96 protein-coding genes and 4 pseudogenes (2 of these 100 only partly in view) are annotated in these 115343 nt (G+C 35.8%); 10 read left to right on the top strand and 90 right to left on the bottom strand.

All coding sequences use genetic code 11. The features are described 5' to 3' along the window. A protein-coding gene (locus EJN90_RS10090; RefSeq protein ID WP_126110876.1) for a LysM peptidoglycan-binding domain-containing protein crosses the window boundary here: on the top strand, nucleotides 1–271 show its end. The gene continues 446 nt to the left of window position 1, outside the view; only the last 271 of its 717 coding nucleotides appear in the window; its start codon lies beyond the left edge, outside the window; it ends in the stop codon at nucleotides 269–271. Nucleotides 272–496: 225 nt separating this feature from the next. Here the strand turns inward: EJN90_RS10090 and EJN90_RS10085 are convergent, their stop codons facing one another. The 4 genes from EJN90_RS10085 to EJN90_RS10070 all read right to left on the bottom strand — a co-directional run bounded on the left by EJN90_RS10085 (nucleotide 497) and on the right by EJN90_RS10070 (nucleotide 4673). Next, complete coding sequence (locus tag EJN90_RS10085; protein WP_126110874.1) at nucleotides 497–751, bottom strand: hypothetical protein; 255 nt, start codon at nucleotides 749–751, stop codon at nucleotides 497–499. Between the two features lie 64 nt (nucleotides 752–815). Then, a complete protein-coding gene (locus EJN90_RS10080) occupies nucleotides 816–1433 on the bottom strand; it encodes an RloB family protein (RefSeq protein ID WP_164544064.1) in 618 nt (205 codons plus the stop codon). Continuing rightward, nucleotides 1417–2640, bottom strand: a complete 1224-nt coding sequence (locus EJN90_RS10075) for an AAA family ATPase (RefSeq protein ID WP_164544063.1) — start codon at nucleotides 2638–2640, stop codon at nucleotides 1417–1419. The genes EJN90_RS10080 and EJN90_RS10075 overlap by 17 nt, the downstream gene beginning before the upstream one ends. A 233-nt stretch (nucleotides 2641–2873) precedes the next feature. Beyond that, nucleotides 2874–4673: a glycoside hydrolase family 13 protein gene (locus tag EJN90_RS10070; protein WP_126110869.1), complete on the bottom strand. Its 1800-nt coding sequence runs from the start codon at nucleotides 4671–4673 to the stop codon at nucleotides 2874–2876. 177 nt (nucleotides 4674–4850) lie between these two features. On the opposite strand from EJN90_RS10070, the gene EJN90_RS10065 reads away from it, so the two are divergent. Beyond that, nucleotides 4851–5711: a nuclease-related domain-containing protein gene (locus EJN90_RS10065; RefSeq protein WP_164544062.1), complete on the top strand. Its 861-nt coding sequence runs from the start codon at nucleotides 4851–4853 to the stop codon at nucleotides 5709–5711. A 39-nt stretch (nucleotides 5712–5750) separates the two neighbouring features. Here the strand turns inward: EJN90_RS10065 and EJN90_RS10060 are convergent, their stop codons facing one another. The 5 genes from EJN90_RS10060 to EJN90_RS10045 all read right to left on the bottom strand — a co-directional run bounded on the left by EJN90_RS10060 (nucleotide 5751) and on the right by EJN90_RS10045 (nucleotide 9979). Next, the gene (locus EJN90_RS10060; protein ID WP_126110865.1) at nucleotides 5751–6020 is read right to left on the bottom strand and encodes a hypothetical protein; all 270 of its coding nucleotides are present in this window, start codon (nucleotides 6018–6020) and stop codon (nucleotides 5751–5753) included. Between the two features lie 323 nt (nucleotides 6021–6343). Continuing rightward, on the bottom strand, nucleotides 6344–6481 hold the full coding sequence (locus tag EJN90_RS13905) for a hypothetical protein (protein WP_164544061.1): 138 nt from the start codon (nucleotides 6479–6481) through the stop codon (nucleotides 6344–6346). 283 nt (nucleotides 6482–6764) lie between these two features. Next, complete coding sequence (locus EJN90_RS10055; protein WP_126110863.1) at nucleotides 6765–7937, bottom strand: acyltransferase family protein; 1173 nt, start codon at nucleotides 7935–7937, stop codon at nucleotides 6765–6767. A gap of 120 nt (nucleotides 7938–8057) precedes the next feature. Continuing rightward, nucleotides 8058–9347: a PTS sugar transporter subunit IIC gene (locus EJN90_RS10050; protein ID WP_126110860.1), complete on the bottom strand. Its 1290-nt coding sequence runs from the start codon at nucleotides 9345–9347 to the stop codon at nucleotides 8058–8060. Between the two features lie 14 nt (nucleotides 9348–9361). Continuing rightward, a complete protein-coding gene (locus tag EJN90_RS10045; protein WP_126110858.1) occupies nucleotides 9362–9979 on the bottom strand; it encodes an AAA family ATPase in 618 nt (205 codons plus the stop codon). A gap of 41 nt (nucleotides 9980–10020) precedes the next feature. Between EJN90_RS10045 and EJN90_RS10040 the strand changes: the two genes are divergently transcribed. After that, entirely contained in the window at nucleotides 10021–10713 is a 693-nt protein-coding gene (locus tag EJN90_RS10040; protein WP_126110856.1) for a MurR/RpiR family transcriptional regulator, read from the top strand. 265 nt (nucleotides 10714–10978) lie between these two features. Here the strand turns inward: EJN90_RS10040 and EJN90_RS10035 are convergent, their stop codons facing one another. The 4 genes from EJN90_RS10035 to EJN90_RS13900 all read right to left on the bottom strand — a co-directional run bounded on the left by EJN90_RS10035 (nucleotide 10979) and on the right by EJN90_RS13900 (nucleotide 16626). Continuing rightward, entirely contained in the window at nucleotides 10979–11938 is a 960-nt protein-coding gene (locus EJN90_RS10035) for a glycosyltransferase family 2 protein (protein WP_227872499.1), read from the bottom strand. A 146-nt stretch (nucleotides 11939–12084) separates the two neighbouring features. Next, complete coding sequence (locus EJN90_RS10030) at nucleotides 12085–15024, bottom strand: Ig domain-containing protein (RefSeq protein WP_126110852.1); 2940 nt, start codon at nucleotides 15022–15024, stop codon at nucleotides 12085–12087. A gap of 310 nt (nucleotides 15025–15334) precedes the next feature. Next, a complete protein-coding gene (locus EJN90_RS10025) occupies nucleotides 15335–16402 on the bottom strand; it encodes a bifunctional glycosyltransferase family 2/GtrA family protein (protein WP_126110850.1) in 1068 nt (355 codons plus the stop codon). A 2-nt stretch (nucleotides 16403–16404) separates the two neighbouring features. After that, entirely contained in the window at nucleotides 16405–16626 is a 222-nt protein-coding gene (locus EJN90_RS13900; protein WP_164544060.1) for a hypothetical protein, read from the bottom strand. Between the two features lie 61 nt (nucleotides 16627–16687). Between EJN90_RS13900 and EJN90_RS10020 the strand changes: the two are divergent. Beyond that, nucleotides 16688–17861 (top strand): annotated as a pseudogene (locus EJN90_RS10020) (IS256 family transposase). Between the two features lie 865 nt (nucleotides 17862–18726). Here the strand turns inward: EJN90_RS10020 and EJN90_RS10015 are convergent. Beyond that, nucleotides 18727–20502 (bottom strand): LTA synthase family protein, encoded by a 1776-nt coding sequence (locus EJN90_RS10015; RefSeq protein ID WP_126110848.1) that lies wholly within the window; start codon nucleotides 20500–20502, stop codon nucleotides 18727–18729. A gap of 199 nt (nucleotides 20503–20701) precedes the next feature. Further along, nucleotides 20702–21658, bottom strand: a complete 957-nt coding sequence (locus tag EJN90_RS10010; RefSeq protein WP_227872623.1) for an IS3 family transposase — start codon at nucleotides 21656–21658, stop codon at nucleotides 20702–20704. A 22-nt stretch (nucleotides 21659–21680) separates the two neighbouring features. Here EJN90_RS10010 and istA (EJN90_RS10005) point away from each other — a divergent pair, with 22 nt between their 5' ends. Beyond that, the gene (istA, locus tag EJN90_RS10005) at nucleotides 21681–23084 is read left to right on the top strand and encodes an IS21 family transposase (RefSeq protein ID WP_227872498.1); all 1404 of its coding nucleotides are present in this window, start codon (nucleotides 21681–21683) and stop codon (nucleotides 23082–23084) included. Continuing rightward, nucleotides 23085–23813: an IS21-like element helper ATPase IstB gene (gene istB, locus EJN90_RS10000; protein WP_126110842.1), complete on the top strand. Its 729-nt coding sequence runs from the start codon at nucleotides 23085–23087 to the stop codon at nucleotides 23811–23813. On the opposite strand, the gene EJN90_RS09995 is transcribed toward istB (EJN90_RS10000), so the two are convergent. From EJN90_RS09995 to EJN90_RS09940, 12 genes are all read right to left on the bottom strand, one after another. Continuing rightward, nucleotides 23805–24377, bottom strand: a complete 573-nt coding sequence (locus tag EJN90_RS09995) for an HTH domain-containing protein (RefSeq protein ID WP_126110841.1) — start codon at nucleotides 24375–24377, stop codon at nucleotides 23805–23807. The two genes, istB (EJN90_RS10000) and EJN90_RS09995, sit on opposite strands and share 9 nt — an antisense overlap. A 195-nt stretch (nucleotides 24378–24572) precedes the next feature. Further along, nucleotides 24573–26462 (bottom strand): glucosaminidase domain-containing protein, encoded by a 1890-nt coding sequence (locus EJN90_RS09990; RefSeq protein WP_126110839.1) that lies wholly within the window; start codon nucleotides 26460–26462, stop codon nucleotides 24573–24575. Between the two features lie 138 nt (nucleotides 26463–26600). After that, nucleotides 26601–29351 carry an N-acetylmuramoyl-L-alanine amidase gene (locus tag EJN90_RS09985; RefSeq protein ID WP_126110837.1) on the bottom strand — a complete coding sequence of 917 codons (2751 nt, stop codon included), beginning with the start codon at nucleotides 29349–29351 and terminating at the stop codon, nucleotides 26601–26603. Between the two features lie 133 nt (nucleotides 29352–29484). Next, nucleotides 29485–30906 (bottom strand): lipopolysaccharide biosynthesis protein, encoded by a 1422-nt coding sequence (locus EJN90_RS09980; RefSeq protein WP_227872497.1) that lies wholly within the window; start codon nucleotides 30904–30906, stop codon nucleotides 29485–29487. 167 nt (nucleotides 30907–31073) lie between these two features. Beyond that, complete coding sequence (locus EJN90_RS09975) at nucleotides 31074–32285, bottom strand: IS256 family transposase (RefSeq protein ID WP_126110819.1); 1212 nt, start codon at nucleotides 32283–32285, stop codon at nucleotides 31074–31076. Between the two features lie 78 nt (nucleotides 32286–32363). After that, entirely contained in the window at nucleotides 32364–33116 is a 753-nt protein-coding gene (locus tag EJN90_RS09970; RefSeq protein ID WP_126110833.1) for a glycosyltransferase family 2 protein, read from the bottom strand. A gap of 14 nt (nucleotides 33117–33130) precedes the next feature. Further along, the gene (locus EJN90_RS09965; RefSeq protein WP_126110831.1) at nucleotides 33131–34192 is read right to left on the bottom strand and encodes a hypothetical protein; all 1062 of its coding nucleotides are present in this window, start codon (nucleotides 34190–34192) and stop codon (nucleotides 33131–33133) included. Beyond that, the gene (locus EJN90_RS09960; protein WP_126110829.1) at nucleotides 34185–35537 is read right to left on the bottom strand and encodes an O-antigen ligase family protein; all 1353 of its coding nucleotides are present in this window, start codon (nucleotides 35535–35537) and stop codon (nucleotides 34185–34187) included. Before EJN90_RS09960 ends, EJN90_RS09965 begins: the two co-directional genes overlap by 8 nt. 15 nt (nucleotides 35538–35552) lie before the next feature. Beyond that, entirely contained in the window at nucleotides 35553–36332 is a 780-nt protein-coding gene (locus EJN90_RS09955; protein WP_126110827.1) for a glycosyltransferase family A protein, read from the bottom strand. 12 nt (nucleotides 36333–36344) lie between these two features. Further along, nucleotides 36345–37466, bottom strand: coding sequence for a glycosyltransferase (locus tag EJN90_RS09950; RefSeq protein WP_164544058.1), 1122 nt, complete (start codon nucleotides 37464–37466; stop codon nucleotides 36345–36347). Nucleotides 37467–37479: 13 nt separating this feature from the next. Next, a complete protein-coding gene (locus EJN90_RS09945; RefSeq protein WP_126110823.1) occupies nucleotides 37480–38424 on the bottom strand; it encodes a glycosyltransferase in 945 nt (314 codons plus the stop codon). An 11-nt stretch (nucleotides 38425–38435) separates the two neighbouring features. After that, entirely contained in the window at nucleotides 38436–39437 is a 1002-nt protein-coding gene (locus EJN90_RS09940; protein ID WP_126110821.1) for a glycosyltransferase family 2 protein, read from the bottom strand. A 325-nt stretch (nucleotides 39438–39762) separates the two neighbouring features. Here EJN90_RS09940 and EJN90_RS09935 point away from each other — a divergent pair, with 325 nt between their 5' ends. Beyond that, on the top strand, nucleotides 39763–40974 hold the full coding sequence (locus EJN90_RS09935) for an IS256 family transposase (protein ID WP_126110819.1): 1212 nt from the start codon (nucleotides 39763–39765) through the stop codon (nucleotides 40972–40974). A gap of 140 nt (nucleotides 40975–41114) precedes the next feature. On the opposite strand, the gene EJN90_RS09930 is transcribed toward EJN90_RS09935, so the two are convergent. The 46 genes and pseudogenes from EJN90_RS09930 to EJN90_RS09700 all read right to left on the bottom strand — a co-directional run bounded on the left by EJN90_RS09930 (nucleotide 41115) and on the right by EJN90_RS09700 (nucleotide 93522). Then, entirely contained in the window at nucleotides 41115–42281 is a 1167-nt protein-coding gene (locus EJN90_RS09930) for a nucleotide sugar dehydrogenase (protein ID WP_126110817.1), read from the bottom strand. Between the two features lie 17 nt (nucleotides 42282–42298). After that, nucleotides 42299–43177 (bottom strand): UTP--glucose-1-phosphate uridylyltransferase GalU, encoded by an 879-nt coding sequence (gene galU / locus EJN90_RS09925; protein WP_126110815.1) that lies wholly within the window; start codon nucleotides 43175–43177, stop codon nucleotides 42299–42301. A gap of 115 nt (nucleotides 43178–43292) precedes the next feature. Beyond that, nucleotides 43293–44612 carry a nucleotide sugar dehydrogenase gene (locus EJN90_RS09920; protein ID WP_126110813.1) on the bottom strand — a complete coding sequence of 440 codons (1320 nt, stop codon included), beginning with the start codon at nucleotides 44610–44612 and terminating at the stop codon, nucleotides 43293–43295. Between the two features lie 211 nt (nucleotides 44613–44823). Continuing rightward, the gene (galE, locus tag EJN90_RS09915; RefSeq protein WP_126110811.1) at nucleotides 44824–45840 is read right to left on the bottom strand and encodes a UDP-glucose 4-epimerase GalE; all 1017 of its coding nucleotides are present in this window, start codon (nucleotides 45838–45840) and stop codon (nucleotides 44824–44826) included. Between the two features lie 24 nt (nucleotides 45841–45864). Next, the gene (locus tag EJN90_RS09910; protein WP_126110809.1) at nucleotides 45865–46827 is read right to left on the bottom strand and encodes an LCP family glycopolymer transferase; all 963 of its coding nucleotides are present in this window, start codon (nucleotides 46825–46827) and stop codon (nucleotides 45865–45867) included. 18 nt (nucleotides 46828–46845) lie between these two features. Next, nucleotides 46846–47862: an LCP family glycopolymer transferase gene (locus EJN90_RS09905; protein WP_164544057.1), complete on the bottom strand. Its 1017-nt coding sequence runs from the start codon at nucleotides 47860–47862 to the stop codon at nucleotides 46846–46848. 271 nt (nucleotides 47863–48133) lie between these two features. After that, nucleotides 48134–48976 carry a dTDP-4-dehydrorhamnose reductase gene (gene rfbD, locus EJN90_RS09900; RefSeq protein WP_126110805.1) on the bottom strand — a complete coding sequence of 281 codons (843 nt, stop codon included), beginning with the start codon at nucleotides 48974–48976 and terminating at the stop codon, nucleotides 48134–48136. 58 nt (nucleotides 48977–49034) lie between these two features. Continuing rightward, nucleotides 49035–50063, bottom strand: a complete 1029-nt coding sequence (gene rfbB / locus EJN90_RS09895; RefSeq protein WP_126110803.1) for a dTDP-glucose 4,6-dehydratase — start codon at nucleotides 50061–50063, stop codon at nucleotides 49035–49037. 19 nt (nucleotides 50064–50082) lie between these two features. Then, the gene (gene rfbC / locus EJN90_RS09890) at nucleotides 50083–50649 is read right to left on the bottom strand and encodes a dTDP-4-dehydrorhamnose 3,5-epimerase (RefSeq protein WP_126110801.1); all 567 of its coding nucleotides are present in this window, start codon (nucleotides 50647–50649) and stop codon (nucleotides 50083–50085) included. 11 nt (nucleotides 50650–50660) lie between these two features. After that, nucleotides 50661–51536 (bottom strand): glucose-1-phosphate thymidylyltransferase RfbA, encoded by an 876-nt coding sequence (rfbA, locus tag EJN90_RS09885; RefSeq protein ID WP_126110799.1) that lies wholly within the window; start codon nucleotides 51534–51536, stop codon nucleotides 50661–50663. Nucleotides 51537–51605: 69 nt separating this feature from the next. Continuing rightward, nucleotides 51606–52970, bottom strand: coding sequence for a sugar transferase (locus EJN90_RS09880; protein ID WP_227872622.1), 1365 nt, complete (start codon nucleotides 52968–52970; stop codon nucleotides 51606–51608). 488 nt (nucleotides 52971–53458) lie between these two features. Further along, nucleotides 53459–54610 carry a glycosyltransferase family 4 protein gene (locus tag EJN90_RS09875; RefSeq protein WP_126110795.1) on the bottom strand — a complete coding sequence of 384 codons (1152 nt, stop codon included), beginning with the start codon at nucleotides 54608–54610 and terminating at the stop codon, nucleotides 53459–53461. Between the two features lie 15 nt (nucleotides 54611–54625). Further along, a complete protein-coding gene (locus tag EJN90_RS09870) occupies nucleotides 54626–56011 on the bottom strand; it encodes an MATE family efflux transporter (protein ID WP_126112422.1) in 1386 nt (461 codons plus the stop codon). 226 nt (nucleotides 56012–56237) lie between these two features. Continuing rightward, entirely contained in the window at nucleotides 56238–57230 is a 993-nt protein-coding gene (locus EJN90_RS09865; RefSeq protein ID WP_126112421.1) for a Stealth CR1 domain-containing protein, read from the bottom strand. A 17-nt stretch (nucleotides 57231–57247) separates the two neighbouring features. After that, the gene (locus EJN90_RS09860; RefSeq protein ID WP_126110793.1) at nucleotides 57248–58429 is read right to left on the bottom strand and encodes a hypothetical protein; all 1182 of its coding nucleotides are present in this window, start codon (nucleotides 58427–58429) and stop codon (nucleotides 57248–57250) included. A gap of 41 nt (nucleotides 58430–58470) precedes the next feature. Next, nucleotides 58471–59388, bottom strand: a complete 918-nt coding sequence (locus EJN90_RS09855) for a glycosyltransferase family 2 protein (protein ID WP_126110791.1) — start codon at nucleotides 59386–59388, stop codon at nucleotides 58471–58473. A 36-nt stretch (nucleotides 59389–59424) separates the two neighbouring features. After that, complete coding sequence (gene cps2T, locus EJN90_RS09850; RefSeq protein WP_126110789.1) at nucleotides 59425–60579, bottom strand: beta 1-4 rhamnosyltransferase Cps2T; 1155 nt, start codon at nucleotides 60577–60579, stop codon at nucleotides 59425–59427. 433 nt (nucleotides 60580–61012) lie between these two features. After that, nucleotides 61013–61570, bottom strand: a complete 558-nt coding sequence (locus EJN90_RS09845; RefSeq protein ID WP_227872621.1) for an IS66 family transposase — start codon at nucleotides 61568–61570, stop codon at nucleotides 61013–61015. Between the two features lie 481 nt (nucleotides 61571–62051). Beyond that, on the bottom strand, nucleotides 62052–62789 hold the full coding sequence (locus tag EJN90_RS09835; protein ID WP_126110785.1) for a nucleotidyltransferase family protein: 738 nt from the start codon (nucleotides 62787–62789) through the stop codon (nucleotides 62052–62054). Further along, entirely contained in the window at nucleotides 62790–63986 is a 1197-nt protein-coding gene (locus EJN90_RS09830) for a GHMP family kinase ATP-binding protein (RefSeq protein ID WP_126110783.1), read from the bottom strand. A gap of 20 nt (nucleotides 63987–64006) precedes the next feature. After that, nucleotides 64007–65017, bottom strand: coding sequence for an SDR family NAD(P)-dependent oxidoreductase (locus tag EJN90_RS09825; RefSeq protein WP_322348859.1), 1011 nt, complete (start codon nucleotides 65015–65017; stop codon nucleotides 64007–64009). Between the two features lie 67 nt (nucleotides 65018–65084). After that, on the bottom strand, nucleotides 65085–66869 hold the full coding sequence (locus EJN90_RS09820; protein ID WP_126112418.1) for a polysaccharide biosynthesis protein: 1785 nt from the start codon (nucleotides 66867–66869) through the stop codon (nucleotides 65085–65087). A 56-nt stretch (nucleotides 66870–66925) separates the two neighbouring features. Next, entirely contained in the window at nucleotides 66926–67699 is a 774-nt protein-coding gene (locus EJN90_RS09815) for a tyrosine-protein phosphatase (protein ID WP_126110779.1), read from the bottom strand. A gap of 126 nt (nucleotides 67700–67825) precedes the next feature. Further along, nucleotides 67826–68536 (bottom strand): CpsD/CapB family tyrosine-protein kinase, encoded by a 711-nt coding sequence (locus EJN90_RS09810; protein WP_126110777.1) that lies wholly within the window; start codon nucleotides 68534–68536, stop codon nucleotides 67826–67828. Then, nucleotides 68536–69279 (bottom strand): YveK family protein, encoded by a 744-nt coding sequence (locus EJN90_RS09805; RefSeq protein ID WP_126110775.1) that lies wholly within the window; start codon nucleotides 69277–69279, stop codon nucleotides 68536–68538. Before EJN90_RS09805 ends, EJN90_RS09810 begins: the two co-directional genes overlap by 1 nt. Before the next feature lie 261 nt (nucleotides 69280–69540). Continuing rightward, nucleotides 69541–70959, bottom strand: a complete 1419-nt coding sequence (locus tag EJN90_RS09800) for a lipopolysaccharide biosynthesis protein (protein WP_126110773.1) — start codon at nucleotides 70957–70959, stop codon at nucleotides 69541–69543. A 133-nt stretch (nucleotides 70960–71092) separates the two neighbouring features. After that, nucleotides 71093–71881, bottom strand: a complete 789-nt coding sequence (locus tag EJN90_RS09795) for a glycosyltransferase (protein ID WP_126110771.1) — start codon at nucleotides 71879–71881, stop codon at nucleotides 71093–71095. A 51-nt stretch (nucleotides 71882–71932) separates the two neighbouring features. Further along, on the bottom strand, nucleotides 71933–73195 hold the full coding sequence (locus EJN90_RS09790) for an O-antigen ligase family protein (protein ID WP_126110769.1): 1263 nt from the start codon (nucleotides 73193–73195) through the stop codon (nucleotides 71933–71935). Nucleotides 73196–73511: 316 nt separating this feature from the next. Further along, entirely contained in the window at nucleotides 73512–74612 is a 1101-nt protein-coding gene (locus tag EJN90_RS09785; protein ID WP_126110767.1) for a glycosyltransferase family 4 protein, read from the bottom strand. A gap of 131 nt (nucleotides 74613–74743) precedes the next feature. Then, complete coding sequence (locus EJN90_RS09780; RefSeq protein WP_126110765.1) at nucleotides 74744–75703, bottom strand: ATP-grasp domain-containing protein; 960 nt, start codon at nucleotides 75701–75703, stop codon at nucleotides 74744–74746. A gap of 64 nt (nucleotides 75704–75767) precedes the next feature. Then, the gene (locus EJN90_RS09775) at nucleotides 75768–76232 is read right to left on the bottom strand and encodes a GNAT family N-acetyltransferase (protein ID WP_164544056.1); all 465 of its coding nucleotides are present in this window, start codon (nucleotides 76230–76232) and stop codon (nucleotides 75768–75770) included. Between the two features lie 19 nt (nucleotides 76233–76251). Then, a complete protein-coding gene (locus EJN90_RS09770) occupies nucleotides 76252–77211 on the bottom strand; it encodes a GNAT family N-acetyltransferase (protein WP_126110761.1) in 960 nt (319 codons plus the stop codon). 3 nt (nucleotides 77212–77214) lie between these two features. Next, nucleotides 77215–77871 (bottom strand): sugar transferase, encoded by a 657-nt coding sequence (locus EJN90_RS09765; RefSeq protein ID WP_227872496.1) that lies wholly within the window; start codon nucleotides 77869–77871, stop codon nucleotides 77215–77217. After that, nucleotides 77871–78989 (bottom strand): DegT/DnrJ/EryC1/StrS family aminotransferase, encoded by a 1119-nt coding sequence (locus EJN90_RS09760; RefSeq protein WP_126110759.1) that lies wholly within the window; start codon nucleotides 78987–78989, stop codon nucleotides 77871–77873. Before EJN90_RS09760 ends, EJN90_RS09765 begins: the two co-directional genes overlap by 1 nt. A gap of 604 nt (nucleotides 78990–79593) precedes the next feature. Beyond that, nucleotides 79594–79899 (bottom strand): hypothetical protein, encoded by a 306-nt coding sequence (locus EJN90_RS09755; protein ID WP_126110757.1) that lies wholly within the window; start codon nucleotides 79897–79899, stop codon nucleotides 79594–79596. Nucleotides 79900–80088: 189 nt separating this feature from the next. Next, nucleotides 80089–81213: an IS4 family transposase gene (locus EJN90_RS09750; RefSeq protein WP_126110755.1), complete on the bottom strand. Its 1125-nt coding sequence runs from the start codon at nucleotides 81211–81213 to the stop codon at nucleotides 80089–80091. 195 nt (nucleotides 81214–81408) lie between these two features. Beyond that, complete coding sequence (locus EJN90_RS14125) at nucleotides 81409–81534, bottom strand: hypothetical protein (protein WP_265415834.1); 126 nt, start codon at nucleotides 81532–81534, stop codon at nucleotides 81409–81411. 750 nt (nucleotides 81535–82284) lie between these two features. Further along, the gene (locus EJN90_RS09745) at nucleotides 82285–82632 is read right to left on the bottom strand and encodes a cupin domain-containing protein (RefSeq protein ID WP_126110753.1); all 348 of its coding nucleotides are present in this window, start codon (nucleotides 82630–82632) and stop codon (nucleotides 82285–82287) included. A gap of 13 nt (nucleotides 82633–82645) precedes the next feature. Then, complete coding sequence (locus EJN90_RS09740) at nucleotides 82646–83962, bottom strand: glycoside hydrolase family 38 C-terminal domain-containing protein (protein WP_126110751.1); 1317 nt, start codon at nucleotides 83960–83962, stop codon at nucleotides 82646–82648. 23 nt (nucleotides 83963–83985) lie between these two features. Beyond that, a pseudogene (locus tag EJN90_RS09735) lies at nucleotides 83986–84282 on the bottom strand (ATP-binding protein); the annotation flags it as partial. A 178-nt stretch (nucleotides 84283–84460) separates the two neighbouring features. Beyond that, nucleotides 84461–85801, bottom strand: a pseudogene (locus EJN90_RS14055) (ISLre2 family transposase). A 1759-nt stretch (nucleotides 85802–87560) separates the two neighbouring features. Beyond that, the gene (locus EJN90_RS09720) at nucleotides 87561–87851 is read right to left on the bottom strand and encodes a P-loop NTPase family protein (protein ID WP_126110745.1); all 291 of its coding nucleotides are present in this window, start codon (nucleotides 87849–87851) and stop codon (nucleotides 87561–87563) included. Nucleotides 87852–88178: 327 nt separating this feature from the next. Beyond that, nucleotides 88179–88648, bottom strand: a pseudogene (tnpA, locus tag EJN90_RS09715) (IS200/IS605 family transposase). A gap of 704 nt (nucleotides 88649–89352) precedes the next feature. Further along, nucleotides 89353–90747: a zinc ribbon domain-containing protein gene (locus EJN90_RS09710; protein ID WP_126110743.1), complete on the bottom strand. Its 1395-nt coding sequence runs from the start codon at nucleotides 90745–90747 to the stop codon at nucleotides 89353–89355. A gap of 24 nt (nucleotides 90748–90771) precedes the next feature. After that, entirely contained in the window at nucleotides 90772–91566 is a 795-nt protein-coding gene (locus EJN90_RS09705) for a zinc ribbon domain-containing protein (RefSeq protein WP_126110741.1), read from the bottom strand. Between the two features lie 30 nt (nucleotides 91567–91596). Then, on the bottom strand, nucleotides 91597–93522 hold the full coding sequence (locus tag EJN90_RS09700) for a zinc ribbon domain-containing protein (RefSeq protein WP_126110739.1): 1926 nt from the start codon (nucleotides 93520–93522) through the stop codon (nucleotides 91597–91599). Nucleotides 93523–93772: 250 nt separating this feature from the next. Between EJN90_RS09700 and EJN90_RS09695 the strand changes: the two genes are divergently transcribed. Then, a complete protein-coding gene (locus EJN90_RS09695; RefSeq protein WP_126110737.1) occupies nucleotides 93773–94951 on the top strand; it encodes a glycoside hydrolase family 3 protein in 1179 nt (392 codons plus the stop codon). A 460-nt stretch (nucleotides 94952–95411) separates the two neighbouring features. Here the strand turns inward: EJN90_RS09695 and EJN90_RS09690 are convergent, their stop codons facing one another. The 3 genes from EJN90_RS09690 to EJN90_RS09680 form a co-directional block, all read right to left on the bottom strand. Continuing rightward, nucleotides 95412–96581: an MFS transporter gene (locus EJN90_RS09690; RefSeq protein WP_126110735.1), complete on the bottom strand. Its 1170-nt coding sequence runs from the start codon at nucleotides 96579–96581 to the stop codon at nucleotides 95412–95414. A 3-nt stretch (nucleotides 96582–96584) separates the two neighbouring features. Further along, nucleotides 96585–98831, bottom strand: a complete 2247-nt coding sequence (locus tag EJN90_RS09685; RefSeq protein ID WP_126110733.1) for an alpha-galactosidase — start codon at nucleotides 98829–98831, stop codon at nucleotides 96585–96587. Nucleotides 98832–98980: 149 nt separating this feature from the next. Further along, complete coding sequence (locus EJN90_RS09680; protein WP_126110731.1) at nucleotides 98981–99847, bottom strand: AraC family transcriptional regulator; 867 nt, start codon at nucleotides 99845–99847, stop codon at nucleotides 98981–98983. Between the two features lie 265 nt (nucleotides 99848–100112). On the opposite strand from EJN90_RS09680, the gene EJN90_RS09675 reads away from it, so the two are divergent. Continuing rightward, nucleotides 100113–101147: a YdcF family protein gene (locus EJN90_RS09675; protein ID WP_126110729.1), complete on the top strand. Its 1035-nt coding sequence runs from the start codon at nucleotides 100113–100115 to the stop codon at nucleotides 101145–101147. Nucleotides 101148–102408: 1261 nt separating this feature from the next. Here EJN90_RS09675 and EJN90_RS09665 read toward each other — a convergent pair. The 13 genes from EJN90_RS09665 to EJN90_RS13895 form a co-directional block, all read right to left on the bottom strand. After that, nucleotides 102409–103068 carry an HAD family hydrolase gene (locus EJN90_RS09665; RefSeq protein WP_126110725.1) on the bottom strand — a complete coding sequence of 220 codons (660 nt, stop codon included), beginning with the start codon at nucleotides 103066–103068 and terminating at the stop codon, nucleotides 102409–102411. 81 nt (nucleotides 103069–103149) lie between these two features. Next, on the bottom strand, nucleotides 103150–104034 hold the full coding sequence (locus tag EJN90_RS09660; protein WP_126110723.1) for a DMT family transporter: 885 nt from the start codon (nucleotides 104032–104034) through the stop codon (nucleotides 103150–103152). 66 nt (nucleotides 104035–104100) lie between these two features. Beyond that, nucleotides 104101–105189, bottom strand: a complete 1089-nt coding sequence (locus EJN90_RS09655) for an SIS domain-containing protein (protein WP_126110721.1) — start codon at nucleotides 105187–105189, stop codon at nucleotides 104101–104103. A gap of 28 nt (nucleotides 105190–105217) precedes the next feature. Continuing rightward, nucleotides 105218–105868, bottom strand: coding sequence for a hypothetical protein (locus EJN90_RS09650; RefSeq protein WP_126110719.1), 651 nt, complete (start codon nucleotides 105866–105868; stop codon nucleotides 105218–105220). Then, a complete protein-coding gene (locus tag EJN90_RS09645) occupies nucleotides 105861–106583 on the bottom strand; it encodes an N-acetylmannosamine-6-phosphate 2-epimerase (RefSeq protein ID WP_126110717.1) in 723 nt (240 codons plus the stop codon). Before EJN90_RS09645 ends, EJN90_RS09650 begins: the two co-directional genes overlap by 8 nt. 22 nt (nucleotides 106584–106605) lie before the next feature. Continuing rightward, nucleotides 106606–107445, bottom strand: a complete 840-nt coding sequence (locus EJN90_RS09640) for a PTS system mannose/fructose/sorbose family transporter subunit IID (protein ID WP_126110715.1) — start codon at nucleotides 107443–107445, stop codon at nucleotides 106606–106608. Next, the gene (locus EJN90_RS09635) at nucleotides 107445–108182 is read right to left on the bottom strand and encodes a PTS mannose/fructose/sorbose/N-acetylgalactosamine transporter subunit IIC (RefSeq protein ID WP_126110713.1); all 738 of its coding nucleotides are present in this window, start codon (nucleotides 108180–108182) and stop codon (nucleotides 107445–107447) included. The genes EJN90_RS09640 and EJN90_RS09635 overlap by 1 nt, the downstream gene beginning before the upstream one ends. A gap of 20 nt (nucleotides 108183–108202) precedes the next feature. Beyond that, a complete protein-coding gene (locus EJN90_RS09630; RefSeq protein ID WP_126110711.1) occupies nucleotides 108203–108697 on the bottom strand; it encodes a PTS sugar transporter subunit IIB in 495 nt (164 codons plus the stop codon). After that, a complete protein-coding gene (locus tag EJN90_RS09625) occupies nucleotides 108690–109103 on the bottom strand; it encodes a PTS sugar transporter subunit IIA (protein WP_126110709.1) in 414 nt (137 codons plus the stop codon). The genes EJN90_RS09630 and EJN90_RS09625 overlap by 8 nt, the downstream gene beginning before the upstream one ends. Nucleotides 109104–109153: 50 nt before the next feature. Continuing rightward, nucleotides 109154–110155, bottom strand: a complete 1002-nt coding sequence (locus EJN90_RS09620) for an SIS domain-containing protein (protein ID WP_126110707.1) — start codon at nucleotides 110153–110155, stop codon at nucleotides 109154–109156. Nucleotides 110156–110444: 289 nt separating this feature from the next. After that, the gene (gene istB, locus EJN90_RS09615; protein ID WP_126110705.1) at nucleotides 110445–111200 is read right to left on the bottom strand and encodes an IS21-like element helper ATPase IstB; all 756 of its coding nucleotides are present in this window, start codon (nucleotides 111198–111200) and stop codon (nucleotides 110445–110447) included. Next, on the bottom strand, nucleotides 111200–112744 hold the full coding sequence (gene istA, locus EJN90_RS09610; protein ID WP_126110703.1) for an IS21 family transposase: 1545 nt from the start codon (nucleotides 112742–112744) through the stop codon (nucleotides 111200–111202). The genes istB (EJN90_RS09615) and istA (EJN90_RS09610) overlap by 1 nt, the downstream gene beginning before the upstream one ends. 115 nt (nucleotides 112745–112859) lie before the next feature. After that, nucleotides 112860–113003, bottom strand: coding sequence for a hypothetical protein (locus EJN90_RS13895; RefSeq protein ID WP_164544055.1), 144 nt, complete (start codon nucleotides 113001–113003; stop codon nucleotides 112860–112862). Nucleotides 113004–113648: 645 nt separating this feature from the next. Between EJN90_RS13895 and EJN90_RS09605 the strand changes: the two genes are divergently transcribed. Next, entirely contained in the window at nucleotides 113649–114362 is a 714-nt protein-coding gene (locus tag EJN90_RS09605; RefSeq protein WP_164544054.1) for a GntR family transcriptional regulator, read from the top strand. 385 nt (nucleotides 114363–114747) lie between these two features. On the opposite strand, the gene EJN90_RS09600 is transcribed toward EJN90_RS09605, so the two are convergent. Then, nucleotides 114748–115343: the 3' portion of a spr1629 family repressor/antitoxin gene (locus EJN90_RS09600; RefSeq protein WP_126110699.1), read on the bottom strand. The gene runs 571 nt beyond the window's last position; only the last 596 of its 1167 coding nucleotides appear in the window; the start codon falls outside the window, past its right edge — the gene reads right to left on this strand; its stop codon occupies nucleotides 114748–114750.

Here is a 115343-nt window from a genome sequence, read left to right as displayed (position 1 = left end):
TACCCACCTTGATCCAGATGGTTATTTGGCTACTTGGGGAATCAGTATGGCTCAATTCAAAAAAGACTTGGAAGCCCCTCTCACAAAGCTTCCAAATCCTATTGATAACCAGGGCTGCTTCCAACTCCATCTCGTTGTAAAAGGCGATACACTTTGGTCACTGGCCAAAAAACATGGTACGACAGTAGCCTCTTTAAAAAGTCTGAATGGCTTGAATTCAGACTTAATTATCATCGGACAGATATTGAAGATTAAAAGAATTAACGGATGAGTAGGAAAGACTGTGCTGAGACACAGTCTTTCTTTTTTAGTAGACTAGGGGATTATAAGTTCAGCCATCAATGTCTAGCTCCCAAGTCCTGACCTAATAAAAAAAAGATAAATTTGCCCCATTGCGCGCTTCGCTGCTCATTCAGGGTCAAATTTCCTATTTTTTCATAGGCCAAGGCGGACTTGTCCGCTTTTCTTATTTCTATTTTGGGACTTTTAATTTAAATCAATAAATACGCTTCTCATACGTCAACTCTAAAATATTCGAATCCAGAAAATCGCGAAACATATTTTGTTGTTCAACAACTGGTTTTTCTTTTACAGCATCAAAGAAGCGCAAACAAGCCATATAAAAATGAGTAGCTGTTTCTTCGTTTAGAAAGACATACTCTTCCGCCAAAGAGTAACCCATTAAAAAATGAATCACAACAGACTTCGTATCTTCTGTAAAATCCATTCCCAAAAAAGCATTTGTATACATATTTCATCCTCCCAAAAAATAATCCTCTTACATACAAGATACGCAAATGAAATGATTCCCGTTTTTAATCGCGTAAATGTTTATTTAACTCTTCTACGAGCTGAAAGACGGTCGTAGAGGGGTTATCCTTGGCCGGAGAATTTGAACGGCCTTCGTACAGTTTTTTCGCATTTTCAATCGCCATTGGCTGCCTTGTTAATAATTTTCCATACATATTTGGTGCATTCTTTTTGTAATACTTTTTCATTCTCTTAGAGAGCATCGCATTATAATCAAAACGGCTGACTGGTTTAGTGATCATTTCATAGTGCAATAAATACCAAAGCTCAAAAGCTTCGTTACTGTAGGCAACTCGGAATCCTTTATCAAAGTGTGCTTCGCAGAAAAAGACCGCATTATTAAAGCTCATATCTGAAAAGGAGTCCTTATCAAATACCAGCCATACCTCGTCAAATTCCTCTTCCCGTTCTGCCAGTATTTTTTCAGCATAATGAACAAGGGACAAGGTATTTCTCCCGGTTCCACGAATTTCGACACTGGCGGACAAGACTTCAAAACCACGGAAATAATTCGGCTCTGTTTTTGTCCCCTCGCAAACAATCAAGAATGTTTTTCCAGGCAGCCGCGTTCCTACCTCACGTTTGTATTCGCGTTTTTTTCTGCGTCTATTCTTCTTCGCCATTGTCCACCCACCAATCTGTCGGCGGTAAATACGGCACGGCGCCATACTTCCCATTCAAATAATTCCGGTAAAACTCAAAGCTATTTTTGCGCTCTTTTTTATCGAAGCGATATTCCACCAGCGAAATCAACTCGCTATTGCCGGCTTTTTTCTTTTCCACAAACCATACTTGGTCACGGCGGAACAACTCACTATCCAAGTTCGAAATGTCGTGAGTCGAAAATACCAACTGCGCTCCGAGTGGATTAAATTTACCGCGAAATAGTTCCAAAACAAATCGTGTCATCAACGTATGGAAACTCTGATCCATTTCATCAATCATCAATAAGCTTCCTTGTTCCAAAGCTTCAATAATTGGACCTGACAAAGCCAGCAACTTTACCGTTCCGGCTGACTCCACATCCTTGAAACGGAAACCTTCCCGATATGGTATGTTGCTTCCATCCAGCTGTTTCTTCATTTTAATGACAAAGAAATCATCACGCTTTTTACCGCTATTTTCGTCGATTGTTTCACGGACTTCAATATCATGAATCGATGGATCGGCCACTTGAATCAAGGTCAATAAGTTGTGTTTGTATTTTTTCAAATGTAACTTCGCAAGGGAAATGGAAAGATAGGGATTTTGCGAATTTGTAATGATTCGCATCTCGCTGAACCATTTGTACATATCTTTTAAGTAATGGGGCTGAATTTTGAAAAGTTCTGCCAAAATCAATCGGTCTTCCTGCACATCTGACGAAAGCTCCCATGTACCTTCTATACCGTCAATGGTGCGATGGAAACAAATTTCTTGCTCACTGATTTCATCGCCTTCTTTTTCCAAATACAAATACTCTTCGGTAATTTTTTGGTGGTTTACAAAAAAGCCATAGCGATACAGGTCTTCGTCGATTAAGAAACTAATTTCTAATAATGTATCTTCCTTCTCACTTCTTTCATCCAAGTGAAATGGCTGAATTTTGGCGAGCCATTGTTGCTCTTTTCCTTTTTCAACAAACAATCCTTCTTTCATTAAAGCCATTGCCCGTAACAAATTACTCTTTCCGCTGGCATTCGCGCCATAAATGGTACTTACTTTACACACCGGAAAAATTTCTGTATCCGATACTGTCTCAGGATGTTCCGGAATCATCGTCGCCACCAAGGAAAATGTCGCTTCATCACGAAAGGAATAAAAATTCTCCACTACCAACTCAACTAGCATACAAACACCGCCTCTCAGCGAAATTATAGCATATTTTCTAGCTGGACTGGACCAGAACAGCTGATGGCTCGGCGAAATTTGGAGAAATTGTATAATATAGATCATTTTTGCAAGCTCTATTATACAATCCAAAGAAAAAACTGAGCCGAAAAAATCAGCTCAGTCTAAGGGGTACGCAAAATAATTTTTTTCTGCCAAATTTATTCAAAAAAATCCTTTTGGCATGTTTTTACCTATTTTTGTCTTCTAGTATGGATGGTAAATCCATTTGGTGCAATCACTGATTTTCCTTCTGCTTCATTACTTAGATGATGCAGAACAACTTTTGTACTCTCGTCATGCGGAATTTCAAAGTCATCGTAACCTTGATTGAAATAGCCAATAATTTCATCGTCGCCTAGATCGCGTCTTACGCCGACAATTTTTTCTTCATCCAGAACCAGTTCCCAGCGCAGCATTCCATAAGACAATAACGGTTGGTACTCTTTACGCAATTGGATCAATTCTTTTGTAAACTCATACATCGAACGATCCTGTTTCTCCTCATCCCAAATCATACAGCGACGGCATTGCGGATCCGGTCCACCCATCATTCCCACTTCTGTTCCGTAATAAATACACGGTGAACCATGCATCAAGAACATAAAGGCAAGGGTTGATTTCACTAGATCAATATCCCCTTCCGCCATCGTCAAAACACGCGCCGTGTCATGGGAATCCAGCATATTAAACATGGTCTCATGAGTTTGTTTACGATATTGCGCTAATTGCTCATTCATAACGTTCGCCATTTTACGAGCCGGGATGCTCTTGCCAACAAAATAATCGATAATATTTCCGACAAGCGAATAATTCATTACACCGTGGAACTCGTCCCCTTCCAACCAAGCGCGTGAAGAAGTCCAAATTTCACCCAAAATATAAAAGTCTGATTTCAGGCTCAAACATGCTTCATTGAATTTACGCCAGAAAGTATGATCAACTTCATTGGCAACATCCAAACGCCAGCCATCAATATCAAACTCTTTAATCCAGTAAGTAGCAATGTTCAACAAATACTCTTGCACTTCCGGGTTATGCGTATTGATTTTCGGCATCATTGGTACGTAGGCATACGTTTCATAGGGTAAATTTTCCGCATGCTCCATATAATGCGGACCATGCGCCTGAATTTCCTCTGCACTCGGCACAGGGTATTCTTGGATATGAAACCATTCTTTAAAACGAGAATCTTCTTGATATTGAGCTACATCTCGCCATTGTGTAGATTCCGCTCCAATATGATTAAACACCGCATCCAGCATTACGCGCATTCCACGCTTATGGGCTTCTTCCACAAATTCACGGAACAAGGCTTTGTCACCGAAATGTGGATCAATTTCATAGTAGTCAGTTGTATCGTACTTGTGGTTCGACGGCGCCGTGAATATCGGCGTCAAATAAATTCCATTGATTCCCAAGTCTTCCAAATAATCCAATTTGTCCAGGATTCCTTGAATGTCCCCACCATAAAAGTCAACAGTCGATAATTCTGTCTTGCTGTCCCACTCCAATACACCTTCTGGATCATTATCCTCATCCCCATTATGGAAACGTTCCGGGAAAATCTGATACCAAATTGTTTTCTTTACCCAATCCGGCGCTTTAAAACGGTCTGTTTCATGAAAATACGGCAAACGGAAATACATCCCCGAATTCGTCAATTGTTCTTTCAAGTACGGAAATACTCCTCGGTCATTGTAGATAACGTCTGAACCATCCTTGCCGTAAACGTGGAAAGCATACGCCATCCGTTTTACCGGTTCGTCCGTATCAATCAACCAATAATCATGTAAGTCGGTTGATGATAATAGTTCCATTTCTTTTTCTTCTTGATACCAATCTCTCAAATGCAAATTAAAGGGGTCACCTTGAATAAAGCCGACTTTGGCTACGTCCCCTTTTTTCGTACGCAGTCGAATATGCACGTGCCCTGGTGCATAGATGTATGCATACTCACTCTCAGGGCGGTGGTAAAAAGCTGCAGTTTCCATTGATAAAATCCTCCTATCATTATATACACTTTCCTATTGTTTTATCTCGCTTTTTAATCTTAACAAATCATAAAATAAGCACAAGATGTTTGTTTGATGATAGCGGTAACAAAAGATTTTTTTAAAAAAAATGTCTTTTCTTTATTATACGTATCTATTTATCAAGGAGGCAAAAATATGCATTTAGAAAAGCCGGTGACAGTAAAAACCTATGAAGCGTTGCATAAAAGGATTTATTTTGACCAAAAGCAGAAGAAGATTTACTATGCCTTTCGGATGGGCTACGAAGGCGAATGGGAATTCGGCCAAATATTGGAGGAAAAAGATATCCCCCATGCGCTCGTCTATGATTCAGAACTAGAAAATGGTATTACCACCCAGCTTGATTTCGTTGTCATTACTTCCCATAGAATCTACTTGCTAGACATCAAGAATCACTCAGGAATTTATCACTACGAGAAAGGAGATTTTTTCAAAAATGGAGAAAAAAGTAATAATCCTCTGACTCAGCTTAATCGAGCCTACGATGTTCTAGACATCCTCTTGCGTCGCAAAAACATTAAACTGCCGATTGAGAAAAAGGTTATCTTCATCAACCCTACTTTCACGCTATATGGCAACGAGCCCGATTTCCCTATCATCCTCCGTTCTCAATTGGATGATTATCTAGCAAAAATCAAGTTGCAAGCTTCAGAAATCAATGATTATCACCATAAAATTGCTGCTTATATTGAATCTTGCAAGGTGAATCGTACCCATATCGATACAAAAATTTCATACACATATGAAAGCATGGCAAAGGGAATTTGGTGTGACAACTGCCACTCAGACAAGATGCAGGACCGTCATAAATATTTTAGTTGTATGAACTGTCAGCAGTTCGAATTGAAATCAGATATCGTTACAAAATCGGCCCGAGAATTCTATCTCTTGTTCCCAAATGAAAAATTAACCTCGTCAAAATTGAGAGACTGGTGCGGGAACCGGGTCAGTAGGAAATTAACAGGAAAAGTATTAACAAAAAATCAATGCAAATAGGAAAATGGGTAAGCTTCAGATGGGGTTTCCATTCGAAGCTTACTGTTTTAAAAAAAGTGTAACTTTCAATTGGGCTTGCGACTCCAAAGCTCCCGCTTTCACCAAATGTATAACCTTCAGCTCGATTTTTAGCCACCAAGTTCCCACTTCCACTAAATGCGTAACCTTCAGCTCGATTTTTAGCCACCAAGTTCCCACTTCCACTAAATGCGTAACCTTCAGCTCGATTTGTGACCGCCAAGCTCCCACTTCCACCAAATATGTAACCTTCAAATCAATTCGTGGCCACCAAGCTCCCACTTCCACCAAATGTGTAACCTTCAGCTCGATTTGTGACCGTCAAGCTCCCACTTTCGACCAAAGTGTTACCTTCAAATCAATTCGAGCCCGTCAAGCTCCCACTTCCACCAAATGTGTAACCTTCAAACCAATTCGTGGCCACCAAGTTCCCGTTTTCACCAAATATGTAACCTTCAAATCAATTCGTGGCCACCAAGCTCCCACTTTCGACCAAAGTGTAACCTTCAGCCGCTTATGGAGCCCACCAAGCTCCCGCTTCCACCAAATATGTAACCTTCAAATCAATTCGAGCCCGCCAAGCTCCCACTTCCACCAAATATGTTACCTTCAAATCAATTCGAGCCCACCAAGCTCCCACTTTCACCAAATGCGTAACCTTCAACTCGATTTGTGACCGTCAAGCTCCCACTTTCACCAAATGCGTAACCTTCAGCTCGATTTGTGACCGTCAAGCTCCCACTTTCGACCAAAGTGTAACCTTCAGCCGCTTATGGAGCCCCGAAGCTCCCACTTCCACCAAATATGTAACCTTCAAATCAATTCGAGCCCACCAAGCTCCCGCTTTCACCAAATATGTAACCTTCAAATCAATTCGTGGCCACCAAGTTCCCACTTCCACTAAATGCGTAACCTTCAGCTCGATTTGTGACCGTCAAGCTCCCACTTTCGACCAAAGTGTAACCTTCAGCCGCTTATGGAGCCCCGAAGTTCCCATTTCGGACAAAAAAGCCCTCAGATGAGGACTTTTTCTTCTTATTCGGTGGAGCCAACCCAGACTTTCGGCAAACTGAACCCTGCCAGTCTCTGTTCCACATGCTTATACCAGAACACTGCGAATCCCAGCGCAAATACCGGTGAAATGATCATTGCCCATTGTGGATCCATAACTTGTCCAAGCAGTGCTACAAACAAGACGATTGCTGTTGTATGCGTCAAATACAAGCTAAATGAAATTCCCCCTAAAAACAACAGCGGCTTTGATTTGAAGAACTTGCTCAACCATTCCGATTCCATCGCTACTAGCAATAACAGCACAATTCCAATTGCAGTAATCGGCATCGCTTCTCTTCGTCCGATTGTCACTCCAAATCCGGCCAGCACCCATTGATAGGGAATCAATATCGGTAGCAATAATCCCGAAATAATCCGGACCCATTTTCGTTTCGCAAAGAACTCCCTTAACTCTTCGATGTGTTTACACAATACCGCACCGATAAAAAAGAAGATAAAGTAATAGTTGGTGCGGTTCAAAGTATCTCCTACATATGCTAACACTTCATTGGAAGAACCAAGCATTTCCATCGTAATCGCATCCAGCGACCAATTCCCCAGAAGCACAATTGCGACAACTTGCTTGGTAGATGATTTCGCCAGCCATAATCCAATAAAAGGAATGAACAAAGCGATCCGCCACTCTTGTACGATACTCCAAAACGCACCGGCAGTAATATCCATGTTGTAATCAAATGCCAAAAGTTGAGCCAAAATATCCATCCCAGATGGAAACTCGCTCCATTTTACATTAAACGAACTACTTAATTGTATACCGTCTTTCAATCCCATAAATAATCCAATAAAAATGACCGTCACCGACAAAATCAACCAGTAAGGTAAAATTAAACGAGAAAAACGCTTCTTAATAAAATTTCCAAATTGTAATTCTCTACCTTCCAAATAAGGCTTTGCAATGACAAAACCACCAATGATATAAAATAAGATGACGGCTTCATTTCCTGCCCATAGCAGTTTTAAAGGTGTAACAGTAAAGGCCCGCCACCAACCATTTTCAAAAGACAAGGAATGGTTACTCGCATGACCTGTTTTTGTCATCACAATCAAATGAAAGACCATTACAATTACAGCAGCCATTCCTCTCATGCCGTCAAATACTTCAATCCGGCGACTTTTCTTCCTAGGTATCTGCATAAAAAACCAGCCTTTCGTTAACAATATACCTCATGTTAACGAGAAAGCTGGTTTGAAAGCAAATGAAAGCTATGTATGTTACTCAATTTCAACCTTGATGAAATAAATGTGAAACAATCTTTAGGCGTTGAGTCTGTTTTTCTCAAAAACTTTAAAGAACGGGTAGTAAATCACCATACTTACCACTACCAAAAATAGTGTGAATACAACGTTTCGCCAATCCATCGCTGATAAATAAGCTTGAGCAAAGAATGGTGTAAAGGAAGGATCAATAATGAAACCTAATCCAATCAATGAAAACTTTTGTGCAAAATAAGTTAATAGTAACGAAACAATCGGTGAGATCAAAAATGGTATCGCTAGTATTGGATTAAATACAATCGGTAAGCCGAAAATAATCGGCTCGTTAATCGAACAAATCCCAGGAACGATGGATAGCTTTCCTAATGTTCGATATTCAGGAACTTTACTTCTTATCATCAAAATGATTAATCCTAATGTCCCCCCTGCTCCACCTAAAACAGAAATACGGAACATCTGTAAATTCATCAGATGGGTCATTTGTTCACCATTTGCTAACTGTTCGGCATTTAAACCAGTTTGAGCCATTCCCAAAGTAAATACAATTGGAAAAATAATAGACGAGCCGTTAATACCAATCAACCAAAGAAGATTTCCAAAAGTAACAATCAGTAAAAAACCACCTAGACTACCAGCGATATTAGTTGCTGGCGTTAAAAATTGCATAACCACTTCGGGAAAGATCTTATCCGTAGAAGCAATAAAAATCAGATTAAGTCCATAGAAAATGATGATATTCGCTAACAATGGAAATAGTGTATTAATAAAAGTTGCGACCATCGGTGGAACACTTTCTGGAAGCTTCAATTTAATATTTTTAACTTCAAATAACCTACAAATTTCAACTACCAACAGGCCAATAATAATCGCTACAAATAATCCATTTGTACCCAAGTAGTTTAACTGAATACTTCCATCAACGACAGGAGTACAAACCATCAAATAAGTAACAGCTGCAACCATCCCATTCATGGAAGGATTAATACCATAATCTTCTGATAATGAATAGGCAATCCCAAAACAACTTACCAAACCGATGATTCCCATTGTTAAATCATAAGGGGCTGTCAATAATCCATAATTGTTAACGGCAAACTCTTTCCAGCCAGCTAAAAATCGCAGAAAGAAATTCGCTGTCTCTGGATTGAACTGATCCATATTAATGGGAGGATTTGCAAAGATTAAAAAGAACGAACCAATGACAATAAAAGGAAGGCCAAACATCATACCACTTGAAATTGCTTTTAAATGTCTTTGATTACCAATTTTTGATGCAATAGGACTTAAAAGATTATTTAATTTTTCAATTGAATTAGAAGGGTTCTCCATATTTTCGTCTCCTTTTATACCTGCCAAGAATTAAAGTCAAATGAATTTGGAACTTGATTATTTGGATCATATTTTTTCAGGATTTCTGCGTATTCTTCTTTATAAGTGTTTGTAACCTCTGCTTGAGGAATTACTTTACTGGCTTCGTGTAGAAAATGCTCAGAACCACGCCCCATTTGTTTTCCTCTTGTTGTATGTTTGTCCAATGCCACATCAATAATTTCTGGAACATATCCCATTGCGAAGTTTTTAATAACAATATTTTTTAGTAAATCGGAAGAACGGTCTTTCTCTGATTGACATAAATAGCGAATAGCATGAAAGAAAAACATTGCACGATCCGATTCGTTGTACTGAAATTCTCTTCTCATTTGATTCAGACTGTTAATCATGATGGCAGCTTGAGGATTTCCCATTCCAATATCTTCTACTGAAATAGCTAACAAACGACGCCATAATTTTTCTTCAAACTGTGGAGAGGTTATATACATTTCATAGGCGTATTCACAAGCTGCTTTCTCATTACCGCGGCGAATGGATTTTTGTAATCCAGAAATAACTTCATCACCAGCTAAGTTGTTTCTAGTCTTTGTTCTTGCCCATGGATCTTGAATAATTTCTTCTTTTGTCATGTTATAATACTCCTAACTAAAATTTATTAAGGATGATTTCATTGGATATCGAAAAATTAATTGATAAGTACCAGTTAAATAAGTCAGAATCCCAAGTCTTGCGCTTTATGGAAAAAAATAAACCGACCATTAAAAATATGGGTATTAGAGAAGTTGCAAAACACTGCTTCGTCTCTCCAGCCTCAATAATCAATATGGCAAAAAAGATTGGTTTTTCGGGCTATAGCGAGCTATTATATTCCTTTTTAAATACAGATACCTCAGAAAACGCGCCACATACTTTTACCGATGATGAAAAAAACAAATTTATTGAACTGTTTTTGCGATATCATGAAAAAAGAATCATGGTGTTAGGTTTTGGCTTTTCTCAAATAATAGCTAACTATTTTTCAGAATATTTAAATCTATATGGTTTCCGATCATCAGCACACAGTCACCTAGAACTAATAAGAAAAACAAACAAGGATGATATTCTCATCATACTTATTTCTAATTCTGGAAATACAGTTCGTCTGGCAGAATTGGCTTCCATGTCCGATGAACAAAATATTGAAACAATTGCTTTTGTCGGTGAACGAAATTCAAAAATTGGCTCACTAGCGACGCTGACAATCAGCACTGAAACACATTCTTCCCAATCTTTTAAAGAATTTTCACCCAACTTATTTTTTGGCACTGCATTGAACCAATTTGAGTTATTAATGAGTGAGGTTTTAAAACTGTTATACGCTTAACAGGAACAATCCAAATCATATCTCTCCTTAATGTTCATTATATATATTCGTTTGATATTTAAAAGAGCTTTACATTCATTTAAAAAATGTTCACTAAACTTCGAAAATGTTCAAAAATATTAAAAAACACGAACATTCCCAACCTAAAAGAGAAGAGGATTCCCCTCTTCTCTTTTCATCTTTCCTCAACAAACTTCTGAGATTCGTTTGTTTTGAAAACAGCCAAAAAAGCCCTCATCCGAGAGCTTCTAAGAATGTATAAAAATCAAGTATCAGATTTATTTTCTAAATCCTCATCTGTCTCCTTCAAAATATAAATCGGACGTTTTTTCGTTTCTAAAAATGTTTGGCCTAAATATTTTCCAACAATTCCTAAACACAGTAATTGCAAACCGCCCATCCCTAAAATCATTACCATCAGGGAGGTCCACCCGCTTGTTGTATTGCCGAAAATTAATGTCCGAATGGTAAAAAATAGCGCCAATAAAATGGCTACGATAAAAGCAATGAAACCGATAAAGGAGGCAATTGCTAACGGAACTTCACTAAAGGCAACAATACCGTCAAACGAATATTTCAACAAACCCCAAAACGACCAAGATGTCTTGCCTGCCGGACGCTCAACGTTACTGTACTCGATATATTTTGTATGGAACCCCACCCAAGTAAATATCCCTTTTGAAAAACGGTTGTATTCCGTCAATTCCAAAACGGCGTCTACCATTTGTCTTGTCATTAATCGATAATCTCTCGCTCCGTCAACAATATGATTATCTGAAATACCATTAATCACCTTGTAAAAACTTTTCGCAAAAAAGGAACGGATTTTAGGTTCTCCATTTCGATCAATTCGCTTGGCGCCTACACAATCATATTCTCCTGACTTTAACGTCCGATACATGGAAGGTAACAAGGCTGGCGGATCTTGCAAATCAACATCCATTACTGCCACAAAATCGCCTTTTGCATACTCAAGCCCAGCGTACATCGCTGCTTCTTTTCCAAAATTACGCGAAAATGATAAATACCGCACACGACCATCTTTTTCTGCTAATTTTCTCACTTCGCCTAATGTTTCATCAGACGATCCATCATTCACAAAAATCAGTTCGAAATCTACAATCTGAGTGCCTTCCATTATTTCAAGCATCTCCATGTAGAAAAGCGGCACCATTTCTTCTTCATTGAAGCAAGGGATGATGATTGATATAAGGTCTTTTTGCACACTACTCAGCTCCATTTACTCAATTCACTTAATAAATATTATCACATAAATGAAAGAACTTCGCTAACCCATTGTTATCATAAAAAATAAAAAACTATGCTAGTAAGATAAAGATACTAACATAGTTTTAAATTAAAATAATGAAATTATTTTTTTACAAAGGGTCTATCCGTACTTCCAGGTGCAGGCTTCCCTTTCAATACTAAACGAACTTGGATTCCTTCTAAACGTTTTGCATGACCTTCCGTTCCTGCTGGTTGCCCATTCTTCGTCCAATCCATCCAACCATAATCTTGTACATGAACCCGGTAATAAACATCGTAAAGTTGTGCCATCTCACCTGTAAGGTTGATTTGAATAGCTTCCATCCTCAAGCTTTTATCTTCCGTTCCGCTCAATTGTCCATTTTCTTTCCAATTCTGCCATCCTGCGTCTTGAATATGAGCTCGGTATTGGATTCCTCCTGAAAGTGCATCTGTCTGGATATTCAACTTGATTCCTTCCAGTCGCAACGCCTTCCCAGTTGTACCACTTAAAATACCGTTGAAAACAGGATTTTGCCATCCTGATTTTTGAACGTGAGCTGTATAAGAAACCCCAACATTATTCAAGACAAAGGGACGTTGGGTCTTATCAGGAACTTGATCATTTTTTTTCACGGCTATAACTTCGATTCCTTCCAGACGTAAAGCAAGCCCTTCTGACCCAGCCGATTCTCCATTTTTCGCCCAGTCCAGCCAGCCTAAGTTTTGAACATGAACTCGGTAATAAATGTCATAATGTTTAGCTATTTCTCCAGTCAGTTTGATTCGAATTGCTTCCATACGCTTCGATTCACCGTGGGTTCCACTCATCTCACCATCACTGACAGAATTTAACCAGCCATCGTTTTGTACATGCGCTTGATATTCCACTCCACCTTTATATGGCAAATCTTTCAATTGAATTTTGAGGGCTCCCAGATGTTTCGCCTGACCTGTTGTTCCGCTGAGTTGACCATTGGTGTGGTAGTTTTGCCAACCGTCTTTTTGAATATAGGTCGAATAATGGACACCAGGACCGACTTGCGTTTCTTTGTCCCAGAAAGCTACGTTTGTTTTTCCAGGTGCAGGTTTTCCTTTTTCAACCAAACGTACTTCGATAGCTTCTAAACGATATCCAAGTCCAGCAGTCCCAGCCGGATCTCCATTTTTCGCCCAATCCAACCAACCAAATTTTTGAGTATGAGCACGGTAGTAAATATCATAAGTAGCAGCCAATTCATCAGTCAGTTTGATTTCGATAGCTTCCAAACGCTTCGATTCGTCTTTCGTGCCACCGATTTGACCATTTTCAACCCAATCCATCCATCCGTTCTTTTCGACATGAGTACGATAATGAATCGTGCCGGCCAAATCTGAATCTGACAAATTGATTTTGATTGCTTCCAAACGTTTTGACTCGCCTTCCGTACCGCTCATTCCACCTTCAGCAACCGATTTTTGCCAGCCGCTTCCTTGAATGTAGGTAGAGTAACTGAGCACAGGACGCGTGATTTCACCTTTCTTATCCAGGACCTTGAACTGTCCTTTCGATAAATCAAAGGTATTTGTTCCAGTATGGAATTTGCTGTTATAGATGGTAGTAACATTTGCAGCTTTGTCTTTCGCCATAATCGAATCCAAGTTCCATTCTCCGATTGCCGTTTCTTTCGTGATGGCAAGAGCAGCTTCAAAGCGGCCTGTTTTTGCATTTTTCACCAAATTTAACAAATGTAAATTGCTGCTGCTCGGTACACGGTAAGCCAGAGTAGCTGTTTTGATGTCACTAAAGTCATTGATGTTCAAATCGATAATGAGTCTATCTCCCTCTACTACTTCTTTCGCCGATAGAGTGAGGGACTCCCAATCGATTTCTGGTCCTGTTGTATCCGGTTGGGTAACTTTAAATGCACCATTTGTTGGATCTGCGCTATTATCTAACTCGCTGGCATTATCTAATTCGTCTTTTGCTGAAATCTTCGTTAAGATCCATTCTCCAGCAGCAGTATCACCCGTCACTTCAAAAATCCCTTCAAAAAGAGCTGTTGTTTCATTAAAAGTGAACGGAATGACTTCTTCCTCTTTCGTAACCGGATTTAAATAATGGGCAATGACCTCTTTCACGCCACTCTCGTCTTGCACATCCAGACTGAAGCCAATAGTAGTTCCAGGAGTACCATCCGCAGTGGACAACTGAAGAGAACTTCCATTGATTACCGGACCAGTTGTGTCAGGCACAGGTTGCGTAATCGTAAACGCCCCGAAAGCTGGTTCTGTAGTATTTTCCCATTCGCTGGCATTGCCCAACGTGTCGGTCGCAGTGATCTTCGTCAATCGCCATTCTCCTGCGGCAGTATCGCTGGTAACGTCAAACGCTCCTTCAAAAAGAGTAGATGTTTCATTATAAGTAAAGGGAATCATTTCTTCCGCATTCGTAACGGGATTCAAATAATGGGCAATCACTTCCTGCACACCACTTTCATCGTGTGCGTTCAAGCTAAAGCCAATCGAGGTTCCGGGAGTTCCATCTGAAGGGGATAATTGAAGAGAATTGCCGTCAATCGTAGGTCCTGTTGTATCTGGTACAGTCTGTACGACGGTATAATTGGCAGCGGATAAATCAGTAGGATTGCCAAAAGTAGAATCTTTATAGTGGTAAGAAGCGGTGATAATCCCATTAGCATTGGTCGTATTTATTTCACGAACGACATATTCGCCTGGAAAGGTATTTTCGGTGATTTTGATCGTTGTTTCATGCTTGCCGGTATTTATATTTCTATTTAAGTAAAGAATTTTGAAAAACTGGGTTCCCGGATCCCAGTAAATGACCCGAACCAAACCCACATAAGCAGAATTTTCGATTTTTATACTTAATTTTAATTCATCGCCGGCTGTCGCAACTTTTTTAGATATCGACAAGCTGGATACATCAATAATCGGGGTCCGATCATCTTCTGTCACAACATTCTGTGTCGTTTCGATATTTTCAGCAGCAGTGACTACCGTGGGAGATATAGTAGAGAGCAAAAGTGTACTTGCAAAAAATACTCGCCAGATTTTCTTCATATTCTTTTCCTCCAATAAGTTGTGGTATGTGCGAAAAATGAGGTGATAGTAGGGGTTGAATGAAATGTTGGATGAGGTGATGAGTAGTTGTGGTTATGGGGACGGAGAGGGTTATTAACTGCAGAGACTGTTCTGGCCTCATTATACTCCTTAAAATAGCTTTCAACAATTGTCAGCTAGAAAAAAACAAATAAAAATTGAAGTCATCGGTTAAAGAAAATAAGGACGAATCAAAAACCAGTTTTAAAAAAAATGTAACGATTCATATAAAAAAGAACCCCCTCTTTAAAAGAGAAGCTCCTCATTCTGTTTATCTCTTCTTGAAAACATACATTTTCTGAATCCGATAGCTAAAAAGAAACAAGATTGAATCCACAATGATTTTTATGAAAGTTTCACTAAGTTGCAATATTTTAAACAATGTCATGACAAAGAACCAAGAAAGCAACATTTGTATGAGCACCAAGCTAAAGTATTTAACTATTAAGGCACTATCCCTACTGCTATTTTCGAACACAACATTCTTATTCATATAAAAATTAAAAGCAGACGAACCCACTCGTGATAATACAGTCGCGACAAGAATTCTTACCCCTGCTGCAAGATTTCCGAATAAAAGCACGAATATATGAAATAACAAAATATCAATTACAAATGAAGAAACAGAAGAAAACACATACTTCAAAAATGTTCCAAATAATTGTCCCATAATTTGAAGTGAATCTTTTATCGGATGAAAATGCGTTTCACTATTATCATCAAAGTATAATGTCTTGATACTTATTTCTTCAATCTCTATATTTTTATAAACAGCTTCAATTAAAACATTCATTTCATACTGGAATCTTTCTCCTTTTAAACCAATAAATGAGGATACGAATGATGTTGGTATTCCCCGTAAACCAGTTTGCGTATCTCTTATCTTTTTTCCGTATAACATCCAAAAAAGAAAAGTAGTTAATTTATTTCCTAAGCGACTTTTAAAAGGGATATCTTCTTCATTAAAATCTCTAGAACCAAAATATATTTTATTTGAATCCAGCAGCATTGCTTTATCTAATTGGACAACATCTCCAACAGTATGTTGCCCATCTGAGTCTACCGTTATGATTCCTGTGTATTCTCTGTAATCTGGCAAATTCAAGAAGTAATTAATACTATTTTTAAGAGCCCGGCCTTTACCTAAATTCACAGCATGTTTATATACAGTACATTCTTCCTTATCGTTAATCTGATTATAAATAGAATCGTACTTTGAATCACTTCCATCATTGATCACTAAAATATTTTTAAAGCCTGCTTGAATCAGCTCCTCCACATAGCTAATAAAACTAGGTTTAGGATTCAATGCGGGAATAACAATAAGTGTTTTTTTCATTTCTATTCTCCCGAATTCATGCGTATTATTTTACCTTGATTAGTTAAGTTGTTTTCATTTAAATACTCTAAATTTAATGGATCTTCTTTTAAAGTGATAAGAAGAAATTCATTTTTATTATTCATAATACTGTCTATGGTTTGAGAATCTATTACTTTTATATTTTTATTCCTTAATTCATATTTGATAAAGTCCATATAATTGTGTAAAAGATAAAAGGCCATGTAAACGCCCTTTTACGGTACAATGTTTTTAACCACAAAAACATACCCAGGAGGACTTTACATGACCCAAGTACATTTTACACTGAATAACGAAGAGATTCAAAGTATTATTGAACATTCGGTAAAAGATGATGTTTCTAAAAATATTTTAACCACCGTCTTCAACCGATTGATGGAAAATCAACGAACGGAATATATTCAAGCCGATGACTATGAACGTTCAGAAAGTCGTCAGAGTCAAAGAAACGGCTATTATGAGCGAGACTTTACGACTCGTGTGGGTACACTCGAATTAAAAGTTCCTAGAACACGTGATGGTGAATTTTCACCGACGGTGTTTGAGCGTTATCAGCGAAATGAAAAAGCACTACTCGCTTCCATGTTGGAGATGTATGTTTCAGGTGTTTCTACTCGTAAAGTCTCTAAAATCGTTGAAGAACTGTGCGGAAAATCTGTATCCAAATCTTTTGTTTCTAGTCTTACTGAACAGTTAGACCCAATGGTCAACGAATGGCAGAACCGTTCGCTTTCAGAGACAAACGATCCTTTCCTGATGACTGATGTTCTCTATATAAAGATTAGAGAAGATAATCGAGTGCTTTCTAAGAGCTGCCACATTGCGATTGGAATAACCAAAGATGGTGACCGTGAAATCATTGGCTTCATGATTCAAAATGAAGAAAGTGAGGACACATGGTCAAGCTTCTTTGAGTACTTAAAAGAACGAGGTTTACAAGGAACGGAGCTCATCATTTCTGATGCTCATAAAGGGTTAGTGTCCGCTATTCGAAAATCATTTACCAATGCAAGTTGGCAGAGATGTCAGGTTCATTTTCTAAGAAACATCTTCCGTTCTATCCCAAAAAAGAACTCAAAAGTGTTTAGAGAAGCGGTAAAAACAATCTTTAAGTTTACGGATATTGAACTCGCTCGGACAGCTAAGGATGCCTTAGTCGCCGAATATATTGACCAAGTTAAATATAGAAAAGCCTGTGAAACATTGGATAATGGCTTCGAAGATGCCTTTCAATACACGGTTATCGGGCATGGCCATAACCGCCTAAAAAGTACGAACCTTCTTGAAAGACTGAACCAGGAAGTACGCAGAAGAGAAAAGATTATTCGGATCTTTCCGAACCGCGCTTCAGCTAATCGATTAATTGGAGCCATTCGTTATGGACCTCCATAACGAATGGCTCAGTTCTACAAGAAGATACATTAAATTTGAACAGTAAGAAACAGTTGAAACATTGTATAGTATTTTACACAGGATTATGGACTTGACTGAAATAATAATACAAAAATCAAACTGACAACTATAAAAAAATAGATTTCCGTACTCTTTAAAATTTCGTAATTTTTATTTATTATAAATGTATGTATGACTTGATAGACTGAATAGAACAGAATGACTATCGATATTTCTTGCATAAGATTAACTAATCCAGCAATAAACATTGTCATTCCAATTCCCATCATTACCACAAATGGAATATAAGCTTTCTTTATAGTTGTTTTGTTTGATACTAATTGAAATAGTCCAAAAAACACTAATATTAATAAGCAAAATCTTATTAACAATAGAAACATTTTTTTGCCTCCGATTCTACTCTAATTATGTGCGTAATTAACTCCTGACTAAAAAGCTATCTAGCGATAGACAGTTTTTTAATCAGGAGCATATCTTCACTTTTCACTTTTCACTTTTCACTTTTCACTTTGAACAATTAATATAATTATAATCTTTTCCAAGTTTATAAGCTACATATTTTTCTACAAAAAAAGCGGCTCTTTATTTTTTAGTGTTGTTAGAATTGTATAAGCCCATGTTAAAATTTCTGACGGAATAGGGGTTGCTTGTAGCCATGCAGAGAATTCAATGCGAATTAGGGAGAGTCGCGCTTCAGCGCTTACGCTCCCTTTGAGGCTTGAAAGCCTGAATACCTTGGATTCAGGCGGTTCCAGGGCTTCTTACAAGCAAACCCGGCCATTCCAAAAGAAATTCCTTCCGAGGCACCAACACCAGAAATGATAGAGCTAAAAAAGCCTGCTTTGTCACTATTTGTTCGAGTGCGACAAAGCTAGACTTTTTAATCTCTTTTAGTAAAAACCTAGTTCTCTACTATAATTCTTGCCCGTTGTAATATCATATAAAATCATATCATACTCATTTAGCAATAACTGAGTGGAGGGCTTCAAATTTTCACGGTCATATTGAAGTTTCGTTTCTCTTTCTAAATAGATGCCTTTTTCAAAAGCGGGTAAAACCACTTCAAGTTTCTGTAAAAGAGCCACAAAAGGACTAACAGGTGCATTAGCTTGCTCCAAGACATGACCAATAAAAAACATAGGACTAATCGTTCCAATATCTCTTGTATCTTCTGAAAAGTTTGTATAGAACATTAAAGGTGTTTCATGCATAGTCACATGTCCATTCCGTTCAAAAAGTTCATTTCCATAAAAGGACGGTAAATGATCTCCCCAAAAAACAACGATTGTTTTCTCATCAAGTGTATCTATTTCTCTCAAAAATTGATCTAAGGCATAGTCACTATATTGAATCCCTTTGGCATAATGCGCAACTTCTAAGTTGTAAGGAGCGCCTTCAACCGTAAATTCTACCTCTTCGTATTTGTGTACAAAAGGTTTATGATTTTGCATCGTAACTAAATGAACAAAATCCTTCTCCCCGGACGAATTGATAACTTCAAGAACTTCTTTATAAGCAGCTTCATCTGATATAAATGTATTTTCGTCAATTCGATTTGTATACTTCATGTCATCTTGAAATAGATAATTATCAAAGCCTAATGATTGATAGTTCTCTAATCGTTTATACATAGTTGTATTATATGGATGAATGGCAGTAAGGTTAAGATTATTTTCTTTCATGGTATCTACAATTGTAGGTAAGTCTTTCATCTGCCCGCTTAGTTGAATGAACGGCGTCGTTATATTTGAAGATAAGGGTTCAAGTGAAATACCCGTCAACGCTTCAAATTCTATATTAGCAGTACCACCACCATATCCTTGTGAGAGTGCTTGTCCAGATACATTACTTTTAATCAACTCTCGGTATAAAGGCATCGGATCTTCAGAAATGCTCATGCCTTCAATTCTTAAAGGGTCTGAAAAAGTTTCATTCATGACAAATACAACATTGTAATCACTTAGTGAATCGGTTCGTGTACTGTTTATTGCATTTGCTTCATTGCTGTATTTTTCAAATAATTCTTGGATTTTTTCTTTACTGTATCCATCTGGACGGTTTACCGCAGGAGATTTTAAGTTGTACATCAAGCCGGAAACTACTCCATTTTGGCTATAATTTCTCTCTTGACTATAGGAAATCCATTCTACATGGTCGTTAAAGATTGCTTTTACTTTATTTCCTGGTTGATTAAATTGATAAATATAAAATAGTAATAAAGTTGTAACAGCAAAACTGACAATACGAGTTATTTTTAAATTCTTCGTTAAGTGAGGTTTCCTTCTTTTTTTGAAATATAAAACAAGACTTACTATCAAAGCAATAAATACAGCGACAACACTGATAACAATTCCAACATCTACCATCTCTAATAAAAAGGTAAAGTCCTTTAAGAAGTAAATGTCTGAAGGATACAGAGGTTCTCCTCTATAAAGTGATTTTTGTTGTGTACCGATTCCAATAATCGCAGTAAAAAATAATAGGACAACAGATGAAAATGCATTGGAAACAGTTAAAAAATAAAACCACATATATAAAATGAACATGATTATTGCTTGTAGGAGACTTAACTTTGTTTGATAGTCAAGAAATCCAACTGCTTTGTTAAAATCAAATTGAAAATGAAAAAATTGTAAAAAAAACACTGATACTAAAGAAACAGTCATACCACATAAAATAGTAAAAATAAGATTCTTAAAGAAATTCTTCTTGTTACTTTTAGCTTTCAATAGCTGATTCAAACCCTTTCTACTGCACGAGATTTACATTTATTTTACCGAAAATTTACGATTAGTCAATGAAGGTTAAAAAGAAACCCTCTCTATTTGAAATGGACCCTGTGTCAAGGACATTAAAAAAAAGACCTTATGCAACACCCGATAAAAATTGCTCCCTGTAATGAACAGGAGGCAATTTTTTTAGGTTCCATTGTCCCCGTTCATTATTATAGTAGTCTATGTAATCATCTACTATTGCTCGTAACTCTTCTAAATGGACACAACTTTTATACCCCATTTCATCTTTCAAATGACCAAAGAACGACTCTTGAGGAGCGTTGTCCCAACAATTACCTCTTCTAGACATGGACTGTCCTAAGTCATTATCCGCCAACTTCTTATGGAATTTAGGACTCGTATAGTGCACGCCCTGATCTGAATGGATAAAGGCATCCTTGTGTAACGTTGCGCCGTGGGCGCTCATTAATACATCAATGGTAGTTAATGAGATAGCTAGTTTTAGGTTATCAGATACATAGTGAGCGAGTATCTCTTTCGTCGTGCCGTCTTTAATGGTCGACAAATAACCCATAAACCCATTGGCTCCAGGTAAATAAGTGATATCAGTTAAGAGAACTTTATGAGCTATTCCTTGGACAAATTGACGCTCCAATTTATTCTCAACAGTGTGGTGTTCTTTGGTAGCTTTCGCCATTCTCTTATAGGGGTTCGCTTTACGAATGGGGCAGAAAATATGAAATTTCCTCATCAAGCGCTGGACCTTTTTACGATTGACTGTCATTCCTAGAATATTCTTGAAATACATGACAATACTACGAGAGCCTTTCTTGTAACCACGGTAGCTATAGGCGTTTTCAATTGGGACTCTCCAAGCCTGATCTTCCTCTTCTCGTACGTTTCTCTGGGCTGAACCCTTCAAATAATTGTAATAACCTGAGCGAGAAACCTCCAGCGTTTCACATGCTGTTTGTGGCAGAATAAAAGTACACAACTTTGCAGTGTAAAAGTGCAGAGTTGTGCAGTGTAAAAAATCATTGCCAGCCACCCGATAAACCTTTAATGTTTTAGTGTCGAAGCTAAACATGGAGGTTGAGAGGATGCTGACAATGACTGACATTAATACTATCAAAAACTTAAGAAATAATCACGGATATTCGGTAGACAAGATCCGAAAAGATTTAAAAATCAATTGGCGAACGGCTAAAAGATATGCGGACGATGACCCATTACCGCTTGATGTTATTCATTTAAAAAAAGGAATGATGTACGATGACAAATGGGGTGACATTGTTAGTTCATGGCTGGCAGAGGATGCTAGGCTGACGAAGAAAAAACGTCGGACGACAGTGCAATTCCTTAAGGAATTAAAGGCAATTGGTTTTACTGGGTCTTATCGCACGGTTTGTATGTTCGTTCAAGAATGGCATGTGACCCATGTAGAAGGCGGCGTGGATGATGGAAGTGAACGGTTGGAACACCCTCCTGCCGATGCGCAGCTAGACTTTGGTACCATGGAAGTGGAACATAAAGGAGAACTTAAAGACGTCAAGGTGTTGGTTATGTCGTTTCCGTATAGTAATGCGGGATTTGCCGTCGCCCTTCCCTCCGAAAATCAAGAATGCCTGCTTGAGGGTATGAAACAGCTCTTCAGTCAAGCGGATGGCGTCCCTAAAAACATCCGCATTGATAACATGTCAACGGCGGTCAAGGAGACCAAATCGAAGTTCGAACAAGCGCAATTGACCGATGGCTTTCAGCAGTTTGCCAACCATTACGGCTTCCACACACAAGTCTGTAATCCGAGAAGTGGGAATGAAAAAGGAAGTGTGGAAAACAAAGTCGGCTACGTACGGTATAACTTCTTTCCAACCGCTCCTCGCATGGCGGATTATGAATCTTTAAACAAGGATCTTTATACACAACTTCTGAAAGATCGGAACCGCCAGCACCATGAAAAACCGTCACTGATTGAAGAGTTGTGGGTAGAAGAAGGGGCTGCCCTTTGGGCGCTTCCTGATCATGATTATCCGGTGAGGAGAGAGTTAGCGGTGACTTCGAACAAGTACAACGAAATCGTGTTGGATAAGACCAGAATCCATATTCCGCGGGCAAGGAACCATTCTCTGCTCACGGCACGCCTGACATGGGATAAGTATCAAATCGTTTCTGGAAATGGTGAGATTATTGACGAGGGGAATCGTCCCTACATGGGGAAATCTCGCAAAATCCCCTGGGAAATGATCCTGAGGGATTGGCGCCGGAAACTAAATACCGTTCCTTATTCACGATACTGGAAATACTTGCCTGGTAGAATCCAGCACTACTTAAACACAGAGGACTTGCGTGTGCGCTACGACCGGATTTCAGAGCTTCTAGAGTTGTTGCCACACAACGATATGACAACCATTAATGAGCGTTTTTTTGAACTAGTTGGGGAACGCTCAGAAGGCGTGGATCCTTATGAAGTCAGATGGTCTGCCTACGATAAACTGACAAAGGGGGAAAACTAATTGGGGAATGAGTTGGAAGAATTATGTAAGTCACTGCACCTGTCGCATGTGGCAAGACGGGTGGGAGAGATTGAGTATGATTCAAAAGAAACCTTCTTAATCAACTTACTCCGACATGAAATAAGTTGTCGGGAAGCAGCGAAAATAGAACGGTTTCAGAAAAGTGCTAAATTCCCTTCGCGAAAGTCCTTGGGGGGGTACGAATGGCACCCGCACATCAAGCTGCCAACGGCAGAAACGCGTATCGAGTTAGAATCCTGTGCCTTTATTCAGAGGGCTGAGAATGTCGTTTTAGTCGGTTCTCCGGGAACGGGAAAAACTCATTTAGCGATTGGTCTTGGACGCAAGGCGTGTGAATTGGGTTATGAAACGAGGTTCCTGCGTGTGTCTGACCTTGTGATAGAACTGGAAAAACACTGGCGGGATCACACCCTCGAGCAGTTTAAGAGACGGTTTGATAAAGTAAAATGTGTCATACTCGACGAGATGGGCTATGTCCCGTTCACGAAGGAAGGCTCTGAGCTGCTCTTTCAGCTCATCAGTGATTGGTATGAAACGAAAAGCATCATCATTACATCGAACCTGGAATTCAGCCAATGGAACCGTGTTTTCGTTGACCCTCGGTTAACGGCTGCACTGGTGGATCGCTTGATTCATCATGCGCATATTTTAAGTTTTACTGGCGAGAGTTACCGGCTGAAAAACGCGCTATCAAATACATCAAAATAACGGAAATATCGGGTGGCAAAATTGTGTACTTTTCTTTGCAATCTTGTGTACAAAACTATTGCAAAACACACATGCATCCATAATCGTTCCGGTGTATGAACCATCTGTTTTCATTCTATGGATTCTTGCGAAGGTTTCACTAGTCTTTTCGCTGTTTTCTAGCCTCCTTTCGCTCCATTCTGATTTTTTTAACAATTCATTTTCCTGCTCTAATAATGAAATTTTAGCTTGTAACTTTTCAATTTGTTGTTCAGGTGTTCGTTCAGTCTTTCGCGGTCTGCCTGAACGGTTTTGTCGAGTGTCTTTCAATGCCAAAACACCATTATCACGATATCTTTTTCGCCATTTCTTAGCGAATGCTTTTATCCGGCTTTCACCAAGCATTTCTGGATCAAATCCTGCTTCAATAAATATTTGTTTAGCCGTTTTTGAATCCAATGATTCTGAAACAAAATGGCGTTTGAATTCATCGGAATAAGTAATGCTTTTCTCTGATACATTTTTAACGTACGGATTTCTTCTCAAAACTCGAATTTGTTCCGATGTAAAGATTAACTTTGACATTTAGCGGCTCCTTTCTGCACGTAGTGCAGTTAATATGAATTGTGGTTTAATGAATGAAGCAATACTACTTCAATTCAAACGTCAACGTATTTTCCTCTATCATAAGTATACAAAAACGAACCCTATAGAAGGGCACTTTTTTTAGTGTCCATTCTATAGGGTCCATTTTAATTTCCAGAGAAGGTTTTTAATAAATCATTTATAAAATGCATTGCTAGTAGAACCAGGTGCTGTTTTCCCTTTTTTAACTAGCTTGATTTGAATGGCTTCTAATCTTTTAGCCACTCCTTCTGATCCAGAAGGAGTGCCATTTTTTGCCCAACCAGTCCATCCAAAATTTTGTACATGTGTTCGATAATAAATATCGTATTGTTTTGCCATTTCTCCAGTTAAATTCACTTTAATTGCTTCTAGTCTTTTAGCTTCACCAACTGTTCCACTTATTTGGCCGTTGGAAACTTTTGACATCCAGCCATATTTTTCTACATGAGACTGATACTCAATACCTCCAGAAAAAGGTTGAGATGGAAGATTAATTTTAACTGATTCCATTCTGCGGCTTTTACCGACGGTACCAGATAAAGCACCATCAAATACAAACGATGTCCAACCATCATACTGTAGCTGGCTTGAATAACTTATTTGTGGTTCTGTAAAATTCCTGAAAGCAGTACCCGAAGTATTTACTGGATTGTCGCCTTTCCAAGCAAGTTTTATTTCTAGAGACTGAATTTTTTTTGCATAGCCTTCTGTCCCAGCTGCTTCGCCATTCTTTGCCCATGCAGACCAGCCAATTGATTCAGAATAAGTACGATAAAAAATATCATAATTTTTGGCATTATTACCTGTTAGGTTAATCTTAAGAGCTTCCATTCTTAAGCTTTTTCCTACATTTCCAACTGATTTATTCTCTTTAATATTATTAATCCATCCACTTTGTTGAATATGTGCGGAAAAATTAATACTTAAGTTTGGATCATTAGGGAAAGATAGGTTTAGATCCTCAAGACGAAGATTATCTCCTACATGCCCTAAAGATAAATCCGCTCCTACTTTATTAATCCAACCGAAATTCTCCATATGATAGCTAACATTCAAAATCGGTACACGGTCATATTTGTCTAAACCATAGCTTTGAATAATCGAAATTAACTTAGCAGGATAATCAGGATCAGTTGCATATCCAGCAGCTTGTAAAGCTTTTGCAGCCTTTTGATAGTCTTTCTCCCCAACCACATGTTTATAATTTTCTTTTCGCCATGCTGTACTAGTAAAGAAGTCTCCATGGTCATTTATACTTCCTAGCCAATTATTATACTTTCTAAATGGAGCTACTATCTCAATCCATTTTCCGTTTATATATTCTTTTGTGATAACATTATACACTTGACCTTTCCAATCATCAGAAGCTTTTATTCCAAATAAATTATTCGCATTTACTGCTAAACCACTTAATCCCCAAGCTGACTCCAAGGCTCCTTGAGCGATTGTGATGGATGGCAGGATTCCTGAGGTAATACTATTTTCAATTGCATAGGGAACTATTTTTTCTAAAAAACTATCGACATGTGGAATTCCTGATGAAAAAGCTCTCATCTTAGAAATATTATTCTTTGATTGAAGATCTTGTTCCATGATTTCCATCGCTAATTGATAAATTTCCTCTTGATTGTATTCTGGATAATTAGGTAAATCATCTATCATTTCTGTTTCTTCTTCGGTCTCTTTCGGTTCTTCTACTTCTATTTCAACAGCTTCTTCTGTAACGATCTCCGGTTCAATCGTTTCTTCTTCGATCATTTCTTCCGATTCAGCAGGTTCCAATGGCTCCTCTAGCGGTATTTCTTCCTCAATTACTTCCTCAGCTTCTTCCGGTTGTGATTCGACCTCTTCAGTCTCTTCCTCTTCTACTACTTCTTCATCAGTAACTTCAGCTGGCTCTTCTATTTCTTCAATAGTTTCTGTAGCTTCACTACTTTCTATTCCGCTATTCTCAATAGCAAGAACTGGACTAATGGAACTGAATAATATATTACTAGTAGTTAATACAACGCCCAATGACATTAATAACTTTTTATTCTTCATCTGTATTTAATTGCCTCCCTAATTTTGATACATATAGATTATAAGACAAAATGTTTTTATTTAAACTTATGTAATGCAATTGTAATAAAAAAATCCTCATATTGGACGAATTTCCGTAACAATATGAGGAAGGATTATTTAGTTAAAATATTTAACGACACCATTTGTCAGTGCTTTTGCTAAAGTTTCTTGATAACTGCTAGTTTGTAGCTTATTCAATTCTGTTAGATTACTCATGAAACCAAATTCTACTAAAATTGCAGGAATACTTGTTTCTCGTAGCACAGCGAATGTTTCTCTCTGAACTCCACGATTAAAAGCTCCTGTAGAAGAAATCAAAGCACTCTGGACCGCTTCAGCTAATTTTTGACTTTCTTTTAACCGAGTCGGATCATTATGCATATTTTTATTGATAACTGGTTGATACTCCGGATCATATTGATACCAGAACGTTTCAATCCCGTTCACATTTGCATTATTTGGCATAGCATTATTATGTAGACTAATAAAAATATCAGCTCCCGATGCATTTGCCATTCTTGAACGTTCAGTTGAGTGATCAATATAGACATCTGAAGTACGAGACAAGATTACTTTAAATCCTGCGGCTTTCAAATGTTTTTCAACTCGCTTCGCAATTTGCATATTCAAGTCTTTTTCTTTCACACCGTAATAGTTTGCTCCACTATCTGAGCCGCCATGGCCAACATCAATAAAGACAACCTTCGGTGCATATTTCTTAAATGCTTTGTTTGCATCTACTGCAGGGCCGGTTAATCCTTTTTCAACCAACTTGATTTCAATGTTCTCAACACGCTTTTTCATTCCCTCTGTCCCAGCTGACATACCATTTTTTGCCCAACCTAACCAGCCGTAGTTTTGAGAATGAACGCGATAGTAAACATCATAGTGTTTAGCAATTTCACCCGTTAGATTAATTTCAATCGCTTCAATTTGTTTTGCCTGGCCTTCAGTACCACTTATTTGCCCATTAGATACTGAATTCATCCAACCATGACTTTCAACATGAGTGCGGTAAGTAATCCCACCTGAATATTGATCATAATTTAAAGAAATTTTGATTGCTTCCATTCGTAAAGCACGATCTACCGTGCCATTCGCTTTTCCATCTTTAGATGTGACAAGCCAGCCAAGAGTTTGCACATGAGAAGAATAAACAACCGATGTCATATCCTTTACCTGGTAAGCCGCTCCGCCTTGGTTAAAGGTACTTCCTTTTGGAACTACTTTCACTTCAATTGCTTCTGCTCGATACCCATATTCTTCGGATCCAGCAGGAGCACCATTTTTTGCCCAGCCTAACCACCCCAGGTTCTGTACATGTACACGATAATAAATGTCGTAATTGCCTGCGTTCGAGCCAGTCAGTTCCAATTTGATTGCTTCTAGACGTTTATTGCTACCTGGCAGGCCGTTAATGGTTGTACTGTTTGTCCAGCCCATCCACCCACGAGTCTGCATATGTGTAGAATAACGTACATCCACCCCAGGCAAGTTCTGTATTTTAACTTGAATTGCTTCTATTCTCTTAGCAATTCCGCTTGTCCCACTTAACTCACCATCTGAAACTTCTTTTTGCCACTTCTGTCCTTCTACATATGTACTATATGTAATAACAGGAGACGTGATTCGAGTGTCTTTAATAAATGAGTTATTAATACTTCCAGGAGCTTGTTGTCCTTTAGGCACAATTTTTATTTCAATTGCTTCTAATCGTTTCGATAATCCCTCTGTTCCAGCTGGTTCTCCATTCTTTGTCCAACCTAACCATCCGTATGATTCCGCATGTACACGATAATAAATATCATAGTTCTTAGCTTCAGTACCTGTTAAATTAATTTTAATCGCTTCAAGACGTTTTGCTTGGCCTTCTGTTCCACTCAATGCATTGTTGGATACTTGAGGAAGCCAGCCTATTTTCTCAACGTGAGTTGAATAACTTACTCCAAGATTTGCAATATTCGTTTTGATTTTGATTGCTTCTAAACGTTTTTCCTTGCCTTGTGTACCAGATGTTTTTCCATCTCCTACTGTTGCAGACCATCCTGCACTTTGAATATGAGTAGAGTACTCAATTAAGGAAGTACTTTTAGCTGTAGTTGCAGAAAACGTACTGATTTGAGGTTCATTTGTCTCTTCTACTTCTTCTACTTCTTCAACATCTGAACTTGTTTCTTCCTCTGGTGTCTCTTCTTCAATTTCAGTCTCTTCCAGGTCTTCTTCCACATCTTCCTGTATATCTTCTTCTACTTCTTCATCAATCGGTTCTTCAATGTCAGGAACGTCTTGATTCAGCTGATTATATTCTTCTTCAGATATAGCTGTTTTTTCTTCATTTTTTACTAGACCATATTGATAAGGAAGCTTTCTTTGTAAAATAGTCCCTTCTTCATCAACAATCACAATTTGCTCTTTTACTGTTCCATTTTCATTCTTTTCAACTGGAATCGTTGTTTCTAACGTTATCAGTGGAGAAATCGTTTCAGTAACAAATGTATCGGAATCCTTAATTTTAACACGACTAATTTCTTCAAACTCTGTCTCTAATTCTATTACTTCATCCTCAGCAATCATTACTTCTAAAGAAATCGATTCTTTAGAATCCTCATGATTCCTGATTACTTCTACCAAGACAATATTTTTTTCTTCATCTTTCCAACCTAATAAATGCAATTCAGTTTCATCATCAATTGACACAAGTTGTTCTTTTCCGTCGTAATCTATGGCCAAATAAGATAAATCAATCTTATCTTCTTCTTCACTAATTGCCGAATTTACCTCTGATGCAAGTGCAGCAGGAACCGGCATAACAGCTTGAAAGCCTAGCAACACACTAGTTAACAAAGTAGCTAGTTTTCTTCCCCTCATTGTCTTCGCATACCTCCAATTTATAATAATAACAGAACTAGTGTACCATAAAAAAAAGCCTTACATCTATATAAAATGAAATGTTTACAGATAAAAAAACTCTCACCTATTGAAAGACGAGAGCAGCATTTTTCTATTTTTTGATTACTCTTAACATTTCCTTCCATTGTCCGGTGAATAACAATCCAATAAAAAAAGTAATAACAAAAATAATTCCCTTAATCATTAAATTAATAAAGATAGAAAATGGCAGTTCTGGCAGAACTAGAAAAGCGACCACTTGTAATAAACCAATAATAAGGGGCTTTACCAATTCCTTTAGAAGTTCAAAAAAACCAGAATCAAAAATTTTATACATCAGCAAGTAATTGTTCACTAAAAAGTTAATAGAAAATGAAACAACGACCATTGCTGCAACTGTTTCGATACTACCTAAGTAAACACCCAATGCAATAGAAGCAACATTTAAAATCATTGACTGGATCCCGGAGAACAATAGCAAGTCTGTACGATTAGTAGACTGATAAAATGCACCTGAACTACTTGCAATCATTTGAACCCAAATAGATACTGCTAAAATTTGGAACGAAAGCACACTATTCTCCCATTGGCCACCAAAAATGAACAAGATAATTTCTCGACCAGCAAAGTAACAAAAAACAGAAATCGGTACCCCAAGATTTGCGAGAATACGTGTTATTTTTAGATAAGTGTCTTTTATAACATCTTTTCGGTTCTCATATTCAGACATAATCGGTTGAATAACAGGAGTGATGACACCCGCTAAAATAGTGTTCGGATAAAGAGATAATTGATAGGATTTATTATAATATCCTAAAGCTCCTTCTGTGAACACCCGTCCAATCAAAATACTGTCAAAATTTCTTGAAAAGTAATTAATAAAGTTAAAGCCAAATTGATTACGAGAAAATGCCCATATTTTTTTAATTGGCTCATAAGAAAAAGCCACTTTAGGCGATATTTTTGTTTTACTATAGTAAAACAGAAAATTCATTATTGCCTGAACTAAACTACCGATAATAATCGCATAGTATTTAAAACCAAAAAACGCTAAGATAATTGAGATTATTCCTTTAATAATTCCAGTAAAAATTAAAATTGTATTTACTGCTTTAAAGTCTTTTCTCTTTTGAATGACTGCTTTTGGCACTACTAACAAAGCAAAAAAGAATACTGACAAGCCTAATATGACAAATATCGGTATATAGACTGTATTATCATAAAAAATACTTACCGGAAATCCCAAGAACATAAAAATAACTGCTAAAAGCGAAGCAAAACCAATTGAGAAACGAAATATCACTTGGACATCATGATCGGTTAATTTTTTATTTTGGATGATTGCCGGACCAAATCCCATATCTGCAAGTAAATTAAAAAATTCAATAAATATTTGTACAATCGAAACGACACCGTAATCAGCCGGAGTTAGCAAGCGTGATAAAACCGCATTAACTCCAAGTTGGATAATTACATTGGAGTATTTTCCCATTGCACTAAATAACATTCCAGTTCGAAAATCATTGGAAGACAATTCATTTCCACCTCGTTTTTCTAAAAAAATATAAAATTTCAATAATAGCATTTTAACATGTTATCATGAACTTTTATATTAAATTAATATAAAGATACTATTTAGCCTCTCTAGTTAGTCAAGTCCATAATCCTGTGTAAAATACTATACAATGTTTCAACTGTTTCTTACTGTTCAAATTTAATGTATCTTCTTGTAGAACTGAGCCATTCGTTATGGAGGTCCATAAGAACTGCTCCAATTAATCGATTAGCTGAAGCGCGGTTCGGAAAGATCCGAATAATCTTTTCTCTTCTGCGTACTTCCTGGTTCAGTCTTTCAAGAAGGTTCGTACTTTTTAGGCGGTTATGGCCATGCCCGATAACCGTGTATTGAAAGGCATCTTCGAAGCCATTATCCAATGTTTCACAGGCTTTTCTATATTTAACTTGGTCAATATATTCGGCGACTAAGGCATCCTTAGCTGTCCGAGCGAGTTCAATATCCGTAAACTTAAAGATTGTTTTTACCGCTTCTCTAAACACTTTTGAGTTCTTTTTTGGGATAGAACGGAAGATGTTTCTTAGAAAATGAACCTGACATCTCTGCCAACTTGCATTGGTAAATGATTTTCGAATAGCGGACACTAACCCTTTATGAGCATCAGAAATGATGAGCTCCGTTCCTTGTAAACCTCGTTCTTTTAAGTACTCAAAGAAGCTTGACCATGTGTCCTCACTTTCTTCATTTTGAATCATGAAGCCAATGATTTCACGGTCACCATCTTTGGTTATTCCAATCGCAATGTGGCAGCTCTTAGAAAGCACTCGATTATCTTCTCTAATCTTTATATAGAGAACATCAGTCATCAGGAAAGGATCGTTTGTCTCTGAAAGCGAACGGTTCTGCCATTCGTTGACCATTGGGTCTAACTGTTCAGTAAGACTAGAAACAAAAGATTTGGATACAGATTTTCCGCACAGTTCTTCAACGATTTTAGAGACTTTACGAGTAGAAACACCTGAAACATACATCTCCAACATGGAAGCGAGTAGTGCTTTTTCATTTCGCTGATAACGCTCAAACACCGTCGGTGAAAATTCACCATCACGTGTTCTAGGAACTTTTAATTCGAGTGTACCCACACGAGTCGTAAAGTCTCGCTCATAATAGCCGTTTCTTTGACTCTGACGACTTTCTGAACGTTCATAGTCATCGGCTTGAATATATTCCGTTCGTTGATTTTCCATCAATCGGTTGAAGACGGTGGTTAAAATATTTTTAGAAACATCATCTTTTACCGAATGTTCAATAATACTTTGAATCTCTTCGTTATTCAGTGTAAAATGTACTTGGGTCGTGTAAAGTCCTCCTGGGTATGTTTTTGTGGTTAAAAACATTGTACCGTAAAAGGGCGTTTACATGGCCTTTTATCTTTTACACAATTATATGGACTTTATCGCCTAGTTTGGCTTTTTTTAAACTCTTCTTCTTATAGCATTAAAAACATAAAAGCAAAAATAATAAATTGCTTTTGGTAAGGGTAATTTTTCTATTCGATAATAAGTATTCCATGTACGCTTAAGTGCCCCTAGACGGTCACTGGAAATAGACCCTTTAACTTGTCTATATTGTCCTAAGACCTCATCAAGTCCATAAGCATATGGATGGTTTCGCAATATTTTTAACCAAGTTGCTGTATCCTGTCCTTTGCGAACCAGTGGCATTCTAAAGTCACCAATTATTTCTCTATTAATAACAACAGTTGAACAGGCAATGGCTGTATTCTTTAACAAAGCTGTGTAATTCAAGCGTTTAGGAAGAGGAACTGAAGGATTCAGCATCTCGCCTCCTTCTGAAATTTGTTCAAAGTTTGTATAGGTAAACCCATATTCATTTTTATTCATAAAGTTCAGTTGATTCTCTAACTTATGTGATTTCCAGACGTCATCACTATCAATAAACGCAATATATTGGCCGTCTGCGTGTTCGATTCCTGTATTACGAGCTACTGCAGCACCTTGATTTTCAGATAATTTGACATATTTAATTCGAGGATCTTCTTTCATCAATCCTCGAATTACTTCTTCGCTATTATCTGGAGAACAATCATCCACTAGTATGTGTTCCCATTCTTGATAAGTCTGATTCATAACTGAACGAATCGTTCTTTCAATAAATGGTTCAGCATTGTACACAGGTGTGACAATGGATACTAAATCTTTTTTCATTTTATTTACTACCTCTATAAAATTCCATCGTTAACTTGGATAACCTTCAATGGCTTTCTATAAACTTTTAATAATTCACGTTGTTCATTGTACCAAGTCCTGTCAGTTACGTCAGGTTGAATAAGGATAACAACTTCATCGACTTCTTTATCTAGATTTAACTTGGTAATATCATCAATAATTTGCAATCCCTTTTCGCTATAGGAAGACAAATCGAGTTTTTCATTCTTCTCTTGTACCAATAATACTTTATTTGTAGATTGGGGTAATAATACGGCTCTTTCCAATCCAGCTTGATTCTCGCTTTCAACCATAACAAAAATATCCTCTTCATTCCAATTGTAATTAAATGCATACTTTATTTTTTTATTAAAGAATGGCTGCAAGAAAAGAAGGAATACTGCAGCCATAATGCCGCCTACTATCGAAATCCCAGCTGAAATCACTAGATTTTTAATGTTAAATGTCACAACTTTCTCATTTTGAGTTACAAGTGATTCAGGATTTGATAAGTCTTCGTCTGTTAAAATTCTTGGTTCGGAAATAATGTACGTTTCTTTATTGTTCAGCAAGTCTAATCCGTCAGTCTCTACTAACTCATAGAAAAACTTAACTACAGCAAGATTCTCTTTCTCAGTTCCAACCCGTGAACTAAACACCCAAATATTCGATGCTTCATTACGAGAAGCTCCTAACACACCACGATCACGAGCTGTTTTTGGATAGTTCGTTTTTTCTTCCATTTCTATTAAATCACTAATTTCAACACCTGTTGCTTCTTCAGCTGCTTGAATATTTGCATCTGTTTTCATTGCTTCCTCAAGAAGCAAAGTATTTGTATAGACACTGCCATTTTCATACTCAATGTACATTTCAAAAATCGCTGGATTTTCTGAATCAGCAGTTTCTGAAGTTTTTTCATTATCACTATTTCTTAAACTAATTTGCGTCGTTATTATGGGTACTAGTTGCATAGCAAATAATAACAAAGAGAAAACAATGGCAAAAAGCAAAGCTCGTTTTTTATTTGTTATCAGTAACCTTTTTATTTCTTTTACTAATGTATGGCTATCCATGTTGGCCTCCTACGAAATCTCTTATCATTTCATTATTTTTTTTCTGGGTAATATAACTTACTTGTTCTTTTTTTATTCCAAGGGACTCACAATAGGAGAAAAACGCGATAATGATACCGAATATCACCCATTGCCATTCGTTGATTATATTGCTCGCAGACGATATGGAAGAAAGTGTAAAGGCTGCGAGGTAACCGATAATTGATAAAGACGCATTTCTTACAAATGCATCCTTGCTATATCGATAATACTGGTAGGCTCTTTGAAGCATGCTTGCATAGACTAGTACATACAAGACAAATATGAAAACCCCATATCCTGTCAAGATTTCCATCCACCAGTTATGCATATTACTCTTATCTCCCACTTGAAAAAATGCATTCGTCTTCATCCAATGTTCAATATTGCCTGCTCCTACACCAAATCCTAGCGTATCACGTAAAAAATAAAAACCATTTTTTATTAAATTCACTCTAGTCATATTTGAGCTATTATCATAAATGACATTTCCCGAAATAAGAGAAATTATTCCGCTTATTTTCCCACGAATGCTTTCACTTGCAATAACGAAGATGGTTCCTAGTCCGCCTGCTGTAATGAAGGTAAGGAAAATACCTTTTTTCGTAATAACCCTACTGAAGTATGTCAATAACATTGCCCCTATCCCTATGAAAAAAGCAAGAAGATTACCACGCGATTCTGTTTGATAAATAAGCATAAAACAGAGTGTTAGTAAGATAAAATATCCGATCTTTGCATAAACTCTCTTCGCATTTCGAAATAAAAATATAATTATAAAAGACCCCATTAACAACATTGTGGCATAATCATTTTGGTTTGGATATATGGAAATAGGAATCCTCGAAAAAATGGTTTGAGAAGCCGGTCGATACTTTGTCATGAAATGGTCACTCGCCCATAGATACTTGCCAGTAATAATTTCAGCTAAACCTATAAAAATATGAATGGCTACCCCTGCTCCTACGCTTCGGAATAAATTCAAGATATCTTTTTCCTCTTTTATAAATAAATGAATAAAGATTATCGTAAACACACCGATTCCTATGAAGATATTTGCTTTTGTCCAACCAGCTAAGTTTTGACTCCATACTACGGATAATAAAGAATAAAGCAACCAAAGAGTATAGAATAATGTATAGGTACTGCTTAGCTTCTTTGGGTAAAATCGTAAACGTTGGTCATTATTAATAAACATGACTGAAAACATACAAAATACCCCTAAAAACAAAATTCGATACATAGAAAGTTTAAAGCCAATATCAAGAGCCAATATCTGGGTGCCTAAAAATACTGAAAAAACGAGTAAGTAAATCAGTTTTTTCATTTGTCACCTCCAGGATTAATTTTTCATTTCATTTGCGCCTTCTAACATATATTGAAATTGTTTTGTTCGAGAAGGCATGTTTTGATTCTTTTTATATTTTCGTACGATAAACTGTAAAATTACTAAGTGATAAAACATAGGCGACAGCACTTTAAAAAGTGCTCCCCGATCACGATAATATTTTTCTGTATACCCCTTAAACCATGTGGATTCGCGTTCTTCTGTTAACTTGGCAATGGTTACCGGTACAGCGATAATTTTTAAACCTTTCTCCAGACAATCTTTCAAAAAGATGGTATCTTCTCCATTACTATGAGGAGTTCCACCACCAAATAAAAGATGGAAAGAAATCCCTTTTTTCTTGATTCGATCCGTGCGAAAAGCAACCCGTGCTGCTCCAAAGCGCATGTAATTTCTTTTCCTAACCCTAAAATCTTTACGGATCACATATCTAGTAGGCTCTTCTTCTTCTAAATTAAAGATAATTAAATCTGCATCTGGATGCTTTTCAAAACTTTTCTCAACCAATTCTGGATAGTGTTCCACATAAACCATGTCATCATCGGCTAGTAAAGCATAATCGGCAGTTGACCGCATCAAGGCATTGTTCCTACTTAGTCCAACCCCTCTTTCTGCGAAAGAATACATGTGGACTGTGTTTGAATGATTCATTATTTTTTCATAATTATACTCGTTTGTTTGATTAATGATAATGGCGTCAGATTGTAGATTCATTTGCTGAATGAGGCTCGTGTCGTTCTGATGCATGGTAGCTACTAATACTTCTACACTCAATCTTCCACCTCCTCATGCTAACGTACTTTTGTAAAATTCAATTAGATCATTCGTTGTTTGATTTATTTCGTAATGAGCATCCACAAATTCATGATACACATTTTTCCGAACAGGATCATAGCTAACTTCAGTCAGTGTTTCTACCCATTCTTCAAGCGGGGCTTCAAGTGATAAAAAAGTAACTAAATCAGTAATAGCTGCTTCTCTGGGAACGCGATCCGATACGATTGTTGGAAGACCCGATGCTTGTGCTTCAACAGCACTTAAGCCTAAACCTTCAAATTTGGATGGCAGCAAGAAGATATCTGCCGCTTGCAGGAGATCTGCAATATCACCTCTCGCACCTAGAAAAATCACATCTTCTTGAAGGTGTCGCCTATTAACTTCCTTAACAATCTCGGTCAACAGCGGTCCATCTCCAACAAAAATAAGTTTGTTCTTTTCTTTTTGAAGTTTTACCCTTTCGAAAACATCCAACATGAACAAATGATTCTTTACTTCGGAAAAACGTCCAACATGCATCAATGTATGATAATCCTCTATTTGCAATTCTTTTCGATATTTCTCACGAATCGATTCATTATATTCATATTCTTGAAGATTGATTCCATTATGGATAATCGTTACTTTTTTTGTTCCTCGTATTTCTTTCGGAAACATCCAATCAGCTGCTACTTGTGTAATGGCCATATAGTGTTGAGCTGCTTTTACGTTGAATGTTCTAATTTTCCCTTTTATTCCCTGACTTTTGTAACTCTCATTATATCCAGTAGTATGAGCATGTATACCAATTCTTGCTATTCCTTTTTCCTTTGCAATTGGAATAATAAAAGGATCATCCGCTACATGAACATGGAGAAAGTCATAATCGTTATGCTCAGAGAAAAAGCGAAGCACTTTCTTCCGAAAAGAAAGCATGGTTTTAAGAGACAATGAAGGTGTCTCAAGTGTATGTAACACGCCACCTAAGCGAATATATTCTTTTAACAAAGGAGAATCTGGATCATAGTTTCTAACTAATAATTCAAACTCAACTTCTTTTGAATCAATATTCCGAAACCAATTTAAAAAGACTGATTCAATTCCCCCGGTATTAAAACCAGGAATATAATGGAGAATTCTCATTTTTTTCATTTTGTTTCCTCTTCTATGATTGTAAATGATATTCTTTTTCAATATCATTTTTCTTCATTTTAAAATTATATGGATAATGATTCGTTTTTGCTTTGATTTTATTGATGCTCATTAAACTAACTTTTAAACCAACCCGAACACTTTTTCTTCCCATTTCATACTTTATACCTTCTTCATTATTAAAACTTAACTTCGATGACTGATCTTCTTTATGATAAATCTCAATTTCATCGGTATAAACCATTTGTAAGTGAAGTTTATGACAAACCAACGCTAATATTTCTTCTTCATAATATAAAAAGGTATCAGGATAAAAACCATTTATTTTACTCAAATAATTTTGAGTTAAATATAATGCAGAGCCATGCAAAGCAAATTGTTTTTTTGAATTAGAGGTGTGAGAAGTTTCTTCTTGTACTTTATGCGTCTGCTTCTGTCCTACTATGTTTTTTTTAAAAAAACTACCTATCTTTAAAATCCAAGATAGATGATATTTCCTAATCAAGGGAAAAGAAAGCTCGCGAAGAACAGCCCTAGCGCTTGGACGAAATTGAGCAGAAGGATTTTGATTTTTCCCATCACTGCCTATAATCTTAGTTCCAATTACTCCCACAGAATTCCCGATTTCGTAGTTTGCTAAATGTTCAATATAGGTTGGCTCAGTAAAAATTACATCATTATTAATTACTAAAATATTTTTTAAATCTAAAATATCTTTACAATAGAGAATACCAATATTATTACCTTTGGCAAACCCTAAATTTTCCTCCGATTGAAGAAGATGGATGTCATTTTCTTTCCCATAGCGCTTATACAGTTCTTTAAAAGATTCGTTAGTAGAAGAATTATCTACCACAATAACCTGATAGTCCTTATAAGTTTGATTTTCCAAGGAATTAATACATTCAACTGTATCTTGCCAGTTAAGATAGTTCAGAATGACTATACCAATTTCCATACATATTCTCCTTAGCTCACAATATTTTTCTTAGCTTTATTTTTTTGATATTTCCTATAAATACTACTTGTATAGAGAGGACCCATCAAGAATTTCAAACGATTAAATAAATGTTGTTTTTTAAATTCTGGGAAAAGTAAATCATAATTTAATTTTTTAAATTCTTCTTTAAACACCCTAAAAGTAGCGTGACGATCTTTTATATCATCTATTTGTGGGATTTTTTGTAACTGGAAAGTGTAGTGTTTAAACTTCAAATTGGTAAATAGTTTATCATCTTTTATTCCACTTTGCCGATACAATTCTTCAGCACTCTCGATACTATTTATTGTATGAATAATTACAGGGCTAAAAGAATGACTGATACTACCACTCCTAACACGATAATGGTATACCACATCATTCAATACGGTTATTTTCTGCGAATAAAGCAACAATTTTATATAATGATTAAGATCTTGTGCCTGCGGAAAAGATGAGTAGTAAATCTCATTGTCCTTTATCATTTTAGTCGAAATCAATTTATTCCCTAACATAGATGTAGCCTGTGAAAATCTTCTTCTCATCTGTTCTGTATCGTAAGTTCCGTTAGGAATAGGTATTTCAACTGTTTTCCCATATTCTCCTTTTTCGTTCACAGTATCATACGCCGCCATGACAATATCAGAGCCTGTCTTTTCTGCTGCATCCACCATTTTTGTTGTTACATTTTCAGCTAAATAATCGTCTGAATCGATAAACTGTATATAATCACCGGTAGCTCGTTTAATGCCTTTATTTCGGGCACTAGGAGCTCCATTGTTTTCTTGAAAAATTGCTATTATTCGTTTATCTTCTTCAACATAAGTTCTAATGATTTCTGGAGATTGATCGGATGACCCATCGTCAATTAAAATCACTTCTATATTTGAATAATCCTGATTCAAAATGGAATCAATACTTTGATGCAAATAAAGTCCAGCATTATATATAGGCATTATAAACGATACTTTTTTAATTCCTTTTTCAGGCACTTATATCCCCCACATCTTTTTCTATTGAATATATTTATAAACTTCTTCATCATGTTAATCTACTATACTGACTTGATAGAGTACTAATAGTAACTCTCCTTAAAGGAATAGTTTAATAATTTCTCTACATTTTCTTTGGTTTAAAAAAAGTATTGCAAAAACATCCAAGACCGTTTTTTCATCTGTATCATTAACTTCCCCTATTATAGCAAAAATTCTCTGAAAAAAATGAAAAATTCCCTTAAGATATATATCCATCATTTTGATAAAGTCCATATAATTGTGTAAAAGATAAAAGGCCATGTAAACGCCCTTTTACGGTACAATGTTTTTAACCACAAAAACATACCCAGGAGGACTTTACACGACCCAAGTACATTTTACACTGAATAACGAAGAGATTCAAAGTATTATTGAACATTCGGTAAAAGATGATGTTTCTAAAAATATTTTAACCACCGTCTTCAACCGATTGATGGAAAATCAACGAACGGAATATATTCAAGCCGATGACTATGAACGTTCAGAAAGTCGTCAGAGTCAAAGAAACGGCTATTATGAGCGAGACTTTACGACTCGTGTGGGTACACTCGAATTAAAAGTTCCTAGAACACGTGATGGTGAATTTTCACCGACGGTGTTTGAGCGTTATCAGCGAAATGAAAAAGCACTACTCGCTTCCATGTTGGAGATGTATGTTTCAGGTGTTTCTACTCGTAAAGTCTCTAAAATCGTTGAAGAACTGTGCGGAAAATCTGTATCCAAATCTTTTGTTTCTAGTCTTACTGAACAGTTAGACCCAATGGTCAACGAATGGCAGAACCGTTCGCTTTCAGAGACAAACGATCCTTTCCTGATGACTGATGTTCTCTATATAAAGATTAGAGAAGATAATCGAGTGCTTTCTAAGAGCTGCCACATTGCGATTGGAATAACCAAAGATGGTGACCGTGAAATCATTGGCTTCATGATTCAAAATGAAGAAAGTGAGGACACATGGTCAAGCTTCTTTGAGTACTTAAAAGAACGAGGTTTACAAGGAACGGAGCTCATCATTTCTGATGCTCATAAAGGGTTAGTGTCCGCTATTCGAAAATCATTTACCAATGCAAGTTGGCAGAGATGTCAGGTTCATTTTCTAAGAAACATCTTCCGTTCTATCCCAAAAAAGAACTCAAAAGTGTTTAGAGAAGCGGTAAAAACAATCTTTAAGTTTACGGATATTGAACTCGCTCGGACAGCTAAGGATGCCTTAGTCGCCGAATATATTGACCAAGTTAAATATAGAAAAGCCTGTGAAACATTGGATAATGGCTTCGAAGATGCCTTTCAATACACGGTTATCGGGCATGGCCATAACCGCCTAAAAAGTACGAACCTTCTTGAAAGACTGAACCAGGAAGTACGCAGAAGAGAAAAGATTATTCGGATCTTTCCGAACCGCGCTTCAGCTAATCGATTAATTGGAGCAGTTCTTATGGACCTCCATAACGAATGGCTCAGTTCTACAAGAAGATACATTAAATTTGAACAGTAAGAAACAGTTGAAACATTGTATAGTATTTTACACAGGATTATGGACTTGACTATCATTTTCATCACTATTCTATTTTTAAATAAGGTTCTTCTTTAAAAGAAAAACAGCCTAGCAAATTAGACTGTTTTAGCAATTAACATTTAGTTTTCATGGAATAAATCACGTGTATAAACTTTCTCAATAACCTCTTCCAAATCTTTTTCATTACGGTTTGAAATGATGACATCCGAAATTTGTTTGAATTCTTCTAAGTCCCGAATGACACGTGACTTGAAGAAAGTCTCTTCCTTCAGTGCTGGTTCATATACAACGACTTCAATTCCTTTTGCTTTGATTCGTTTCATGATTCCTTGGATGGAAGATGAACGGAAATTATCCGAACCAGATTTCATTGTCAGGCGGTATACACCGACAACTTCTGGATTTTTCTTCAATACCATATCTGCAACATGATCTTTACGTGTACGGTTTGATTCTACTACCGCTTGGATTAAGTTGTTTGGAACGTCATCATAATTTGCCAACAATTGCTTGGTATCTTTTGGCAAGCAGTAACCGCCGTAACCAAATGAAGGATTGTTGTAGTGGGTTCCAATACGAGGATCTAGCCCGACTCCCTCAATGATTGATTTTGAATCTAATCCTCTTACTTCTGCATAGGTATCTAATTCATTGAAGTAAGCTACACGTAAAGCTAGATAGGTATTAGCAAATAGTTTAACCGCTTCTGCTTCAGTAGAATTCATCAACTTTACAGCTATGTCTTCCTTTAATGCACCTTCTACTAGTAAATCAGCGAATTTCTGTGCCGTTTCAGACTCTTCCCCCACGATAATACGTGATGGATACAGGTTATCATAGAGTGCTTTTCCTTCACGTAAAAATTCCGGTGAAAAGATGATGTTATCTGTTTCGTATTTCGCTTTTACTTCTCGAACATAACCAACTGGAACTGTTGATTTGATAATCATTGTTGCATCTGGCTTCCATTCTAAAACATCTTCAATCACGCCTTCAACTGTTGATGTATCGAAGAAGTTTTTCTTGTCATCGTAGTTCGTCGGAGTAGCAATTACCACGAAGTCTGCATCGCGGTAGGCAATCGTTTTATCGGTTGTTGCAATTAAATCTAATTCCTTGGTTGCTAGATATTCTTCGATCTCATTATCCACGATGGGTGATTTTTTATTATTAATCAAATCCACTTTTTCTTCAATTACATCCAAAGCAATTACTTTATTATGTTGTGCTAATAGAATGGCATTTGATAATCCTACGTACCCGGTTCCTACTACAGTAATATTCATCTCATGTTCGCTCGCTTTCAGCTGTTTAGTTTTTTTGCCAATTTAATAATGTGTTCATGCATTTTCTCAGAAGTTTCTTCATGTTCTAAGCCCATTTCAATATTTGCGATCAGCATGCCATATTTATCTCCGACATCGTAGCGCGTACCAGTATATTCATAGGCTAATAGAGAATTACGTTTATTTAACGTTTCCAGCGCATCTGTTAGCTGGACTTCATTTCCAGCATCCGGTTCTTGTTCTTTTAAAATATCAAATATTTCTGGAGGTAGAATATATCTTCCCACAATTCCCAAGTTGCTTGGTGTTTCTTCTGGTTTCGGTTTTTCAACCAGATGTTTTGTGTTGAATACATGCGGTTCTATCTCGCCTTCAATATCAATCATTCCAAAACGATCTGCTTTTTCTTTCGGGATCTGAATGGTCGCAATCACGCCTTTATCGTACTTCTCAGATAATTCCATCAACGTTTTTGTTAAAGGTACCGGATTAGGCATAATATCGTCTCCTAATAATACCGCAAAAGGTTCATTCCCAATAAAAGGTCGTGCCTGCAGAATCGCATCTCCTAATCCTTGCGGATACGCTTGTCTTACATAATGAATGGACGGAATGGTTGTTGATTGAACTTTTTCTAACAAAGCATCTTTATTCTTTTCAATCAAATTATTTTCTAAAGAAATATTCGCATCAAAGTGATCTTCAATGGCATTTTTTCCCTTACCCGTAATAATCAAAATTTCTTCGATGCCGCTTTTAATAGCTTCTTCAACAACATATTGAATACTAGGTGTATCTACTACTGGCATCATTTCTTTCGCCATTGCTTTTGTGGCTGGTAAAAAGCGTGTTCCTAAGCCCGCAGCAGGAAGAACAGCTTTTCTAATTTTTTGCATGCTGACCCCTCTTTCCTTTGTTATCTTTTTCATTATATCAAACTTCTTAGTCAATAAGAAAGACATCTAAGCTATTTTTAGAATAACTTAGATGTCTTCTCAATGTATTAAATTTTTATAAACTCCAATACAAGTAACCTTTTTCCTCTACTTCTTGTTGATTGAGCATACTCTTGACATCTACAAATACTTTTTCATTATTTTCGATATCCGCAAAGTATTTTTCAAAATCAGTAAAGACCATTTTTTTATATTCATCATGTGTCACAGCTAAAACAATACAATCTAAATTTTCTATTTTCTCTGGCGAAACCATTTGGATGTTGTATTCTTTTGCAGCTTCCTCGATATCTGCTACAGGATCTGTTACAATTGGTTCAATTCCGTATGTACGCAATCCATTAATAATATCTGTCACTTTGGTGTTACGAATATCAGGTGTATTTTCTTTAAAAGTTAGTCCGAATACTCCCACACGCGCATCGCGAACTTTCTTGCCAGCTAGCACTAGCTTCTTAATAATCGCATCGGTAATAAAATCCCCCATACCGTCATTAATTCGACGTCCTGCAAGAACAATCTGTGAATGGTAACCCAACTTTTCTGCTTCATAAACAAAATAATAGGGATCGACACCAATACAGTGCCCTCCTACTAAACCTGGTGTGAAGCCTAATGAATTCCATTTTGTGTTCATCGCTTCTACTACTTCCATCGTGTTAATGCCCATACGATCAAACGCCATTGCTAGTTCATTCATGAAGGCAATGTTAATATCACGCTGACTATTTTCTACGACTTTTGCTGCCTCAGCAACTTTAATGCTACTTGCTCTGTGTACACCTACTTCAATCACTAATTCGTACACCTTTGCAATTAACTCTAGACTTTCCTCATCCATTCCAGATACAATCTTTATAATGTTTTCCAGACGATGGACCTTGTCACCTGGATTGATACGCTCTGGTGAGTATCCTACTTTAAAATCTACTCCACAAGTCAAACCAGATTCCTCTTCTAACAATGGAATACAAATATCTTCTGTAACCCCTGGATACACTGTTGATTCGTAAACAACAACAGCTCCCTTTGTCAAGTTCCTGCCGACCATTCTTGTTGCCCCTTCAACTGGAGACAAATCAGGCGTCTTATCTTGATTGATAGGTGTTGGAACTGCTACTATGATAAATTTAGCTTCTTTCAAACGTTCCTCGTCTGCTGTAAAGTCTACAGATGTCTCTTTGATAACTTCGTCGCCCACTTCATTGGTTGGATCAAACCCTTTTTTGTATAAATCAATTTTATGACGATTTGTGTCGAATCCGATGACATTCACTTTCTCCGCGAAAGAAACTGCGATAGGCATCCCTACATAACCTAAACCGACTAATGCTATATTTTCTTTTCTTGATACTAATCCTTCATATAAATGCATATATTTTTTCTCCTTTAAAAAATTTATATATTTATTAATTCCAATATATCTACTTATATTCTCTCATACTTATAAATGAAATAATATTTAATAAATACCCCTTCCTTAACCATAAACTTCACATTTTTTTGGAATTCACTATCTTTCTTCATTAAATACAAAGTAAGAACCCCTCTGACTACCGTCTTGAGGAGTTCTAAAACTTGAAGATTTAATAAACATCGTATCCATTAGGATTATTCTTTTGCCAATTCCATGAATCACGGCACATATCTTCTAGGTCTTTTTCTGTTTTCCAGTTCAATATTTTTTCTGCGCGGCTTGCATCTGCATAGCAAGTTCCGATATCTCCTGGTCGACGATCTGCAATCACATAAGGAATTTCAACGTCATTGGCTTTTTGGAAATTATTAACTAAATCGAGAACACTATAGCCTACGCCAGTACCCAAGTTATAGATTCCTACCCCTGGTAAGCTGGCAAAACTCTCCAAAGCCTTTAGATGTCCTTTTGCCAAATCTACAACATGAATATAATCTCGTACACCTGTACCATCTGGCGTATCATAATCATCACCGAAGACACTCAATTGTGGTCTCTTTCCAATAGCAACTTGTGTGATATAAGGCATTAAATTATTTGGAATACCTGAAGGATCTTCACCAATCAAAGCAGATTCATGTGCACCAATCGGGTTAAAATAGCGTAATAAAGCAATATCCCATTTATTGTCTGAAACATATACATCTTGTAAAATCTGTTCAATCATTACTTTTGTGTATCCATAGGGATTTGTTGCACTGGTTGCCATATCCTCTGTTAATGGTGAAACATTGTTCATACCATATACAGTAGCGGAAGAGCTGAAGACGATTTTCTTAACGTTATTTGCTCTCATAACATCCAGTAAGATGAGTGTACCCGTAATGTTATTGTGATAATACTCAATCGGCATTGCTACTGATTCTCCAACAGCTTTAAATCCTGCAAAGTGAATCACGGAATCGATTGATTCTTTTGAAAAAATTTCTTCTAAAGCTGCCTTATCTAATAAATCTGCTTCATAAAAAGTAAACTCTTTACCCGTAATTTGTTTGATGCGGTTTAAAACTTCTGGCTTACTATTGGAATAATTATCAACAATCACGACTTCATGGCCTTCATTCAATAATTCAACTACTGTATGACTGCCAATATAGCCTGCTCCACCGGTTACTAATACTGCCATTTTACCACTCTTCCCTCTGTTATATTAGTCTAATTCTAACTCAGTTCGTAATAATGACTGAATCCGGTACAATTCATCATCTGGTACGAAATAATACCAAATACCATCATCTAATGTGGAACCTGAGCCACCCACTTGTTCAGAAACAATGTTTCCAGCTGCTGCTAAATAATCATTTGATTGCAGCTGTAAGTAGTCAGCCATTTGGAAATTGGTTTGGACGTTATTAGATAAGGATCCTAAAATATTTTGATAGTTAAACAGTGTCGATGGACTGATTACTTTATCAATGACTCCTTCAATAATCAATTGCTGTCTTCTTTGACGTCCCATATCCCCATCTGAATCTTCATATCGCATCCGTGAAAATGCTAGCGCAGTTTCGCCATCCATATGAGCAATTTGTCCCTCATAGAACTGATACCCCTCGTAATTAAAGGTTAAGGGACTCACTACATCAATCCCGTCAACTGCATCCACAATTTCTTGAATGCCAGCCATATTAACCGTCACATAATAATCAATCGGGATATCCAACATGGTTTGGACAGTATTAATCGACATTCCAGTTCCGCCAAAAGCATAAGCATGGTTAATTTTATCCCATGTTCCATGCCCAACAATTTCTGTATAGGTATCACGTGGGATACTCATCAGGGTTGTTTTCTTTGTATTTGGATTAACTGTCGCAATCATTATCGAGTCAGAACGCCCTTGTTCTGTTCGGCCTAAGTCTCCAGAATCGATCCCAAGCAGCAAAATAGATATAGGTTCTTTACTGCTTAAAGTAACAGCGCTTCCCCTGATTGAATCTACTTCTCCTTCTGCAACTGGTTTATAGATTTCATCAGTAGCATTATTTACATGTCTATACACATTTATTAAATAAGCTCCTCCTGCAACGACCACAGCCAGTAAAATAAATAGCGTTACTTTTAAGCCTGTTCTTTTCTTTTTCTTACTGCGATACCGTCTCTCTTCTCCCATTTCCACACATCCAATTCATTAATATTCATAAACATCTTCTGAGACATAATCCTCTTGATAAGAAGAGTCAACTTCATAATATGTCTCTTCTTCATAATAAGGATCTTCGACATAGTAAGGATTTAAATAATACAAATCAGTATCGGATAAAGCTAAATCTTCCATTTCAATTTCATTTAATTCAAGCTCTCTTCGTAATTGATTAGAAAGTTCCAGACGATCTTCCGGGTTGGCATATAGATAGTAAATTTCATCCAACCACATTTCTTCTCCAACTAGATTGTCTTGTTGAATGTTTCCCAGAGCATTCCGGTAACCGCCTAATAAATATGTAATCTCATTGAACGATAGATTCGTTTTTACATTATCCTCCATGGTCCGTAAAACAGATTGGTAATTTTTTATCGAATCAAAGCTTAATCCTTTAGCAATAATTGCTTCAATTACTAACTTTTCTCGCTTCTGCCTGCCAAAATCCCCTTCTGGATCTGTCTTTCTCATCCGAGAGAAAGCTAAGGCTTCTGTTCCATTTAAAATACGAGTTTCTCCCTCAGTAAAATAGTTCCCTTGGTAATCGAAAGTAAGTGGGCTCGTTACTTCAATACCGTCAATAGCATCCACCATATCAATCAAGCCAGTCATGTTCACTTCTACATAATAATCGATGGGGATGTTAATCAACTCTTGAATGGAATTAATTGCCATCTCAGCATCACCGAATGCATAGGCATGTGTTAATTTGTCATAAAACAACCAGTCGCCCTCTGTTTCATAACCATCCATTAATGCGTATGTGTCTCGAGGAATACTCACCAGTGTTGTTTTCTTTGTATTGGGATTAATGGTTCCGATTAAAATCGCGTCTGATCGCCCTGGTTCATCAGCTCGATCGATCGTTCCATTATCAACACCCAGAAAGGCAAAAGATATTGGTTGAGTTGCATCGATAACAATTTTGCTTCCGTCTCTTTTATCATTGATGCTTATATCATTAAAAATATTATTTGCGGTGTTATTTACTTGATTATAGATCATCCAGCCTGCTGTATAGATCACAAGAAATAAACTAATGGATATAAAAAGTATCCTTCGCCTTCTTCTTTTTATCTGTTGTGTATCTTTTCTGCTCATGCTCATATATAAATAAGTCCTCTTTCTATCAATTTTTGCAAAATAATTATTGACTATATTAGTCTCTAGTATAGTTTAATTTTTAAAAATACTAAAGCATAAAATCAATAATTTAACAGAAACGTAAAAAAAAGACTTGACCTGGTAGTTGACAATCCTTCGCTAAACTTTTTTATTAAAGTTTTCGGAGACTTGATAGAAATTGTGACAAGGACTCTTGCCATGTTGGTATTTGAAACCCCGTAGCTTTCGCTTTGCTTAGATCCATTATAGAATGTTTTGGTCGATATGCTTTTTGCGGATACTGATCTGAATTTACAGGAAGGATTTCCACATCAGAATCCTTTAGTATTTCCTTCGCAAACTCATACCATGTACAACTATTGTCATTTGATAAATGATAGATTCCGTACTCTGCTTGCATACTTGTTAAGTGAACCATGAACTCCGCCAACGTTCTTGTCCAAGTCGGACGACCGTACTGATCATTCACAACGGTTAAGCTCGAATGTGTTTTTGCTAAAGCACGCATAGTATATACAAAGTTATGACCGAACTCTCCAAACACCCAAGAAGTACGAATAATATAATAGTTTGAACAGATGCTCTGAATTATTTTTTCTCCCAAATACTTGGTACGGCCATATTCATTTTTTGGATTTGCCAAATCGTCTACCGTGTATTCTTCTTCCTTCGTACCGTCGAAAACGTAGTCTGTACTGATATATACAACGGTAGTACCTGCTTCTTCTGCCACTTCTGCTAAATTACGTGTTCCCTCTATATTTATCTGTTCACTTAGCCCTTTACCTTCATCTTCCGCCTTATCTACTGCTGTATAGGCTGCACAGTGATAGACTAATTCAGGTTTTACTTCTTCAAAAATAGTCCTTATTTGAGTTTTATCGGTGATATCCATTTCTGAAGAATCAGTAGCAACATAAGTAATCTCTTTTTCGTCCAAGAATTTTCGTAATTCAGTTCCCAGTTGACCGTTAGCCCCTGTAATCAAAATCATCTAGCTTTCCTCCTAAAAAAAGGAGATAGGTATGTTCACCTACCCCCTTTTTTAATCATTATTGGTTGTTTTTTGCGTATTTTTCTTCTACTGCCTCTTTTTCAGCTAACCACCATTTTTTATTTTCAGTATACCATCTAATAGTATCTCTTAATCCCTCTTTAAAATCAGTGAATTGCGGAGTCCATCCCAGCTCTTCTCGAAGCGCGGAAGAGTCAATCGCATAGCGCAAGTCGTGACCAGCACGGTCTACTACATGATCATAAGCATCTGCCGGCTGATCCATCAGTTCAAGAATCATCTCTAAAACTTTTTTATTGTTTTCTTCGCCATCAGCACCAATTAAATACGTTTCTCCGATACGGCCTTTCGTAAGAATTGTCCATACAGCTGAAGAATGATCATTGGTATGAATCCAATCCCGCACATTTTTACCTTCGCCGTATAGTTTTGGACGAATCCCTGACAAAATATTGGTAATTTGTCGAGGAATAAATTTCTCAATGTGTTGATACGGACCATAGTTATTGGAACAATTCGAAAGGGTAGCTTTTAGTCCAAATGAACGAACCCATGCTTTCACCAACAAATCGGATCCCGCTTTTGTGGATGAATAAGGACTGGATGGATTATAAGGAGTGTCCGCTGTGAATTTTTCACCGGGACCCTCTCCATGACCCGGAAGGTCTTCCCGTAAAGCTAAGTCACCATAAACTTCATCAGTGGAAACATGATGATAATGCACATCATACTTACGACATGCCTCGATTAATGTGTAAGTCCCTATAATATTTGTTTGAACAAACGGAAAGGGATCTTCCAGTGAATTATCATTATGGGATTCAGCCGCATAATGCACAACCGCATCCGTATCTTTTACTAATCTATCTACTAAGTCAGCATCAACAATATCTCCTACAATCAATTCTACTCGATCTGTTGGTAGACCTGCTAAGTTTTCTTTATTTCCCGCATAGGTCAACTTGTCAAGGACAGTCACATGAACTTCCGGATGATTTGCTACGACATAGTGGACAAAATTCGAACCAATGAATCCTGCGCCACCTGTCACGATGATATTTTTCATTTTACTAATCTCCTCGCAATTAAATCTCACCATATATAAATGGATTATTCAATCCAGCTAGTGTTGGATGTTGAGTATCTTTTTCAGATAAAACTAATTTATCCATAGGCATAGGCCATTCTATTCCAATCGCTGGATCGTCAAAAGCAATTCCACCGTCGTGTTCTTTTGAATAATACTCATCTACCTTATATTGGACGTTACAATTGGGAGTTAAGGTCACAAATCCATGTGCAAAGCCCTTCGGAACCAATAGTTGACGGTGATTGTATTCACTTAAAATATAGCCTTCCCATTTGCCATAAGTCGGCGAACCTATTCTTATGTCAACCAAAACATCGTAAATAGCTCCCGTTGTCGCACGGACTAATTTTGTTTGTGCTTTATCTGGCGTTTGGAAATGCATCCCCCGTAAAACACCTGGTTCAACAGACAACGAATGATTGTCTTGGATAAAATCAATCATGATTCCTGTCTTGTTGAATGTTTCTTTTGAGTAACTCTCTGTAAAGAAACCTCGATGATCTCCAAAAACAGCTGTTTCAATGATTTTCACATCTTGTAAATTTGTTTCAATTACTTTCACCGGTTCATCTCCTATATATTTTCAGATTCAGCTAGACGAAGTAAATATTGTCCATAACCATTTTTCTTCAATGGTTGTGCTAGTCCTATTAATTGTTTACGGGTAATATATCCCATACGGTATGCGATTTCCTCTAGACAAGCAACCTTCAGATTTTGTCGCTTTTCAATTGTTTCGATAAAGGTAGATGCTTCTAATAGTGACTCATGAGTTCCCGTATCCAACCAAGCAAATCCCCGACCCATTATCTCGACATCTAGCTGTCCTTTTTCTAAGTAAGCTTTGTTGACATCTGTTATTTCTAACTCACCTCGCGGAGATGGCTTAATATTTTTAGCAATCTCAATCACATTGTTATCATAGAAATAAAGTCCTGTCACAGCATAATTACTTTTCGGAAAATCGGGTTTTTCTTCTATAGAGACAGCTTTCATATCTGCATCAAAATCGACAACACCAAAACGTTCTGGATCATTGACATGATAACCAAATACTGTTGCGCCCTTTTCTTTGGAAGCAGCACGTTGAAGCATTTTTGATAAGCCACTACCATAATAAATGTTATCACCTAAGATTAAGCAAACAGAATCTTCACCAATAAATTCTTCGCCTAAAATAAAAGCTTGTGCTAAACCATCTGGACTTTCTTGGACTTCGTATTCAATCTGCAATCCTAATTCGCTACCGTCACCCAATAATTGCTCGAACCGAGGCGTATCAGTAGGCGTGGATATAATCAAAATATCCTTAATGCCCGCCAACATTAATGTTGATAGTGGATAATAAATCATTGGCTTATCATAAATTGGCATAAGTTGTTTTGATACTGCTTTAGTTAATGGATAAAGTCGTGTGCCGCTTCCGCCCGCTAAAATTATTCCTTTCAAAAATCATTCATTCCTTCCTTTTGTTAAATCATATATTTAATCGAGAGTGAATCCCTACCTATAAGTCGCTTAAACTGACCCCTTTTTTCCTAAAACGACCCCAACTGTCTTAAATAAAATTTTAATATATAGTTTCAATGAGAAATTTCGAATATATTCTGTATCTAATTCTACAATTTCTTCAAAGTCAGTTATATCACTTCTACCACTTACTTGCCACATACCTGTAAGTCCAGGTCGGGCAGCTAGTCTCCTTTTATGGTGGAATTCATATTGATTATATTCATCTACAGTTGGAGGACGTGTTCCTACTAAACTCATGTCTCCTCTAAGAATGTTTATACTTTGGGGCAACTCGTCTATCGACCATTTTCGTATGAATTTTCCAATCGGTAAAATTCGCGGATCATCATCCATTTTAAACATAAGCCCCTTCATTTTATTCTGTTCCATCAATTCTTTTTTACGTTCCTCAGCGTCCATATACATCGAACGGAACTTATAGATGTGGAAGCGACGTCCGCCTCGGCCAACTCGCTCTTGTGAAAAAAAGATTGGTCCAGGTGACTGTTTATAGATAATGGGGCCAAAAATCAAAGCTGCCACAAAGGTTGCTAACAGGCCTGCTAGACCACCGCAGATATCTATTATGCGTTTAATAAACATTTGTCTTGGAGTGGCTATTTTAATACTAGAGGTCAGTACCGTATAGCCGTTTAGTTCCTCAACCACTTTGTTGGGTATTTCATCAGAAATATAATTTAATGAAATGTGAACAGTAATCCCCATATCAACTAAACGTTCAGTAAGTTCCTCTATTTCTTGATTAGGAGCGTTGGGTAAACTGACAAAGACGCTATCGATAGGATTAGTTCTTATGTATTCCATTAAAGTAAGATGATTTGCAACTATTGGAACACCTTTAATTGCGTCTAATTCTTCCTCACTATCAACAATCACTAATCCGCTTGTTTGATAGTTGCTGAACTTTTTCATTTGCATTTTTTCAATGGTTTGCTGTGCCATATCTTTTACAGTAATAACTAATAAATAAGATAAATTCTTCTCTTGAAAAACAAGACGAAATAAAATTTTCTTTAAAATGACACGTCCTAACCAAACAAAGACACAACTAAATCCCCACATAGCAAACAATACAATACGAGAATACTCTTCCGATTGCTTAGTAGCAAACATAATGAAGAATAACAGAGCTAAGATGATTGAATTGTGTTTTAAAACTTCTTTAAGTTCTTTCAAGTATCCCCTTCTTAAAATACCCGAATACTCTTCAGTAAAGAATACAATGAATACATGTAAAACTGGTAACATTAGTGCAATAGATGAATAAAGACTATCTGAAAATAAAGAAGTCCGCCCGAATTTTACTACATATGACAGTATAAAAGCAATTTCCAATGAAACTATATCCATCAAAGTAAAGTCAAAATGTTTGAGCCAACCTTTATTCGATAATTTATACATATGAGTCCCTAACTTTCTTAACGTATTTTAAGCTAACAAAAATATTTCCTTATTAGTTAAACAATGGTGCTCTCAACATTCTACCATATTTCTTCGATAAAATTCGTCATTTTTTCCTAAAATTATATATTTCCATTTTCTTTATCATATTTCTTTCACAATTCAATCAGAATTCCTTAAAGATACCGCTATAATCGGAATTTACATACAAGGGTAAGTGTTGCCCTTTTATCTCATATTCTCATTCCAGAAGTATGAATTGTTCAAGAACTATTTTCATTATTAAATTTTCGATTAGTAAACAAACTATTTATCCCTTAACCATTTTGAAAAAAAGCCAAAGTGAGGATTAGCTCACTTCGGCTTGAATATTATTCACCTAAAAGATTTCACTTAGGATACAAATTGATATTTTTTCTAAATACTCCTACCAGAAACTAAAAACAATCATATAAATCTTGGAAGTTTTTTACATAGGAGACTAGAGAGAATAGTGTTGCCTGTCTTTCGGCTGAATTACGTCCCATTTTTTCTCTTAATTTGGAATCATCTAGAAGTAATTCAATATTAGATGTAATTCCCGATGGAACTCCTGCTTTTGAAAAGAGACCATTTACGTCTTCTCGAACCATTTCCATTGCTCCACCATGATTATAACTAATCACTGGTTTTCCTGAAGCCATTGATTCTAGCACAACAGTTGGTAACGGATCCGGATTTGTACTCGGTAAGATAAATATATCAAACAAGTTATGAATATTTGGTGTGTCTTTACGGAAGTCCTGGATTATAATCCTCTCTTTATTTGAAGATTGGGCAACCTTGGATTTTAACTCTTCCATCCGCCATTCTTCCCCTTCAAAGACTCCGCCAACCATCAAAGCATAGACATCGTCATACTTTGCAAGTATCGGTTCAACAGCTGATAAAAAGTCGCCTTGTCCTTTCCAAGCATTCACTCGACCAATCATCCCAACAATAACAGAGTCATGGGGAATATGTAGTTCATTTCTTAAATACTCTGTCTCGTTTTTAGGATGAAACTCTTGGTTGTTAATCCCATTATAAATGACCTTTACTTTTTCTGGATTTACAAATTTAGATTGACATACGTGTGCTTTAACGGCTTCAGATACAACAACAATCGTATCTGAACATTTCCCTATTAAGAAATTTAATAAATGATACATAAATTTAGGTTTCAATAATATTTCATGAATATGCCAAACAATCGGTGCTTTTAATTGTTTCTTTAAGTATATCCCTTCAAGTACCGCTGTTGTATTAACGTGTATCAAATCAATCTTCGTATTCGCAACTAGCTTTATAATTTCCTTCGAGTATTTTATATAGGAGGATGAGTAATCCAAAATACCTTTCGGGTTGAAAAACTTTCTTCTCAAAATTGGATATGGGATAACTTCAGTTGTGATTCCTTCTTCTCGAAGCGCATTAACTAATACACCGTCATTTGGTAAAACCACAATCGGGTTATACTGAGATTTGTCTAATCCTTTAAGTAATTCAAGTAACACTTTATCTGCTCCGTACATTTCTGCACCAGCATGAAGATACAAGATATTTTTCATGTGTAACCCTTCCTTCTATTCTTTCAATAAAACTTTTATTCCAACTATTGATTCCTTTATATTATTTTTCTTAATAATGAGGTAGATGATATAAGCAAAACCGTATACCACAATCATAAACCAAGAATTAATATACCAACCAGAGCTGATAAATATAATAGTCATCATTGTTTCTAAAATAAGGTCTTTTCTAATTTGGATCTTCAATTCCCTTGCTAGAAAGTATTCTGCTAGTGCCGATCTAAATGCTAGCAGAATAACAATATTTAACACAGTCAGCTCTAAATTATTAAATATTTTAACTACTGTCACTGTCAAAATAAAACTCAAAACCATAGACATAACATTGACTCTTAGTATTAATTTTTCTTTTCTTAGAGTTTTTAGATATGTATTAATTAACAATGACATCTTACCTTCATAGGTAAACATAGGAAATGCTAATGCCATATATAATAAGCTATCAGCATATTGAGGAAGCCACGCCGACATCATTGTTTTTAGTGGATAATAGAAAACTAACACTCCCAATAACAGTGCCATCAATAAATCCCTCATAATTATGTAGATTACTGCGAGTTTCTCTCTCTTCGTTCTTCTTAAGACAGGGAAAATAATAACCCCTACCGCATTAATAAAAATCATCATCATATTTGAAATACTTAGTGTTAAGGAGACTTTACCAAAAGTTGCCACATTCCAATTTCTTTCAATGCCAAATTTTACTGTTCCTATGATTAAAGTACTAGCGATATTAGCAAACATTAAACTTATACCGACTCTAATATTTGCAATTGTTTCAGTAATTGAAAAATAAAAATGGGATAATCTATTAAAAACAATGTCTTTACATAAAATAAAAGCAAATATAAGTGATATTAGTTTACCAATTACATCCGCTAAAATCATTAACTGGTAATTTCTCACTCCAAATACTAAAAATAAAATAATTAGACCAATATACACGAAGCGGTCTAATATAGTCAGACGAGCATATTCTTTAATTCGATTGGTTGCTTGTAGAATAAAGAAAAACATAAATCTTACATTTAGAACAACTAAAGTGACTGCGACCATCTTCCAAATAAAGCTACGATTAAGATCATCTACAAAGAACACTGAAAATAAAAAGATGAGTCCACCAATACAGGCTTGCACAATGACTAGTTGGATAAATTGAGAAAAGAATAATTTTTTATCTAAACTTTCATATTCTTCGCCGCCATATCTCAAGTAAATACCATCATTCCATCCAAAATGCAAAAATCCGACATAAGATGAATAGAATACGAACAGTTGCCAGTAGCCGTATTCTTCTACTCCTATTAGTTTAGGTATAACGAGTATTACAATAGTTGATATGACAAGCGATATCAAATTGGATAGCACACTATAAGACATATTTTTTATAAAATTTATTGCCTTTGAATTCAAATTTTCTACCTCTCTTGTACATTATTATTTCTTTATAAAAGGTCTGAGCTACCATAAGTTTATCATTTTTTTTTGAAATATATAGCTTTTAAAAGATTAAAGATTAAACTATACAAATTCTTAATTGTTTTGGTAGAAAAAAAGCTAAAGCGAGTCAAGCCTCGTTTTAGCTTCCTGCTAATTCCAGCGTTAATTATTTTTTATTGTTTGTTATTGTTGAAGCGAGTGCATCATTTACTCTTTTGGTTACAGCTGTGAAGTCTTTAATACTACTCTCGTCATTGACACATACCATAGATGTCTTTTGATTTTTTATCCAATCTACACATTCATCTAGATTATTCTCATCTACCATAAACAAATGACCAAAATTGTGTTTACGGTTGACAGGCGTTCCTGCAGCAAGCTGCCAATTCCTCATAACCCATTGATTAACATCGTTTTGATGTCTGAACTTATTTCGACAGCTACTATCAAGCATATCGAATTCTTTCTCCCAAACTTCTCTGAATGTTGATTTTAAGTAACTGTTGGCGATATGTGGTTCTACAAAGCCTGTAAAGTGTGGCCACGGTGTCAGGAGAAGCGTTTTTAGTAAAAATGGTCCATTTTGTAGATTGAACCATTTTTTGAAATATTTCTTCAATTGGGTTTTCTTGTCGAAATGTTCGTTAATGACAGTCATATTATTCAGTAAAATATAATTAATTAAATTCTGTTTACCAACACCATTAATAATATTGGCTGCATAACTATCTTTTGGTTTTCCATCAACGAAAAAGTCAGTTGGCTGGACTGGCTTAATAATAAACATATCATCATTAAAAAGAACAAACTGTTCTGATAGCCCCTCAATGCGATGAGCATTTAACTCTATAGCATGTGAATTAAACGTTGGCAAATATTCAACTGGTATAAATTCAGTATGGTCGACAACCTTAACTTGCGGATATTTCGAAACAAAATCTAGAACTTGATTATCTGTCAATAAATATACTTGATTCACCCATGGTGCAAAGACTTCTACCGTTTGAAACCATAATTCTAAGTTATTCCAATCACGGTATCTCTCATCTGAATCATCAATATTCGTATCAACGACACCACTATACTTATTCTTTTTCTTTCGCCATTCTGAATCAGAACCGTCGACCCACATAATTACAAAGTCAATTGGTTGGCTCATGACATCTACTCCATTTCTTATCGTATAAATAGTTCTTTTATTTTTTCCCGTTTAAAAGGTAATTCAATCATTGAATATGTCTGAATTCGTCTAGCTTCAAAAATGACTGAAATATAAACAAGAGAGATATTAATAAAGATAAATCCTAGATAGTTTTCTAGAATAAAGAATATTAATGAGACGCAAAGCATTGATAATTCATAATAGCTGCTAGCTTCATACAAACGCTTAGATGTCAAAATCAGTCCCGTCATTAGCAGGATAAATGGTATGAAACCAAACTGTATTAACACTCTCATATAACCATTATCAAGAACAAATTGCATACTTTCTTTTACAAATATTTCTGGTATATACTGTCCCATTAAGCTAAGTCCATTTTCAGTAAAATACCAATTTGCTTGTTCAATACGCCTTGAGAGTAACCTATTAAATAATTCAATTAAGTTATTTGGCGTTAGATGATAAGCAAAGGAGAGTATCATTACTAAAAAGGCGCCTGCAAAAGTAATAATAATTGCATATTTCATGATTTTCTTCATATATTGATTAATCTTAAACGGATTAAATGTGAGCACAAAACTAATAGCAATCAGTAATACGATCAACATTGTTGCTGTTCTAGAGAAGCTGTAGTAAAACAAGAGGAAATTTAACAACAATAGAATAACTAGTTCGTATTTTTTTATTTGGTCTTGTCTAATAACGAGATAGCAAGCTACCATAACAAAGCAAAACATATGCAGTGTATTGGCATGAGCGAATCCAAAGTTATATCGAACAATGTCTGTTCCCGGCTTTAATTGTGTAAAGGGATGATACAAACCAAAAAAAGAAAGAATAAATGTCATAGCATTTTTTGCTACTGCTGCTGTTAAATATGATATTAGCACCTTTTTCTTAGGTACACCGATTACTAACATAATGATTAAGAAAGACCACAATAAGGCACCATCTTTAGCGAGATAATGAGTTAAAACTAGCATTGGTGTAGCGACTAGCAACACTCCCAATTCTAATGGAGTCCATCTTTTTATTAACAATAACGCTAGCAATAGTAAGTTAGATAAACTGTCTAAATTCGAAAAAAAACTAGGATCTTGCGATACATTTCCCATAATAATAAAAGTCTTTAGGAATATTAAAACCATTAAGCCCACATCAAAATTTTTCTCAAAAAAATCGATGTATTTTGTCATGTTACCCATCCCTTCGGTTTGATTCTTTAATAACCTTAACTCTAATTAAAATCATTTTCTTTAAACTTGTAGCCTTTCCAAAATATCATGTAAATGAAGTTGTATAGGAAGATTTTAGGATGTGCCAAGACCTTAGCCATTTTAGAAAAGGGATTCGCCTGTTTAAATCCTCTCTTCCACTGTCTTCTTTTGTTAATAAGGTTGATTTTAGAGATTGGATAACCTGAAGCTTGTAATAATTCTACTATTTCATCAGATGATTCATTCATTTTCTCTTCATTAATACTTAGATTCATTGATGTATAGCGATGGGTATATTGCATATCGTTCAGATACTGGAACCTTGAACCGTTGCTAAAAAGTAACAACCACAGCATGTAATCATCTGCACCATTGATTGTACAAATATGTTTAAACCATTTCGAAGGGATTACCTTCGTTCTAATAATTGTTTGACCAGGCGAGACAATCAAATTACGAGTGTATAATAGAATCGTTTCAGTTGAAGATAATTTCATTGTTAGGTCATTATTATAGATAGGTTCTTTTGCAATCGCTGTCTCATAGAATCCATTCATTAACAACACATCTGATGTATCTTTCATTTTTGTAATATTAGTAAAGAACCGTTCGCCAATTAAGTCATCTTGATCCAACATGACAGTGTAGTCTGACTCACACGATTGAATCCCATTTACGCGCGATTGGTGAATGCCACTATTTTTTTCATTTGTAATGATTGATAACTGACAAGTATTTTTTTCTAATCCTTGTAGCGCAGTCTGATCAATCTCAATATGAGGAGAATCATTTACAATTGTAATGATGAAGCTAATATTTTTATTCATTTGAGTTGCATTTTCAATTGCTTTAGACATAGAATGAGCGTAATCATCTAAATATTTATTCCCGTCATAAAAAGGAGTCACAACATTAACTACCATTCTATTATTAACCATCTTTTTCTCCAATCTGACTGATTTCTTTTAGCAATATTACTGCTTAAACAAGCTTGTATATTCATTTGAGATTTTAGTCCAAGAATAGCTTGTTCGAATGATTTCAGTTGATTCTTTGTCAAACATCTGAATTTCATCTCCGGTCAATATTTCAGCTTGGTTGATCAGCTCATGCAAATCATCTTTTTTCCAATACAATGCGGCAGTTTGACCAACTTCTGAATTGAATCCAACATCTAATAACAAGTTTAATTTTGTAAAAGCTAAAGCTTCTAATAAAGAAGGGTTAGTTCCCCCCACTTCATGACCGTGCAGGTAACCATAGGCCTCTTCTCTAATTTTTTTCAACAGCTCTTGGTCATAAACAGTTCCTACAAATTTAATCCGTTTGTCATCCAAAAAGTTTGTTTCTACTAATAAATCTTGGTAGAATTTATTTTTTTCAACATTTGTAATAATAACAAGATCTTTTTTTGTATCAGATTTCATAAATTCTTTAATCATAGCTTCATAGTTATTCTCTGGAACAAATCGACCCACGATTAAATAGTAATCATTAAATTTTACTTGATGCTTATTTAGCCAATCGGCCAATGTTTGATTGTTATCTAATAAGCTTGAGTTGCTATTATCGGCACCATAGGCAATATAAGTTGTTTGTGGCTGATACTGCTTATAGTCTTCTCTAATATACTTCTCAATATTTAAAGAATCACATACCAATAAATCAGCATGTTTTACCATCAATTGCTCCGATATTTTCCAGTATTTACGAATAAGCCAGTTCCACTTTGCTCGCTTCCACTCGTGTCCGTCAGGATTTATGAAGAGCTCTGCACCATACTTTTTCAACTGTTTTTTATAGTGTCCCATAAAAGGCCCAATGCGACAGGCCAAGATATAAACAGTCGCATCTTTAATCTCGTTTGTTTTTATATACGCTATTACTTTTTTTAACGCGGCAATATCATAATATACAGCTTTTGCAGGTCCAAGATTTGGTACATTTACATTGAAGCAGCGAGCACTATTATGCTCAAATTCTTCTTTGTTATCCGATAAACAGGATATATGATACTTAATTTGTGTTTCCTCTATACTATTATACTCTGTTAATTTCTCTACAAATGTTTCAAACCCGCCATAATTTGAAGGGATTCCCTTTGACCCTATAATAAATACATTCTTCATTTTTTCCCTCAATTCGCATTATCATATTAAACGTAAATAATAATCTCCTATTGTTACAGGAAGGAATTCACTGTGACTCATTATATCCTGACTTCTATCTAGTTTTTAAATAACGTGTACAAGTTTATGGAGATTAAAACATTAGTTTACCCATACAAACTTTAAATATTGTAACATATTTAGCATTATGTTCATAGCGAATTTTATGATAAAACAGCCTTTGAAATAGGCGAAATCGATTAAAAACTTTCTTTGCTACAACATCTATCCAAACAGAAGAGTTTTTTTACATAATATACGACAAACAGAACAAGAAATGGTATTGTAAAATATATGAAGATCAAAAGTAAGTAAGCGATGAATAGTTGAGTACCTACAACAAAAAAACGGACACCTTTATACTGAAAGATGTCCAAAGAATAGTATGTGTGTTTTAGCGACTTTCTAGTTGAACCTTTGGAGACCATGATAAATAAGCCTCCAAAGGTGTATTTTGTCGGTTTGGTAAATGAGTTAGTAGGTAATCAAGATATTTTCGTGAGTGTAATCCGTTGATTTTAGCTGTTTCAAGGAGGCCTAAAATAGACGCAACGGCATGTGCACCATCAAACGATTGGAAGAAGAGCCAGTTCTTCCTTCCCACGACAAGAGACTTGATTCCATGTTCAGCTATATTATTGGAAAGCAGTAGACGACTGTCACTCAGGAAATTCATCGTGCTGTCTTTTTGATTCAGCGCATAAGTGATTGCTGTCCCAAGCTTTCCATGTTCAGTCAATGACCCACACCACTCAAAGAATTCCTCAAGCTTCGGCTTCGCTATTTCCAGACGTTTTTCATAACGAACAATAACGGATAAGTCTTTGAGCGACTTGTCCAACGCAAGCAACACGTTACACAGCGTGACTTCCTTATGGGTCACACACTTACTGGAATAGTTCTTTGGACGAGCATCATAGAATTTTCGTCGAATATGCGCTAGACAAGCGATTATCGTTATACCTAGAAGGCGATTGTTACGACTAATCCATCAATTTAGCGACGCATATCGGTCTTCCCGCACACAATGAAAACATTCTCTACTTGGGTAAAGTTAACAAGCTTCATTAATCGGCATCTCTCTGAAAAGTATTTTCAACGTCGATGGTTTAATCCCCACATATATAAGCAGCTCTGTCTGACTTTTTTTAAAACGTGCAACTAATTTCTGTGGTAAGGACTTCTCCATCATTCGACGATTTCTTTGTTCCTCCTACAATTTGACAGGAACGATGGACAGCCCATTCTTTTCCAATTTAAAAACCTCCTGTTAAATTTAAGATATCTCAAGTTTAACAGGAAACCGCTAGGGCTCACAGGTACCCAGCTATTTATCGCTTACAGAAAAGATTGCAATGAAACCATCAGAAATTTGATTATTTCATCGTGATTTTTTATTTAAGGCTAGTTTTTTTCCCAGCCCCCATATAAAACTATTTATTATTAAATACTTCTTGAACCCGTTCATAACTCTCTAGTGTTCCAATATCATAACGTTTCCCTTCAAACTGGAAAGCATGAACAGCTTTCTCTTGAATTAAATAAGGAACAAAATGACCTGGCGCATCTGGATTGTTTCCTTCTAATAAATATTCGTTGAAAGAAGGAAGTGTTTCTTTTTTATATAAGTAAAAAGCAGGTACACAATAAGATGAGCGAGGTTTCTCAGGTTTTTCCTCAAATGATAATATACGGCTTTCTTTATCAATTTCAATTACACCAGCTCGTTGTAATTGTGCATAATCTTCTTCATGGTAAGTAGTAATGCAATCTGTCTCTTTTTGATAGAAAAATTTCGCAAAATCACTCAACTCAAAATCAAACAAATTATCTCCGGCAATCACCATCAGATCATCTTGCACATTTAGCTGTTCGATGACATATTGAATGTCACCTATTGCACCAAGGCGAGTATCATTGGTAAGCGTACCATCATTGACAACTGTAATATCTTTTGTGTAAAAGGAACTTGTTTTCCACTCTTCAAAATGATTCGCAAATTTATTGTTTGTTACAATAATTACTTCGTCAATTTCAGCCACACGTTCAATTTTTTCCATTGCATAATCTAAGATGCTCTTGCCGGCTACTTCTAACAATGGTTTTGGTTGGTTTTCAGTTAGTGGATACAAACGTGTCGCGTATCCTGCTGCTAAAATAATACATTTCATTTAATCCACCACCAAATCTTTTACTATATTTGCGCCATCTGCTGTTTTACAGAAATTTACAGCATAGGAGTCTTTGTATTCTGGATGACGTACTGGATAAATCTCATCAATTTTTGCTTTGATTTCCTCTTTATAAGCAGGATCAATCAAACCAATCACTGCTCCACGGTAGCCTGCCCCACTTGGACGAGCACCATACACGCCTTTACATTCGCGAAGAATATAATAGATTGATTTCATTTCTGGAATACCTGATTCATATTGGTAAAATGAACTTTCGCCTGATTCAAACATTAAGCGACCAAACGTCTCTATGTCGCCTTCTGCCCATACTTTTTCCCCTTCTTGAACACGAGCTTGTTCGGTAAAGAAATGGGCTGCACGTTTTCTAAAGCGTTCTGGTAGCTCTTCCTTATATTCTTCATAAACTTCTACAGGAATATCTCGCAACTGAACACCTTGTAAGGAAGTTCTGTCTAAATTGCCCAAATCCTGTAATAACCAGCCAGCTACACGAATTTCATCAACACGGTTATTGAAGTCGGTTGAGATTAAGTCTTTTGAAATGCCTGAATAAACCACTACTACTTCAAATTCAGGCATTTCTTTGCCTTTTTGTACCATGTCATATTTATTTGTTTTACAGTCCATTACCATTAATTGGTTATCCATACTCAAGATATTTGCGGATTGGTCCAAAATACCATTCTTTAAACCAATGAACTTTGTTTCTACCCAATGACTATATTGGATTAAATCGAGTTTTGAAACTTCAATATCGTTCACATCACACAACGCCATCAAATAAGCAGTTGTGACAGCTGCCGATGAGCTTAAGCCCCCAATCGGTAATTTTCCACTAACGATTGCATTCAAACCTTTTTTCAGTACATAGTCTTGTTGTAACGACATCACTGCACCGCGAATATAATTCCCCCAAAAGCCTGGAATATATTCGGACTCGTGATTGATATGAAATAACTCCTTATCAGGAAAATCCATACTCTCTACCCTTACATATCCATCTTCGGTTGGTGAATAAACCATATCCACACTTGCGTTCAGGGTCATTCCTGTGACGCGGCCGCCTTGGTGATCCGAATGAGCACCCAAAGGACAAATACGTAATGGTGATCGAACAGCCCGAATATCGGTATCTGAATATTTTTCCTTAAAGTATTCTACTAATTCTTCCAAGAACTTACCTCCGCTAAATGCTATTTTTTATTGAAATAAGAAACGTACCAATCTGTGAACTTCTGTAAGCCGTCTTGAATGGATGTTTCAGGTTTAAAACCAACTGCTTTTTGTAATTTATCCGTTGAAGCATAAGTAGCTGGTACGTCACCTGCTTTAATCGGTTCATAGATTTTTTCAAACGCTACTTCTCTTCCTAATGAATTGCTTAAGGCTTTTTCAAGACTTGTAATAAAGACCATTAGTTTTTCTGGATTGTTATTCCCAATGTTGTAGACTTCATGTGCAACCTTATCCTCTGCTTTTACAGGAGCATTTGGAATTAATTTAACGATTCCTGTTACGATATCATCAATATAAGTAAAGTCACGGTATAGATCATTTTCAAAATCACCGTTATTAAAAATACGAATAGCCTCATTATTAAAGAATTTATCAGTAAAACCAAAATAAGCCATGTCTGGTCTTCCCATAGGTCCATATACAGTAAAGAAACGTAATCCAGTAGCCGGAATATCGTATAGATGACTATAAGTATGAGCCATCAACTCATTTGATTTTTTTGTGGAAGCATAAAGTGAAACGGGATGGTCGACAAAATCCGTTTCTTCAAACGGAACTTTTTTATTAGAACCATATACCGAACTGGAAGAAGCATAAATCAAGTGATCGACTGGATTATGACGACAAGCTTCTAAGATATTGAAGAAGCCCATCACGTTGCTTTGAATATAGGCATCTGGATTTTTAATCGAATAGCGTACTCCTGCTTGAGCAGCAAGGTTCACGACAATCTCTGGCTTTTCCTTTTCAAAGAGATCCATAATAAACTCTTTATCAGAAATATCGCCTTTAATAAAAGTAAAATTTTCTTGCGGCAATAATTCTTTTAGTCGTTCATCTTTTAAAGCTGGATCATAATAATCATTTAAATTATCGATTCCAACAATTGAAAAACCTTCTTTTAATAGTTGTTTGCTTAGATAGGAACCAACAAAACCAGCAGCTCCGGTTACGAGTACTTTTTTCACTATTATCTCTCCATTCTCTTTAAAAAAAGATATGTAGAAACTACATATCTTTTTATCTTACTATTCATTATACATTTTCATTCGCAAAAGTGATTAATTTTTCTTTTAATTTATCATCCGGCATTCCTTTTAATGAATAGACAAAATCTAAAATCTCATCTTTTTCATATAGGGTACCATTACCGATAAAGATTTTTTCGAATACTTGGTTTTCGGATAGCTGTCCATCTACCAGTAGCTCTTCATAGAGTTTTTCGCCTGGACGCATACCTGTTTCAATAATGGCAATATCCTCTTCCGCATATCCAGATAGCTGTACCATTTTTTTAGCTAAGTCAACTATCTTTACAGGTTCTCCCATATCAAGAATAAAGATCTCTCCACCATTTGCGAGTACTCCTGCCTGAATAACCAAGCGACTCGCTTCAGGAATTGTCATGAAGTAACGAATCATACGGAAATCGGTAACTGTGATGGGGCCACCATTTTCAATCTGCTCACGGAATACCGGAATAACGCTCCCCCGACTACCTAATACATTCCCAAAACGAACCGCCGCAAACTTTGTCTTTCCTACTTTGTTTAATGAAGTGACCAGTATCTCTGCAATACGCTTGGTTGAGCCCATTACATTCGTTGGACGAACTGCTTTATCAGTTGAAATCATAACAAAGTTCTTTACACCAGCTTCTAAAGAAGCTTCTGCCATATTTAAACTTCCGAACACATTATTTTTTACTGCTTCACTAGGATTATATTCCATCAAAGGAACATGCTTATGAGCAGCCGCATGAAATACATAGTCAGGCTTGAATCGTTCCATGATTTTAAAAATACGATCACGATCTTGGATATCTGCAATAATCGGAATAATATCAATCGTTCTTCCATATAGATTTCGAAGTTCCTTATCAATCAAATAAATAGAATTCTCGCCGTGTCCTAACAAAATTAATTGCTTCGGCTCAAATTTTGCGACTTGTCGACAAACTTCAGAACCAATTGATCCACCAGCGCCACTGACAAGGACAACTTGCCCTTCCAATTCAGAGGCAATCTTTGTTTTATCCAAGTTAACTTCTTTTCTCCCTAATAAATCAACGACATCAATATCACGGAAACGACTAACACTTAGTTTCCCTTTCATCACGTCTTCAATACTAGGCATTTGGTTCACAGGAACATCAGCTTCATTACAATACTCCAGTATTTTTTCCAGCTGTTCGCCTTTTATAGATGGAATAGCAATCGTTACTTGATTGATTTTGTATTTTTTTACTAATTCCGGAATATCTTCTTCCGTTCCTAAAATAGGAACATCATAGAGATAAGAATGTTTTTTATTAGGATCCCCATCTACGATTCCAACAATTTCTACTTCTCCCGGCTCTTTTAGAATGTTGCTAATAAACAAGTTTCCTCCATCACCAGCACCAATAACCAACGTTCGAATAGCCTCATCATTATTTTTTACTTGAATATCATTTTTCTTACTATAAAAATTCTCCAGAAAAAAACGCCAAATCATCCTAGATCCTGGAATGAATACCAGACAAAACATATACATTAAAAAGATGTAACGAAAACTAACACTTCTAATAAAAATAATCGTAATAAAAGCTGATATTGCAAATGAATAGCTCATTAGCTTTGTAGCTTTCATAATCTCGTACACACTTGTATAACGTACGATCCGTGTAAATAAATGATGTCGAAATCCCAGTATCAAATAAGATAGAATACATACACCAATCATGACATAATAAAAACTTGTATCTGGTCTAACGTATTGCTGAACAATATAATGGGCCAAAAAAGCAGACATTAAGATAAAGATTGAATCAACAACCATTAAAATGGATGATTTTTGTTTTCTTGATAACTTTCCTTCCAAAACCCCAACTCCTTTTAAAATAAGCCAAATCTTTTTCTTCTTTTCTTTCTTATCTCAGAAGGTGTATTTGGTTGGATATAATCTCCATTGATTAAATCCTTAGCATTCTGTTGAAGCTCTCTTACTTTTTCTTTACCAAATTCTTTTTCTAATTTTTGGAACGCTTCTTTCATATTGAAAGCTCTACCCCTTGTATTGTGAGCATCAGAAGCTAGTACATGAACCAAGTTTGCTTCTATCAATTGAGAACTCAGTTCAGCAATTTTCTTTCCAAATACGCCAATATAACTGCTAGCAGTAAGTTGTGCTAGTGCTCCTCGTTCAATGAACTCAAGCAATCGATCTGGATTCTCGATAATTTCTTGATTTCTTTCTGGATGAACAATAACAGGAGTAATTCCCTTTTGTTGCAAAGAGAAGAAGAGCTGTTCAGCATAATGAGGTATGGTCATGGTAGGGAATTCTATGAGTAGATACTTGTTAGTTTCGTCCACAAACAAAATTTCATCATTCTCAATACCAGCCAATATGTCACCACTCAGGCGTACTTCCTGTGACGGAAAGACTTCCAAAGGAATCTTTTCTGCGTCCAACCGTTGTTGCAGTTCCTCAGTCAATTCAATTACATCTTGCTTTTTATTCTCAAATTTTCCGTTCAAGTGATGCGGTGTTGCCAAAATATGGGTAATCCCCTCGTCAACCGCCAAGCGGGCTAATGCAAAGGAATCCTCCCATGACCTTGCCCCATCATCAATATTAGGAAGAATATGACAATGAAGATCTAACATATCTTATCTTCCTTCCTTATTTTTATATTACAGACAAATATAATTATACATTATATTGATAGCAAAAACTATAAAATTTAAAGGAAAAAGCACAAGATTTGGTATTCAAAACCTTGTGCCAGCTTATTAATCTTCTTCTGTGTAATAATAGTAGTAACTATTGTCCTGCTCGCTGGCTGGGACTTGGTTGTAGACTGCTCCCAAGACATTTGCGCCCACTCGAGTCAAAATTTCATTAGCTTTTAGCATATTCTCTTTTTTGGCTACTCCGTGTCGTATTACAAAAATAGTACCTTCTGCTCGGCCAGCCATGATTTGTGCATCTCCAAAACCCAATAATGGAGGGGTATCGAATATGACTAGGTCGTACTTACTGACAAGCTTGTCTTGGAGTTCCTTCATGCGATTGCTACCAATCAGTTCAGCTGGATTTGGTGGTATTGGGCCACAGGTCATCAAAGATAGATTGTTGATATCAGTATCCAATACACACTCTTCCACTGTCAGTTCTGGATTCGATAATAGAGATGTCATCCCTGCTCCATTCAACACTTGGAATGCTTTGTGGACGGATGGACGACGAAAATCGGCTTCAGCTAATAATACTCGGTACCCTTGTCTAGCAAACGTAATTGCCAAGTTAGCAGCCACAGTTGATTTCCCTGCATTTGGCATCGAAGATGTCACTACCAAGGATTTGTACTTTTTATCCACCATGGCGAACTCAATATTAGTTCTCAAGGTTCGGAACTGCTCAGAGATTAATGATCCAGGAGAAGCCAGCGTGATGAGCTCTTTATAATTTTTTTTGCTTCTTTTTTTTCTGCCAAATACCATTAGACTACCCTTCTCCCTCTTCTTGATTTAAATTTTTGTTCTTCTTGACGGACAGCCATATCTTTCAGTTCTTTTTCTGTCATCAAAGAAATGGCTCCTAAATCGGTCCATCTGATATGTTCACTAATGAACTGACTATCCTTTATAGTATTGTCCAAATACTCACTAAAAAAAGAAATACACACACCTAACATTAGACCAACAATCAATCCGACCGTTAAGTTTAAAGGCACATTAGGGGAGACAGTGCTTAATACAGGCATGGCTTGAGAAAGAATCGTAACAGATTCGACTTCTAGAATATCACCAATTTTTTCTTCGAAGGAAGATGCGATAGCGTTGGCTAACTCTGCTGCTACATAAGGACTAGCATCGCTAACTGTTATTCCAAAAACAAGAGAGCTATCTTGGGTTTGCACACTTATTTTATTGCGTAGCTGACTAACAGTTAAATTAGGCCCAGTTAATTTTATAACATCTTCAAGGACAATGGGCTCTTGAATGATACTTTGATAAGTATTAATCAAATTTAAATTTGTTTGAATATCAGTATTCGTAATCGATTGTCCTGAGTTCTGAGTCTGATTAACTACAATTTTTGAAGTTGATTCGTATTGTGGTATGACAAAAAAGAATGTGTAAATACCAGCAAGAAGTAGACTTATTATACTCCAAAAAATAATCTTATTTAGGTGACGTTTTAGTATAACGAATAATTCGTTTATTGAAATTTCTTCTGTCATTTTTTCCTCCAGTTAAATTTTATCATTCAATATATAATAGAATATTGATTTATTTTCTGAATTTGAAACACACTTTTAAAATCCATACTTAGATATCTTATGGTCAATTAAACGAAAGTCTGCATTCGATACAAATGTGCTTGTTCTGTATTGCCAATAAAATTTGGTCAAAGTGTTCTTTCAAGTATTTAAAAAGAGACTAGTACTAATTAATCTTTGATAATTAGTAGATACACTAAATAATAAAACCCGCAAAAATTATTAGCTCAAAATTCTATTTCTTTTACCCGTTACAATTTTCAAAATTAGCTTTATATTCTTCTGATTTATCAATAACAAACATAAAAATAAAAGCAGTTCTATAATAAATAACGACACACCCTCGTTATAAAATAACACTATGATCTGAATTCCATAAATAAAGTTATTTAATACAAACTGTGTTTTATTGATTTTAATGTCTACAAATCTTTTGGTATCCTTTAGCCGAATGATAAACATAAAGAAAAAGCAAACAACTGAACTAAGTCCAGCTCCTATCATTCCAAAAATAGGAACAAAGATAATACTGGTGATTAGTGAAACACCACCTGCCGTCACCGAAGTGATTAGCGTTCCTTTGGTTTCTTTAGATGCTGTATAATTTGTACCAATAAAATTTGACAAGCTTTGATAAATAACTGCAACTACTAATAATGGTGTAATTTTCCAACTTTCATAAAAAGACTCTTCAACTAAAAACTTAATTAACGGTTTAATTACTACTATAGTTGCTGAACCAATAGTAAATAGTGCCATAGAATAAACATTGAAGACTTTTGAATAAAAAGTATCTTTATCTTCAGATCCATACTCTTCAAAATAAGAAATCTGCCAAGCTTGAGAGAATATACCCGTTACCAAAGATATAATAGAAGGGATTTTACTAGCAACAGCATATATCCCATTTGCAGCTGAACCAATGAAAATTAAAATAAAATACCTCGCTGACCCCGTGATGATCCACCACATTGCTGTATCTGGAATTATTGGGATTGAGAACTTTAACATTTTTTTCATTAATTTCTGATCAGGTGCGAATTTTTTCACTTTCTTAATGCCTTCAGCAGAATAAAACAAGTACAAAGTCGAAAAAACATTTGAGAATATAAGTGATAGGATATATCCTTCGATTTTATATTTCAAAATAACTATAAAAATAATATTGGAGGAAACAGTAATTAAGGTCATTAAAATACCATTTAAAGCAAATTGTTTTATTAAACCGATTCCTCGAATATATTGTGAATAAAGCGTGTTAAATATGCTAAAGATTAACAATATAAGAAATAAAAGCAGGAGATTATTTTTAGGTTGGTATATCGATATTCCTAGCAAGCCTAAAATTAATATAGTTAAACTAACAACGATTCCATACATTGAAATGTTGCTGAATACATTACTATTTTCATCTTCTGATTTTATATCTATTCCAAATCTAAGAGCAGCTTGGCCCAATTCCAATGTTGTTAAGGGAATAAGGAAGCTTATTGTTGTGATTATTAAATCAACTATTCCGTATTCTTCAGCTGAAAGCAAATGCGTATAAAATGGAACCATAATAAAACTAATTATTTTGCTCCCAAAACTTCCAATAGTGAATATTAATGAATTCCCTATTAGTTTATTGTATCTATTCATATATACTCCTATTTTCGAAATTAATAATTTTAGAAATTGACAAACAAAATAATTAAAATTTTTAATTGTTTTTATATAGTGAAATCATTCATGCTATGAATCAAACAGAATAGATAGATTGATAATAAACCTTCTATCCACCTTGTCTATGATACCATGCAATAATTTTATGAGGGATAAACCCAGCAACTACTGATTTCCATATCGTTACATATTGAACGGGAGTAGCTTTTAACAGTTTATAGTACTTTAATCTATTAAGTATTTCATCTCGACGTGTTGACAATTTTCTTTTTTTATAATCAATTAATCTTACTCTATAATCCAATAAGACATCTTCGACAATGAATATTCTGTACTTATTTAATAGCAATTCAGCCCAAAGTACAAAGTCTTCACATCGTTGAACATTTTTTGTTCTATATCCTCCAACTTTACATACATCATTTTTTTTCATTAGTACCGAAGGATGAACTGGAGCTTTTCGATCCATTAGCTCTCTTTTTGTAATTTCTCCAATAAACTGCTTTTTTATTTTTTCGTTTTTTTCATTCAAAATATTGACTGAACTCCCCACAACTGAATATTGTGGGTTTTTCTCTATAAATTCTACTAGCTTTTCTATTCTATTAGAATGGGCAATATCATCGGTATCCATCCTAACTAAATACTTTCCCTTTGATGCTTCGATAGCTTTATTAAGTGATTTTGCAAGACCTATATTTTCTCCATTTTCAATTAATATTATTCTCTTATCATTAATAGTTTCCAACAAATTACTTAAGGTTTTGTGTTTACCATCATTTACAATTATAAATTCAAAATCTTTGAATGTCTGATTTAAAATGCTTTTAATTGCTTGTTCTAAAATGTCTTTTTCAGTGTTATATTCAGACATAATTACAGAAACTTTAACTTTCATTTTTTTCTCCTTTTAATTTTGAATCTACACAGCAAAATTGGTAGTTCTGTCTTAAATTTCAAATTCGTTATGTCTTTTACTGTAGTAGATTAAGCACCCAATAATTAACCAAAAAATCCTTACATTATTGAAAGATACTGCAACCCCTCCAATTAAGATTACAATCAACATATATTTTAAATAAACAATGTCCCTGTCTTGTTTTTTGGTTAAAAGCATAAATATATACGAAAATAATGTTATGGTTAATGGTAGTCCCCATTCTACTCCAAGTTGTAAGTACGTATTGTGCGCAATAGAACCATAATTATAGACTTCTTTTGTTATTGTAAGATAGGTACCAATCCCCACTCCAAATATTGGAGATTTTTTTATCAATTCAAGAGCTGTTCCCCATGCTCTGTTTCTCCCTGATCCACCGTCTACAATTGCTGTTTCAAAATCGAGAAATAATGGTTCTAACCTCTTAACTATTGGTATAGCATCTGAAATTTTTGGTAAAACATATGTCATAATCGATTTATAATAGAAAACAATAAATGTAATAAAAATGAAAAATCCAAAACTAATCAAAATTGATTTGACATTACTTTTTATTCTTAAACTTCTTTTTAAATACCCCATTAATATAATAAAGACTAATGTCACCAATCCAGTTTTTGATCCTGACATCAAAATAGATATAATAAGCAAAGTCGAAAAAAACCATTTACGTCTAGGAGTAATATTTTCACTTATTATGTAAACTAGTGACAAAATTTGCAACACAGCAAAGTAATTAGGATCATTCATTAGACCTCTATATCTCACACCACCAAAGAAGAACAATTCATTTATAAAGGGAATTCTGATGACAGAAAAAATTAATGCCAATACTCCGACGACTAAAGCGCCTATACTGAGTCCACTGAATACCTTACGTATTCTATCGCTTTTAGCAATTAAGTAGCCTAAGAGTAAGTATATGAAATTTACACATAGTTTTAAGTAATTAACTAATATTTGCATACTTGTAGGCCTTACATTAAAAATAATGGGAACAATATAGACTGAAGCAGTTAAAGTACTCATTATTAGTACTATAAAAAAGCTTAAAGTTTGAAAAGGGATTATCATTTTTTTAGTTAGAGCGATATTTAGTAATATGAGAATAGAAAGAATGTCCGAAAAAGATATATTGATTCCGAAAATAATGGACGATTGATTTAGAAAAAAACCGAATATTATTAGGAAAATACTAAGAGATTTATTTTCTTTTGTATTTTCCTTTAATATGCTTTTTTCTATTGTATTGTATTCAGTTGTTAAGTACATGTATTTATATCTCCCCTTAAGAACCTGTACCTTATTTATTAAATTTATGCCGTACTACTGAATTAGATGTATTTTTTTAATGTTAAATATTACTATTTAGCTGAAATTCGGCCTCTTAAGGAAAGAGGAAAAAGTTATAATCGATTTGAAATTCGTTTCTGAATTAGAAAAGTTTTCTTGGACTCCACTCATCTATTGTATGTTATATGCTAACTTATATATATATATATATCATTGTATACATTTATCATTTTTTTCATCAACTGTGCATCACATGCCAGTCTTTTGATTTTAATTTAGACAAGCAGATTTAAACCTAAGTGTAAACCATTTCCAGTTTTTTTATTATACTTTCTAACTTATAATTCTGTGCCTCGGATTTATTAAATTCACCCATTCTAATTGCGAGTTCATTCTCGTAATAAATTTTAGAGATATAATATATTAATTCATCCATATTATCTTTTTTATATAAAAATCCTCCCTTATTCTCTTTTATTAAATCAATATTACCTCTAATATTTGATCCTATTACAGGCAATCCCACAGCCATTGCTTCAATCAAAGATACGGGTAGCCCTTCTCTTAATGAAGGTAAAATGAATAAATCAGAAGCCTTTAAAATTTCAATGACATCTGTTCTCAAACCCAATATATGGATTTTACTAGATACCTTTAAGTCAGAAGCTAAATCTTTCAGATATGAATCTAAAGATCCTTTGCCACAAATTACATAGTGTATTTTTTGATTTTTCATTTTTGACATTGCTTTTATGACTATTTCGTGATTTTTGTTTTTATTTAATTCTCCGACTGACAAGATAACAAAAGCATCTATTGGTACATTAATTGATTTTCTTTTCTCATCTTTGTTTGAGGGTGTATTATTGATTTTTTTTATATCTAGTCCTACTCCAGGGATATACTGATTTCTTTTTGCCTTAAATTTTTTTGTTGATATTTCAAAATCTTCTTTGTTAATTGTTATCAAAGTATCAGTATAATGAGAGAGTAATTTTTCCAATGGGTAATAAATCAGCCAGTTCTTTAAAGGAGCTCCTTTGTAAAAATGGAACCCATGGGCAGTATAAATTGTTTTAATTGTATCCATATTCTTACATACCATCCTTGTAATAAACGATGCTACAGGGGTATGTGTGTGAACTATGTCGTATTTATTAATCGAAATCACTTTTTTTAGTTTTTTGTACGCTGTGATATTTCCTTTTTTGTGAGGTGAGCGACTAAACTCTAAATTATAAATTTTACAATCAGAACCATTCAATTCCGGAGAAATAGGATTATTTATATTGCATGCTATATCCACTTGGTGGCCTTTTTCTATTAACATCTTTATGTGCGGCAATAGAAAAGCATTCACAGTACTAGAAACTGTGGAAACAAAGAGTATTTTCAATTGATTCTCTCCTTTCTCTCCATGCTAACTTATATATTTAATAAATATTATCTGTCTTGTCCCGTGTTTACTTTAAAAAGTTTGATAATAAACCTTTTTTATACATTTATACAGAATAGAATCGGTTCTTTTCATTTTAAAATTTTCACATCGTTAAATTTCATCATATAGATATCTTCTTCATACTGTCCAATGACACTTTCATTAGCTTGATGATATAAATTTTTGACAATCATTTTAGGAAAGTTAACACCACATTCATATGCATGAGGATATCCCCCTCCAAATCGAGGGTTAATTTCAGAAATGTAATATCTATCTTTTACCTTAAAAATATCTATATCGATAGTCCCCATAGGATTAATGATATTTATAAGTTCAACAATAATAGCAAAAAGTTCATCATCTTTAACTGACTTGGATTTATCTGTTTCGCCTGCTCTCATTTTTATTTTTTCTTTTATAAAAATAGACACAGGTTTTTTCGAAATCATATCGACGTAAACATCAGCTCCATACTCTACTCCATCCAAAAATTTTTGAATCATTAAGTTATCATGCCCATCGAAAAGAGTGTTAATTTCTTCTTCAGTATTTACCTTACTAATATTAATACTTGCGCTCCCTTTAACTGGCTTAACAAACACTGGGAAGCTAATGCTACCATCTCTTAAATCATTAAAAAACTCTTTTTTATCTACATAACTCCTGATAGAATTAAAATCATTATTACTTAAAAATTCATTAAAACAATATTTGTCAAAACACATCTCGATGACATCGTAGTTTGATACTAATGGTAAAGTACCTATTTCTAAAAACTTTTCTTTATTTTTTGCTAATAAACTAAGTTCCGGATCAATTAGCGATAAAACAGCATTAACATTATTTGTTTTGCAAATATCTAATATGGTATCCAGATAGTTATCTTCATTCATTCTAGGAACAATAAAGTGTTTATCAGCTTCATATAGAGCAGGTGCAAGTTCACTGCAGTCAGTTGCTAGTACTTGTCCTTTGCCCCTCAGTTCTTCTTTAAAGTATCTAACAATTTTATTTCTTGTTCCACAACTTAGTATTAGTATGTTCACATTTTGACCTCCACAAACATTTTCAACATAATCTGAACTTAAATATCGATTATCAGGTTGGATTTCATAATTCTAAACGCATTTGTATTCTTTCTGACTTAAAACCTAAATTTTCATAAAGCTTTATAGCTTTATCATTGGTTGGAATTACTGTCAAATCTAGAGCCTGGTAATTTAAGGTATCTTTTGCGAAAAGCTTTATTTTTTCGATTAGTTTTTTTCCTATTCCTCGATTTTGATAAGATTTTGAAACCACCAATGAATTAATAAAAATGCGTTCTTCATTGAAAAAAGTTCTTGGATAACCCCAAATAAATCCAATCAGCTTTTCTTCTTCGAAAGCACCAAAAAGAAACGCTTTATATTGAGGAATATACTGAAATAATTCTTTAGTTTTTACTCGATTATAATTATTTATTTCATTAGCGTTATTAAAATGGAGCGATGAGCTGTAGTTTTTTAACTCTATTAACTCTTCAAAAATACTTTCTAGCATAATTTCATCAATTTGTTTGATATAGATAGTCATTTCTACCTCCAAAAAATTTCTATTCATTCTTTCTATACTCTGGGAAAAACCCTTCTCGTGGACCCCCGACTTGCTCAACTAGTCTATTATAGATTTGTTCATTGTTTATTTTCTTTCCAATGTAAAAAGGATATCCTAATGAAATTCTATTTTTAAATTTTTCTAATGGACTATCTTTTTTTGCACTCCCTAAATCAAATATTTTTTTACCTAAGTTTGCAGCAAAGTTTGCAGCTTCATAGAGTAATAAAGAATTTGCATTTAGATAACTATATTCAGGGTTATTGGCTGCAAAATGATAGTGAGCTACATCTTGGCCCAGTATAATCATGGCAGAAGAAATAACTTTGTCCTCATATAGAGCTTGAAAAAAAGTAATTTCATTCGGAAAATATTTTAGGTAGTTTTCTAAAAATGTTTTATCAATTCTATAGTAATCACTAACATTATGTTTTTCTTCAGTAAATTCATATATATCCAAAAAATCTTTTAAGAATTTATTGTTTGTTCCATGAATAATTTCCACATCATTTTTTTTTGCTTTTCGAACTTCATTCCTCTTTTTCTTATTGTACTCTTCCATAAAAAAATCCGTCTCTAAATTGTTGCAATACACTTTACCATAAAAACTAATATCATACACACTATCGAAATATTTGTGATTATCGTTCCATGGGCTGAACCTTATATATTCAGCGATTATTTTTTCTTTTTCACAATATTCCTTAAATTCTCTTGAATATTCTTTTATGAGATTCGATACATCTTCTAATTTGTTTTTTTCAACCCAAGGACCACATTGTCCTCGAGGGGTCACAATATCATAATATGTTATGCCATCTACAATTCCTGCTTTGCGTTTTATAAAGGGATAAATTATTTTTGATTCTCCTTTGTTAAAAGTGTATATCTTTGCTTCCCCGTTCTCTTTTGCTTGTTGTAAATTAACCCAACGTTTATCCATATATATACTTTTCATTATTTAATTCTCCTGTTTGATATTGATTTTATCTTTTTTCAGAAAAACTTCTCCATAAACACTCTCTCTTTTAATAATTTTTTCAACTGTTTTGAGGACTAATTTTACATCTAAACCAAATGAAACATCACTTGCATACTTAATGTCCAACTTAAATCGTTCGTCCCATTCAACATTATTTCTATATACAATTTGTGCTAAACCAGTTACTCCCGGACTCATATTAAATCTATCTTTTGCCCATTCTGGATATGCGTCATACCCTTTATAAGGAGAGTATGTAGCTGGGGGCCTTGGACCCACAATTGACATATCCCCTTTCAATATATTGATGAATTGCGGCAATTCATCTAAGCTGGTTTTACGTAAAAAAGAACCGACCTTAGTTATTCGACTGTCCGTTAAACTTCTAATCGATAAACCTGTTCCCATTTGTTCGGCTCCAACTATCATCGTTCGGAATTTATATATTTCAAACTTGCGCCCATATAAACCGATTCTCTCTTGTTTAAACAAAACTGGTCCGGAAGAAGTTATTTTTATAGCGGCTGAAATTATTAAAAACAACGGAAATAGCAATACAATTCCTGCAATCGATCCAATAATATCGAGCAGTCTTTTTATGTAATTTACGTATAGACTATTCAAATAATTTGGCACTATATCCACAACCCCTTTATTACCATACAGACTCTTTCCAAATCTTCATCAGTCATTTTTGTATCACTTGGTAAGCAGACTCCATTTTCGAACAAATACTGCCCTACATTCCCACCGATATAATCATACTTTTCAAAGAATGGCTGTAGGTGCATTGGTTTCCAAATTGGTCTGGATTCAATATTCTCTTCTTCCAGAGCTTTCATTAAATCTAATGGTTTTACTTTTCCATCTAGTGTAATGGCTGACAACCAGAAGTTCGGTTCATTCCATATGTTTTCTGGCATGAAGTTAATACATTCTAAGTGGTTGAGTTCGTTTTTATAAAAATTATAAATGTATCTCTTCTTAGCTACTCGTTGATCCAGAACTTTTAATTGTCCTCTACCAATCCCAGCGGCTACATTACTCATGCGGTAGTTATACCCTAATTCGCTATGTTGGTAATGACGTGCATCATCACGGGCTTGCGTAGACCAGAAGCGTACCTTTTCTACTTTTTCTTTGTTATCAGAAACTAACATCCCGCCACCTGATGTAGTGATGATTTTGTTCCCATTAAAAGAAAAAATACCATATTCGCCAATGGTACCGGTATGTTGTCCTTTATAGTAAGTTCCTAGGGATTCAGCAGCATCCTCGATAACAGGAACATTGTATCGATTACAGATTTCCATAATCCGGTCCATGTCTGCAGATAGGCCGTATAAGTGTACAATCATAACTGCTTTCACTTGTGGGTATTTGATAAATGCTTCTTCCAGTGCATTAGGATTCATGTTCCAGGTTTCCATATCACTGTCTATGAATACCGGCGTTGCATTTTGATAAATAATTGGGTTCGCAGTTGCTGAGAACGTCAACGATTGACAGAAGACAATGTCTCCCTCGCCTACTCCAGCAGCTTCAAGTGCTAAATGAAGGGCAGCGGTTCCCGATACCGTTGCGGCTGCGTGTTTCGCTCCGACCTTTTCAGCAAGTTCACTCTCGAAGCCATTCACATTCGGCCCTAATGGAGCAATCCAATTTGTGTCAAATGCGTCTTGGACATATTGCATCTCATAACCTTCATCACTCATATGGGGTGAAGCAAGCCAAATTTTTTTATTTTCACTCATCTTCTTAGCCATCCTTTATGGAATTATTTTGAATATAAAAATGAGACTTATTAATCTTTTAAATCTCTTTTCTGACAAGAGATTTTCTTAATCATTATTGATTATATTATCATTAAAGTCATATTTTTCCATGTTGATTTGTTAAATAATTACTAATTTTTTTTTGATAAACACAAACTGAAATAATGTTCCTTTGGTTCCGCTTTACTTTTTTTCACATTACCGAACGTTCACAAACTATTTATAATTAAATGTAACGTTTATGATTCAACAGAGTATTAGTATAAAGGAAATATAATTTCCTTTAACTATCTTACCATTAGTTTGGGTGTGTTTGCAGTAAATTCCGGAATTTTCTTTAAATTTACTTAATCTTTACATGCTTTCCTTTGTAAATCGATTTCACTTAGTTACCAGAGAGTAAAAGAAAAAAGACCAAGACTGCTGGCTTCTGTGTCTATCGTTCTTCCGTGAGATTTTCCAATGTTTCATACATTCCCGAACATTCACGGTATAACTTTGCTAGGTCAAGGAAGTATTCTTGTTCGAAGTCTACTGGACAAGAATCCATCTTCCATTCAAAGCGTAAGATCGTGTTTAAGTTTTATACGGTTTTCATAATTTTTCCGAGAGCTTCTATCTCATTTTCCGTGATACATCCTTGCTTGAGTTCTCCTAAGATTTCCTCAATATCTTGGATGACCGAATGAAAAAAGAAGATGCTCTCATAGATTCTGCAGCGGAAGGTGATGCTGAAACGATTGTAATAGTCACACTTGATCAGCTCGCGTAAATAATGATTCACCGCTTCGATGGTTTGGTTTAATTCGTTTTGTACTTCCAATAGGCTTTCTGTGACACATTCTATAGAATTGAGATTGATTCTGACGTCAGTATATTCGGCACTCATACAATTTTCCTCCTTATAACTTCTCACTAGTGGTGCATAGATAACATTAGCATAATGTCAGAATTGTCTGAACATTATCTTTTGCTAAAATTTGAAAAACATCAAATGCTGGCGCAGAGGATGACTTTTTTCCAGAAATTTTTATGCTCTATTCAATTGAAAACAGAGTAACATCGTTATTTTTAAGCTTTACCCATTAGGCTTATATTTTTCTAACCAACATTCTGAAGGCTCAAACATCAGATAATGAAAGGATCGTTTCATCTGGAAAAGGGTTACCGTCAATCCTAGTTTGATTTTTATCAGATAGGTGAGTAGGGTTGCGATAAGAGTGAGCATGACTTGGTTTATTGCACCTTGCTCACTTTGTGAGTAAAGCTTTTTAATCGTTAAATTTTGCTTCAAATGCTTAAAGAACAGTTCTATCTGCCAGCGCGCTTGATACATGTCTGCGATCTTTTTAGCTGAGACGTCGAAACGATTCGTTACAATGCGGAGTAATTTTTGACCTTTGGTCAGAATCGTAACGAGTCTGAACCGCTCTGTCACATAGCCTACACCACCACCGAGAAGTACTTGTTGGTCACTAATAATCTTGCCGTCACTCATCTCAGGACTGTCCACCGGGATTTGATCCAAAACGGTGATTCGAGTGTTGGACTTCGTCCTTGTGACAAAGAAATAGCCATCATTGTGTAGCCGGTCAAGCAGCTTATAATCAAAATAACCTCGATCAACCACATAGGTTGCCTCCGCCTTATTTACCAGTAACTCAAATTGATTGCGATCATGCTCTTCGGCATTCGTAATGGAAAAACTTTCTGGATACTGATTGTTCTTATCTAAATAACAGAGATTCAAATGAAGCTTGATACCCGATTTCGTCTTGCGAAACTTCGCCCAAGGAAACCACGTTTTATTCAGTGGGATCGTTGTTGAATCAATAATTTGAAGGCTTGATGTTTTTGAACTTGGTCGTTGTTTTGAAATCTCCCGAACTAAGTTGGTAAAAATTTCCATCAGGACTTCTTGACTTGTATCTGTTGTCCTACGGGACAACGAGCTGGGATGCAACGAATCGATCCCGACTTCTTTACATAATCGCTTATCCATAAAGGAACGACTTATTTCACGGTAACTGGGTAATTCTTCATAGACGGCGTACAAGAGAACCTTGATGGTTGTTTCAAAATCCAGTTTTTTACTGTAATAATTAAAGTTTTCAATAGTAGTTTTGGCTTCTTTAGATAATTCACTAAAATTTATCGAGGAAAACCATTTCTGAAATGATGTTTTTTTGTTATACTTATCCATGGTATAGTCCTTTTTTATTGGTCTTGGATAAGTCATCCTGGATTCAGTATAAAGGACTTTTTTGTGTGAAGATAGCTGTAAATCAAGGTTTTGAGAATTAAAAAATCTTTGCAACACTAGTGATAACTTCTTATATCTGTATTATAAGGGATAAATGCTGAATCCTGACCAAATATTCATAAATGAATATTTTAATTAATAGACTGTAATTTTTCGTTTTACTACTGCTAGATGTTGCGTTAACAATCGCTCAATTTTTTCTGACTCGTCATCATCCGCAATTGCTTCCGTGACTTCTAACAACTCTTCATAAAATGGCACGAACTCGACTGCTTCTTTTTCTGAATTGAAAGATAGTATTCTCGTTTCTAAGTTATCAAAGTATATCTTTATGTGATTATCAAACAGTCCCATTACGATTAAGAGTGTAAAATATTATTAGTATCTTTTACTCGTCAGTTCCATAAATTGAAAGAAAAATTTCTTCACAATTTCTTTTAAAAAAACGTAAAAAAAGGCAGCTACATAAAGCAACTGCCAGATTATAATCTTTGGAGTAATTATGGCCTCTCCTAAATCCTTTAGGGAGGACTTTTATTGTACACTATGTGTTTTAAAACGGAAGCGTTTTTAAAATGTTTTTAGAAATTTTACGCCAATATAGCTTCCATTCTGCATTATGAGGTTCGTCAGCAATCCCTTCAGCTCTCTCAAAAAATAGACAAACAAAAATGGCAGTTGCATAAAGCAACCGCCAAACATAATAAATCTTTGGGGGGATTTATTATAGATATCTCCCTCACTGGTGAAGGAGATAAACTTATTGTACATCATGTCTTTTAAAAATGGAAGCGTTTTTTAAAAATATTTAATAAATTAATGACTGGCCTATCAAAGTGAAAAAGTGTATGTGCTCATAGATCTATTTTTCTAATAAGGTAAATATGTTTTTCCCAATCTAGCTTGGGGAGCGTCAATAAACGTTCATTATTCGTTCAAAAACATCATAAGAGAATAAAAAAATAACGTTCCATCTGCTTTTGATGCAAATGGAACGTTATTTTTGCTAGATCAATTAGATTTCACAACATCCAAAAACTCATCTCTCATAGGTGTAAAGATATCGAATAATTCTGAATTTACTTCTAGTGGTATACATCCATGGCGTACATGAGGTTCAAATAGTAAGCTGTCCCCAGCTTTTACCTCAATTTCTTCGTCTTCCCTATAAAATCTAAAAGACCCTCTTACAACATAGGTTAATTGTTGATGCATATGCTGGTGCATATTACGATCATCTGTTAACTGGTTAAAACGAACTTTGACCGCCATCAAATCATCATTATATACAGCGATAGCGCGTTCGGAATAATCTGAAATAGGATTAAAATGGTCTTCTTGGTGTACGAACTCACTCATATGATTCTCCTCTCTATAAAGCTACTAGAATTGTCTTAATTTCATACGGTTTGAATGACAAATGAATTGGATTCAACTGTATATCCGATAGGGTTTCTTCCAATAAATTTGTATCCTGCCAGCTTTTATAGGCTATTTTCAAATCAATGCTAGCCTCTGTACTTTTCCCTTCAGATTCATAGAATCTTAGCACAATTGATTCGGGCTGAGTTTCTGCTCGCTTAACCGTTTCACAGATAATGTTGTTTGAATCGATCGTTACCAAGCTTTCTTCACCATTTTCCTTATCAGCAACTGCTTGGATTATAGCTGGATAGTTGAGATCATAGGCTTCTTTGTAAACATCACTTTCTCGAAATGTTCCTTGATGAGGATATAAGGAATAGGTAAATTGGTGCCGGCCTTTATCTACCTCAGGTGCGGGATACTGGCTTCCTCTTAATAAAGAGAGATAGAGTGTCTCTTCTTGGATAGCATGCCCATATTTGCCATTGTTTAGAAGACTCAAACCAAATGATTGTTCGGATAAATCAGCCCACTTTTGTGCACAAACTTCAAAGCGAGCCTGATCCCATGATGTATTCAAATGGGTTGGTCTTTCGTAATTTCCAAATTGAATGTCATAGGTTGCCTTACCGACATGGATCGGGGTTGGAAATTTAGCTTTTAGTAACAGGTGCTTTTCATACCAATCGACTTCCGTTTCAAAATCAATTCGTGTGCTATGTTTATAAAAAATAATTCGCTGGGTCATTTGTGACTGATTAATGTCACGGATGACTTCAACCACTGTTCTAAGCGGTGTGTTCTTGACGAGTTTAATATGAGCGTCTGTTTCAACTACTTTAGGGTGGTTCAGTGAATGAGCATCAATATTCCAAGCATCAAACTCTTTCGGCAAGTCTGGATAGAGTACCATTTGATTCATAGTCGCTCCTTCTGCCACCATATCACGCTGTAACGCCTTGGCATATAAGCGACTAATTTCGCCTTTAGTGTTAAATGATACGCTATAGTGGTCATTTTCTAAGGTATGACTGTCATTCGACCATTGTGAGAGTGTTGCTTCATCTTGGTTAGTTAGTTGACTTAGATTTACTTTTTTGACCCCATAAGCAGGAACATGTTCGATTAAATAATCAGTGCCTTGGTGATTGATTAGGATATCTCGTTCAAATGATGTTGTATTCACAGCTAAATAGTGAGAGCTATCCTGCTGTTCCTGCCAGCCTAATCGTTTAAGGGCCTGCATTATATAGTCACGGCAAATCTCTTGCGCCTGTTGTGTTTTGCAATAGTTTTGTACACAAGATTGCAAAGAAAAGTACACAATGTTGCCACCCGATATTTCCGTTATTTTGATGTATTTGATAGCGCGTTTTTCAGCCGGTAGCTCTCGCCAGTAAAACTTAAAATATGCGCATGATGAATCAAGCGATCCACCAGTGCAGCCGTTAACCGAGGGTCAACGAAAACACGGTTCCATTGGCTGAATTCAAGGTTCGATGTAATGATGATACTTTTCGTTTCATACCAATCACTGATGAGCTGAAAGAGCAGCTCAGAGCCTTCCTTCGTGAACGGGACATAGCCCATCTCGTCGAGTATGACACATTTTACTTTATCAAACCGTCTCTTAAACTGCTCGAGGGTGTGATTCCGGTATGTGTCAAATATTTCTCGGTGACCCTTTTGAATCCTATTTCCTACAGGCTTTTGCCTACTATCATTTTATTGCTTGTTCTTACTACCGCGCTTCGCTTGGTGGACCTCGAAAAACAGAAGAAACGAAAAATCCGTTTCTCCCATTTTTCGAGGTGTTAGGGAGTTACCTCAACCTCATCGCTTTGTGGAGGTTTCCCATTGCGTCCGAAGCGTTTCTGTGGAGAATACGGCCCGATTTTGCTCCTACGGAAGCCGCAGGCTTTCCCTTACGCAAAGCCATTCGAACGGCCAACTTCAAATCTTGGGGATAGGTCTTTTCATATTCGGGAATTTCTTCCGTGAGTGCTTGGTCAAACGTCTGGTTCTTCAAGGCTTCAATCAAGCAGACCATGGATTGAGCCCCTTGATCACTCCAGTACTTCCCGTTCCGCTTCATCCGGTAGCTATAGATACGGTGATTGCTTTCGCAACTGCCGATTCCCTGCACCGTTTCTTCCAGTTGATAGGCTTTTAATCGTTTCAAGTATGCCCAATTCCTGCTTAAGTAATGGGTTAATTTTTCAATATGGCGGAGCTGGTCCTCGCCGTGAGCCTCATCGACTCTGCTTTCCGCAGTATCTAGGATCGCAACCACTTGCTCCCACTAATGGGCCCACACGGCCTGCTTCATCGGTTTTTCCAGGTCTTTGCAGAACCCCAGCCGACTCTTGATTTTGGCATGGACATGATAACGGTCAATAAAGTGGATGTGTTGCCGACAGAGGCCAATGGCTTGTTCACAGTGGTTAATGCAATACCCGGAGCCCCCGTCTACATTGGATAAGACAATCGTGTTGCTCAAATCATAGGTGGCAGATAAATAAGTTTCCAATTGTTGCCAGACATCGGCACTGCTCTTTAAAGAGGAAAAGTAGTAGGGACGTACCAGCTCCGTCCGCTTGCCGTTTCGCTCGACCCCTTCAGACACTTGAACCCGGTGGATTTCCTTGCGTTTCTTCTTTGTCCCCTTGATCAGGAGACCATCCCCCTCAACCACGAGGACGGGAACCTGTCGGTTTTCCGGCAGACGCACGGATAGTTCTTCCAAATGGTGGTTCGTCCACTCTCCCTGGACAGCGCCGATTTGATCGACAATATTTTTTACTTGTCCATGGCTCATGGTAAAAGACGTAAACAGCTCAACCGCCTTTTCGACGCCCCGGTAGACAACTTTCGTACTCAATTCTGCCACTTGTCTTTGGGCCAGTAGGGAGTAGCGCTTGCCTTTCTCAAATCCACAGGATTGGTCTAACGCATATACGCCTGTTTCGCCGGGTTTCTTCATCCGCCTCCGGGTGAACGTAACCGCTCCGAATAGGAACTGGATGGTGCGGGTGTCCGAACGCTCGACTCTATAGCCTTTTTCCCGCCATTCTTTTTGAGGTTCATCGTCAATGGCTTCCAACGCCATCCGCATTAATTCACCAACAAACTGGGCAAAGAAAATGATCAATTTTCGTTCCATTTCGATGGCGTTATTGGAAGCCTTTATTATTTTGATGATTTCTGCTACACTGTTTTCCATGGGAGACCTTCTCTACACTATATTTAGGCCGCGAACCTATAGTAGTAGTTTAAGGGTCTCCCTCTTTTTGTTCAACATCAGAATAGTATTACCGAGAAAAATTATACACTTAGCAAATAATCGATTGATAATGATATACTATTTTTATAATCCTTTACAAATCATGTAACAATATTATAAAAAACTATTTCTGGAATATCAACTACCAAATGATCTTCATGAATACGCCTTACCTTTTTTACTTCTCTCAATATATTTATGTTCGATCTCGTTGCTATTAAAATAACATACATTTAAATTTTTCTTGTGAAGAAGATACTAATGGATTCTTTAGATTTTCTTGGCGAATTGATTCTTTTACTATCCTCACATTTTATTACTTAAGAAATTGGTACGTTCGTATGACTAAAAAGCTTTGAAAGAAGAAAAGTAATATTTAGAAAAATCGAGTGAGCTCCCACAGTATCACAATTTGAAAAAATTTAAGCATAACATGATTTATGATAATATATCTCTATTTTTAACTTTACTAAATTTACAAACCCTTTTTTTATGCCAATGTGTGGACATACAATTCACGTTAAAATTACAAAAAATAAATAAACAGTATCTTTTCTGATGAGAAACAATTCATTAACGAGAAAATATTATTTTATAATTATTCTATACATCAATCAAAGTCTACAATTTTCATATTTAGTTAATTCGATTTCTGAATTTGCATTAACATTCTTTAATGCACTATCCTGTGATTCCATATATTCAAAATACCCAGACTTTCATCATACTCATTCTGAAAAGCTAACAATACATCTTCTATATTAAATTCATTTACTTTTGTCATTAAACTCTTAAAACTATTTCAATTTCGATTATACTTCCCAATTTTTCTCTATTTAGGACCTCTTTTAAAAAAATGAAAAAAAGCAGCTGCATAACGCAACCGCTCAATCATAATCTTTGGGGGGATTATGATCTCTCCTAAGTTTCTTTAGGGGATACTTTTATTATACACAATGTCTTTTAAAATGGAAGCGGTCTTTTAAACGTTTTTTTATAATTGTGAAGAATTTAGTAAATTGTAAAATACTTCACTTTATATTCAGTTTATTTTTTGTATCCTTCTTTTTGTTTACTTAATCTATAGAGGGAATAACAATCTTAAACATCTATACTGCAATAAAGAATCTTTTAGATTTAATTGATTGGTAAGCTCCCATGCTGCTTGCTTATCCAGCTCGCTATACTAATATAGCTTCCATTTTGAGTCAGCGTATTTTTCAATTAAATATTCAAATTTAATCTACATAGTGAGGATAATCGGCTATTCTTTCATTCTTCTCAAAAATACACAAAAAAATAGCAGTTGCACAAAGCAACTGCATCACACAATAAATCTTTGGGGGGATTTATTATGGGGCATCTCCTTCACTAGTGGAGGAGATAAACTTATTATACACCATGTCTTTTAAAAATGGAAGCGTTTTTTAAATGTTTTTTGTTTATTTACCATTATAATTATTCCTGTCATCTCGCCTTTGTATTACAATCTACTTGGCATAGGAATCATTCCTCAAAGGCTTTAGCCCAAGGAATGATTTATAAGATATAAATCTTCAGGTTCAATCAAATACAAATCACCATTTGTCTCTTACATCAACCGATTACTTTGATGTAATTTTGTATTTTCAAAAAGATTTCATACGGTTCTTGCATTTCCAAATTTTTCATCTTTTTTACTTAACATTTGTTCAAACAAATGATGTAATTCGGCGATTGCTTCATCCGATAAGCGGAACCCATTGTTTTCTACCAGCGTCACAAATATCTCGCATAGCTCTTCCTTTGAATAATCAGGAAATTCAATGGTGTGTACGATTCTGCTTTTTACCCCGGATTTCATTCGAAGTAGTATTTCCATTTCTTTGGTATACCCTGCCATTATTACAATCAACTTGTCTCGGTTGTCTTTCATTTCTTTTATTAACATAATGATTCAGCTGTGTGGCAGAACTTAACGTAAGGCGATTTAAGTCATGGTTTCTGGGATATTTTTCTTCTATTAAAAAATCTCGAGTGCGAAAGATTCGTCAGTTGAAAATAGATTTGAGCTTGCAACTGCTGAACTTTGTCTGGAAACTGTAGTTTGGGCTGTTTTGAATAGCTACAAACTTTTTCTAACCACCAATCAAAACCACCAGTGTAAACTGGTGGTTTGCTCTTCAGCTGAAAGCCTCTATTGCCGGCCTAGGCCTGAAAGGCCTACTGAAAAGTCTCCCTCCTGCACCACATTCACGCGCTGATTCTAAAGAATCTCTTATTTTTTCTTATTCTTTTCTCCGGTGAATGGATCAAACTCTTCAAAGAGCGTCAATTGATCACTCATATAATCATCTTTCAGCTGATTTCGAATATAATGTTGAATCGGTTCTTTATTCCGACCCACGGTATCCACAAAGTACCCGCGGCACCAGAACTTCCGATTGCCATACCGATATTTCAAATTGGCGTGCCGATCGAATGTCATTAAGCTGCTCTTACCTTTCAAATAATCCATGAATTGGGAAACACTCAGCTTGGGCGGGATACTGACCAACAGGTGGATAGGATCCCGACAAGCATTTACTTCATGGATTTCAACACCTTTTCGCTCGCAAAGTTCACGAATAATCTGACCGATGCTTTGGAGGTACTTTCCATAAATGATTTGTCTTCTATATTTTGGAAAAAAACAATGTGATACTTACATCTCCATTTGCTGTGTGCTAAATTATTCTTGTCCTGCATGGGACGACCTCCTTTTATTGTGAGTGTGCCGGTCGGGAAACCAGCCCTATTCTAGCATAAAAGGAGGTTTTTTTGCCCCACGCTGGAAGCTCTTTGGAACCCCCGGCGTAGCCAGGGGTTTTCGAAAAACAAAAAAAAGAGCAGCTGCATAACGCAACTGCTCAATCATAATCTTTGGGGGATTATGATCTCTCCTAAGTTCTTTAGGGGATGCTTTTATTATACACGATGTCTTTTAAAATGGAAGCGTTTTTTTGAAATGTTTCTATTATTTGTGAAATCTTTAATTTTTCTTAAAATAATAGCTGTTAGATTTAGTCTGTTTTTTGTACCTTCTTTTTGTTTACTTCCTCCACCGAGGGATTAACTATCTAAACTATCTATACTCCAGTAAAGAATCTTTCAAATTTAAGTGATAGGCAAGCTCCTTGTAACAATATCGCTTCTATTTTTCACTTAAATATTCAAAATAAGGATATCTTAAGTTGGCTCAAACTGAAAGTTATAGCCGTGTCTCTAACTCTGCATATACTTTGAGAAAAGATAGTTATTAACCAAGTACTGATTCTCATTTATTAGAGTGGCCACAAGCACACAAAAAAGAAGTAGGGGCCGGGAAAAAACTCCCGGCCCCTCTAGTGTTAACGAATAATAGTGGCGTAATCGCCTTTTTTCCCACTCTCACTTCTTTTTCACTTTCTCCATTAATTCAACGTATCAACCTTACTAGTTATTTCGCTCAATGTGAATCCAATCCCATCCCATGAATCAGAATCTTCAAATGATTCGATGATGAAGGTATACTCATAGGCTTCTTCTAAATCATCGCGGTTTGAATCATAGGAATAAGTCGTTGTCAGCTCGAAGTCCATTGTAACCGTATATAAATTCACATCTGTTTGTGTGATGTCGGTTACTTCTAAGTTCCAACTCAAATATTTGGCATCGGCATTGTCACGAAATACCTTGGCATATTCAGTAAAACGGGTATATAGTTCATTGTCTTTTCCGCCAGTTAAGTAGGAAGCCAGATCCTCATTGTCTTTTTCTTTTAAGGATGATTCGTCTGCTTCAGACATATAGACAATTTTACGTGTTAGTGGTCCAAACAACTCATCGACAACCGTCTGGTAACTAAAGTCATTGGGGAAGCTTAGGTAATAATAATCATAATTATAATCACTTAATTCCACTGATTCTGATTTTAGGGTACCAGATGGGAAATCCATGCCTAACTCTAACATCATCCCTTCTGACCAAGATACCGGTCCAAATGTACCAGAACCGTCTGTTAAGTTACCAATCTTTTCGCCATCTAGATAAACATCGGCAATATCTTGGTTACTTGATACCTCGAATTCTACCCCTTCAATATGAAGGTAAGCATCCCACTCGTGGCTATATAGAATCGTTTCTTTTGTTTTATTCTCGAATTCGTAACCATTGATTTCAGCTGCAGCATTCAGTTCAAAGACACCCGGGGCATAAGGCCCTACTTCGGTTGTATAGTCTTCCACAGTTGAAGTTGCTACGTTCTCGCCATTGATACTAATAGCAGCATCCTTAACATTGACACCAACGTTGAAATAAACTGGATTGATAACCAGATCATAGTTGTCAAAAAACAACATGGTCTTACCCTTTTGCTCTAAATAGATTTCATCGCCATTGTACAAGCTGTCTTGTCGTAGAGCGCTACTAATTTGACTGACATAGCTTTTATTCTCTTCAAGGTAACGAACATAGGGTGCCAGCGATTCAGCTGTTACTTTAAAGTTTGGATCATTCGTCTTAACGGCATCAGCAATTCGTTCTGCGTCGGCAGATGCTAATATTTCGATATAATTATCGACTTGGCTCTCCTTACTATAAGCTTTTTCACCGATTTTATAGCCTCCGAGTAAAGCTAATAGAGCGACAACTACAACAGCCGCAATTATTTTTTGTGTTTTCGTTAGTGCCTTCATATCCGGTTTAGTAACGGTTATCGACTTTTGTTGTGGAGTTTCTTTCACCTCACCATTAAAGTCATGACCACACTCTTTACAAAATCGTGTTTCGCTATTATTTTCAGTTCCACAATTTGGACAAAATTTCATTTTAGATTCTCTCCTCGACAAGTATTAATAACTACCAAATAGTTCATACATGATGCCTTCGAATAAATACCCTCCGCTCATACCTTCTAAGTAAAGGCCTAATAAGATACGTATAATCAAGACAGCTAAGATTAAGTAACCAACGTTTCCGATAATGGTTGCGATGAAGGAATCTATTTTACTATTGTTATCCGTGCTGTATAGATAAATATTGAAGGCTGCTATATTGATAATACCTGTAAGTCCTAATAGTAAGAGAATCAAATCAGCCAAACCAAATGGTGATAAAAAACTGAAGATAAGCACTAAAGCAAGAATGAAGACATTTAGTGACAATAATCCACCAAATTGAGCGGTTGCTTGGCTAAAGCTGATGGGATTTTTTTTCATAAAACGAACAACTAAAAAGCTAACGAGTATCGGACAAAGGCTTGCTGCCACTTGAACGAAGAATATTTTAACAAAGTCAATAAATCCTAATCCGAGATACGATTCATTCGCAAAAACAGCTAGAATAAAGGTTGTTAATAATGCGATAACGGAAACTTGAATCCATCCCATAATAGCATGGGTGTTAGCGAAACTTGAGCTAGGATGTACAGCAGTTTGTAAAAGGTATTGCCAGTAATTGGTCATCTTATTTTTTACGTCTGTTAAATCAATATCAATATTGGGTGCTGTGATGGTAATTTGACTCGCATTAGGCTGTTGAGTAGGTTGTGTTTGTTGTGTGGCTTGTTCCACCAATGACGTGCCACACTCCGTACAAAATTTACTCTCCTCATTCATTTCTGCTTGGCAATTTGGACATATGATCATGTTATATGACTCCTTTATAATTTTTATTTTTTATTCGATGGTGACTGTTGCTGTCATTTGTTCACTTTCGCTATTGTAGACTCCGAGATAATTATCCCCTAAGTAGACATATTCGAAATAAATAGGAATATCCAAGGTATCATTTATAAATTCAGTTGCTTCTACACGAATAATGTTGTCTTGATAAGTGATATCATGAATGGCAAATTGAATGCCTCGACTTTGAACGTCATCTGGTTCATTTGTTGTGGAGCGTGAATACCAGAGTTCGCCAATGCCATTATGATTAGAACTTGGACTTTTTTCTCTAAAGTCATAAAGAATTGTTGAATCGGCTGTTGTTTCCTTAATCGTTTTGCCTATCAGGTAGCTAGCGGGATTGGTTTCTAGTAGCGCTTTGTCTGATTGCTCCGTTAAATAGGCGTTATAGATGGCGTTGCCTTTCTCTTCGAACATATCGTAAATAGCTGAATTAGTTCCTTCATTTTCTTGATAATAAAAGGTTAAGTCAGGATTAGTTGAAAATGTCAGTGTTTTACCCTCTTCGTTCTTTTCTAAAAAGATATCGTAAGTCCACTCACCTAGATTCTTTTCTTCTTCCGAATACATCATGCCGCTGTTAGCCGGCTGATTGGTAATGGTCGCTACATTTTTGTTTACATTTGATGAAAGGACGGCAGATACACTCATTTCACCATGATTAATCGCGGTAATCGCTAATGTTTCCGACAAATAAAAAACTGGCTTTCCCATTGTTTCACTCTCAGATGTGTAGCTAGGATAACTGGTCCAATAGCCATAGAAATCATCAATCGTTATAAAGCCATATTTTTCTCCATCAATCTTTTCGATTAAGGTCTCAAATACCTTAAAAGACTCTGGATAATAGCTCTCGACTGTTTCTGCTATATCCCCATCTATACTTAGATGGCCAACTGCTTCCTCCATTTCACCATTATCGAAAGACGTTTGTGCATTTGCAACCGCCTGATCAAATGCTTCGGCCTGCGAGATACGATTCAACAGAATGTCGGTGTTATCTAAATAATGTTGGTATAAACCTCCCAGTTTGCTCAAAGGCAGCTCCGCAATCTCCGCACTAATCTCTTGAAGTTGCGCTTTATCTTTATTTTTTACAGCTGCTAAGAAGGCTTCATTTCGTTCATTTAATTTTGAGTAAGCAGCTAACAGTTTAGAATCTGGTGCTGTTTCTTTAATTTCTACTAAAATTTCTTTTGCAGATGATGAATGGTCTATTTCTGATGCTTTTAGTTCATCAAGAACTTCTTCAAACAAGCTGACATATTCTGCTTCTTCTGGCCTTTTATGAGTTGGCAAAGCAACTTCAAAGTCCACTTCATCGTCCTGCGAGTAGATAATCTCTATAGTATCATTGACTTCATAAAAATATATTTTTTGCTCACTATCGGATACGTAAGCAAGAGCTTCCGGTTTTTCAGTGTGCATAACATACTGGTCATTGTGTGTCTCGACTATAAATCCTAGTTCTGAAAAATACTCACTCCCCACTTCCTCGTTCAGTGATGCGATAGGAATCGTCATTTCAGCTCTCAAAGGTTGACTGAGTGCGTATGGTTCGTTTTTAGACTGTGGATTATTAAATTCATAGTAAACATCAATCTCTGCATCCACTTCTTCGTCTAAATAACTGAACACAAATTCTTCTTTATTGGGAATCGACACTTTTAAGTATTCAATGCCATCTTGATAGACTAACCATTCTCCCTTTAATGCGTTTGCGTTAAGCATATAGGTTACTGTAGCAGCTAACACACCAAGGACTCCTAAAAAGGCAATTGCCTTAAATAATTTCTTGTTGCTTTTTCCATTTTGTGGTGTTGGCTTATTCGTTGACGCTAAAGAATGGCCACACTTTTCACAAAACTTACTGCCTGAATCACAAACTGATGAACACTTTGGACATTTCTGTACCAATTAATCTTCCTCCTTTTTATTTTTTCCACACTTCATCCATTATATCAAATTACCCGCGTTTTTCTGCATTTCCTTGAAAATAGCTATCTTTATATTTTCAAAATGTGAAAAATATCATTATATTTAAATAAGATGTATCTTGATATATATTGAGCTATATATATAATGAATCGTTTTAAAAATAAAATGGTTAAAGCTGTTGTGTTTGTTATAATACAAAGATACGGACAAAAGATAAGGTGGTTGAAACATGTATAAACAGAAGAATATCTTACTCAATTTTTTATATACAGTAGTGTTGTTTTTATTGGTATCTTGCGGGGAACAAACGGTTGACGATGAATCTGTTGTTGGATCAGAGTCATCGGTGATTGAATCTGAGAAATCCTCTCAGTTGATTGAAGAAAGTACGGTAGAAGATACTGCTGCAAGTCGTGAAAATGAACTGTTAGAAACAATGACACTTGACGAAAAAGTGGGTCAAATGTTTCTCGCACGATATCCTGATGAAGATTCTCTTGCTTATGCCATTAATTACGATTTAGGCGGCTATATCTGGTTTGCAAAAGATTTCAGCGAAAAAGATCCTCAGATTGTTCAAAGTGAAATTGATGCCATTCAAGCAGACATGTCGATTGATTTGTTTATGGCTGTCGACGAAGAAGGCGGCGATGTGGTTCGAATCAGTTCGTTTCCTCAATATAGAGAAACGCCATTTGTAACACCAAGACAAGCCTTTGAAGAAGGTGGTTGGTCCAGTGTCGAAGACTTCGCCCATGAACAAGCTATGTTACTAAAAAGCTTGGGATTCAATTTGAATTTGGCACCCGTCGTGGATATGCCGAATAGCTCTGATGATTTTATGTACCATAGGGCCTTCTCAACTGAGTTAGCAGACGTTACGAAGTTCACTGAACTTTTTGTCTCATCCTATACCAATGACAAGGTTGGAACAGTCTTGAAACATTTCCCAGGTTATGGCAGTAATGTTGATACTCATACAGGTGTCGCCTACGATGGCCGCTCGCTGGAGACATTAAAAGAACGAGACCTCATCCCTTTCCAAACAGGAATAAATAACGGCAGCCAAGCTATTCTCGTTGCCCATAACGTGATGACAGCGATTGACCCTGACTGGCCTGCCACCTTATCTCCCAAAGTCATTGCCGTCCTTCGTGATGACATGGGATTTGAAGGAATGATTATGACTGACGATTTAATTATGGACGGTCTTCAGGCCTTTGCCACGGTTGAAGAGGCCGCTGTATTAGCAGTATTAGCAGGAAATGACGTTTTAATTAGCTCTGACTTCTTGATTCAAATCCCTGCCGTTATCGCAGCAGTTGAAGACGGACGCATCCCGGAAGAAGTTATCGATGCCGCAGTATTACGTATTTTGAAGGTGAAAATTGAACTTGGATTGATTTAGGAAGAGGTTTGTAGGATGGTGTGGTTTTGAAAGCCGTTTTTCATTTATAGAAGATGTTTTATGGGTATTTTTGGTTTTTGCAAATGGATTTTGGATTTCAAAGGAGATTTTGGATTGAATTTCCGCTTTTGGGTTTCCTGTCAAATAGCGAGGGACACTGTTTTGTCCGTATAAACGGTGGTTGAAATTCACCGGGAAGGTGTAGTTTGGAATGGCTACAAAAATTTTTCTAGCCACAAAAAAAAGCAGCTGCATAAATGCAACTGCTTTTTTCCATAAATCTTTGGGGGGATTTATGATATGTCAAAAATTATTGGAGAAGCTCGTTAAAAGCTCTTCAAGTTTTTTGGCATGTCTTTATTATACACTATTCCCCTAAAAATGGAACCGCTTTTTTAAAGTAATTTATTTTTAAATTAGTGCGTTTAAAAATAGCCTGACGGGCTTGGTATTATAAGCTTTAAATATTTTGGTTAATTGTTTTTCGAGAATTCTTTTGGTTACTAAAAACCACCACTAGAAGAACGATTGCAAATAGGATCGCAAAAATATAGAAAGGTGCAGTCAATTCTTCGCTGGCTGTCATCACTTGGGCGATGCTCATCGCAATCGGCGCCATGAAGTTTCCTATATTGCATCCAATAAAAATCAATGACGTAGCAAAATTCACTGTATTCTTCGTTGTGATTTGATCCAAATTACTGAAGATAAATGGAAAACACCACGATCCTGGAATGCTTGATAAAAATAGTCCCAGTAGTAACAGCAGCATGTTGCCGCTAGATATGGCAATTAATAAGTTTGACGCGATAATGAAACCAACACCTAGATAGAGGGTGGCATTTCCGAATTTTCGATTCACTGAACCAAAAACAAATCCCGCTACGATTCCTAATATTGGCATCAAGGCAAGATAATTACTTGCATTGAAACCGATCCCCTTTATTTCAGTGGCTATAGAAGAAAATCGCACTGAAATAGCTATACTGTTCATTACCAGCAAAATGGCAAATAATACAAGCACATAGACGGCTGGATTCATCTTCTCTTTTGTTGTGCCTTTTTCTGATTCTACAATCTCTATCTCCGGTACTTTTAAGGCAAATAAAAGCGCAATGGGAAATGCGATTGCATAAACACTAAAAGAGGCTGTCCAACTAATATTCACCAATAGACCGGCAAGAAATATCAAGACTGTTTGGCCGATTGCTTCCATCGAATTTCTCATTCCCAGTAGTGAGGCACGTGTGTTTCCAGTATATAAGGCGCTAATGTAAGTGACCGCTAAAGAATTATATAGTCCCAGACCGGCTCCTAAAATAATTCTACTGATTAATACCATTGTAAAATTCGAAACGAAGACAGGCAGAATTCCACCGATCCCTGCTAATATCAAACCGACAACAATGGTTCTCTTCATCCCCAATTTATTTGCAACGTAACTAGATAATAAAATAAACAGAATAACCGTAACACTTGGAGCCGTACCTAATAATTCGGTTTGGCTTTGCGATATATTCAATGCTTCTCTCATTTGAGGGATTACACCATTAATCGCTTGAGAGCTCGTCAGCATTAAAGAAATACCCAGTACGGCAACTTTTTGTAAGTTTCCTTTTTGATTCTCCATCTATTATTTCCCCTCTTGTGTCAGAACCCATACGCGCGAATCAAAATCATGCGTTTCTGCCCGATTATTTTGTTCATTAATTTGTCCGCTGGAAGCGTCGGTAATAACCAATCCTGCATTCATCAATTCTGTTCCCGAATACATTTTCCCGTCAATTTGATAGTCCGCATCGGCATTTAACCCTTCCAGTTTCATTCGCTGATAGGAGCGATTCACTTCATTCAAAGTCTTATAATGTGCGACAATGGCTGTTGTTTGATCTTCACTTACCACCATCCAGGCTGTTTGGTTGTCATGATCAAAAGGAGAAAGCAAGCGATGGAAGGTGCCGTTATGAATCACGGAACGGTATTTTTTATAGAATTTAATTTGTTCCTTGACAATATCCAGTTCATTTTCTTTTAACTGATTCAAATCTAATTCATAACCAAAGGCTCCAAAGAATGCAACATTTCCGCGAGTTTCAATTGGAGTGATTCGATTGGTTTGATGGTTCGGAACCATTGAGACATGAGCGCCTATGGAGGATACAGGGTACAACAAACTAGTTCCGTATTGAATCTTCAAGCGCTCAATTGCATCAGAATCGTCACTTGTCCAAGTTTGTGGGGCATAATACAACATACCTGGATCAAATCTTCCACCACCTGATGAACAAGATTCGAATAAGACATTTGGATATTTAGTTACTAACATTTCATATAAGCGATATACCCCCAAAACGTATCGATGGAATACTTCGCCTTGCTGACCAGCATCTAAACGGTGATCGTATACATCCGTCAACGGACGATTCATATCCCATTTAATGTAGTCCAACTTCGATTTATCGATGATCTCGCTCATTTGAAGAAAGATGTTATCTACTACTTCCTTCACACCAAAGTTCAACACAAATTGATTGCGGCCATGGTTTTCTTTGCGGTTCGGCGTATGTATCAGCCAATCGGGATGTTCACGGAATAGTTCGCTGTCTTTATTAACCATCTCTGGTTCAAACCATAAACCAAACTTCATTCCTAAACTGCGTATTCTCTCCGCTAGGCTATCGATTCCTTTCGGTAAACGTTCCTTATTCTCGAACCAATCGCCTAATCCGGCGAAATCATTGTTTCTTTCCCCAAACCAGCCATCATCCAATACAAATAGTTCCACACCAACATCATGTGCTTTTTCTGCAATACTCACCAGTTTTTCTTCATCAAAGTCAAAATAAGTTGCTTCCCAGTTATTAATTAGAACTGGCCGGTCTTTTTCACGCCATTCTCCTCGTGCTAAACGCTTTCTAAATAATTGATGGAAAGAGTGGCTCATGCCATTCAATCCTTGATCAGAATAAACAAGGATCGCTTCTGGACTCGTAAAAGCTTCGCCAGCTTCCAGCTTCCATTCAAAGCAAAATGGGTTCATGCCCACTTGTAATCTTGTTACATCCCAGGTATCTACTTCTGCTTGAATCAGAAAATTCCCTGAATAGACAAAAGATAATCCGATAACCTCACCTTGAAATTCATCTGCAGTCTTTCTTTTCAATGCTACAAAGGGATTATGCTGATGGCTTGAAATACCTCTGGTGGATTCAATGGACTGAATTCCTTGTTGCAGCGAACGTTCTTTCATTGCTCGTTCTCTTCCCCACGCCCCTGATAATTGAATCCAATCATAATCAGCATCCGGCAAATCCAATGACAGACTTGCAAGCTGTTCAATCGCCTGTGTCTGTTCTCCTCTATTGATTACACGAGCACTGCGCGTAATTACTGCCAGTTCACTAAAAATGGTATAGAGTAATTCAACTTCCACCTTTGTTAGTTCATCTTTTAGTGTGACGATCAAGGTCTTAGCTTCAGAATTATTTTCAACATAAGTTGCTGGCAAATCTTCCAACCCAGGTTTCCCATCAATGATTTCATGTTTTAGGTAGGTAAAATTTGTTATTTTTGAGCCATTTTCTTGTCTCAACGAAATCCCAGGATGGCGAAAATCAGTAGTGCCATATTCTGGAAATTCTTGTTTTAAATGTTCTAAGGAATATAGCAGGTCATTTTCTTGGCGATAAGTCGTCATTGGACGATGATGCATTTCAACCAAATGACTATAATCGCTTTCCGGCAGAGCTTTACCATAATATAAGTGGAGCAGTTTCCCATCAGAAGAAGCTTTAAAAATATAGCTTACTTTCCCATTGCTTAAGTGAAATTGATTCGTTTCAGTACGAAAATGAATCGTTGCTTGGTTTTCTTTTAACATTGATTGTTCCTCCTTCTTTAACTAACTACATTGTAAAAAACGCTTCCAGTTCCGGTAAGCGTTTTTCAGAACACAAATTTAGTCAAATTTGACATGATCTTAGGAGGAAGCATTAGCTGAGACTATTTAATGACGCAAAAGTCACTAGCTTAATCTGTGGTTTTCCCATTCGAAATATTTGCTAAGCCAATTCGATTCTTCCGGTAAATGGTTGGAGAAACTCCTCGAACCTGTTTAAAGGCCTTTGAAAATGCCTGCGGGCTGGAGAACCCAATCATCTCGCTGATTTCATGGATTGAATGATCTGTTGACGTGAGCAAATCATTCCCAGTCGTAATACGAATTTCATTGATGTACTCTTTGATCGTGCTTCCAATATCTTTTTTAAACAAACGAGATAGATAACTTGGATTAATCGATAATTCTTCTGAGATACTCCCCACTGATATATTCTTGCTTGCATATTTGTTGATGATTTCTAATGCTTGACTGACATAGGGGTTCATTTTTCTGGTGACAATTTCTTGTTTAGGAATGGCTGATGACTTTATCAGCAGCTCTAAAAACTTATACACCTGTTTTTGTAACACAATCTCATTAATTAAGTCATCTTGTTCATAAGCAAAACACTCAAACACAGTGGCTTTGAAATCATTTAAATTTCTAACATCAAAAGATAGACGGTTTTCCTTGATCCCTAGATGCTCTAGATAAGTCTCCATCATACTTCCGCCTATTCCCATCCATACATAGCTCCAAGGATGTTGTTCATCTGCTTGGTAGAAGGTTGACGTTTTAGGCGGGATAACGAAACCCTGCCCTTTTCTTAAGTAATACTTTTGATTTTTGATGGTGTAATAGCCTTCACCTTCTAAAATGATATGGATCAGATATTGATCGCGGATAGCCGGTCCAAAGCTGTGCTTTGGTTCAGTTTTTGCAAATCCACAATAAGAAAAATAACAGTCAGAGATTGTAGCGTTGGGTTGCTTTAATAAAAATATCGATTCTTCCATTGCTTTCTCCTTTCAAGAAATGTCAGATTTAGACACATTTTATAAAGAAAAGTAAGATTACTACATTATTATGAGCATGATATTTGTATTTTAACATCAACGTTGAAAAATGCGAATGAGAATTTACTTGTAGGTTTTAATTTCTTTTTCCAGCCTGAAGCAAATTGGCGCGGAGGTAGGTGTTTCAATAGTAAATTTATTTGTTTTATAGTAACTTGTTAGTAAGGAAAAGACTTTGTTCTACTTTGGCAGGAAGGAGAAAAGGATGATACATACTATTACGGCTATTTTATTTATCGTTTTTTTAATCATTTATCTACAGGACAGGCGAAAAGTAAGCAATGGGTTCTTTTTATCTTTATTTTTATTCAGCCTATATCTATCACTGGCTTACGAAGCAATCACATCACGTCCTCCTATTATTTTTTGGATTTTTATCGTCATCACGATTCTTGGACTCCTCTTTCTTTTGACGGGCGGATTTGCATTGATGATCTTCTCTTTTATAAATGCAAGGATTCTCTTTAAAAAAGAAGGTAGGAGTCTGCGTAATTCTTTAACTTTAGCAGTCGGCATAGGAATCTTAGGCTTGTTTATTTTGTCGTTTTTTCAGATTCAAGATCATCTTCCAGAACAACTAGGCTTTCTTTTTACTTTTTCCTATTTTTGTATTTACTATATTTCCTTTTTCTTTATAGAATTCTTTGTCTCTTCCATGCTTTATCAAGTGTATTTTCCTAAGCATGATAAAGATTTTATTATCGTTTTGGGAAGTGGATTGATAAATGGAGATGAAGTACCGCCATTATTGCAAAGCAGAGTCAACAAAGCTCTCGCTTTTTATTACAAACAAAAAGAAAAGACTGGAAAGCGGGCCAAAATCATTTTTTCAGGTGGACAAGGACCCAACGAGACGGCTTCTGAAGCGAAGGCTATGGCGAACTTTGCCTTCCGAAAAGGTTTGCCAGAGGAAGATAGCATCCTGGAAGATCAATCGATTAACACAGCGGAAAACATGCGTTTTTCAAAACAAAAAATGGAAGAATATACGTCTGCTGACTATCAAGCTGTATATGTGACCAATAACTTTCATTTATTAAGAGCAGGAATCTACGCGAAAAGAGCCGGACTAAAAGCACAAGGAATTGGATCAAAGACTGCTTTCTATTTTTGGCCCAATGCTTTTATCCGAGAATTTATTGCTTATATTGTTTTGTACCGTAAAATTCATATACTGATTATTAGTATGGTCTTTCTATTCTTGACTGCTTTGACACTTTTGCTTCAATTGGCTAACTGAAACACCTTGGCAGGCATTGTCTGTGCCCTTGATTGATATCCAAGAAGATATTTTAGTTTTCAGATGAGGTAAGAGGTGCTATTCGTCAGTTGAAAACAGATTTTTGCTTGCAACTGTTGTTTTTATGGTAAATTCGACAGTTGAAATTGAAATAGACCTTGCAACTGTTGCTTTTGCGGTGAATTCGACAGTTGAAAACAAAATAGGGCTTGCAACTGTTGAAAATTGAATTGAGTTGGACTCTCAAGCTCCTTCAAGTGAGACTTCATGCGACTTCAGAAAATTCATAACTTTTTTAGATCAGAAAAAACCATCTTAACTTCCGACAAGATTCAGGAGAGTCCGCCCCATCAGTCATAAGCTTGGCAAGCCAACTGAAAAGCAATATACCACCGACTGAAAAAAATTAAAAATCCGAAAACTTTAAATCTTTATTTGTACATTCACTACAAATGATTGGGGAGTTTTCAAATTCAAACACTTTAGCAGGCATTGTCTGCGTTCTTAAATGACTAGGAGGAAATCCCCATTTTACCCAACATTTTTCTCCTGTTACGATGACTTTTTCACAGTTATCACAATGGAACTGTTTATCCTTTACGCTGTACATACTTCTTACATCTCCTTTTGATTAGATATTTTTATTTTTATCTTAACATAGCTTATTAGAAATTGATGATTGAAAAAAATTATAATCCCTAGCTCTAAAAAACGCCTATCTAAAAATTTGTCAAAATGATCAAATTTTTAAAGCGATGAAATATTTAAAAGAAATCATTGAAATATCTAAGAGATAGATAAAAAAATAAGGAATTCAAACGATTAAATTAAGTCATTAGCCTGCGCAATAGTGAAAAAAAGCCCTATAAAGAATCTCTTATTAAAGAGTTCAATTTATAGGGCCTTTCTTTTTATTTCTTCACAAAAGGTTGTGTTGTACTTCCAGGAGCTTGGCCACCTTGAATATTGTTTCTCTGCCACCATTCCGTTTAAATAATCTTTTCTTAATGGAGATTTTATAATGAGACTGAAAAAAATCCCAGCAGCTTAGAGATGTGATATGCGTTAGAAGTTTCGGAGCTAAACGCCCTTTTTCCCCACTCTCATATTTTTAGATTTTCAGCTCATTTCCTTATTTTAACTCTGGTCAAAAATCTTTTTAGTCTCGATTAGATGATCAGATTCTGCTGCTAGTTATCGAGCTCCAAAATAGTTTTTTTAACTGAGTTAAAAAACATTTGCTTAAGCAGACAGCAACACCTTATACATTTTTATTTGCTAAAACTTCTACCTCTGTAATAACTTCTTTTAATCGATGGATCTTTTTATCGGCAATATTTTGGTCAAAATTAAATCGACTGTCTCTTTTAGCAAGAACAAGCATACCGGCTTCCTTTCCTGCTGTAATGCCATAGGTCGAATCTTCAACTACTAAGCATTCTTCAGGATGTACTTGTAACTTTTCTGCAGTTTTTAGATAAATCTCAGGATGTGGCTTTGATTGTTTAAACATTTCTCCGCTTAATACAGAATGAAAGTAATGACGAATATTACATTGTTTTAGAACTTCCATAATATTTGAATAAGAAGAGGAAGATGCCAGACCGATTCTATAGTTCCTTTTAGTTAACCAGTCTAGGACTAAAAGTAAATCTTTATCCATTATATTTTGAAAGTTAATGGGATGATCTTTATAAAACTCTTTGTAAGCTTCATCATATTGAGTCCTGTCCATTTCCTTTCCCCATATGTTTTGAATAATATCCCACGCGTCTACACTGCTAGAGCCAACTACTTTATTCAATTCTTCTTTATCTGGTTGTAAATCATTATGTAAGAGAAATTTATAAAGTCGTTCAAAGTAAATAGGTTCGGTATCTACGATTACGCCATCCATATCAAAAATAACAGCTTTCATCATTATTCTCCTCCTTGAGTGTTTGATTTATATTTGTAATCTTATATTTTTAGATAAATGTACAGCAAAGAGAACTTCCAATAATCATGCCAGAGGTACTTTTTCATCAGCCTCTTCCTTATCAGAAAAAAAGAGATATAAACCAAATAGCAAAAATATACAGCCCATGATTGTGAACGTCTTTACTTCTTCTCTTAAAAAAATGATTCCACATACTAATGACACAAGTGGCTCAAACAGACATAACATACTTGCTTTTGTACTTCCCAATATCAGAATTCCTTTTTGTAAAAATACCACACCAAAGAGAGAAGAACAAATAGCTAATAAGAATGAAAATAACATTGCTTTTAATTCCATATGAAGGTTAATTGAAGAGAAGCTAAAATGTAACAATAATATTTGCAAAACAATAAAAAAAGCTAGAAGAAAAGTAGTTATATATACATTTAATTCTGCAAGTTCTTTTTTTTCCATTAATAGGATGTATAATCCGTAAGTTACGGCTGAAAGTAGAGCTAGAATTCCTCCGTATAAATTAAATCCTTTGCTGAATCCCATTAAAAAAAATAACCCTACTATTATAATAATAATTGAGAAGTAATTTTTATATCCTAATCGGTTCTTAAAAAAGATCCGAGAAATAATCGCAATTATAATTGGATAGAAAAAGTGTATATTGGTAGCTATACCTGTAGGAATAAGTTCGTAGGATTTATTTAAAAGTAACGTGGTCATTCCTACCAGTATAGAAACAAAAAAAATCCAGATGACTTTATTAATTGGTACAGCTTCTCTCATATTCTTCTTGGGAATAAGAAATACTAAAATAATCAACGAAAATAAATTTCTATAAAATAAAACGCTGATTGCGTTGCCACCACTCATATATATATATTTCGTTAATAAAGGAACTAATCCGAATAAAATAGCACTAAGTACTACATAAAAATACCCTCTTTTTGCCATGTGCCTACTCCTTAACTATTCAAAAAACGAGCCACACCAAATTAAGCGTGGCATCGTATAAACCTGTTAATAGGTATAACTTCCCATTTTTTTATGGAAGTGTGGATCAGAAGAAACATTGCAATCAATGCCTAAGTCGAGAGATAATTTCCTAGCTAGGACTTGGAATGGAACCACATACTCTAAAGAAGCAAAGTAATGATTATTTTTAAAATCATACACTAAATTGTTTTTATTAGTGACTTGCCCTTCGTCCGATGTTATTACGAAATTTTTATTTCCTCTTTCTTTTTCAAAGTAGTTCTTCATATTGATCATTCGATCATAGTACTGTCCTTCACAGCCTATATAAAGCATGTAAGTGTCCTCATCAATAGAATGGTATACGCCATGCATGAATTCTTCCATTTCATATCCGGTTACACTATAACGAACTGCTTCCAAGACTTTTAGGGTTCCTTCTAGTAAGGCAGATTTACATTGCTCATATCCCACAATAATGATCCTTCTCGATTTAATAAGCTCTTGTTTATTATCTTCATACCATTTTACACTTGCTTCAGCGATTGCAGGAATTTGATCCGTTGTTTCTAACACTTCATCTACATATTTTTCATATTCAGCATCCGTTATTTTGTTCATTTTTAACGCTATTTCTAAAGCGAATAAAACTAAAGTAGCCACCGTTCCGATATATCCTTTCGTTTTTGGCCCTGCATATTCGGGACCAATAGCGATTTCAACGGAACAATCTGCATGTTCTAATATCGGCTTATTTTTTTCTGCAGTGGCAGCAATCGTGGCATATCCTTTTTCTCTAGCTTTATCTAAAGCTGATATGGTAGATGTCGATCTTCCCGCATGTGAAATACCAACAACTAATGTATCGGAATCGGGAAGAAACTCTTGGTCTTTAAATTCCATTGGGTATTGAACAACAATTGGAATATCCAGAATCTTTTCAATGACACTTTGAGCCGCTAAACCAGCGTGATAACTAGTGCCGGAACCAACAATATACATTCTATTAATTTTTTTTGAAAAGAAGTATTCGACCGCTTTTTCTAATATTTGATCCTTATGTTTTACAATACTTCTTACCGCATCTTTAGACTCTAAGATGTAATCATACATATCCCAATTTTCTTCACTCATTAAATATTCTCCTTTAACACAAAACTCTTTATTTTTGTAATAAGCTATCTAATACTTTTGTTTCTTCTTCTGAAATGCCTAAATCTTTTAATCTTCTTATTAACTTTCTTGCTTCTCCTATTTCCCCAATAAACTCATATAACTTTGCAAGACGGAAATTCAATACTGCCATTTCTGAAGTAGAACGCGCTTTCTTTATTTTTTCTTCTAGTATGCTGATATATTTTTTGTCATGATCGATATAGATTGCTTTTAAGTCATTCAGTTCAGCATATAACTTACCATCCTCTTCTTCATCTATTCGATTCATCAAAAAGTTATATACGTTTATTGCATCATTTTTATATCCATAATTTACGTAATAGGCATATACAGGTAATAAAACCTGAGTCAATCCTTTATTTTTCTCATTAGATGCCATCCATTGTTCGCTTATTTCTTTTACGTGACGAAATTCATTAGTGTCTACATAGTACTTTATTTTGAGTACCATTAATGTTATGGAGGAAAAATATAGCTTCATAGGAAGAGAATCCAGCAAATCCATATATTCTTTCTCTTCCTGATTCTTTTTATGCTTCATTAAAAGAAATAAATATCTTTTTGTAATATATTTTTTATATAAGAAACTAGCAATAATACTAATCAAGAATAAGGTAGGCATCCAGTACTTATTCATGGTATCTCTTCAACATCCGTGCAAAACGTTTAGCAGTAATATGGGGACGAGTAATAGCGTTACCTACAACTACTGCATGCGCTCCCATATATAGACATTGAACTGCAATTTCAGGAGTTGAAACTTTTCCTTCCATAATAACTTTCGTATCTGTACCTTTTACTGCATCAACAATATCTCGTAGCAAAATAAAATCTGGCACATCTTTAATCGTCACATTGTCAAAATAACCAGCCTTTGTATATCCTTGCAGCGTCGGGGCTACAAAATCAGCACCATTTTCAGCTGCAATAACTGCGTCTTCTGGAGTCGCAATATCTGCAAAAATTAAAGCTTCTGGAATCTCTTTCTTGATTTCTTTTATCGTCTCGTAAGAATACTTTCCATCATCTCTTTTATGTTTTGTTGCTTGGACGGCAATAATTTCTGCTCCAGCATCCCAAAGTTTCTTAGCTGCATCTAAATTTGGAGTTAAATAAACATCCTTTATATTTCTATCAATTTTCCAAATACCGATGATTGGAAGATCTACAACTCGCTTAATTTTCTCTATGTCTTCTGGAGAATTGGCTCTTATCCCTACTGCGCCTCCCCATTCAGCACTTTCAGCCATTTTAACTGTAATATTTTCCATATAATGGGGTTCGCCTGGAACTGCTTGACAAGAAACAATTAATCCATCTTTTAGACTAGCAATGATTTCTTCTTTTTTCATAGTTTCCTCTCCTTTATCCCATCTATCCTAAAATACCTAGAGCAACTCCGATAATCCCTAATAGGAGTAAACCAAACATTATCCATGTTCCACTAATTTTTTTCTGCAAAAGTCCGTAACAGCCAAAGGTAAGTAATAAAGGTAAGCCTTTAGGTAAAATAGAGTCCAGCGTCTCTTGGATATTCACTTCTGCGCCGTTAAGATTAATAATGGCAGGTACATTAACGTTGACCATTGCTGCGATCATTGCACCTATTACTACAAGCCCTAAGACTTTTGCGGCTTCTGTTAATTTTTGCAGTGTACCGTCAGCGCTGATTTTTGTTAAAAATTCACTACCACCTTTATAACCCGCTTTAAATCCAAACCATCTAATTAGTTCACTAGGAATGACATTGATTAGAAAATAGAGTAGTGGTCCTAATATATTCCCTTGAATAGCTAATGGTGCACCAATCCCCACACCAATTACTCGGAATGTCCCCCAGAAAAATGAGTCTCCTATACCAGCAAGCGGACCCATCAAAGCTGCTTTTACTGAATTAATGGAAGATACTTCAAATTCTCCTTCTTCAGAATTTGCATATTGTTCTTCCATCGCACAACTAATCCCGAGAATGAATGGGGAAGTCGTGGTTGCACAGTTAAAGAATTCTAAGTGACGTTTGAAACCTTCTTTTAATTTTTCTTCGTTATTGCTGTATAGCTTTTTGATTACTGGAGTCATTGCCCACCCAAATCCGGTAGACATTTGACGCTCGTAATTAAAACAACCCAACAATTGATAGTGTCTTAGATAAACGCTCATTAGTTCCTTTTTGGTTAATTTATTCGAAGTATTTTTCTCTATTCCCTCTGCCATTAGAATAATTCCCCTTCCATTGGTTTAAATTGATAATAAATATAGGCACAAATTGCTCCCATCACAGCAGCGCCTATCGTGTTTATATCGAAGAATGCTACTAAAGCAAATCCCAAGAACAGAAATGCTGCATACTTTTTATCAAACGTTAGTTGCATTAACATCGCAATCCCTAAAGCTGGAAGCAGGTTACCTGATTGTCCTAATCCAGATTGAATGACTTGGGGAATATTATTGACAATAGCGGTAATCGCATTTCCTCCCACCATAAATCCAATGAAAACCATCAAGAATTTAGATAAGAAATATACTAAAGAGCCAGTCCAGTTTCCAACTGCAATGCCTTTCCAGTTTCCTTTTTCAATTTGTTTATCTGCATAATGGGCAAATGTAGTATTTAGTATTCCGACTCCAATGGCTACCATTTGAGCAAGTAGAGCAATAGGAATCGCTAATGCTAAGGTTGTTTGATAATCCGCACCTGTTTGGATTGCTAGTGCAGTCGCTAAAGCAGATCCTACAACCACGTCAGGAGGAGTAGAGGTACCAATTCCGACAAGTCCCATCCAGACTAATTCTAATTGACCCCCAATTATTAGACCTGCATTGAAGTCTCCCATAGCTAGGCCCACTAATGGACCTATAATGATCGGTCTATCCAACATATGCTGTCCGCCGATTCGGCTTTCCATATAGATAACTGCAGCGATTAATGCAACGATAATTCCTTGAATCATTGAGTTTCATCTCCTTTTAATTAGATATTATTAAAAGCCTTTGCAATTCCTGCGTAATTCATTTTTTCCAAAGAAGGCGTTACCTGTGCAAAAACATCGATCCCTTTTTCATGTAGCTTTCTTGCATATTCAAAATCTTCTTTTGTCATCATTATTTGAGGCAATGTGGCAGTCAATTTCTCTTCTTTTTTAATTCCTGCGGTACCAATATTTACGCTCTTAAGGTCTTTGACCTCCTCACTAATTTTATAGGCATCTTCTACGCTCTCAGTTACTATAAAAAACTTTTTATTACTGTGTTTTCCACTATTAAGAATTTCTATAGCTTCTTCCATGCTTTTAATAATCAAACTTACCCCAGCTGGTTTAGCCATTTTCATTGTCATAGACATAAATGTATCTTTTGCTGCGGCATCATTCGCTACCAATATACAATCTGGTTTTAGCGCACTTGTCCAGGAAACTGCTACCATCCCGTGGACCAGGCGGTCATCTACTCTTAGCAAACTAATCATTTTTAACTTCCTCCTTTTCTAACCCTTCCATTAATGGATTCATAAAAATTAATTGTTCTCTCGATGAAGCGATCATATTTTCAATGCTCTCTTCAGGGAGCTCTTCAGTGCTTAGTGCTATTTCTAAAATAATAGCTAAGTTTATCCCACTAATTACCTTATAACCGTATTTAGAAATGTATTTTGATGCAATCCTATTTACTGTTCCACCCGGAATATCGGTAAATACAAACAAGGTAGAACCTGATAATTCCTCAACTTTTATTAGAAATTCTTCTTCAAAATCGTTGTTTTCAACATAGGCGTTAATATAATGGATATTCTCAGCCTCGTTATTAAAGAATTTTACCGATTCATAAAAACCTTGTGCTAAGCCGCTATGGGTAGCAATTAAAATGTTTCTCATGCTTTGCCTCCTTTTAGATGTAGAAAATAAACATTAAAACTAAAAATAACTTATCTTATATGAGAAAAGCTTCTCGTTTTGTGAGGATATACAGAGGTGTCATACCCGATTGCTTCACAGTTTCTGGCTGCTAGAATCTGAAATGGAAGAATAAACAAGATCGGACTAAAATCTTCACTAACAGAAGAAGATAAATACAAATCTCTATCCTTCAGTTCTAGCCTTTCATTTGTTATTACAAAATGGTGTTGCGTTAATTCATTCAGAAATTCTCTATACCTGTCTATACTTTCAATTTCTTCTCCCTTAGATGCAATAAGGAATATATATTGTTTACAATCAAAAGCCATTTCATACCCATGCAACAGTTCTTCCAATTCATGTGCTGACAAGGGCCGATGAAAGGTTTCATATAATTTCAAATATGCTTCCAGTGCTGTTACATAGTTGTAGCCATAGCCTGCAATCGCTCCTTTTTCCATTGAAATTAGTTCATATTTATTTTTTTCATACCATTCTTCAATTTCTTCCATTGCGATATTCATTTTATTAATATCTTCTTCTAAATGTGTCTGTATATCCTTGTATTCCTCTTCCGACAGATTTCCTACCTGCTTGCCTATCTCAATAGCCCACAACAATGATGTGAATACTGTAGCAGTATATCCCCTCGTCTCAATGGGGATCTCTTCTCTACCACAGTTTAAATGAATAGATAATTTAGCCTCTTTAGTAATTAAACTGTTCATATCTTCTGTTAATGCTACTGTATGAATATCCCATAAGTTTCCTTTTTTTATAGCATTAATGGTAGAACTAGAAGTCCCTGACTGAGATATTGCAATAAGCAGAGTTTCTTCTTCACTATAATTTTTACTCATCCGTTCATAGCGAGAGAAGAAAGTAGGTATAGAAACCGAAGTTTCAAAATCAGTATATTTGTCAAAATACATTTTCATTAAAAGTGCAGCATGATAACTAGTCCCCGAACCTGTTAAATATATCCTTTTTATAGGATGTTCTTTGATTAGACTTACGAGTGAATATTGCATCCGAATTAAGCCACCTGTGCGGAGAAATGAACCATCAAATGCGGGGAGAAGAGCCACAGAGTGCGTAATAGAAGACCACTAGCATCGAAGTACGGCTAGTGGTCTTCATATTAATGTTCTAGTGAATCCTTAACAAACATGATTTCGATTTGGACAATCTCATAAGCCGAAGGCTCTTACTCACCTAAATAATAAGAAATAGGGATACCTTCCAAATCTTTCATCATTTGAGTGGAAAGAAAATTATGGAAATAGTAGCGGGCAATTCGATTTCCTACGTCTATTGGAATCATCTGAATGCTCCCAATCCATGACGTTCGCGCATAGAGACTTCTCCATCAATTAAAATTTTATACGAATCATGAACGATTCTATCTAAGATAGCATCAGCTACAAGTGCATCTCCTAATTTTTCATACCATCCTTCTGGTGCTGTTTGCGAACAGAAAATAGTGGAAGTTCTTTTCAAGCGTGCTTCAATGATTTCAAATAATGTATAAACGTGTTCCTGAGGAAGTGTGGTCAAAAGCCACTCATCAATAATGAGAAGCTCGATTTTCTTATATTTGTTAATAAGTTTACGGAAACTTCCGTCTGCTTCGTTTTTAGCAACGATAAATTCGTCCATCATTTCGGGAAGCCTTACATATTTAACTTTGTAGTGTTGACGGCATGCTTGAACACCGAAGGCGTTTGATAGCCATGTTTTTCCGTTACCAGAGGCTCCCATAAGAACGATGTTGAGATTTTTCTGTATATAATTGCCGGTGGCTAATTCGAGTATTAGATTTTTATCTAAATGACGATCGGGATGATATTCGATGTCCTCAATAGCTGCAAGTGGTTCACTGAAATGTGCTTGTTTGATTAATCTTTGTAGGGTATTCGATTTACGATGTGAATATTCATGGTCAACGAGTAGATTAAAACGATCCTCAAATGCCATATCTTGGTAACCTGTGTTCGTCATCTGATCACTATAGGACTCTGCCATTGCGCTCATTCTCATCTCGGTTAATTTACGAACTGTCTCTTCATTCAACATTATTTTTTACCTCCAAAGTAGTTTGCGCCGCGTACAAAGCCGTATGCTTCATTTGTTTTTAAAGATGTCAAAGTATCACTTTCCTCTGCCTTCAACCTTTTTTTGTTTCGGACAAGTATGGTCTTGAACACACTCACTGTTGGATTAGACGAAGCGACCAAAATGTTTTGAGCGGCAAGTTCCAATTCTTCTATTGCGTATTTGCGCGTCAGGCTTCGTAAACTCATTAACTGATTAAGCGCTTTTTTATCAGAGCTATTTTTCAATAGAAATTCGACCATCTCAAGCATATTCGAACCGATTTTTTCAGCCCATTCACGGCTGCTTTCCGGTGTATGTTCCAAGAACAACCGATGGTTATCAGGCATATGTTCCGGGAGCGTTGCATACTGTCCGACCATTCCCATCAATCTTTTGTGAGATGCAATTCGGGTATCGTTAAAGTATACTTCAATTAAATCCTTGGAGAGGCGGACATGAACCTCGCTCTGGATATATTCATATGGAACGGAATAATACATGCGTTCAATTTGGATATGGTAGTTCGGTTGAACGATGGCTATTCTCCATTCCGATAACTTAAAACGTGTGGGACGAAGGGGCAGAAGGTAGGACTTCTCTTCTTCGTTAAACACACTTTCTCGCGAACCCGGACGCTTTTGAAAAGATTCTTTATTGATTGCATCTAATTTACTAAGGATTTGTTTGTTTAAGTCATGGATATCGAAACACTGATAATTTCTCAAAGCCGCAATAATCTGCCTAGAGACGAACCCTACGGTTCCTTCAACGCTAGGCTTATCTTTCGGTCTTTTTACTCGACTAGGTACGATTACAGTACGATAGTGATCGGCTAATTCACGGTAAGCCTCATTAATGATTGGCTCGCTTCCACGTGCTTTAATAACGCCTGTTTTTAAGTTATCAGGCACCAGTGATTCTGGAACCCCCTCAAAATGTTCGAAGGCATGGATATGTCCCGTCAGCCAACTCGAAGACTTCATATCAAGGAACGCTTCCACATAGCTATATTGACTATACGGCAATGTCGCCACAAAGATATACACCTCAAGTTTTTCTCCGGCTGCTCGGTCGGTGATGACCAGGGTACTCCCAGCCCAGTCCACTTCCATAATCTCTCCTGGCTTTCTTCTGATGGGCATCGTAGCTTTGTACTTTTTAGCATAATGTCCGTATTTCTCAGCGAATGTTCGATATGCGTAGGGGATTTTACCACCATTGCGCGCTCGATCAGTATACTCAAGATGAAGAAGCTTGAGCGTCACATTCTTCTTCTGAAGCTCTTTATGGACATCCTCCCAATCTGGTGGGAAGTAGCCTTTTTCAACAGCTTGCTTCTCGGGAAACAGAAATCCTCCCAGCCATTGATCAGTATGGGTATCACTCAAATCAACAAGACCCAAACTTTCAGCTTTTTTGATGATGCTGGAAACTGTATTTCTAGAATTACCAAGACTGGTACTGATGGTTCGTTGGGATATGCCATTAAAATGCATTTCCAATATTTTTCGATATCGAATCATTAAAAATAGACCTCCTATATAATATTTTTATGCCTACGGCATGAGGTATATTATACAGAAAGTCTTATTTTAGAATAAAATTATTTAGATGGCCTTTTTATTCGCACTCGGTGGCTCAAAACTCCGCAACAATTGGCTCATTTCTCCGCACAGGTGGCTCAAATGAAATGCAATACTCAACGAGTGGCTTACAAAATTCATCTTTCATATTTGATATCATTTTTAATCGATTAGGTTGATCATATATGTAATCAATCATTTTCATTGTATTCACTCCTTGTATACATTTATATACGTTTAACCTTCAATTAAATGTATATACTTTACTTTGTTTTCTCATTTCAAAAAATAAAATTCACTAGTAGCTATATAACTTTTTATTACTATAGATATTCTATTTGTTCTTTTCTAATGAATTATTTGGTTCTCTAAAAGACAAATTCGTGATTACTGTATTCAAAATCGTAAGTAAGCCCTCTCATTTCTAAAAGTAAATATTACAAATGAACATCCACAATTTTTGATCCTCCTCCCACATCCTCTTACTCTTTCAATTTTAAAACATTGTAAGAATACCTCCCTATCAATGTATATACATTGTAATACATCAAGAGTAAAAAAAATGCAATAACCATATACAAATTAATTTTTAATGTTTCTAAGATTAGCTTAAATGCTTGTTGTAAAAACTAATAAAGAAAAAGAAATAAGAAAATTTAAGAACTATTTATGGTGTAAATAATCGCTAAATTAATAAAAATTAATTAATACAGAAGTATTAGTTGATTTTTACTGTTAAAATCAAGTATATACATTATAATAAATGTAGATATAAAAAAATGTATTAACCATATACAAATATTTTAAAGTTCTATATATCATTACAGAAAGGAAAATGCGTTCTATGGGGAAAATACCTAAATACAGTCAGGTGGTTAACTATCTACTTCAGAAGATTGATAGTGGAGAATTAAAAGTCGGAGATCAAATTGAAACAGAAGAACAGTTAGTAGAAAAATTTGGTTTTAGCAGAATGACAATAAACAAAGCGTTAAACAAGCTTGTAGAGAAGAAACATATTACGAGAATTTCGGGAAAAGGAAGTTTTGTGACTTCCTCTCACGTTGTTAAATCCTTGGAGGAACAATCTAGTTTTACTGAAGATATGAAATCCATAGGTCTTAAGCCAGGTTCACAGCTATTAAGTTATAAATTGATTAATTCTAATGAAATACCTGAGATTTCTCAAAAAATGAATATTAAAGAAGACACTATGCTTCATTTTTTTGTTAGATTGAGAACTGGAAATGAAATACCTATCGCTTTAAATTATAGTTACGTATCAGCAGAAGTTTTACCTACTCTTAGCTTAGACGCCTTGGATAGTTCTTTTTATGAATATTTAAGGTCATTGAATTATACTATTATCGGCAGTGAGTTAGAAATGGAAGCAGTGCTACCCACTATTGAACAAAAAAGTATTTTGCAAATAGAGGAAGGAGCACTTTTAAAGTCCAAAGCAATTACTAAAGTGCTAATAAATGGAGAAGAAAAAATTTTAGGTTATTTTGAAACATTCTATAATGGTAACATTTATACATATAAATTTAAGAGATAATAATGAATTTTTTGGAGCTCTGTCAAGAATACGGACACGGAATCTAAAAAAGCGACGAAAAAAGGTAGAGAAAATAATAGACAATCACAAGGGAGAAAGAACATTGAAACAGAAGCCATGTAGTACGGAAACGTTGTTTTTTTCTGTCACCAATATTTAGTCTAACACAAGTTGAAAACAGATTCTTGCTTTCAATTGTTGTTTTTATGCAAAATACAGCAGTCATAATTGAAGTTGGCCTTGCAACTGTTTAGAATTGATATAAGCTCAATTCTAAAATCCTTCAAATGAAGATCATTTCGATTTCATATTTTTTAGGTAGAAAAAACCACCTTAACTTACGATAAGGTGGTCTCTATTTAACTCGGTCAATCGTTGCTAATCTCTATATTGCACCAAACTTCGGTCTCAATACATTATTAAAGGATGTAAAGGCTTCTTGTTTTTCATAAGGAATGAAGAAATCTGGTTCGATTGAAAACATCTCTTCTATTAATCTTCTTTCCATTTTAAAATGTTCTTCAATGCTTCCCAGATTGGTAATTTGATTACTTAAAATCAAATGGAAAATACTTCGAATCTTCCCTGGCCGCTTTAAGGTAATTTCTCTATCTAAAGGTTCTTCCACTTTGTAATCTTTTATAGAAATTTGGCGATAAAAATAACTATGCTGTTTGGGTATCAAGAACCCTAATTTATAAGCTCTCATTTCAAGAGCTTGAATAGAAACATTGTATTTTGACTTTAAAGGAATGTAGCTTTCTGGATTGGATATTTTTTTAATTTCTTTAAAATCTTTGCTTACCATTTGTGATGGTAAAAGAAAACATGAAGCAAAGTAATCTGCTTCTCGTTCCGTTTGTTGGCGTTCATTTTTTTCTAACGTAAGAAAGTCTATATGTGGATGTAGCAGTAAGTGTCCCAATTCGTGCGCTAAATCAAAATTTCTTCTTACAGCTGATTTTTTAATTCCAAGTACAA

This window comes from Jeotgalibaca ciconiae, assembly GCF_003955755.1.
GTDB lineage: Bacteria > Bacillota > Bacilli > Lactobacillales > Aerococcaceae > Jeotgalibaca > Jeotgalibaca ciconiae.
The sequence above is the reverse complement of the archived record's forward strand: the minus strand, read 5'-3'. Positions and strand labels throughout refer to the sequence as shown.

What these genes read in the sequence shown, in the direction of transcription:
- EJN90_RS09920 (WP_126110813.1), bottom strand. Translation starts at nt 44,612, where the DNA reads ATGCATTTATATGAAGGATTAGTATCAAGAAAAGAAAATATAGCATTA.
- EJN90_RS09970 (WP_126110833.1), bottom strand. Translation starts at nt 33,116, where the DNA reads ATGAAAAAAGATTTAGTATCCATTGTCACACCTGTGTACAATGCTGAA.
- EJN90_RS10045 (WP_126110858.1), bottom strand. Translation starts at nt 9,979, where the DNA reads ATGACAAAAGAAGAAATTATTCAAGATCCATGGGCAAGAACAAAGACT.
- EJN90_RS09795 (WP_126110771.1), bottom strand. Translation starts at nt 71,881, where the DNA reads ATGAAAGTTAAAGTTTCTGTAATTATGTCTGAATATAACACTGAAAAA.
- EJN90_RS09685 (WP_126110733.1), bottom strand. Translation starts at nt 98,831, where the DNA reads ATGTTAAAAGAAAACCAAGCAACGATTCATTTTCGTACTGAAACGAAT.
- EJN90_RS09695 (WP_126110737.1), top strand. Translation starts at nt 93,773, where the DNA reads ATGTATAAACAGAAGAATATCTTACTCAATTTTTTATATACAGTAGTG.
- EJN90_RS09640 (WP_126110715.1), bottom strand. Translation starts at nt 107,445, where the DNA reads ATGGCAGAGGGAATAGAGAAAAATACTTCGAATAAATTAACCAAAAAG.
- EJN90_RS09635 (WP_126110713.1), bottom strand. Translation starts at nt 108,182, where the DNA reads ATGATTCAAGGAATTATCGTTGCATTAATCGCTGCAGTTATCTATATG.
- istA (WP_227872498.1), top strand. Translation starts at nt 21,681, where the DNA reads ATGACTGACATTAATACTATCAAAAACTTAAGAAATAATCACGGATAT.
- EJN90_RS13900 (WP_164544060.1), bottom strand. Translation starts at nt 16,626, where the DNA reads ATGGCCTTTTATCTTTTACACAATTATATGGACTTTATCAAATATGAA.
- EJN90_RS09865 (WP_126112421.1), bottom strand. Translation starts at nt 57,230, where the DNA reads ATGAGCCAACCAATTGACTTTGTAATTATGTGGGTCGACGGTTCTGAT.
- EJN90_RS09905 (WP_164544057.1), bottom strand. Translation starts at nt 47,862, where the DNA reads ATGATCTATAATCAAGTAAATAACACCGCAAATAATATTTTTAATGAT.
- EJN90_RS09790 (WP_126110769.1), bottom strand. Translation starts at nt 73,195, where the DNA reads ATGTACTTAACAACTGAATACAATACAATAGAAAAAAGCATATTAAAG.
- EJN90_RS09630 (WP_126110711.1), bottom strand. Translation starts at nt 108,697, where the DNA reads ATGATTAGTTTGCTAAGAGTAGATGACCGCCTGGTCCACGGGATGGTA.
- EJN90_RS09860 (WP_126110793.1), bottom strand. Translation starts at nt 58,429, where the DNA reads ATGACAAAATACATCGATTTTTTTGAGAAAAATTTTGATGTGGGCTTA.
- EJN90_RS09680 (WP_126110731.1), bottom strand. Translation starts at nt 99,847, where the DNA reads ATGGAAGAATCGATATTTTTATTAAAGCAACCCAACGCTACAATCTCT.
- EJN90_RS09745 (WP_126110753.1), bottom strand. Translation starts at nt 82,632, where the DNA reads ATGAGTGAGTTCGTACACCAAGAAGACCATTTTAATCCTATTTCAGAT.
- EJN90_RS09660 (WP_126110723.1), bottom strand. Translation starts at nt 104,034, where the DNA reads ATGGCAAAAAGAGGGTATTTTTATGTAGTACTTAGTGCTATTTTATTC.
- EJN90_RS10025 (WP_126110850.1), bottom strand. Translation starts at nt 16,402, where the DNA reads ATGAAAAAAACACTTATTGTTATTCCCGCATTGAATCCTAAACCTAGT.
- EJN90_RS09720 (WP_126110745.1), bottom strand. Translation starts at nt 87,851, where the DNA reads ATGTTAATAAAAGAAATGAAAGACAACCGAGACAAGTTGATTGTAATA.
- EJN90_RS09750 (WP_126110755.1), bottom strand. Translation starts at nt 81,213, where the DNA reads ATGGATAAGTATAACAAAAAAACATCATTTCAGAAATGGTTTTCCTCG.
- EJN90_RS09690 (WP_126110735.1), bottom strand. Translation starts at nt 96,581, where the DNA reads ATGGAGAATCAAAAAGGAAACTTACAAAAAGTTGCCGTACTGGGTATT.
- rfbB (WP_126110803.1), bottom strand. Translation starts at nt 50,063, where the DNA reads ATGAAAAATATCATCGTGACAGGTGGCGCAGGATTCATTGGTTCGAAT.
- EJN90_RS09960 (WP_126110829.1), bottom strand. Translation starts at nt 35,537, where the DNA reads ATGAAAAAACTGATTTACTTACTCGTTTTTTCAGTATTTTTAGGCACC.
- EJN90_RS10065 (WP_164544062.1), top strand. Translation starts at nt 4,851, where the DNA reads ATGCATTTAGAAAAGCCGGTGACAGTAAAAACCTATGAAGCGTTGCAT.
- EJN90_RS09835 (WP_126110785.1), bottom strand. Translation starts at nt 62,789, where the DNA reads ATGAAATGTATTATTTTAGCAGCAGGATACGCGACACGTTTGTATCCA.
- EJN90_RS09995 (WP_126110841.1), bottom strand. Translation starts at nt 24,377, where the DNA reads ATGTCAAAGTTAATCTTTACATCGGAACAAATTCGAGTTTTGAGAAGA.
- istA (WP_126110703.1), bottom strand. Translation starts at nt 112,744, where the DNA reads ATGATTCGATATCGAAAAATATTGGAAATGCATTTTAATGGCATATCC.
- istB (WP_126110705.1), bottom strand. Translation starts at nt 111,200, where the DNA reads ATGTTGAATGAAGAGACAGTTCGTAAATTAACCGAGATGAGAATGAGC.
- EJN90_RS09755 (WP_126110757.1), bottom strand. Translation starts at nt 79,899, where the DNA reads ATGAGTGCCGAATATACTGACGTCAGAATCAATCTCAATTCTATAGAA.
- EJN90_RS09975 (WP_126110819.1), bottom strand. Translation starts at nt 32,285, where the DNA reads ATGTTTTTAACCACAAAAACATACCCAGGAGGACTTTACACGACCCAA.
- EJN90_RS09770 (WP_126110761.1), bottom strand. Translation starts at nt 77,211, where the DNA reads ATGAAAAGTATATATATGGATAAACGTTGGGTTAATTTACAACAAGCA.
- galU (WP_126110815.1), bottom strand. Translation starts at nt 43,177, where the DNA reads ATGCAAAAAATTAGAAAAGCTGTTCTTCCTGCTGCGGGCTTAGGAACA.
- EJN90_RS09935 (WP_126110819.1), top strand. Translation starts at nt 39,763, where the DNA reads ATGTTTTTAACCACAAAAACATACCCAGGAGGACTTTACACGACCCAA.
- cps2T (WP_126110789.1), bottom strand. Translation starts at nt 60,579, where the DNA reads ATGAAGAATGTATTTATTATAGGGTCAAAGGGAATCCCTTCAAATTAT.
- EJN90_RS09650 (WP_126110719.1), bottom strand. Translation starts at nt 105,868, where the DNA reads ATGAATAAGTACTGGATGCCTACCTTATTCTTGATTAGTATTATTGCT.
- EJN90_RS09950 (WP_164544058.1), bottom strand. Translation starts at nt 37,466, where the DNA reads ATGAAAAAAATGAGAATTCTCCATTATATTCCTGGTTTTAATACCGGG.
- EJN90_RS09760 (WP_126110759.1), bottom strand. Translation starts at nt 78,989, where the DNA reads ATGAGTGAAAATAAAAAAATTTGGCTTGCTTCACCCCATATGAGTGAT.
- EJN90_RS09620 (WP_126110707.1), bottom strand. Translation starts at nt 110,155, where the DNA reads ATGCAATATTCACTCGTAAGTCTAATCAAAGAACATCCTATAAAAAGG.
- EJN90_RS09645 (WP_126110717.1), bottom strand. Translation starts at nt 106,583, where the DNA reads ATGAAAAAAGAAGAAATCATTGCTAGTCTAAAAGATGGATTAATTGTT.
- EJN90_RS13895 (WP_164544055.1), bottom strand. Translation starts at nt 113,003, where the DNA reads ATGATTGATTACATATATGATCAACCTAATCGATTAAAAATGATATCA.
- EJN90_RS09775 (WP_164544056.1), bottom strand. Translation starts at nt 76,232, where the DNA reads ATGACTATCTATATCAAACAAATTGATGAAATTATGCTAGAAAGTATT.
- EJN90_RS09820 (WP_126112418.1), bottom strand. Translation starts at nt 66,869, where the DNA reads ATGGTTGTTGATTCAATCTTTATCTTAATGTCTGCTTTTTTGGCCCAT.
- EJN90_RS09705 (WP_126110741.1), bottom strand. Translation starts at nt 91,566, where the DNA reads ATGATCATATGTCCAAATTGCCAAGCAGAAATGAATGAGGAGAGTAAA.
- EJN90_RS09930 (WP_126110817.1), bottom strand. Translation starts at nt 42,281, where the DNA reads ATGAATATTACTGTAGTAGGAACCGGGTACGTAGGATTATCAAATGCC.
- EJN90_RS09655 (WP_126110721.1), bottom strand. Translation starts at nt 105,189, where the DNA reads ATGAGTGAAGAAAATTGGGATATGTATGATTACATCTTAGAGTCTAAA.
- EJN90_RS10015 (WP_126110848.1), bottom strand. Translation starts at nt 20,502, where the DNA reads ATGACTGTTTCTTTAGTATCAGTGTTTTTTTTACAATTTTTTCATTTT.
- galE (WP_126110811.1), bottom strand. Translation starts at nt 45,840, where the DNA reads ATGGCAGTATTAGTAACCGGTGGAGCAGGCTATATTGGCAGTCATACA.
- EJN90_RS10010 (WP_227872623.1), bottom strand. Translation starts at nt 21,658, where the DNA reads ATGTTTAGCTTCGACACTAAAACATTAAAGGTTTATCGGGTGGCTGGC.
- EJN90_RS09810 (WP_126110777.1), bottom strand. Translation starts at nt 68,536, where the DNA reads ATGGTATTTGGCAGAAAAAAAAGAAGCAAAAAAAATTATAAAGAGCTC.
- EJN90_RS09665 (WP_126110725.1), bottom strand. Translation starts at nt 103,068, where the DNA reads ATGATGAAAGCTGTTATTTTTGATATGGATGGCGTAATCGTAGATACC.
- EJN90_RS09710 (WP_126110743.1), bottom strand. Translation starts at nt 90,747, where the DNA reads ATGAAATTTTGTCCAAATTGTGGAACTGAAAATAATAGCGAAACACGA.
- EJN90_RS09800 (WP_126110773.1), bottom strand. Translation starts at nt 70,959, where the DNA reads ATGAATAGATACAATAAACTAATAGGGAATTCATTAATATTCACTATT.
- EJN90_RS10055 (WP_126110863.1), bottom strand. Translation starts at nt 7,937, where the DNA reads ATGCAGATACCTAGGAAGAAAAGTCGCCGGATTGAAGTATTTGACGGC.
- EJN90_RS10080 (WP_164544064.1), bottom strand. Translation starts at nt 1,433, where the DNA reads ATGGCGAAGAAGAATAGACGCAGAAAAAAACGCGAATACAAACGTGAG.
- EJN90_RS09675 (WP_126110729.1), top strand. Translation starts at nt 100,113, where the DNA reads ATGATACATACTATTACGGCTATTTTATTTATCGTTTTTTTAATCATT.
- EJN90_RS09945 (WP_126110823.1), bottom strand. Translation starts at nt 38,424, where the DNA reads ATGGAAATTGGTATAGTCATTCTGAACTATCTTAACTGGCAAGATACA.
- EJN90_RS09625 (WP_126110709.1), bottom strand. Translation starts at nt 109,103, where the DNA reads ATGAGAAACATTTTAATTGCTACCCATAGCGGCTTAGCACAAGGTTTT.
- EJN90_RS09855 (WP_126110791.1), bottom strand. Translation starts at nt 59,388, where the DNA reads ATGGTTAATAATAGAATGGTAGTTAATGTTGTGACTCCTTTTTATGAC.
- EJN90_RS09910 (WP_126110809.1), bottom strand. Translation starts at nt 46,827, where the DNA reads ATGGGAGAAGAGAGACGGTATCGCAGTAAGAAAAAGAAAAGAACAGGC.
- EJN90_RS09870 (WP_126112422.1), bottom strand. Translation starts at nt 56,011, where the DNA reads ATGTCTTATAGTGTGCTATCCAATTTGATATCGCTTGTCATATCAACT.
- EJN90_RS10075 (WP_164544063.1), bottom strand. Translation starts at nt 2,640, where the DNA reads ATGCTAGTTGAGTTGGTAGTGGAGAATTTTTATTCCTTTCGTGATGAA.
- EJN90_RS09880 (WP_227872622.1), bottom strand. Translation starts at nt 52,970, where the DNA reads ATGGATATAGTTTCATTGGAAATTGCTTTTATACTGTCATATGTAGTA.
- rfbD (WP_126110805.1), bottom strand. Translation starts at nt 48,976, where the DNA reads ATGATTTTGATTACAGGGGCTAACGGTCAACTGGGAACTGAATTACGA.
- EJN90_RS09965 (WP_126110831.1), bottom strand. Translation starts at nt 34,192, where the DNA reads ATGGATAGCCATACATTAGTAAAAGAAATAAAAAGGTTACTGATAACA.
- EJN90_RS09990 (WP_126110839.1), bottom strand. Translation starts at nt 26,462, where the DNA reads ATGAAGAATAAAAAGTTATTAATGTCATTGGGCGTTGTATTAACTACT.
- EJN90_RS09815 (WP_126110779.1), bottom strand. Translation starts at nt 67,699, where the DNA reads ATGTTAGATCTTCATTGTCATATTCTTCCTAATATTGATGATGGGGCA.
- EJN90_RS10070 (WP_126110869.1), bottom strand. Translation starts at nt 4,673, where the DNA reads ATGGAAACTGCAGCTTTTTACCACCGCCCTGAGAGTGAGTATGCATAC.
- EJN90_RS09805 (WP_126110775.1), bottom strand. Translation starts at nt 69,279, where the DNA reads ATGACAGAAGAAATTTCAATAAACGAATTATTCGTTATACTAAAACGT.
- EJN90_RS10050 (WP_126110860.1), bottom strand. Translation starts at nt 9,347, where the DNA reads ATGGAGAACCCTTCTAATTCAATTGAAAAATTAAATAATCTTTTAAGT.
- EJN90_RS10085 (WP_126110874.1), bottom strand. Translation starts at nt 751, where the DNA reads ATGTATACAAATGCTTTTTTGGGAATGGATTTTACAGAAGATACGAAG.
- EJN90_RS09875 (WP_126110795.1), bottom strand. Translation starts at nt 54,610, where the DNA reads ATGAAAAATATCTTGTATCTTCATGCTGGTGCAGAAATGTACGGAGCA.
- EJN90_RS09605 (WP_164544054.1), top strand. Translation starts at nt 113,649, where the DNA reads ATGGGGAAAATACCTAAATACAGTCAGGTGGTTAACTATCTACTTCAG.
- EJN90_RS10030 (WP_126110852.1), bottom strand. Translation starts at nt 15,024, where the DNA reads ATGAAGAAAATCTGGCGAGTATTTTTTGCAAGTACACTTTTGCTCTCT.
- EJN90_RS09985 (WP_126110837.1), bottom strand. Translation starts at nt 29,351, where the DNA reads ATGAGGGGAAGAAAACTAGCTACTTTGTTAACTAGTGTGTTGCTAGGC.